Raw genomic sequence first — 115,343 nt, forward strand, 5'->3', positions numbered from 1 at the left:
CAAATTCGTTGCTGTTCTGGTCGCTGCTGTCCACATTATTCGCAATTCCAATAAACCGGATACCATGCTGACGGAAGAACACCTCCGTATAAAAGCCGGTTTGCAGATAATCACGGCCAATGCGGGACATATCCTTCGCAAGTACGGTGCTGACCCGGCCTTCCTCAATATCGTTCATCAGCCGTTTCCATGCAGGCCGGTCAAAATTGCCGCCGGAATAGCCATCGTCCGTATAGTGAACGCAATTCTGGAAACCTTGCTACTGAGCATAGCTTTCCAAATATTTTTTCTGATTCACGATCGAGTTGCTGTCCCCAACCTGTTCATCGTCACGGGACAAACGCTCATAAAGAGCTGTAATTTTTCCTTCAGTCTGTTTTACGCTCATGATGCGCTCCTTTCAGACTGACGGCTCATTTGTGGTGATTCCATTATACCACAAGAACCACAAGGATTTGCAGCCTCGTTTTGAATCAGTCTTAAAATTTTATCTTCCATCGTTTCTGTTGCTGTTTCACTGCCGTATACTCTCACCCGATAGATAGTGGAACCGATACGGCGGTTTATCATATAAAAGCCCTGCTTTTCCTTTTCATTTCCCATAGGCAATATCCTCCGGCAAGGTTTCAGCTCTGTATTCCTGCTGTGTAACGCTTTTCTTCGCTGTTTTCATGGTTTTGATAGAACTCCCTTCCAAACGCAAAATGCCCTCCGAAAACCCTTGTGCTATCAGGGTTTCGGAGGGGCAAATGGTTACTTTCTCTTGTTTCTGAATTTCCGTACTCTCGCTGCATTCTGCTGACGATGGGCAGACTCCGCACACTGCGGGGAGCAGTACACCCGCTTCCCGTCAGCCGGAAATTTCTGGCCGCAATACTGACAGGTGCGGACAGGCTGGCTTTCCAGTGATGCTTGCAGCTCCGGGTCATTGAGCAGAACCGATCCCCGAAAGTAGTAGCACATAGCACTGTTTGTGTAGCAGATGCCGAACATGGGACAATCACAGTCCAGCGGCAAGCACCCGTACTCGCTGTCATAGTTGGCGCAAAGCCTTGTGACCAGCTTTTTGATGGAGCATTTCTTTTTTGAAGTCAGCTCCCTGTTTTGGTTTGACATCATTGTTTTTTCCTTTCTTTCATAAAGTGTAATCGGAATAATTATTTTCAGATTACTTCCTGACTGATAGGAGAAAACAGCGGTGTAAATCGGAACTGTTTTTCAAAAATTAAAAAATAAATTATAGACAGCACAAGTTTTTGAAATAAAATAGGAGGCAGAAGGGAGGCGAAGTCATGGGCGAAGAACAGAATGATCTGTGGTTGGAAGAAGAAAGCGAAGAAAATTCAGAAGAAGTCTCCTGGGCAGAATCTATCCTTGACTTTGTCGACTGGAATCAGGACGAGGACGCTCCTATCTGCGATGAAGAACTGGAAGAAGCTCTGGCAGAAGAACGGAACGCTGCTTTGGAAAGTGAGCTGGGGCAGGACGAGCATCCTTTAGAAGCAGAGGATGATATTCCAGAAGATGCCGATTCAGCCGAATCTCCCATCAGCCTGAATACACTCCGACAGCAGATGGATGAAACATCTGTGGAGCGCATCAGCTTAGCCGCAAGAACAGAGACAAATTTTTCTGTGGCTATTGGGGAAATGAACCGATTGGATCGCAACTGTGAACGCAGAGTGCGGTATCACGAAAATCTTCGTGGAGATGTGCCGCTGGAGTATAAGAAGGCAAACTATGGATTGGTTTTCCCTGAGTGCCTGAATACGCCGGAACAGCAGCTTTTGGGCAAAGGCAGTTTTCTGGACTTGATCTTTGACTGTCCTTATGAGATGCACCAGCTGACTGCTGACCCATTTCTCTCCAAAATTGTGGAACGGCTGAAGGACGAACATAAGGAAGTGCTGTACTTTCTCTCCCTGCGGTTGTACAGCACTGCTAAAGTGGCAGCCATGCGGGGGCAATCTGATCGAAATATCCGCAAGCTACGGGATACTTACACACGAAAATTACAGCATCAGCTATATGAACATCTTTTGCGGAAGAACAGCTTGACCTTGCGGGAGAAAGAATTTGTTGCTCTGTATGCTACAAGTTTAGAGCAGAGCGGAAAGAGTGCGGCGAAGGTCAAAACGCCGCCCCGTAAAAAGAGCGGCTTGACAGAATCCGAAAATTGATTTTATACTTGTAATATGATTATAATATATCAGATTACACATAGAGGTGAAGCCATGCAGAATCTATTTGCACACGCCAGCTCCTATTGGGTGCGGTACAATCAGTATGAGATAAAGACCGAAAAGAATGGCAGACGATATATCATGGCCGCTCCTGCGGCAGAACCGAAAGTTTACGATCCTCTAAAGGATTCCGAAAAACTGGTTGTGGATGCTCTCAATGTCGGGATGCTCTGTATGGGCTGGAAAAGTGAAGCGGTCATTGAGCAGGCTGTACTGGAATTTGTTCATCAGTATGGGCTGCTGGGACTGATGACCGCACTGCCTACCACACCGTCCTTTATGGACTATGAGGCAGTTTATCTCCCGAAAAACAGATTTTAAAAGCAGAATCCATGCAGACAGAAGCATTTTTGTCTTTATTCTATCCTTTTGAAAAATTAGATGTGGTAAAAGAAGGCATTCAGTCAAGCTGGAACATCAATCGGGACAGAGCGATGATGGCGCTTGCTATGACCTTTGCCGAGCAGCCTATGGCGATGAATATGCAGTTTCAGCGTCAGTATGCGGAACCGTATGAATGGATCGTACAGCAATTCAAGGATTGGGCATTTACGCTGACCAGCAGCTTTTTGTTTTACCATGACTACGACCATCTGGATGAGGCATCCAGAAACACCTATCGTATGGGCATGGCTGCTTTTGGAGGAATTGCACCGACTTATCATATTGCCCTGTTTGACAAGCCCGCAGCCACCCCCACGATTGTCTGGGACTTTCACTCGCTTCTAACGGCAATTCAGCTCATGTTCAGCTTTATGCTGACTGACCAGGAAAAACCGCTGCGGCTCTGCGAACACTGCCAGAAAGCTTTTGTTGCCAGCCGAGCCAATAATGTATTTTGCAGCCCACAGTGCAAAAACCAGCATAATGTGTATAAGAATCGGGCAAAGAACCGGGATAGAGACGAGAAATAATAAAAAAGGGGGGCGCTTGCCGCAGCTGATTGCTGTCAAAAGCGTCCCCTCTGTCTATTTTATGTTATACTTCATATACCAGCTCATACAGCACGATTTCTTCTGCCCTGTTATGGATGCTGTTCATGCGGCGCATCCATTCCATCTGGTCTGCCGCTTTCAGGGCTTCTGTGACACCTTCCTGTTTTTTCATAGCAGCTATCATCACTTCCATGCGGGCATTGCAGAGCTTGTCGATCTCGGCCAGGTGATCCCAGAGCCGTCCTTCTACTATGAGATCCGAGTAATGGGCAGGATGATGCTTTTTCAAAAAGTTTCGCCGCATCTGGCCATATTTGCCAAGTTGATACTCCTCCTGCTCTGGAAGTTTTATGTTTGGGATAAGATAATCCCCCTCCTGACGGTATGTGCCGCCCATTGCTTCAAAGATAGATTTCATGACGACCTCCTTTGTGTGTTTTGGTTTCGGCAGTTATTGGGATATTTTAACTCCTTTCCTATAACTGCTTTTCAATTCACCACAAATGAGCCGCAGTCATATGTATTAGATGGCAGAAACCACCCTTTACATAGTAACTCTTGGTTATGGAGCGTTTTCAGATACACCGGAGAATAGGGCTTGCCCTTTTCGTCCCGGTAGTTGAGCATTTCATTCTGCCACGCTATGACTTCCTTGGAGTGAATGTCGCACATCTTCCGCTTGCCGAAGTACGGCACCGACTTCTTATAGAGGATATGTTCTTTCGTCCCCCAGGTGTTTTCCTTGATGCGGCCTTTCATATCCGCCACATAGACCGCCACGAAGTTTTCAAAGGTCATTTCCAAATCGGCGGTCTGCTGTTGCAGGAATGTCCGCTCCCAATCCAGCGCCTCTCGCTTGGTGGGGAACCCCCGTTTCATCTTCTTGACCTTTTTACCTGTCCAGTCCTCGTAGTAAAGGGACGCATACCATGTTCCTTTTGCCTTATCTTTGTATGCTGGGCATTGTCGTTTCCTCCTCACTGATTATCCCGCAGTCCATAAAACTTTTCTTCAAAATAGCGTCTGCTTACTCGTCCGGGGATAGTGATGAAACCTTTCTGTTTCAGTTCCTCGTTCATTTCCCGTACCAGCTTGTAGGCGTAGGGCTTGGAGATACCCAACTCTTTGGACACCCTCCTCTGCTTTCACAAACAATTCCTTGCTCATGTTCTGCACCTCCTTACTTTGTATTCGCAAATATGTTAATGTCCATGTGCTCATTATACATTAATACAAGCGTTAATGCCAAGAATTTATTTCGCATTTTTGTTAAACTTTATCTTGCATATTTCGCTTTTTTGCGCTATACTATTTTCAAAGGCGGTGTGATATATGACAGTAGGAGACAAGATAAAGAAAATCCGCACCTTTCGAGGTATGACGCAAAAGGAATTAGGACTGGCTATCGGCTTTGATGAAAAAGGAGCGGACAACCGTATCGCTCAATACGAAACAAACTACCGTGTCCCCAAGCGGGAGTTGCTGGACAAGATAGCGGAGGCGCTGCGGGTAGACCGCCAGAACTTCTATACCATTCAACCCGGCTGTGCCGAGGACTTCATGCGGACATTCTTCTGGCTGGACGAGGACAGCCCCGGTTCTATCTGCCTGTTTCCGCTTGTCCGTGTCCCCGGCAAAACCAAAGAGGAAACCGTTGTCCAGTATAATGACAGTTACGACTGGCCCGCACAACCTCCTGTTGGTATTTACTTCAACTATGGGCTTGTAGACGAGTTCATGCACGAATGGCTCTTGCGTCAGCAGGAGTTACACGCCGGGGAGATCACCAGGGATGAGTATTTTGAATGGAAACTGAACTGGCCCGCTACCTGTGATGATGGCAGGGAAAGCCAATACTATATCCCGTGGCGGAAAAATAAATAAGACAAGCAAAAAACCGTCCTGCTGAATTTGTCGTTCAGCAAGGCGGTTTTGCTTGTCCTTTTGGGATTATTCTCTTGAGAGTACCGGGTAGACACGAATAGTATCAATCCAGTATCAAGAGCCTTATGGACGGGCAAAAAAGCCTGTATTCATGCGGGTTTGCGCCGTTTCGAGCGTCATTCCCACTCGATGGTGGCGGGGGGCTTGGACGTGATGTCGTAACAGATGCGATTGATACCCTTGACCTCATTGACAATTCGGGTGGAGATCTTGTCCAGCACGTCGTAAGGGATTCTGGCCCAGTCGGCGGTCATAAAGTCACTGGTGGTCACGGCGCGGAGTGCCAGGGTGTAGTCGTAGGTCCGGCCGTCTCCCATGACTCCCACAGAGCGGGTATTGGTAAGGACGGCGAAATACTGGTTCAAGTTCTTGTCCTCACCGGCTTTGGCAATCTCCTCCCGGAAGATGAAGTCCGCCTCCCGGAGCATATCGGCTTTCTCTTTGGTAATATCCCCGATGATGCGGATGGCCAGGCCGGGGCCGGGGAAGGGCTGCCGGGACACCAGATATTCCGGCAGACCCAGCTCACGCCCAAGCTGGCGGACCTCGTCCTTAAACAGCAGGCGCAGCGGCTCAATGATCTCCCGAAAGTCCACATAGTCAGGCAGCCCACCCACATTGTGGTGGCTTTTGATAACGGCGGCGTCCCCCGCTCCCGACTCGATGACATCGGGGTAGATAGTACCCTGGGCCAGGAAGTCCACGGCCCCCACCTTTTTGGCCTCCTCCTCAAAAACCCGGATAAACTCCTCGCCGATGATCTTCCGCTTGCGCTCCGGCTCGTCCACTCCGGCCAGCTTCAGCAGGAAACGGCTTTCGGCGTCCACCCGGACGAAGTTGATATCCCACTTGGAGAAAGCGGCCTCCACCTCGTCGCCTTCATTCAGGCGCATCAGTCCGTGGTCCACAAAGACACAGGTGAGCTGCTTTCCCACCGCCTCAGCCAGCAGGGCGGCCACCACCGAGGAGTCTACCCCTCCGGACAGGGCCAGCAAAACCTTTCCCTGCCCCACCTTTTCCCGGACGGCGGAGATAGCCGTGTTCTTATAATCCTCCATAGTCCAGTCGCCCTTGGCTCCGCACACCTCGTAGAGGAAATTGCGGATCATCGCCACACCATTTTCGCTGTGATTCACCTCCGGATGGAACTGAACGCCGTAGAATCCCCGCGTTTCATCGGCGATAGCCACGTTGGGGCAGGCGTCGCTGTGGGCTACCAAGGCGAAGCCCTCTGGCACTTTGGCCATATAATCCCCATGGCTCATCCAGGAAATGCCCTGGGCCGGCAGTCCGTGGAACAGCTTGCAGGCCGTATCGTAGTAGGTCTGGGTCTTGCCGTATTCCCGGGCGGAGTCGTCCTGGGCCTCGGTGACCTGTCCACCCAGAGCGTGGGCCATCAGCTGACAGCCATAGCAGATGCCCAGGATGGGCACGCCCCAGGTAAAAATGTCCGGATCCACATGGGGGGAATCATCCAGGTACACAGAGTTGGGACCGCCGGTGAAAATGATGCCGATGGGGTCCATGGCCTTCAGCTCGGCCAAGGGGGTCGTGTACGGCTTTACCTCGCAATACACATTGCATTCACGAACCCGGCGGGCGATGAGTTGGTTATACTGTCCGCCGAAGTCCAGAACGATGACAGTCTGATGGGACATGGAAACATCCTTCCTTGCTTCATAAAATGGAATAATTTACAAAGATTTAACCGTCCCCGCCTTGCTTTTTACCTCCAGCGGCGCTATGATAAACGCAGAACACAAGGAAAGGAGGTCATGCCATGAATGATTTTTACTGGAACAGCCGCTCTGATTTGGAGGATCTGATCTATGAGGACCAGCAGACCGTCGCCAGTGAGCGGTAACACGAACAGATTTGTGCAAGAAGCCACACCGAAGGGTGTGGGTTTTTTGTTTTATGGGATGTATCTCCCGCCCTCTACGCAGAACTGGGCATATGACTCATAATAGTCCTGTTCTTGAAGGGGGCCGTCGGAACTCCTGTGCCAATAGCCGAAGGTGATCCGGTACTGTCCGTCGGGCAGTTTTCCATAGGGCGACAGAAATACCTGTCCCTGAACAGTATCCCCCGGCTCCACTTCCAGTCCCACCCCGGCAGTGTCGTATTCCTTACGGGGGACCCAGTACCACTGTTCGTCCAGCAGGACAGCCAGCCCGGCATCGAACAAGAGCTTCCCCTCCCGGTCCACCGAGGCCCCCGACTCCAGCCGCGCATCGCTGAAATTGGAAAAGGTCAGATACAGCTGATATCCGGTGGTTTCCAGGGTCAGTTCCGCGCCAGAATAGGCTTCCATCGTCTCTGCCGGGGTCAGCTCCTCCGCCCGCAGGGACACGGGCCGGGAGGTAAACCAGGCAAAGACCGCCAGCCCTCCCAGAAGGATAGCCAGCACCCCACAGAAGGGTCCCCATTTTTTGACCGCGTTTTTCATCCTTTACGCCTCCCAAATCCTTTCTATTGTATAAGACGGAAATCATAGGGCGGAGTTGCGGACAGATGAAAAAGATTTTGAAAAAGATGAGCGGGGGAGGGAATTTCCCTCCCCCGCGGGGAGCTTAGATCTTGGTGATGTCTATGGGTGTCAGGTCCTCACTGCGGCTCTGCTGCCGGACGGTGAGAAGGGCCCGAGCGGTGTCGATGGCGGTAACACAGCCCACCCCATGCTCCACGGCGGAGCGGCGGATCCGGAATCCGTCAGAGTCGTGCTTCCGGCCCCGCGTCGGGGTATTGATGACAAGGTCCACAGTCCCGGAGGCAATCATATCCAGGATATTGGGGTGGGCCTGGGATACCCGGTTCACCCGCTTGCACTCAATACCAGCCTCGTTCAGCGCGTCACAGGTCCCAGAGGTGGCATAGAGCTCCACTCCCATGTCCTCAAAGCCCCGGGCAATGGAGATCACCTCGCTCTTGTCCTCATCCTTGACCGTAAGGATGACCCGGCCGCCCTTCTTGGGAGCCCGCATTCCGGAGCCCTTGAACGCCTTGAGCAGCGCCTGGGGGAAGGTCTCGGCTAGTCCCAGCACCTCACCGGTAGACTTCATTTCAGGGCCAAGGCCGGTGTCCACGTCGGTGAGCTTTTCAAAGGAAAAGACGGGGGCCTTCACGGCGAAGTAGCTGGCCTCCTTATAGACGCCCGTGCCATAGCCCAGGTCCTTCAGCTTCTGGCCCAGCATGACCTTTGTGGCCAGGTCGATGATAGGCACGCCGGTGACCTTAGAGATATAGGGGATGGTGCGGGAGGAGCGGGGGTTGACCTCAATGACGTAGATGTCGTCGTTATAGAGGATATACTGGGCGTTGATCAGGCCAATGACACCCAGGTGCTGGGCCATGTTCCGGGTGTGCTGGAGGATGAGATCCCGGTGCTTCTGCTCCAGATGAAGGGGGGGATACACGGCGATGGAGTCGCCCGAGTGGACGCCGGCCCGCTCCACGTGTTCCATAATACCGGGAATAAGGATATCCTCCCCGTCGAATACGCCGTCCACCTCCAGCTCCCGGCCCATCAGGTACTTGTCGATGAGGATGGGGTGCTCCTGGACGGTCATATTAATGATGCGCATGAATTCCTCGATGTTGCGGTCAGAGTAGGCGATCTCCATCCCCTGTCCACCCAGCACATAGGAGGGCCGGACCAGGACAGGATAGCCCAGTTCATGGGCGGCGGCCAAAGCCTCCTCGGTGGTATAGACGGTGCGGCCCTTGGCTCTGGGAATGTTGCACTTCTGCAAGATCTCGTCGAACCGCTCCCGGTCCTCGGCCGCGTCCACGCCGTCGGCGGGGGTGCCCAGGATGCGCACTCCCATGTCAGTCAGGGCCTTAGCCAGCTTGATAGCGGTCTGCCCGCCGAACTGAACCACGGCTCCCCAGGGCTTCTCCTGCTCCACAATGTTCTGCACGTCCTCAGCGGTCAGGGGCTCAAAGTAGAGCTTGTCCGCCACGTCGAAGTCGGTGGATACGGTCTCCGGGTTGTTGTTGATAATGATGGTTTCATAGCCCAGGCGCTTGAAGGCCCAAACAGAGTGGACAGAGCAGTAGTCGAACTCGATGCCCTGGCCGATGCGGATGGGGCCGGAGCCCAGCACCAGCACCTTCCTGCGGTCCCCCCCGTTGTCCACGGCCTCGTTCTCCCCGTCATAGGAGGAGTAGTAGTAGGGGGTGGCGGCGTCGAACTCGGCGGCGCAGGTGTCCACCTTCTTAAAGGCCGGAATAATGCCGTACTTCTCCCGCAGGGCCTTGACCTCCGCCTGCTTCATGCCGCAGAGGGTGCCGATATAGCTGTCGGCAAAACACATCTCCTTGGCCCGCTTCAGCAGGTCGGCGTCAGGAACGCCCTTGCAGGCCTTCAGCTCCTCCTCCATGTCGATGATGCGCTTGAAGCCGTCCAGGAACCAGACATCCATCTTGGTGATGTGATTGATCTTCTGGGGAGAGAAGCCCCGGCGCAGGGCCTCGGCCACCACGAATAGGCGTTCGTCCGTGACCTGGACCAGCATATCCTCGATCTCGTCGGTATACAGTCCTTCCAGCTTGTCCAGCTTCAGGGCACGAACATTCAGCTCCAGGGAGCGGATGGCCTTCATCAGAGCGCCCTCGAAGGAGTTGGCGATAGACATGACCTCGCCCGTGGCCTTCATCTGGGTACCCAGAGTGCGGCTGGCGGTGGTAAACTTGTCAAAGGGCAGGCGGGGAATCTTCAGCACACAGTAGTCAATGGTGGGCTCAAAGCAGGCCATGGTGGTGCCGGTCACCGCGTTGGGGATCTCATCCAGGGTATAGCCCAGAGCCACCTTGGCGGCCACCTTGGCGATGGGGTAGCCTGTGGCCTTAGAGGCCAGGGCGGAGGAACGGGACACACGGGGGTTGACCTCGATGACCGCGTACTCATAGCTGTCCGGATTCAGGGCAAACTGAACATTACATCCCCCCTCGATCTCCAGGGCGGTGATGATGTCCAAGGCGGCGGAGCGGAGCATTTGGAACTCCCGGTTGGCCAGGGTCTGGGTAGGGGCCACCACGATGGAGTCGCCGGTGTGAACTCCCACGGGGTCGATGTTCTCCATGGAGCAGATGGTGATGACGTTGCCGGCGGAGTCCCGCATGACCTCGAACTCGATTTCCTTCCAGCCGGAGATGCACCGCTCGATGAGCACCTCGTTCACCCGGGACAGGGCGATGCCGCGCTCAGAGATCTCCCGCAGGGATGCCTCGTCATAGGCGATGCCGCCGCCGGTTCCGCCCAGGGTATAGGCGGGACGGACGATGACGGGATAGCCGATCTCATTGGTGAAGTCCACCGCGTCCTGAACGGTGTTGACCACTTTGGACACCACGCAGGGCTGCCCGATGGACTCCATGCAGTCCTTAAAACCCTGGCGGTCCTCCGCCTTGTGGATAGAGGCAGGGCTGGTGCCCAGCAGGCGTACCCCATATTTCGCCAGAGTCCCGTTCTCATGGAGAGCCATAGCCATGTTCAGGCCGGTCTGGCCGCCCATGTTAGGCAGCAGGGCATCAGGGCGCTCCTTCTCGATGACCTGGGTGATAGAGGGGATATTCATTGGCTCGATATACACATGGTCGGCGATATCCTTGTCCGTCATGATGGTGGCGGGATTAGAGTTGACCAGCACCACCTCCAGCCCCTCTTCCTTCAGGGCCCGGCAGGCCTGGGTCCCGGCGTAGTCGAACTCGGCGGCCTGACCGATGACGATGGGGCCGGAGCCCAGCACCAGTACCTTCTTTATGTCCGTATATTTCGGCATTACTTGGCACCTCCCATGGATCCAACAAAGCGGTCAAACAGATACTCCACAGCCTTGGGGCCGGTATTGCCCTCGGGGTGGAACTGGGTGGAGAAGCAGTTGGGGCGGGCATATCTCAATCCCTCGCAGCTTCCGTCGTTCACATTCTCCAGGGACACCTGGGCCACCGCCGGGTCCACAGAGTCCCGGACCACGGCATAGCCGTGGTTCTGGCTGGTGATGAATACCCTTCCCAGCTCCAGATCCCGGACAGGCACGTTGCCTCCCCGGTGTCCGTAGGGCAGCTTCTCGGTCCTGGCCCCGGTGGCCAGGGCCAGCAGCTGGTGGCCCAGCCCCAGCCCAAAGAGGGGCAGGGAGCTGTCATACAGCTTCTTCACCTGGGCAATGAGGGCGGTGTTTTCGGCCGGGTCGCCCGGACCGTTGGACAGCAGCACTCCGTCATACCCGCCGGCCAGCACCTCCTCGGCCGGGGTGGAGGCGGGCAGAGCGGTCACCGCGCAGCCCCGGCGGGTCAGGCTGTCCACCACGCCCTGAGTGACGCCGTAGTCCATCACCGCCAGGCGGCATTTCTCCTCTCCCTGGGCGGGGAACACCTGTGGCTGAGTCCGGGTGACTTTGGACACGGCATGTTCCACTTTATAGGCTTTCAGCTTTTCCAGGGCCTCAGCGACATTAAAATGCTCCGCACAGGTGAGCATACCATTCATGCTCCCCTGGTTGCGGAGTATCTTTGTCAGCGCCCGAGTGTCCACACCCTGGATGCCGGAAATATTATGCTGCTTCAAAAAATCATCCAAGGTGTCCTCACAGCGGAAGTTGCTCCCGCGGGGGGACAGATGCCGGACCACCAGAGCCTCCACCCAGGGGCGGCTGGACTCGTTGTCCTCGCTGTTGACACCATAGTTGCCAATGAGGGGATAGGACATGACCACGCCCTGCCCCGCGTAGGATGGGTCGGTCAGGATCTCCTGGTACCCGGCCATGGAGGTGTTAAACACCATCTCACAGATCCGGTCGGAGGTGCTGCCGATGCTGGCGCCGGAAAATACGCTTCCGTTGGCCAGGATCAAAGTCGCTTTCATTGAATTCTCACACGCCTTCCGTTCCAGTTCTATTGTTTGGTTAAATCAAGTTATTTTATCGAAAAATCGTCTGGTTGGCAAGATGTATCTTTCCTTTTTTCAGCAGAATTTTCGGGGGAGCTTTTGGGCAATTTGCAGGATATTTTCCATCCGGCGGGGAAAGACTGAAAGAAAGAGCCGTCCATATCCCGCGGCCCTCCCCAAAGGGCGCGGACATCGATACCGTGAGGTGATCTTTTGTTCACAGGACTGATCCGCACTATCATCCTATACATCTTCATTATTATAGGAATCCGCCTGATGGGCAAGCGCCAGGTTGGGGAGCTGGAGCCCTCCGAGCTGGTCCTGTCCCTCATCATCGCCGACCTGGCTTCCGTCCCTATGCAGGATTACGGCATCCCTCTGCTCACCGGCATCCTCCCCATTTTGGCCCTATTGGCCATGACCATGATCCTGTCCGTCCTCACTATGAAAAGCGTCCGGTTCCGGGCCCTCATGTGCGGCCGACCCAGCATCGTCATCCGGGATGGGCTGGTAGACCAGCGTGAGATGGCCCGAAACCGGCTGACCATAGATGAGCTTTTGGAAGAGCTACGGGCCAAGGGTTACACCGATCCGGCCACAGTGAAATACGCAATCCTGGAAACCAATGGACAGTTGTCCGTCCTGCCCTATGCCAACCAGAAGCCCCCCACCGCCCAGCAGCTGCAGGTGTCGGCGGAGGAATCGGGCCTGCCCCTGGTGGTAATCAGCGACGGCCGACTGCTGGAGCATAACCTGCGGGCTCTGGGCCGGGACCGGAAGTGGCTGGACCAGCGTCTGGAGGAGCGGGGCTGCTCCGGCCTTGAGGCCGTCTTTCTGCTGCTGGTGGATCAAACGGGCAGCATCTACCTGGCCCGGAAGGATATGAGCGTATAAGGAGGGATCGCCATGAAGCGGCTCTGGATAGCCGTCGCCCTGCTGGCGGCCATGTGCGGGGCAACCCTGGTCAACGCCTACTACTGCCAACAGCTGGCAGACAGCCTGTCCGGCCGGCTGAACCAGGCCCAGACTCTGGTGGAGCGGGAGCAGTGGGACCAGGCGGAGGAGCTGACCCGGCAGGTCTACCAGGACTGGCAGGACAGCCACTTTTATCTCCATGTGGTCATGCGCCACTCGGACACCGATCAGATTTTACGGACCTTTCAATCTGTCCTCCAATATCTGGAGCTCCAGGAGCTGGACCAGTATGCCGCGGCCAACGCCGACCTGGCGGCACAGATCCAGCTGTTGGCCGAGATGGAGCAGGCCAGCCTGGTCAATGTGCTGTGATTTGCTTTCAAAAATTCACAAATATATATAAAATTCACTTTTATATCAACGATTTTATGTTCGATATTTACAATTTTATGTTAATATGGTAAAATTAAATTACTAAAAATAGTTATCAGCCCTATTATAGAAGAAAAGGGGCAGTGCTGTATGGAGACCCACAAAGCTGGGAGAAAACTTCTTCGCCCGGAGTATTTTCTTATGCTCGTCCAGCTCCTCGTCCTGGCGTCGCAGCTCTTCTATTGGCTGTGCGGCGTCCGGCTCCGGCTGTTTAAGCCCGGCTGGGAGGGAGCCGCTGTTGTCATCTTCGTTTCGTACAGCATCCTGTGTGAAATCCTGAGTTACTCCACCATTTTTGTCGGGCGGGAGCATCTGATCACCGTTTCTCCCCCCTGGCGGAGAAACTGGAGGCGCTGGTTTTTCCTGCTGTTCACGCCCCATGTCCTGTACAGCCTCTGGTATGGGCTGTGGATGACCTTCTTCAGCCGCTTTCCTCCGGCTCTTATTCTGTCGGCTTTGATCCTTGTCTTTCTCTATCTCGCCTACCAGCGGCTTTCGGAGCACGCATAAAAACGAGGGACAGCAGCGCTGTCCCTCGTTTCTGCTTGTTCCGGTATCAAAGCCCCTGGGCAATCATGGCCTCCGATATCTTCTTGAACGCGGCGATGTCGTTGCCGGCGATCAGGTCATAGCCCAGCCCATACTCCTGGGCTGCGGCGGCAGAGGCGTCATAGATGCCGCTCATGATCTCTCGCAGCTTATTGTCCACCTCTTCCCGGTCCCAGTTGTACCGTATGGAGTTTTGGGCCATCTCCAGGGCGGACACGGCCACGCCCCCAGAGCCCGAGGCCTTGGCCCCGGCTGTCAAAATCTTGGGACTGAGCCGGAGGAGCTTCAGCGCCTCGGCGGTGGCGGGCATATTGGCCCCCTCTACATAAAAGCCCACGTCGTTGGCCAGGATGCGTACCGCATCCTCCACATCCAGCTCGTTCTGAGTCGCGCAGGGGATGACTATGTCTGTCTTTATCTCCCAGGGCTTTCTGCCTGGGAAAAACTCTACTCCGAACCGCTGGGCATAGGGCGCCACTTTGTCCCGGCCGCTGGCCCGGAGCTCCAGCAGGAAATCCAGCTTCTCCTGGGTACACACACCCTCCGGGTCGTAGATATAGCCGTCCGGGCCGGACAGGGTAACCACCTTAGCACCCAGTTGGGCCGCCTTACGGCAGACGCCCCAGGTCATGTTGCCAAAGCCGGAGGCCGCAATGGTCTTGCCCTCCAGGGTATCCCGCTGATGCTCCAGCATTCTGGCCAGAAAATAGATAGTGCCGGAACCGGCGGCCTCTTGGCGGACCTTACTGCCCCCGTAAGTCAGTCCCTTGCCGGTCAGGGCGCTGCTCTCCGCTTTTCCCATCAGGCGCTTATACTGGCCATAGAGGTAGCCGATCTCCCGGCTGCCCACTCCAATATCCCCGGCGGGCACGTCGGTGTCCGCGCCGATATAGCGGTACAGCGCATTCATGAAGGACTGGCAGAAACGCATGATCTCTCGGTCGCTCTTTCCCCTTGGGTCAAAGTCAGCGCCACCCGCGGCGCCGCCAATGGGCAATCCAGTAAGGGCGTTTTTATAGGTCTGCTCAAAGCCCAGGAATTTCACCACCGAGGAGGTCACCCCCGGATGGAAGCGCAGCCCGCCCTTATAAGGACCGATGGCGCTGCTGAACTGGGCGCGGTAGCCGTGGCTGGTGTGGGCCACACCCCTATCATCCACCCAGGGGACAAGAAAGGTAAACATCCGCTCCGGCTCCACCATCCTGGTAAGCAGGTCCAGCTTCTCATACCTGGGGTCGTCAAGGGCTGGATCGATCATCTCCAGCCAGGTCAAAACACACTGGAGGTACTCGGGCTCGTGGGCGTAGCGCCGCCGCAGCTGGGCGGCCACCCGGACAGCGTACTCATTCATCGTATTCCTCCTTTACACGATGCCGTAGGCCAGCATGGAGTCGGCCACCTTCAGGAAGCCCGCGATATTGGCCCCCGCCACCAGGTCGCCTGCCATGCCGTACTGGGCGGCGGCATTGGAGGCGTTGCGGTACAGGTCATCCATAATGGTCTTGAGCCGCTGGTCCACCTCCTCAAAGGTCCAAGAGAAGCGCATGGAATTTTGGCTCATCTCTAGGGCGGACACGGCCACGCCGCCGGCGTTGGCCGCCTTAGCGGGGGCGAACAGCAGGCCGGAGCCCTGGATAACCTCCACCGCCTCAGGCGTACAGGGCATATTGGCCCCCTCCGCCACGGCGAAGCAGCCGTTGGCCACCAGTGCCTTGGCCGCCTCCCCGTTGAGCTCATTTTGGGTGGCGCAGGGCAGGGCAATGTGACAGGGGATCTGCCAAATGTTGGAGCAGCCCTCCTGATAGCGCGCGGAAGGCCGGCGCTGAACATACTCTCGGATCCGGGTGTGCTCCACCTCCTTGAGCTGCTTGACCAAGTCCAGGTCGATGCCCTCCGGATCGTAAATATAGCCGTTGGAGTCGGACATGGCCACCACCTTGGCTCCCATCTGGCGGGCCTTTTTGCAGGCGTAGATAGCCACGTTGCCTGAACCGGAGATGACCACGGTGGACCCGTCAAAGGACCGCCCCGCCTCCCGCAGCATATTGTCGGCAAAATAGCACAGTCCATAGCCGGTGGCCTCCTTGCGGGCCAAGGAGCCGCCATAGGTCAACCCCTTGCCAGTAAGAACTCCGGTAAACTCATTGCGCAGCTTCTTATACTGTCCGAAGAGATAGCCGATCTCCCTGGCCCCTACACCGATATCTCCAGCCGGAACATCGGTGTCCGGCCCGATGTATTTGAACAGCTCATTCATGAAGGACTGGCAAAACCGCATGATCTCCAGGTCCGACTTGCCTTTTGGGTCAAAGTTGGCGCCGCCCTTGCCGCCACCGATGGGCAGTCCGGTCAGACTGTTTTTGAAGGTCTGTTCAAAGCCCAGGAACTTGATGATGCTCTCATTGACTGAGGGGTGGAACCGCAGCCCGCCCTTATAGGGGCCGATGGCACTGTTGAACTGGATGCGGTAACCCCGGTTTACATGGATTTTCCCCTGTTCATCCTCCCAGGGCACCCGGAAGGAGATGGTACGCTCCGGCTCCACCAGGCAGTCCATCACACCCTGGGAAATCAGCTCCGGCCGGGCGTTTACCACAGGTGCCAGGGAGGAGAGCACCTCCCGCACCGCCTGGTGAAACTCTGGCTGGGCCGGGTTATTGCTTACCACCCGCTCCATCAGACCATTCAAATACTCATTTCGGATGCCCATATCGTTACCTCCTAAAAATTTTTTGCAGAGCTCCGCTCCTCATGTCCCCCTTCTCTGCTCTTTGGCGCTTTAGTGTGATACCGTTATAGCACTTCTCTGTTTTGCAAGTCAATGATTGTTTTCTTGCATTTTTAATCTTTGTAGGATCATTCACATTTCATATCCATCTCTCAATATTTTTCGTTTATTTTTTAACTAACTTGAAAATTATCCTGCAAGATGGTTCCTTTTTAACAGAATCCCTTCATTTTTTATGTCCCAAAATTTTCATTTTTTCCTTTTTACATTCAAAAGAGCTCCCCTGTGTAAAAACACAGGGGAGCTCTTTTAACCTAATATCAGCCCGCTGTTGTCCAAACAGCAGCCTATTCCACTGTAACGCTCTTAGCTAAATTCCGGGGCTTATCGATGTCACAGCCCCTCATCAATGCCACATAGTACGCGAAAAGCTGGAGGGGCACCACGCCCAGAGAGGGCAGGAGCAACTCATGGGTATCCGGGATGGTCATGACGCCGTCGGCGGTCTTTGCCATCTCCCCGCTGTGGCTCTCGGTGGTGAGGGCCAACACGTCGGCCCCACGGGCCTTTACCTCCACCACGTTGCTCATAGCCTTTTCAAAAAGCCTGTTGTATGTCCCCAGTGCCACCACCAGGGTCCCCTCCTCCACCAGGCTGATGGTACCGTGTTTCAGCTCACCGGAGGCGTAGGCCTCCGAGTGGATGTAGGAGATCTCCTTCAGCTTCAGCGACCCCTCCAGCCCTAGAGCATAGTCCAGGTTGCGGCCCATGAAGAAAATAGAGTTGTGGTTAAACCAGTGGGAGGCAAAGTACTGGATGCTGTCCCGTTCAGCCAGTACCCGCTCCATCTTGTCTGGCAGGCGGGTCATCTCATCCAAGATCGTGTGGTACTCCTCTGGGGTGACAGTGCCCAGCACTCTGGCAAACCACAGGGCCAGCAGGTCCAGCACCGCCAGTTGGGTGGAGTAACCCTTGGTGGTGGCCACGGCAATCTCCGGACCCGCCCAGGTGTACAGCACCTCGTCAGACTCTCGGGCGATGGAGCTGCCCACCACATTGACGATGGACAGAACCTTGGCCCCAAGCCGTTTGGCCTCCCGCAGGGCGGCCATAGTGTCCAGAGTCTCTCCCGACTGGCTGATGACTACCACCAGCGTACTCCCGTCTACGATGGGATCCATATACCGGAATTCAGAGGCCAGCGCCACCTCCACCGGCCTGCGGGTCAGCCGCTCCAGTACATATTTGCCCACCATGCCCACATGGTAGCTGGAGCCACAGGCCACAATGTACACCTTGCTCATCGCCCGGACATAGTCCTGACTGAGTCCAAAGTCCTCAAAGCAGACCTCTCCCTCCCGGATACGGGGCAGGATAGCCCGGCGCAGAGCCTGGGGCTGCTCCATGATCTCCTTGAACATGAAGTGCTCATAACCGCCCTTCTCCGCCGCGTCGATCTCCCAGTCCACATAGGATATCTCTTTGTCCACAGGCTCCAACAGCCGGTCATAGCACTGGATGCCCTCCCGGGTCAGGACGGCCAGCTCTCCATCCTCCATATAGCCCACCCGCCGGGTATGCTTGATGATGGCCGTGACGTCGCTGGCCAGAAAATTGCATCCGTCTCCATACCCCAAAATCAGCGGGCTATCTTTTCGGACAGCAATGATCTGGTCCGGATAGTCGGCACACAGGATGCCAAGGGCATAGGCCCCTTGGATCCGGTGAAGCACCTGCCCCACCGCCTTCAGCAGATCCCCCTGATAGAAATACTCAATGAGCTGGGCCACCACCTCCGTATCCGTATCGGACAGGAAGGAAACGCCCTTACCCATCAAAAAGGACTTCAATTCCCCATAGTTTTCAATGATCCCGTTGTGGACCACGGCGATCTTGCCGCTTTGGCTCACCTGGGGATGGGAATTGACATCGCTGGGCGCCCCGTGGGTGGCCCAGCGGGTGTGACCGATGCCCACGGTGCCCTTGACCGCCGCCCCGTTCTGGAGCTGGTCGGCCAGCACCTTCAGCCGGCCCTTAGCCTTGTGGACAGAAAGGGTGCCTCGATCCTGGTCATAGACCGCCATCCCTGCCGAGTCATAGCCCCGGTACTCCAGTCGGGACAGTCCTTCCAGAAGAATGGGAGCTGCTTGCTCCTTGCCAATATAGCCTACAATTCCGCACATATTCTGTTTTCCTCCTGATTTCACACGTTTGATTTCTTCAAGAGGACAAACTCGCAGCCATTTGCCTCGTCCCCCGGTCACAGCCCCTCTGTTTTGCGGTCGCCCGCATATTTCTGACTGTGTCACGCACCCGGAGCCCGCACGGAGGGGCATCCGCCGAATCTTTCGATCATGGCCGGATATTGAAGGAAACAGTCCTTCCCAGCCATTTTCCCCTCTCCTCGTCGTCCCCCAGTTCAGCCGGGGGCACTGGCGCTTCTGATGGGCCCAAGCCCATAGTCCTCCTTTCTTTCTGCGACATTTGGTATATAAAAGCCTATTCAGCTCTCATATCAAGCCTTTGATTCCCTTGGAAATTGAATCGTCCCGTCCTCCTGGGTGATAGGCCGAACCGGACGGCAGGGATTGCCTGCCGCCAGCACATGGGGCGGGATGTTCCGGGTGACCACGCTTCCCGCGCCGATGACCGCCCCGTCCCCGATGGTCACTCCAGGCAGCACCGTCACTCCGCCGCCGAACCATACATCGCTGCCCACAGTGATGGGGGCGGCATACTCCCAGCCGGCCCGGCGCCGCTCCGCGTCCATCGGGTGGCTGGCCGTGTAAAAGCCGCAGTTGGGGCCGATCATCACGTTGTCCCCAAAGGTGACAGGCATACAGTCCAAAATGAGGCAATTATGGTTGACATAAAAATTATCTCCCACTCGGATGTTATACCCGTAGTCGCACCAGAAGACCGAATTTACCACAATATTTCCTCCGGTGTGTCCAAAGAGTTGGGAAAGTACCCGCTCTCTGGCCGGACCGTCCCCGCTGGGCAGGACGTTGAGCTTCTCACACAAAGCCTTGGCCCTGTCCCTTTCCCAGACCAGCTCCGGGTCTCCGGCGTTATACAGGGCGCCAGAGAGCATCTTCTCCTTTTCCGTCATGGTTCACCCTCCTTTCCAAGCCGTCCTCTGCATTATAGTACGCGGTCACCTGTCCCGTAAAGAAAAAATTGCCGTGGACAGGGAAACGCGCGCGGAAGATGACTCCCCCGCGTGCGTTCTCCCTCTGTGCGTTTACTTGTCCAGCATGGCTCGGATGCGGTCCACCGCTTCCTGGGTGGCGTCCGCGTCTCCGAAGGCGGTCAAACGGATATAGCCCTCGCCGCTGGGACCAAACCCGGCGCCTGGGGTAGTGGCCACATTGGCCCGGTCTAACACCAGGTCAAAGAAGTCCCAGGAGCCCATGCCATCCGGCGTCTTGAGCCAGATATAGGGGGCGTTGACTCCGCCAAAGCACTCCAGCCCGGCGGCGGACAGCCCCTCCCGGATGACCTTGGCGTTGTTCTGGTAATAGGCGATGGCGGCGCGGGTCTGCTCTCTGCCCTCTGGGGTATAGATGGCCGCGGCTCCCCGCTGGATCACATAGGGGACACCGTTGAACTTGGTGCACTGACGGCGGTTCCACAGGCTGTTCAGCTTGACGCCCTGGCGCTCTAGTTCCATGGGCACCACGGTGTAGGCGCAGCGGTTGCCGGTAAAGCCGGCAGTCTTGGAGTAGGACCTGAACTCAATGGCACAGGTCCGGGCGCCTTCGATCTCAAAGATGGTGTGGGGAATCTCCTCCTCGGTGATAAATGCCTCGTAAGCCGAGTCATAGAGGATGACAGATCCGTTTTTGTTGGCGTAGTCCACCCAGGCCTTCAACTGCTCCCGGCTGGCCACAGCGCCAGTGGGATTATTGGGGAAGCAGAGATAAATGATATCCGCTTTCTCCTTGGGGGGCTCCGGGGAAAAACCGTTGGACTCCACACAGGGCATGTAGACCAGCCGATCCCACTTGCCTAACTCCTCCTGATAGCTGCCGGCCCGGCCAGCCATGGCATTGGTGTCCACATAGACGGGGTAGACCGGGTCACAGACGGCCACAATGTTGTCTACTCCAAAGATGTCCCCGATGTTGCCGCAGTCACTCTTGGCACCGTCGGACACAAAGATCTCCTCCGGCTTGATATCCACCCCGCGGGCGGCATAATCATGCTGGGCGATGGCCTGCCGCAGGAAGTCATAGCCCTGCTCCGGACCATAGCCGTGGAACCCCGCAAAAGTCCCCATCTCCTCCACGGCCTTCTGCATGGCCTGGATGACCGCTGGGGCCAGCGGCCGGGTCACATCCCCGATAGACAGCTTGATGATCCTGGCCTCCGGGTGGGCGGCGGAATAGACAGAGATGCGCCGGGCTACCTCAGAAAACAGGTAGCTGCCGGGCAGCTTCTGATAGTTCTCATTGATCTTTACCATGGTACCAACTCCTTCGTATGGCAGTTTCTAAGGTCTTAATGGTTGATATTATCCCTGATGGACAGGGGGTTGTCAATGGAAAACTGAAATTTTCATCCCATCTCTATCTCTCCCTCGAACACCGTCCGGGCTGGGCCGGTCATAAAGATCCGTCCCTCCCTCCACTCCAATCCCAGCGTCCCTCCGGGCAGACGAGCCTCCGCCCGACTTCCGCACAATCCCTGCTGTCTGGCCGCCTCAAAAGCAGCGCAGGCCCCGGTGCCGCAGGCTAGGGTGATCCCGCTCCCTCGTTCCCACACCCGGACGTGGAGATCATGCCCATCCTGACAGGACACAAATTCCACATTGGACCGCTCCCGCAGATTGGGATGACATTCCAGCACCGGGCCCAGTTCTTCCAGCCTGACCCTCTCTGGGTCTGGGCAGAAAATGACGGCGTGAGGGTTCCCCACTCCAACCTGGTGGACCGTGTACTGCTCCCCCATCGCCTCCAGCTCCACCTCTGGATAGAGAATCGCCTGCCCCATGTCTACGGTGACCTGTTCCGCCTTCCCTCCCCGCACCGCCAGCTCTAGCCCACGGGGGCCGGCATCGGTGTCAATAGTCAGGCAGGTCTTCCGGGTCAGCTTCCTGTCATAGACGTACTTGCCCACACAGCGGATGCCGTTCCCACACATGGCCCCCCGAGAACCGTCGGCATTGTACATCTCCATGGTAAAATCTCCGGTCCGCCCTGGTTTGATACAGATCAGTCCGTCCGCGCCCACTCCGAAGTGCCGGTCAGACAACCGGACTGCCAGAGTCGGTAAATCCTCCGGCTCCCCTTCCATGCAGTTTACATAAATATAGTCGTTGCCCAGCCCCTCCATCTTTGTAAAACGCATATTCTCGCCCCTTTCTGGGGTGAAGGCGCGCAAGCGCCGCCACCCCGGTCCAGCCTATGCGTCCCCCTCTCCTCTCATGCCGCCCTCCGGGTGGCCCCTTTGTGGATTTTCTCTACAACTTCTTTTGGCTCCGACGGGATATTTGCAAGATTTTTTCTTGCCATAGGGGGGAGAGATAGGCTATTATGGTAGTAATTTGAAAGGGGCTGATCAGCTTGAGCGACTGTATCACTGAAATTTTTGCTTCCAACGTATTCAGCAGAACCGTCATGCAGGAACGCCTGCCCAAAAAGGTATACGCCGAATTGGTAGATGTGATGGATAACGGCGGCAACATCTCCATGGCCACCGCTGACATCGTGGCCACTGCCATGAAGGACTGGGCCGTGGAAAAGGGCGCTACCCACTACGCCCACTGGTTCCAGCCCCTTACCGGCATCACCGCCGAGAAGCACGACTCCTTCCTCACGCCGCCGCAGGACAGCAGAACCCTGCTTCAGTTCACCGGCAAGCAGCTGATCATGGGAGAGCCAGACGCCTCCTCCTTCCCCTCCGGCGGCCTCCGGGCCACCCACTACGCCCGGGGCTACACGGCCTGGGACATGACCTCCCCCGCCTTTGTCAAGGAGATGTCCTGCGGCACCGTCCTGTGCATCCCCACCATCTTCGTGTCCTACACCGGCGATGCCTTGGATAAGAAGACCCCCCTCCTCCGGTCCATGGAGGCCATCAACACCCAGGCTCTGCGCATCCTGCGGCTGTTCGGCAACACCCAGGCAAAAAAAGTTACCCCCTCCGTAGGGGCCGAGCAGGAGTATTTCTTGGTAGACCGGGACAAGTACCTCAAGCGCCGTGACTTGATCTATACCGGCAGAACGCTCTTCGGGGCTCCGGCCCCCAAGGGGCAGGAGATGGACGACCAGTATTTCGGCGTGATCCGCCCACGGGTGGGCGAATTTATGGCTGACCTGAACCGGGAGCTGTGGAAATTGGGGATTCCCGCCACCACCCAGCACAACGAGGCTGCCCCCGCCCAGCATGAACTGGCCCCCATCTATACCACCTGTAACCTGGCCGTTGATCAGAACCAACTGACCATGGAGACCATGAAGCGGGTGGCCACCCGCCACGGCCTGGTCTGCCTGCTCCACGAAAAGCCCTTCGTGGGGGTCAACGGCTCTGGCAAGCACAACAACTGGTCCATCTCCACCGATCAGGGGGAGAACCTGCTGGCTCCAGGCGACACGCCCAACGAAAACCTCCAGTTCCTGCTGGTGCTGGCCTGTATCATGAAGGCGGTGGACGACCACGCCGACCTGCTGCGCTGCTCCGCCTCCTGCGTGGGTAACGAGAGCCGTCTGGGCGCTCAGGAAGCCCCGCCCGCCATCATCTCTATCTTCCTGGGGGACCAGTTGGACGACGTGGTGGCACAGATCGTGTCCAACTCTGAATCCATCAAGCTGCTGGCCAGCGGCAAGCTGGACTCCGGCGTATCCACTATCCCTGTCCTGGACAAGGACGGCACTGACCGGAACCGCACCTCCCCCTTCGCCTTCACTGGCAACAAGTTTGAGTTCCGCATGGTGGGCTCCTCCGACTCCATCGCTGAGGCCAATGTGGCCCTGAACGCCATCGTGGCCGAGGCTTTCTGCCAGGCTGCCGATATCCTGGAGGGGGCCGAGGACTTTCACGGGGCCTGCTCCAGGCTGATCCACGACTGGATGAGCCAGCACCAGCGCATCATCTTCAACGACGACGGCTATTCTGACGAGTGGGTGGCCGAGGCTGTCCGCCGGGGCCTGCCCAACCTCCCCTCTATGGTGGACGCCATCCCCGCCCTCACCACCCCCAAGGCCGAGGAGCTGTACTCCAAGTTCGGCATCTACACCAAGACCGAGCTGGAGGCCCGGGCGGAGATCATGTACGAAACCTATGTGAAGATGATCAAGATCGAAGCCAACACCATGATCCATATGGCCTCCAAGCACTACATCCCCACCGCTATCGCCTATACCACCCGGCTGGGCCAGTCCATAACCGCTGTGGCCTCCGGCTGTCCCCAGGCCGACCTCACCGTTCAGCGCAAGCTGCTCATCCAAGTCAGCTCCTATCTGGCCGACGCCTCCGCCGCCCTGGACCAGCTCAAACCTCTGATGGACCGTGTGGACGCCATCCAGGACATCAAGGAGATGGCCCACGCCTATCACGACGCTGTGGTGCCCGCTATGGCCGCCCTCCGCCACCCGGTGGATGAGCTGGAGCTTCTGGTGGATAAGGACCTGTGGCCTGTCCCCACCTACGGTGACCTCCTTTTCGAAGTATGATCTTGTCCGCAACATGAAGAGACCTCCCCGCCGCCGGCGGGGAGGTCTCTTATTTCCCTATTTGTCCTCCAGCAGCTTGTTCAGCTCATGCATGAAGGTGTTGATGTCCTTGAATTGACGGTACACCGAGGCGAAGCGGACATAGGCCACCTCGTCGATTTTCTTCAGCCGCTCCATGACCAGCTCGCCCACTTCGGAGGAGCTGATCTCCCGCTCCATCTTGTTCTGGAGGACCTGCTCGATCTCATTGACCATCTCCTCCAGCATATGGTAGGGCACTGGGCGCTTCTCACAGGCCCGGATCAGGCCGCTGAGTACCTTGTTCCGGTCAAAGCTCTGGCGGCTGCCGTCCTTTTTCACCACCATCAGGGGCAGACTCTCCATAGTCTCATAGGTGGTGAACCGCTTGTGGCAAGATAGACACTCCCGGCGGCGGCGGATGCTGGCCCCCTCGTCCGCGGGGCGGGAATCCACGACCTTGCTCTCCAAATAGGCACAGTAGGGACACTTCATACCACATACCTCCCAGGTATTGTCTTTCTCTCCGCCATCTCTCGCGGTCCCGACGAAGGAGCAGGGCAAAATCAAGTTTTTATAACCATTATATGGTTATTATAACACAGCAGGCCAGAACTAGACAAGGGTAAAAAACAGGACTGTCCCCTTCTTTTCCGGCATATCTGTGGTAGAGCGAGGTGATACGATATGGAATTTCTAGCCCGTCTGACAGACTTCATCTGGTCGCCCTGGCTGTTGGGGCTGTTTCTTCTTACCGGCCTGGTCTACTCTCTGGGTTCCGGTTTCTTTCAAATCTTCGGTTTCCGCCTGTGGCTGCGCTCCACGCTCGGTTCCCTGTTCCATGGTAGGAAAAAAGCGGGGGGCGGCCTGTCCTCCCTCCAAGCTCTGGCCACCGCCCTGGCCTCCACCATGGGAACGGGCTCCATCGCCGGGGTGGCCACCGCCCTGACCCTGGGCGGGCCTGGGGCCGTTTTCTGGATGTGGATCTCAGCCCTGCTGGCTATGATGACAGGCTGTGGTGAGAAGCTGCTGGCCGTAAAGTATCAGCGGCCGGCTCCCGGCGGGGGACTCCAGGGCGGGCCCATGTTTTACCTGCGGGACGGCGTGGGCTCTCCTCTGCTGGCAGGTTGGTTTGCTCTGGCCTGTTTGCCTGCTACTCTGGCCGGGGGCAACTTAGTTCAGTCCTCCTCCATCGCCCTCTCCCTGGAGGCCGCCTTCGGCCTGGAGCGGGTCTGGGCAGGCGTGGTCACCACCCTGCTGGCAGGACTGGTGATGGTGGGCGGCATCGGCCGCATCGCCAAGGTATCCTCCGCCCTGGTCCCAGCCATGGCTCTGCTCTATCTGGGCAGCGGTGCTCTAGTGCTGGCCGGCAACTGGCGGGCTATCCCTGAAGCTGTGGAGCTCATCTTTACCTGCGCCCTGTCCCCCTCCGCCGCTCTGGGCGGCGGAGCTGGCTGGACGGTGGCCTCCGCCCTGCGGTATGGGGTGGCACGCGGAGTGTTTACCAACGAGGCGGGGCTGGGCACCTCTGCCATGGCTCACGGGGCCGCCCAGGTGGACCACCCTGCCCGACAAGGGATGTGGGGTGTCTTTGAGGTATTTCTATCTACGCTGGTGGTATGTACCGTCACCGCTCTTACCATCCTGGTCAGCGGCGTGTGGGACCCGGCGAATCCATCCATGCTGACGGGTGCCCCGCTTACCGCCGCCGCCTTCGGCTCTGTACTAGGCCGGGCCGGGGAGGGGGTGGTGGCCCTGTCCCTCCTCCTCTTTGCCTTCTCCTCTATCCTGGGCTGGAGCTACTACGGACAGCAGTGCCTGCGCTATCTCTCAGGAGGTGATCGTTTACTCCCGGCCTATCGGACGGTTTTTCTGGCCTGTACTCTGGCCGGCGCTCTGTGGGAGCCGGGCGCTATCTGGCTGCTGGTGGACCTGTCCAACGCCCTGATGGCCCTTCCTAATCTGGCCGCCCTCCTTATGCTGGCCCCTGAGGCTCTCTCCACCCTGCGGCAGTGGACAGAGCTGCGGCACGCAAATTTAACCTCCATTTTACCATTTCATCAAAGAAAACCCCACCATGATATGCTATAATAAAATTTATCCGCCTGCCCCGGTTTGGCAGAGAGGATCGCTTTATTTTTGTCAGATCTGGGAACACTGTACCCATCGATCTTTCATATGGGAAAGGGGTATCTTCCATGATACACGGCGTAGTAGACCTTGGCTCCAATACGGTTCGACTGTCCATCTATCAGTGCGAGGAGGGCAGCGCCAGGCTGCTGATGAACCGCAAGGTGACCGCCGGTCTGGCCGACTATGTAGAGGGGGGCACCATGACGCCCCAGGGCATTCAGACTGCCAGCCAAATCCTGATGGAATATCAGGATCTGATGAAAAACCTGGGCTTTGACCAGCCTCATGTCTTTGCCACCGCCTCCCTGCGCAACATCTCCAATACCGAGGACGCTGTGGCCCAGCTCCAGCGGGACACTGGCCTGTCCGTAGATGTGTTGTCTGGAGCGGAGGAGGCCCGTCTCTCCTACCTGGGGGCTGTCGGCCCCACCGGGCCTAACAGCGGCCTGCTCATCGACCTGGGCGGCGGCTCCACCGAACTAGTCCACTATCGGGAGGGACAGATTTTGTCCTCCTGCTCCCTCCCTCTGGGCTCTCTATCCCTGTTTAGCCAGTATGTCGCTCACCTACACCCCACCAGGAAGGAGCGGAAGGCCATCCGGGCCCATATCAGGGAGCAGCTGGACCACTTTGTCCCCGCTCCCCCTTCTATCCCCCAGGCCTGCGGGGTGGGCGGTACGGCCCGTGCGGCCTGTAAGGTGGCAAACCGCCTGTTTGGCCGCCCTCAGGACTGCCATACCCTGTCCGCCCAGGAGCTTCGCCGCCTGCTGAAAACTCTGAAAAAGCCGGACCACGACCACCTGCATCTGCTGCTCAAGGCCGCCCCTGACCGCATCCACACGCTGATCCCCGGCCTTCTAGTGCTGGACACAGTGGCACAGGCCTACCAGCTTCAAGAGATTTTGGTCAGTTCCTGTGGCGTCCGGGAGGGCTACCTCCACCACAGGGTACTAAAGGGGGAAGCGGGATGAGCCTTCCAACGGACTACCGGTATACCCAGGACCGTGAGCTGTCCTGGCTGAAATTTAATGAGCGTGTACTGGCTGAGGCCAGGGACGAGTCCGTTCCCCTGATGGAGCGGCTGAAATTCGCCGCCATTTTCACCAGCAACCTGGACGAGTTCTTCATGGTTCGGGTGGGTTCTATTACTGATATGGCCCTGGTGAAAGAGGAGCACATAGACAATAAGAGCGGCCGCACTCCCCAGCAGCAGTTGGAGGCCATCTTCAAGGCGGTCCCTCCCCTGTACAAGCAGCGGGACAAGGTCTTTGACCAGTTAGACCTGCGGCTGCGCTCCTGTAACATCTGCCGGCTGTCTATGGAACAGCTGGACAGCAAGGCCAGGAAGCAGGCGGACAGTTGGTTTCAAAGCCAGGTGCGCCCCATCCTCTCCCCACTGGCGGTAGACCTGCACCACCCCTTCCCCCACCTGCCCAACAAGGGGCTGGCGGTGGCCCTATGCCTAAAGCGGGACGGCCGGGACTCCTTTGGCTTTCTCCCCGTCCCCACCAGCCTGCCCCCCTTTCTGCGGTTGGAGGAGCGGGGCTTGCACTACATTCTTCTGGAGGATCTTCTTCTCTCCTACGCTGACCAGATCTTCGACCAGTTCACAGTCACGGAAAAGGCCGTGGTGGCCGTCACCCGGAACGCGGATATCAGCCCGGAGGACGAGAGCTATGATGTAGATGAGGATTTCCGCCAGCACATGCGAAAACTGGTCAAAAAGCGGGCCCGCCTCTCTCCGGTCCGGCTGGAGTTCCAGGGGGGAAAGGGGGATAAGCTCATCCCATTTCTCTGCCAGCGCCTGGGCTTAAACCGGGATCAGGTCTTTAAGACCCGCTGTCCCATCCGCCTGGAGTATGCCTATGCCCTGGCTGCCCTCCTGCCGGCTGAAAGCGCGGCCGCCCTGTGTGACCCGCCCTTCTCCCCTCGCTTTCCCGCCTGCCTGGACCCCCAGAGACCCATCTTGCCCCAGGTATTGGAACGGGACGTCCTTCTTTTCTATCCCTTTGAGCAGATGGACCCCTTTCTCCACCTGATTCGGGAAGCTGCCTTTGACCCCCAGGTAGCCTCCATCAAAATCACCATCTACCGTCTGGCCTCCCGAGCCAAGCTGGCTGAATATCTGTCCGCCGCCGCGGAGAACGGCAAGGATGTCACCGTACTCATGGAACTGCGGGCTCGGTTCGACGAGCAGAACAACATTCGCTGGGCCGAGCGGATGGAGGAGGCAGGCTGCACCCTCCTCTACGGCTCCGAGGCGCTCAAGGTCCACTCCAAGATCTGTCTCATCACCCGCCGGACCAAAGCCGGAGTCCAATATATCACCCAAGTTGGTACGGGCAACTACAACGAAAAGACCGCCAAACTCTATACCGACCTATCCCTCATAACCGCTGACCCGGTCATTGGGGCGGACGCCGCCGCCTTCTTTCAGAACATGGCTATCGGCAATTTCCATGGAGAATACCAGCGCCTGCTGGCCTCTCCCCTTGGCCTTCGGGACAGAGTCATGGCCCTCATCGACCGCGAGATCGCCAAGGGCAGCCAGGGCTACCTCTTTTTCAAGCTCAACTCTATCACCGACCGAACGCTCATTGACAAGCTGGCCCAGGCTTCCCAGGCCGGGGTGGAGGTCGTCATGAACGTCCGGGGCATCTGCTGCCTGATGCCGGGGGTACCGGGACTGACTGACCGGATCACCGTCTTTTCCATCGTTGGTCGGTATCTAGAACACAGCCGCATCTATCAATTCGGCCGGGGTGAGGAGGCAGACCTGTACATCTCCTCTGCCGACTTCATGACCCGGAATACAGAGCGCCGAGTGGAGCTGGCCTGTCCGGTTCTGGACCCCTGGGTTCGAGGGCGGCTGTTCCACATCATTGACCTGCTCCAGCGGGACAACGCCAAGGCCCGGGAACTGAAGCCGGGCGGCGGCTACCATCCCCGTGAGGCAAACGGACAGGAGCCGGTCAACTGCCAGGAGGTATTTCAGCAGGAAACCGTTTCTCCCCCTGTCCTCCCTCCCCTCCACAGCAGCAGCTCAAGGGCAAATCGGAACAGGCTCCCCGCCTGGCTTCGACGGCTCCTGCCCAGAGAAAGGAAACGCAGAGGGCCCAGATCTGAGTGACCTGGGCCCTCTGCTTATGCTTCCGGCCGCTCCTCCCGTTCTGCCAGTGGGAAACGGAACACTGGGGTTCCCTCGGCCGCCGGAGCGATGGCGCACTGGGGAAAGGCAAATGCCAACTCCCCATCCTGCAGCCAGAAGTCACGGCTGGGCAGCAGCTTCCCTATGTATTTCTCCCAGCCCTGGTCCAGAAAGCAGTCTCCGCCCGTCTGGCGGGCCTCTCCCTGCTCTCGAATGGCAGTGGTCAGCCTGCCTTTCCACCGCCTTTCCCCAGGAAAAAAGCGTTTCAGGGGCTCTGGCCGCCCCTCTCTCACCTTCCACACATCTCCCCAGGTCACCCGGCAGGGCTTTCCGTCCCCACGGATCTCCTCTCCCTCCAGCCGGATGGACAGCAGCCCGCCCTCCAAGGCGGTCACCTCTCCTCCCAGCCGCCCCGTCCAGCACTGGAAGGGACGGGACCGCTCCCGCTTCTGGGCGAAAGAGAGGCAGGCGGCTAGGTACACCTCTCTCTGCCACCGCTGTTTCCAGGATCGGGCCAGCCGGTCGTAGTAACGACTGATCCACCGGCCGCTCAGGCCGGCGTTTTGGACCTCCGGCCAGGACAGGGTATATTCCAGCACCGGCTCCCCCTCCAGGGTCAGGCTCCCCTTCTCCTCATGCCACAGGACCTGGGGCTCTGTCCGCCCCGCTCCCCTTTCCTTCATCGCGGTCCCTCCTCTATCCTTCTTGGTACATCCTATGTACCACCAGAGCGAAGGGTGAGAGGGGGGGCGCTGCAGCGCCCCCCCTCTTGGTCAGTTCAGGCAGAACATGGGGCGTGCTTCGTCAAACAGGTCCACCATGCCGCAGTAATTCAATATCTCGTACTTTCGGAGCCACTCCCGCTGCTCCTCGTTCAATTCCTTTTCCTCCAAAAATTCTCCACCCGCCGTGCAAAAGCCTACCGGAGTGACTGCCGGCAGCACCTCGTAGCAGTCGGCCAAAAACTCCATATAACCCGTCAGCGGCAGTCCAGCGGTCTGGGCAGTCAGCACTCCCAGATAGTTGGGGCTGATGACCACGTCTCTCCGCTCCTCGATATCGTAGTTGGCCCAGATGAAGAAGGGAACAGCATACTGCCGCATGACCTCCTCGGTGGTCCGCTCTGACAGCTTCTTGCCGTACAGTTGCTCATAAAAGGCATTTTTCAAAGGGGGCTGGTGGTCACCGAAGAAAACGATTAATGTGGGCTCCTCACACTGACTATAATAAGCGATCAGCTCCTCCAGGGCCTTGTCACTCTCCCGGGCCAGAGCCATATACTGTTCCGCTGTGCTGTCCGCCTGTTTCAGTTCGTCCGGCAGGAGGATAGTCCGCTCCAGATTGTTCCATCCCTGGGCGTATCCGCTGTGGTTCTGCATGGTCACGTTGAAGAAAAAGCTCCTATCCTCCTCCTCCGTGGTCTGGAAAATGGTCCGGTAGTCGGACAGGTCGGAAACATAGTGCCGGATATAGCAGGGTTGGACCACGTCCTCCTCATAGAGCTGGCTGTCAAAGTCCAGATAGTCATAGGCCAGCACTCGGTTCCACCCGGAGGACTTATAGGGATGGAAAGCCGTAGTGTCATAGCCCTGGCTCCCAGCCAGGGCAGCCAAGGAGGGCATGTCCTCCTCCACATACAGCTGGTAGGCCACGGTGTGCGGAGGCTGGAACAGGCTGGTGAAGCCAGTCAAGAACTCAAACTCCACAGTGGCGGTCCCTCCGCCTGTCACCGGGGAGTACATCCAGCCTTGGATGGTGTTTTCTTCCATGGAATGGAGGAAGGGCAGAGGGTCCTCCGAGGGCGCAAAGCTGTCGAAGATGGAGAAGTCACCAAAGGATTCATTCATGATGCCGATGATGTTTACTGGCCGCTCCCCCTGTGATGTCCCGTCTGTCCCTGGATACTCCTTCATCAGTTGGAGCACAGTTTCCTCCGAGTATCCCTCCGGCTCGTCCACCGAGGAATAGCGCAGAGCGATGGTGAAGTTAAGTAAAAAGCCGTTGCGCTGAGTGACCCACTGCTGGGTATAGATTCCCAAGGCCGGGAGCATACCAGTGAAGAAAAAGGCATAACTGTACCCCAGCACGGCCGTCCACAGGACCAGGGCGAAGGGCAGGCGTATCTTGGCCCGTCTTGTCTGGGGGACGCAGAAAAACACCAGTGCCAGATAGGCCACCAGCAGGATAGCCGCCTGGGTAATATAGAGATCTGGAGAGTAGTCAAAGCCATCCGCCACATTGGCGGCGGTGCGCCACCCGGTGATATCCGCAGGAAACAGGATACGGCCCCGGAACCGTAGGACATAGTGGTTGACCAGCCCGAAAGTGAAGGCCAGGCAGGCCCCCAGAGCGGCGGCCCGGCGGTTTCTGCCCAGAATAAGCCGCAGAACGAAAAATAGGCCGTAGTACCACACCAGGTTCATCAGGACCTGCCAGCCATCCAGATCGGAAAATATGTCGTTTTCATTCAGGATCTCCACCATCCACAGACAGGCCCAGGGACCCAGCAGAAATACCAGCCGGGACAGCCATTTGCCGGGCCGCTCCCTCATGTCAGCCAGCAGACGGGGAAAAGTATCTTTGTACAGCAGTGCTTTCATTATGTTCCTCCAACGGCCCTCAAAACCGCTATTTTATAGCATAACTCCCCCGTGGGAAAATGCAAGGGTTCTGTTCCTAATTTCATAAAAAATTTAGATTTTTTCTTCAGGCGCCCAAGTATATAGACGCAGGCCAGAACGAAATGTTGCGCAGAGGCCGCAGATTTTTTATTCATTTGATTTTGAATATTCATTTTGTCTCATCACTCGGTCTGCTTCTTTTGAAATTTTGATGTATCGTGTCTTAATAATCAATTTTTTACCCAAAAATCAAAAAGTTTCATTCACAATTTTGCATATTTATCTATTGACGAAAAATAGCCTCTGGGGTATACTCATCACAACGTCCCGAATCAGTCCGGGGCCCCATTGAAAAGGAGATTTTTAAACATGAAAAAACTGCTTGCTTTGACCATGGCTTTGGCCATGTCCCTGTCTCTGGCCGCCTGTGGCAACAGCGGTGACCAGAACGCCCCTGGCTCTGCCAGCTCCAACGGCAGCGCCTCCACCTCCCAGTCTGACGCCAGCACCTCCACCGGCGATGCCAGCAGCGCCGGTGACGCCTCCTTCACCACTGTGGAGGAGGGCAAGCTGATCATGGCCACCAACGCCACCTTCCCTCCCTATGAGTACATCGAGGGCGGTCAGGTAGCCGGCATCGACGCCGAGATCATCACCGCTGTGGCCGAGAAGCTGGGCCTGGAGCCTGTCATCGAGGACATGGAGTTCGACGCTGTTATTGAGGCTGTCAAGGGCGGCAAGGCCGACATCGGCCTGGCCGGTATGACCGTCACCCCCGACCGTGCCGCTGAGGTGGACTTCACCGTCAGCTACGCTACCGGTGTTCAGGTCGTCATCGTGACGGAAGATTCCGCCATCACCAGCGTGGACGACCTGTTCGCTGAGGGCGCCAACTATGTGGTCGGCGTACAGCGCAACACCACCGGCGACATTTACGCCACTCAGGATATCGAGGACGCCGGCCTGGGCACCATCGACCGGTACAGCAAGGCTTCTGACACCGTGCAGGCCCTGGTGTCCGGCAAAGTGGACTGCGTGATTATCGACAACGAGCCCGCTAAGGCCTTCGTGTCCGAGATCGACGGTCTGAAGATCCTGGACACTGAGTACATCACCGAGGACTACGCCGCCGCCATGAATAAGGAGAATACCGCCCTGTACGATGCTGTGAATACCGCGATGCAGGAGCTGCTGGACGACGGCACCATCCAGAGCATCATCGACAAGTACATCACCGCCGACTGATTTTCGTGATAAATACATAGACCGGCAAGGGGCCCAGGACACTGGACCCCTTGCTTTTCAAGTGAGGAGAGGAGCAGAATGGGACCATCGGCATCTAAGTTGTGGCCTACTGTAGCCCCGGACTGGATCATGAACGGCCCGGAATGGCTCAATGATCTGGGCTATGACATCTATAAAAGCCTGATTTTTGACGACCGCTACATGATGTTTGTGGACGGTCTGATCAACACACTGAAGCTCACTGCCATGGCCCTGATCCTGGGCGTGATCCTGGGCGTGGTCGTGGCCTTGATCCGGGTCACCTGGGATAAGACCTGCCTGGAGATACGTGGGCCCCGGCGGATCGTCCTGGCCATTGCCAATTTCGCCGCCAAAGTCTATTTGACCGTCATCCGCGGCACCCCCGTGATCGTCCAGCTGCTCATTTTGTACTATGTGGTCTTTGCCTCCAGCCGGAACAAGCTGCTGGTGGGCGCCCTGTCCTTCGGCATCAACTCCGGCGCCTATGTGGCAGAGATCATCCGCAGCGGCATCATGTCCATCGACCCCGGCCAGATGGAGGCGGGCCGCTCCCTTGGCTTTGGGTATGTGGCCACCATGCGGCACATCATCCTGCCCCAGGCCTTTAAGAATGTACTGCCGACTCTGGCCAACGAATTTATTGTCCTGTTGAAGGAAACAGCCGTGGCTGGCTATGTGGGGCTGAATGATCTGACCTATGTGGGCAATATCATTGGCGGCAACGCCTATGACTACCTCTTCCCCCTGCTCATCTCCGCGCTGGTCTATCTAACTCTGGTCATGTTCTTCACCTTCCTGGTAGGAAAGCTGGAGAGGAGGTTGAGAAACAGTGAACGATAATGTGATCATCCAAGCCGAAAAGGTGCAAAAGTACTTCAACGGCGGTGCGATCAAGGCCCTAGACGGCGTTTCCGCCCAAATACAAAAGGGCGAGGTAGTCGTGGTCATCGGCCCCTCCGGGTCAGGGAAGTCCACCTTCTTGCGCTGCTTAAACCTCCTGGAGCTCCCCACTGGAGGTAAAATATTCTTCAAAGGTGCCGATATCACGAACCCCAAGGCGGACATCAACCTGTACCGTCAAAAAATGGGCATGGTATTCCAGCATTTCAACCTGTTTCCTCACATGACCATCCTGAAAAATATGACTCTGGCCCCTACACAGCTTCTGAAAAAGAGCAGGGAGGCGGCCGAGGCCCAGGCCATGACCCTGCTGGAACGGGTAGGGCTGGCGGACCGAGCCAGCGCCTACCCCAGCCAGCTCTCCGGTGGCCAGAAGCAGCGGATCGCCATTGTCCGGGCACTGTGTATGGACCCGGAGGTCATGCTTTTTGACGAGCCCACCTCCGCTCTGGACCCGGAGATGGTAGGCGAGGTTCTGGACGTTATGAAGGAGCTGGCGCAGGATGGTATGACCATGGTGGTGGTCACCCATGAGATGGGCTTTGCCCGTGAGGTGGGCAGCCGGGTGCTGTTCATGGACGGCGGACAGATCCTGGAGGAAAATGAGCCCAAGGCCTTTTTTGACCATCCCCAGCATCCCCGCACCCAGCTCTTTTTGTCCAAGGTACTATAAGAATAAACGAAGTCCGGGCTGTTTACAGCCCGGACTTCGTTTCCTTTTCGAGAATGTGGTTTCTTACTAGCTGAAAAAGGCTTCCAGTTGTCCCAGCAGCTCCATACCCTTGAATTTTAGCACATAGCCCTCGCTCTCGCCGGTGACTAGTTTGACCTGGTCCTGACTGAAATAGCCAGCCTGTGCGGCGGTATCTACGGTTTCGCTGGCCGCCCCCAGGCACAGGGGCGGGAAGGCCACACACCACCAATTCTGCCCCTCGCCTTCCCCAATAACCACCCGGAGAGCCGTATAGTTCCCGGCGGGCAGGGCGAAGCCGTCGTACTCCTTGGTAGGGAACCAGCACTGGGTCAACTGGGCGGACACCGGGTAGTCATAGCCCTGCTCCTCCACCACCTGTCGCCCGGCATCCGCCAGTTGGGTCAGACTGCTCTCCAACGCGGACCGGGCACTTTCCAGGGTCGCGTTGGAGGGGTAGACCGCTTGTGCCTCCTCCAGCACCCGGTCCCGGACTGCCAGCTTCAACGCCTGGTCCTGGGCGCTGTCTGAGTTTGCGATCACATGAAAGCGGATAACGCTGTCCGCCAGCTCCTGCTGCTCCTGACCCAGCCAGCTCCCTCCCACCAGAGCACACAGCAGGCCCAGCATCAGGGCCATCTCCCACCGCTTCAGTTTTCTGTCCATAGGTCCTCCTTGGGGCCTTAAAAGGCCGTCCACACTGTAAGTAAGTGCTTACAGTATGGACGGCCCCTGATGTTCTTAAACCGTTTCCGCCAAAAAAGTTTCCCGGTACTGCTCCCGCAGCAGCTCGCAGGCACTCTTTGCCTTCTCAAGCTGAGTAAAAAGGCCAAAGGCAGAGGGTCCGGTCCCGCTCATGGTCGCTCCCAGCGCCCCGCAGTGGATCAGAGTGTTTTTGATGTCCGCTACCCGGCTTCGCTGCCGGTCAGGTAAGACATCCTCAAATACATTGTACATTCTTCGAGCAACCCCCTCCAGATCCTCCGCCGCCAGAGCGTCCATCACCCCCTGAGTGTCCGGGCGCCGTGTCACCCTGACCCGGTCCAACTGGGCGAACAGCTCCGGAGTGGAGATGGGAAAGGGCGGTTTACACACCACAACCCAACAGTGGGGCAGAGGGGGCAGAGGGGTTAGGACCTCTCCCCTGCCCTCTGCCAGAGCGGTCCCCCCTAGCACACAGTAGGGCACATCGGACCCCACCCGCTCCCCGATCCTAGCCAGTTCCAGAATAGAAAAGGGCTCTCCCTCCATCTGATCCAGGGCCCGGAGGACAGCAGCGGCATCACTGCTCCCTCCGGCCATACCGGCACAAACAGGAATGCGCTTTTCGATGGTGATATCCAGCCCCTTTACCCCGATCCCCCTGGCCTCCCAGAAGCGGAGAGCCGCCTGGGCTGCCAGATTTTTTTCGTTGTTGGGCAGGAAGTGGAGGTTGGTCCCTACCCGCAGCCCCCGGCCACCATTCTCCTTTACCGTCAAGGTATCAGAGAGAGTGATGGACTGCATGACCATCCTCATGTCGTGGTAGCCGTCGGGCCGTTTTCCCAGCACGTCCAGGGTAAGATTCAGTTTTGCGTTGGCCTGGACCTCCATAGTTTCCTCCCCGGCGGCTCCCGCCGCCCTCATTTTTTTCAGCGGATCTTTCTGGCCTCCAGATAGAAGCGTTTTTCCTGTGCCTCGCCCATGGAGAAAGTCTTTCTGGGCAGCACACCGTCGTGGATGACTGTGGGGAACAGGGACTCCTTGGCCATGGGAGGCAGCAGGAAGGCGATGGCATCCCGCCGGTTCCGGGCCAGTTCCCTGGCCACCTGCTCCCCATGGATATAGTCGATCTTGACCCCAGGTCTGGCGGCTATGTACTGGTCCAGGAAGGTCTGAAGCGTAGCCACCGGCAGCTGGGCACTTGGGTGGGGGACCACCACCTGTCCCTGCCCATCGGCACAGATATAGGGCAGGATATGTGTACAGCCATCCGCCTCCCCGCCTCTGAACGCACCGGGATAAAATCCCTCCAGGGCGGACAGCAGCTCCTCCGGTCCCGCGCCGAACACCACTCGGTGGATAGGTTCAAACTCCAGGGACTCGTCGTGGAGATTGACCAGCTCGCACAGGGCATACCGTGAGGGCAGGCTGTCCCACTGATCCTGGGGGACCAGCTTCTTCTGCCGCTCGTAGCACTCCTTGGCTGTGGCCAGGGAGTGATTGCCGTCCCCGGCAGCAAAGAGCATAACTGGAAGCGCATCCTTCAGGGCGTATCTCTCCCGGAACGCAACTGGGTCAGCCAGGGCAACCAGAGCCTGTTCCACCTGCTCCAGCTGCTCCTGAGTCAGCTTCCAGCCCCTGATATGGCCGCCGCCCTCCATCAATTCAAAGTCGTAGAGGAGCTCCATTCCACCTGTCTGGCCAGCTAAGGGCTCTATGACGGTCTTTTCCGGGTCATCCGACAACAGCATAATGTGAGGCAGTTCGATGGGGGCGTTCTTCCGCACCGCTACCCGGGGCGGGATACGGGAGAGGACGGTCCCCTCCGTAGCCCGGACCATGGCCCCAGAGCCGGGCTCATAGTCATACTGCTCCAGGTCCACCATACCTACCAGTCCCCGGCGGATCCTGCCGCTGGTCATGGCACGCTCCACATAGATCATGCTGTGAGGGTATTCTACAAACTGGTTTTCCCGAAGATAGCGGGTCATGGTATTGTTGATCTCCATGATATCGGTTTCCACATTGGGCCCCTCCAAGCAGCTCTCCGGCAGGATGAGCCGTAAGGTCGAGGGGGCTTTTCCCACCCGCTCCTCTACCCGCTGCCAATACTCGGGCTGGGAGGTGTACTGATCACAGGCCACTACCGACCACAGAGTCATGTCGCAGTCTCTGGGCAGCAGGATGTTGGCAGGGCGGAAGGGCAGATCAATCTTTTTCATCTTTTCTCATCTCTTTCAGCAGAAGGTCCAGCTTTTCCTCCAGCCGATCACATCTGTTTTTCAGATACCAGATGGCCAGCATCGCCGCTGCGGCCGCCAGGAAAATGAGCAGAATCTCCCTAAATTTAAAACCCAACCAGCTGAGCACAGCCAGCAGTAGGAGTACGCCGAGGGCACACTTGGCAAACACAGGTCCACGCTCCCTTCCCCATGCAGGGGCCGCCACAGGCGGCCACCATTCCGGCGGGGAGACGAGGGCGTCTCCCCCTACGCTCCTTTCCTCGGATCAGAGGACATCCTCGATGGCAGACAGCAGCTCGTCAAACTCCTCAAATGCGGGCAGCTCCGGGTGGGCCGCCTTGATGGCATCCGTGGACTTGAAAAGGAACCCGGCCTTACTGGCCTGTATCATCCCAAGGTCGTTGAAGCTGTCGCCGGCAGCGATGGTGTCAAAGCCACAGGACTGCAGCGCCTTTACTGTGGTAAGCTTGGATTTCTCACAGCGCATCTGATAGCCGGTGATGGCCCCATCCGGCCCCACCTTCAGGGTATTACAGAACAGAGTGGGCCAGCCCAGCTTGGCCATCAGGGGCTTGGCAAACTGCTCAAAGGTATCGCTCAAAATGATCACCTGGGTCTGGGCCCTCAGCTTGTCCAGGAATTCCTTGGCCCCAGGCAGGGGATCTATGGTGGAGATGACCTCCTGGATCTCCTTTAGGCCCAGACCATGCTCCTTCAAGACTCCCAACCGCCAGGTCATCAACTTGTCATAGTCGGGCTCATCCCGTGTGGTGCGCTTCAGCTCCGGGATTCCGCTGGCTTGGGCAAAGGCGATCCAGATCTCTGGAACCAGGACGCCCTCCATATCTAAACATACTACATTCATGGCAGATACCTCATTCTCTTTTATTTTTTCAGAAGGCCGCTGGAGTCATGGGCTCTCATCTGTCCACCTACCCAGGGCCCCGTCAGCGGGCTTTACTGCCCCACATGTCCCTGCCGGCGGCGCAGGTTGACCAGGAAGTTATCCAGCCGGGAGATAGACTCGGCAATGTCCTTCATAGATGCCGCGTAGCAGGCCCGGACAAAGCCCTCGCCGCCAGGGCCAAAGGCGTTTCCAGGAATGACAGCCACCTTCTCTTCCATGAGGAATCGCTCACAGAACTCCTCACTGGATAGACCGGTGGAGCGGATATCGGGGAACACATAGAAGGCGCCCTTGGGCTCGAAGCAGCTCAGACCGATCCGGTTCAGGTTTTCCACCAGGTATCTGCGGCGGCGGTCGTACTCCTCCCGCATATGCTCGATGTCTCCGTCGCCGTTGCGCATGGCCTCCACCGCGGCATACTGGCTAGTGGTGGGGGCGGACATGATGCCGAATTGATGGAGCTTTGTCATGGCTGCAATGATTGGTTTGGGGGCACAGACGTAGCCCATACGCCAGCCGGTCATGGCGTGGCTCTTGGAGAAGCCGTTGACCACTACGGTCCGCTCATACATATCGGTCAGGTTTGCGGGGGACACATGGCGCTGGCCATAGGTCAACTCCGCGTAGATCTCGTCAGAGATGACCATGATATCGGTGCCGCGGAGGACCTCAGCGATGGCCTCCAGATCCTTGCGCTCCATGATTCCGCCTGTGGGGTTACAGGGAAACGGCAGTACCAGAACCTTGGTCTTATCTGTGATGGCCGCTTTCAGCTCCTCCGGGGTCAGGCGGAAATTGTTTTCTACCTTTAGTTCCACATACTTGGGCACGCCCCCGGCCATTTCAGTCAACGGCCCATAACAGACAAAGGAGGGCACAGGCACGATGACCTCGTCGCCAGGGTTGACCAGTACCCGGAGGGCCAGGTCAATGGCCTCGCTGCCGCCCACAGTGACCAGAATCTGGTCGGTGTAGTCATATTGCAGATCAAAGCGGCGGTTAAGATAGGCGGCGATCTCTCGCCGGAGCTGGAGCATACCGGCGTTCGAGGTATACTTGGTGTGTCCCCGCTCCAGGGAGTAGATACCAGCGTCCCGGATGTGCCAAGGGGTAACAAAGTCAGGCTCTCCGATGCCCAGAGAGATTGCGTCTGTCATCTCCTCCAGGATATCAAAAAACTTGCGGATACCAGAAGGCTTGACCCCTTGGATCTTCTCATTCAGAATATGATCGTAATTCATGTAAAGATATACTCCCTTTCCTCCGGATCCTGGGGCCGGAACACCAAGTGCTTCTCTTTGTATTTCTTCAAAATAAAGTGAGTCGCAGTGCCGGTGACTCCCTCAATAGGGGCCAGCCGCTCGCCTACAAACTGGGCTACCTCCCGCAGGGTGCGGCCCGAAATGATAACCGTCAAGTCGAAGGAGCCGCTCATGAGGTACATGCTCTCCACTTCGTCATATTGGTAGATACGCTCCGCGATACGGTCAAAACCGCTGATGGTCTGTGGGGTGACCTTGACCTCGATTAGAGCCGTAACATTCTCCCTGCGTACCCGGTCCCAGTCGATGATGGCCTGATACCCCAAAATCGTGCGGTCTTCCTCGTATGTTTGAATGGCTGCCTTTGCCTCTGCCTCAGGCACTCCAGCAGCCGCAGCCAGCGCGGCCACCGGCATGGTGCAGTCCTGTTCCAACAGTTCCAACAGCTTTTCCATGAACGCTCTCCTCCTGTTTCTCTGCCCGCAACCGGGTAGGATCTGCGTGAGATTAAAATACCCGTTTATTATACATGTAACTGGAGAGAAAAACAATCCTGCGAATAAAAATAGCGGATAAAAAGGCGCCGCCCATACTTTCGTATGGGCGGCGTTCTTTTGACTGGCGATAACAAACAGGCAAAGGCCTTTTCCAAATGGACTATCCTAGCCGAGACGTGTTTTCTTGCGTTTTGGGATCACTTGATAGCTTAGGCTACGGCCTTCTTATCTTTGTGCAGGAGCTGGAATACAATGACCACAACTACTAAGCCCACACCGATCAGGTCGGTAACGGTGCCGGGAATCAGCATAGCCAGACCGCCTGCGGCTACCATGATCCGCTCCAGTACGTTCATGTTCTTAATCAGATAGCCCTCAAGGCCAGCGGCCACACCCGCCATGCCGATAAAGCTGGTGATAATGATCTGAACAACCTGGAAGGGAGTGGAGTTAATGAACAGCATTGCGGGATTCAAAGCAAAGATATAGGGAATCAGGAAAGCGGCGATAGCCAGACGGGTCGCCTGGAAGGCCGTCTTCATGGGGTTCGCCTTGGCGATGGCAGAACCAGCGTAAGCTGCCAGAGCCACAGGAGGCGTAATGTCCGCCACAATGCCGAAGTAGAACACGAACATATTGGCAGCGATGGGGTCCATGTTCATACCAGTAACTAGGATAGGGGCACAAGTGGTAGCCATGATGATGTAGTTGGCTGTGGTAGGCACGCCCATACCCAGGACGATACAGGTGATCATGGTGAAGAACAGGGCGATCATCAGCTGGCCATTGGCCACACCCACGATGGCACTGATGAAGATCTGGCCCAGGCCGGTCAGGGTGACCACACCGGCAATGATGCCGGCCACACCGCAGGCAATGCCAATGGACAGACAGTTACGGGCGCCGTTCTCTAAAGCCCGAAGGAAGGTGAAGATGCTGGTATCGTTCTTCTGATGATAGAAGAAGGTGTCTACCGCTTTATCCACCAGGCTGATAACGATACAAAGGATGGTCGCGATAATAGCGGAGCGGGCCATGGTATAACCGCTCATAATGATGACCACCAGTACCACCAGAGGAATCAGCAGGTAGATCTTCGGGAGCAGCTGACCCCACTTGGGCAGCTCGTTTCTGGGAATACCCTTCAGATCCAGACGTTTAGCGCGCAGATGCACCTGGAGGAAGATGCCAGTAAAGTACAAAATAGCAGGCAGGATGGCCCGTCTGATAATATCGCTGTACGGTACACCCACCATCTCCGCCATCAGGAAGGCGGCAGCGCCCATAATGGGTGGCATGATCTGACCGCCTGTGGAGGCCGACGCCTCAACAGCGCCCGCGAATTCGGGGGGATAGCCGGTCTTTTTCATCATGGGGATGGTAACAGAACCAGTAGTCACGGTGTTGCCCACAGAGGAGCCCGACACCATGCCGCACAGTGCGGAGGAAATAACGGCCACCTTAGCGGGACCACCGGTGGCCCAGCCAGCCAGAGCATTGGCGCAGGAAATAAAGAAATTACTAATTCCGGTAGCCTCCAGGAAAGCACCGAAGATGATGAACAGCGCGATGTAAGTAGAGCACACGCCGATGGGGGTGCCGTGGATGCCGTTGGTAGTATAAAACAGGTCATAGACGATGCGCTTCAGCGACTTTCCATCATAGAAAGCGTAGGCGATGAAACAGGTGGCCACTACCAGGATGGGCAGGCCTACCACACGCCGGCAGCATTCAAAGAGGATCAAGGCTCCCACAATGCCCAGCACAACCTCCAGCTGGTTGATGCGGGTAGCGCGAATCATCAGATCCTGCTCATTGAAGAAGAAATAAAGGTAGGGGCTGGCCCCAACGATGGCCAGAATAATATCGTACCAAGGGATACGGTTGACTCGCTGAACAGCGCCCTTGCGCATAGGGAACACAATGAATACCAGCAGAATCACCAGACCCAGGAACAGGGGACGGCGCTTGGTTTCGCTCCAGGTGGATACCAGATTCATCCACATCAGGAACAGGCTGAATGCGATCAGCAGGCCACTGACCACATACTTCGGCACACCTTCCCAAATACGAACGTTTGACTCACGGTCGTATTTTTTCATAATCTCATCAACATCGGCCTGCACATTTGTGCCATTTTCTGCCGGTGCGGTGTTTACAGTTTTCTTATCCTGATCTTCCACAGAGATGCCTCCTTTGCTAAAAATCGTATCTTTTGATAAAAGAAACTCTGCTTCAGGTCCGCTCTTTGGCCGCACTCGGCTGCGTCTTCCATTCCCTCTCCGAGATCACAACCAAATTTTTACAAAGCGTAAAGCTGGGGGCTTCTTTGATCTTCCAAAACGCTATGGAAAGATACGCGAATTTTCGTAGCTGATGTGGACCTTGGTATTCCGTCCGCACACATCCCGCAGACTGATCTCCTCTCCGCCAATCGATAGCGTGTGATCGGATACTGTGCCCACAAAAAGATAAAAGCTGGGAAGCTCCATATCAATCTTAGAGACCACCATGGCGCCTGTTCCCTCTTCATAGGTCAGCTCCATTTTAGGGTCCAAGTCAGAGGGCACCCCGGCACCAAACCCATAGTAGATGGTCTTCCGCAGCATGATTATGCCCCTCTCATCCACGTCATACACATCCGTCACAGGCGTCTTGTTGACGGAATGGATAAAGGTGATGGAAAATTCCTCTCCCCGCTCCAACGGATAAGAGATATAGGTTTCCCCAGTCTCCGCATCACGAATGACCAGATGGCCTTCCGGGCGGAGCATAAACACTGCGGCCGCGATAACCAGACAGACTATCGCGGCCGCGGCTACCAAAACTTTGTTCTTATTCACAAAGCGTTATCAGTCGCGTCTAAGAACAGACACTCAGCTCAGAGTGGCACCCTGCTCGGTCAGATACTTCTCAGCGCCGGGATGATAGGGGATGCTGACGCCAGCGACAGCGCCTTCCAGGGAGAGCTCCTTAAACTTGGCGTGACCGTCAGCCAAGCTGGCCTGGTTGTCAAACATAGCGGTCATCAGTTCATACACCACATCCTCAGGCACGTCATTCCGGCACACCAGCATGGCGCGGATGCTGACGGTGGTGGTATCGCGGTCCAGGCCGTCATAGGTGCCGGCGGGGATCACGGTCTTAGCATAGAAGGGGTAAGCAGCCATCAGGTTTTCAATGTGCTCGTCTTCCAGAGTGATGACATTCAGAGGCTTGTTGGCAGTCGCAGCCAAGTCCACCAGAGCGGTGGTGGGGGCGCCAGACACACAGAAAGCGGCGTCGATCTTGCCATCCTTCATGCCCTCGGCGGAGTCAGAGTAGGACTGGTAAACGGGGTTTACGTCGTTAAAGGTCATGCCAAACTCAGCAAAAATCTGACCAGCGGCGAAGTTGTCGCCGGAACCGGAAGCGCCGACGGAAACGGTCTTACCCTTCAGGTCAGTGAAGGTCTTGATGTCGGGATTCAGGGTGAACACCTGGACCACCTCGTCATACAGGGCACACAGGGCGCCCCAGTCCTCATAGGGGTCTTCGCCGTCGAACAGGTCAGTACCAGTAGCGGCATAGTAAGCTACGTCGTTCTGGATAATGGCGAAGTTGACCTCATTATCCTGGAGCAGCTGAACGTTAGCGGCGGAGGCGCCGGTAGAGGTAACACCGATGTTCCCCTTGGTCAGAACGGGATTGAGGACGGTGGCCATTACGTTACCGATAGCATAGTAGTTTGCGCTGGTGGAGCCGGTGGCGATGGTGATATCCACCTTCTCACCAGAGGGAGTTTCGTTGTTGGGAGTAGAGGTGCTGGCAGAGGTATTGCTGCCACCGCTAGTGGAGCTGGTGTTGCTACCCTTGTCATTGTTCCCACAGCCGGTCAGTGCCAGACTGAGGATCATGACCATGGACAGAGCAAGTGCTAGTTTCTTTTTCATGTTCTCTTTCCTCCAATTCCATTTTTTCGTTTGCTCTTTCCACTTGGAAAGAGCAAACGCCCTATAGGGCGTTTCATGGTTGGTCCATAGACCCGCTTCCTATACTGCGGTCCCATTATATTACATTCATGTCAAAAATGCAATATCATTTTTTCCTCCCCCCTCTCCTCCACTAATTGTCTTGACATTTTGTATAAAAAATTATTTATTACATCTACTTGTTACTCCTTAATTTCCCTATATTTTTTCCTGTTTCTTTATTATTTCCATAGCTAAACGCCTATGATTTCTATGGATATTTTTTTATGGCATCCAGCCATCCATCCCCTCCTGCAGCTTTTCTAAAGCCCTCTTTTCAATGCGGGATACATAGCGACACGCCTACTGTAAGCGATTGGCTCCGGAAAATTACGCCGTCTCAAACGGCGCAATCCCTTGCGAATTCTGGCTTGCCTCATCCAGTTGGGCGAAACGGAATTTGATGATGACTTCCTTATCCTCGGTCAGCTCCACCCGCTCAATAAGGCTGACCAACAGTTCCCGGCTCTCTCCTGCCGTCTCGATAAATCGCTGTACCAGTTCCCTGGCCCTGTCCTCACTGCGGACGGGGCTTTTTTTCTGAAACTCCAGGGCCTGCCGCTTTTCCTCCAGCTGCTCCCGCTCCAGTTTGACCCTGCCGAAGATGCGCTGGAAGTCCTCCTCGGGCAGCAATCCGTTGAGCCGGTCGGTGTACATCCGGTCCAGGTTGGCCGTAAGACTGTTGATCCTGGCCTGGATGGCCTGGAGCTCCGTTTCCAGACTACTCTGCTTTTGGGCATGCTCCACAGCTTCCTGGGCCATGGGCAACAGTTCGTCTGGATCCAGATATGCCCGACAGACTTCCCTCACCTTGCGAATGACCGCATCAGTGACCGTCTTCTCCTTGATGGAATGACAGGTACAGACACCCGCTTTGGTAAAGCGCTGGTAGGTCCGGCAGACGAAGTACAGCACATCCTCTCCCCTGGCGTTTTTTCGGTTGAGTACCGCCAAAGGGTAGCCGCACTCGTGGCAGAAAATCAATCCCTTCAGAAGAAAATCGTAGGTCCGGCTCCGTGTGTGCTTGCGGCTGTTCACCAGCAGTTGCACCTTCTGAAAGGTCTCCGCATCCACCAAAGGTTCATGGGTCCCCTCTACGATCACCCAGTTGGCCGGGTCCTGTTTCAGGCACTTCTTGGACTTGTAGCTGATCTTCACACTGCGTCCCTGGACCATATTGCCAATGTAAGTCTCGTTTTTCAGCATTTCAGAAATCCGCTCGCTGCTCCATAAGCCGGTGTAAGGTCCGGGGGTTCCAACCTTCCAGCCGCAGTAGGTGGCCGGTGTGGGGATACCTTCTTTATTGAGTGTAGTCGCAATCTTACGGCAACTCATACCTGAAAGGGCCAATGCAAAGATCCGCCGCACCACCGGAGCTACTTCCTCATCAATGACAATCTTGTTTTTCTCCGTGGGGTGCATCTTGTAGCCATACACTGGCTTTCCGCCGATGAACTGCCCCTTCCGCTGCTTATCCCGCTTGACACTCTTGATCTTCTTGGAAATATCCTTGGCGTACATGTCGTTCATGATGGCACGGAACGGGGTGATGTCATTGGCGGTAGAGTCCACACCGGTGTCGATGCCGTCCAGCAGGGAGATGTACCGCACCCGGTGTTCCGGGAAGTACCGCTCCATGTAGTGGCCGGTCAGGATGTAGTCCCGGCCCAGGCGGGAGAGGTCCTTGGTAATGACCATATTGACCTTCTTGGCCTCGATGTCGGCGATCATCCGCTGGAAGCTGGGCCGGTCAAAACTGGTGCCGCTCCAACCGTCGTCCACATAGGTGTCGTAGACGCTCAGCCGGTGCTGCTGCACAAACTCCCGCAGCAGAGACTCCTGGTTCTGGACGCTCTGAGATGGTCCCTCGCTCTCATCCTCCTTCGATAATCTGATGTATAAAGCCGCATGGTATTCCATGGGATTGCTTATCTCTAAGTACATTTGCTACCTCCTGAGATAAGCTGCCATTCATCATTGCAATTGTACCGCGTTTTGAACTCCTTCCGCAAGGCTCCGGGTAAGGAAAAGTCGAAAGGATCGCAGAAAAATCTCTCTCGCATTCTCTTCTCTGGAAAACTCGTATCGCACCTGTACCGCTTGTCTTTTCAATCAGATCACTCCTCTCACATACTTTCTCTATTCCTATGTTTGCAAGAAAGAGGATTTGCTTGTCCCAAAATTTAGGCATAAAAAAACCAAGCCCATCGGCTTGGTACACACCTATAAATTTTACAGGTATTCGCTGAGAATCTCCCCCAAATCAGTCAGTACTTCGCCCGCAAAATCTTTCGTCAGAGAACGTTCTCTTTGAACTTTCTCAAACAGCTGCGGGTACTGTATGTCAGACCACAAAATCAAGATATCGAGAACGATTGCCACTTCGTTCTTTGCCCCCAGTTCATATAGCCCCTCTAAAACCTGATAAAGTTCGTAGATAGCTGCAATGGGTACCCGCTGAGACATCGCTTCAAAAAACTGGAGTGTAATACTCCCTGATAGATCATTGAGCTTAATATTTTCCATTTTTATCCTCCTTTGTTGTTTAGGATAGAGTGGTCGCCTCCTAACATCTGGCAATCTCTCGTCCACCGGAACTGCACAATTGAATATTTTTGCATATGCCCCTGTAGATCAGTTGTATAGAGCGACCGCCTCCTAACAATCGAACCGTTCGAATCCAGGAGCCTTGTATAATTGAATAAATTCTGTATCTGCCCCCGTACCTCACCAGGATAGAGGGTCCGCCTCCTAAGCGGAATGTAGTGAGTTCGAGTCTCGCCGGGGGTGCCAAAAATGACCGCTGTAAGCCGTTTTTTGATGGTTTACAGCGGTTTTTTATTATCATTCCTTTTGAGCAGCCTTGCTGCGTTACCAGAACGATTTTATACATTTTCCGCTGTATCCCTGCTAATTGGCTTCGAACATTTTTTCCGGGTTTGCTAATGAAAATCACGGATTTGCTAACACGATTTTTCCGAACTATTTTCCGGATGGGGCCGACGCCAGTAATGCGGCCAGTGTGTTGGCAAGTTCCGGCGACTTGCGGAGCTGTTCCACCAGGGCCTCCAGGTCCAGCGACACACTTTCCGGCTCCTTCGGCCCCCTGGTTTTTGCCGGAGGGCGCACCGTCCGCAGGTCGGGATTGGCGCTGGCGTAGAAGGCGTCCTCGAACTTCTGGGCGTTCACCTTGCGGTCCTCGTCCAGAATGTGGGCATACACGCTGGTGATCATGTCGATCTGGGCGTGGCCCGTGTCGCCCTGGGTAGCCTTCAGGTCGCCGTGGTTGAGTTTCAGCTTGTAAGTGGTGCTGGAATGGCGGAGAGAGTGAAAGACCACTTTCGGGAGTCCAGCCTTCTCCCGCAGCTTTTCAAACTCCTTCAGGAGCACCCGGTCCTCACAGGGGCGCCCGTTGGGCAGTGCCACCACCAGGTCGTAGTCCTGATACTCGTCCCGGAGCATCTCTTTCAGTTCGTCCTGAGACTTCTTCCATTCCAGCAGAATGTAGGCCAGAGTCTTGGGCAGCCACACCTTGCGGATGCTGGAATCGGTCTTGGGCTTCTTCAGGATGATCCGGGTGCTGGTGTTGGCAAACAAGGGCGGGAATACATAGTAGACATCCCTATGCCCCAGCATTTCAATGGCCCGCTTGGAGGCCCGCGCCAACTCTTTGTCGATGTAGACATAGGCGTTGTCAGCGGCGATGTCCTCGTCGGAGATGTGGACATTGCTCCAAGTCAGCCCCATGATCTCGCCCATGCGCATGGAACAGGCAAAGGCCAGATTCATCGCCACATAGAGTTTCCCGTCCGTACACTGGTCCAGGGCGGTGCGGATCATATCGGCGGTCCAGATGTCCCGCTTTTTATGTTCCACTTTCGGCAGGATCACATTGTCGAAGGGGTTCTTGGGGACCAGCTCCCACCGAACCGCCTGCTTGAAGGCGCAGCGGAGGAGCTTGATGATCTTGTCAATGGTGGCGTTGGTCACGAACTCCGTTTTGGCATGGTGGTTCTTGGTGTTTACTGCAGGGGTTTTCTGCAAGGTCTGGATGTACTTGTCCACCACACGGGGCGTGATGTCCTGCACCTTCATGTCCCCAATGATGGGGTTGATGTAGTTGGCGATCAGCGAGTTTTGACTGTCATACATGGAAACGCCCCACCGCTTTTCGCCGTAGAGGGAGACGAAGTCCAGCAGGAACTCCGAGATACTTTGATTGCTGGGCGGGAGAAAAGACCGGGTGGTTTTCTGATTCTCCACCTCCGCCTTGCGCTTCAATGCGTCCTGATAGCTGGAGCGCGTCTCCCACTTCTGCTTGGTCTCGCCGTTCTCGTCCACATAGGTGTAGACGATGGAATAGTTTTTCTTTCTTTTGATGATGGATGCCATAACGAACCTTCCTTTCTTGTGTCACAGGTCAAGTGACTCCAGCCAGTGGTCGAACGACCGCTTGGAAATCCGTATGGCGTTGCCAATTCGTACGCTTTTGAAAAGGTCCTCCCGCACAAGGCTATATGCCCGTGCTTGGCTGACACCTAAAATCACGGCAATGTCATTGACCGTATAGGTGCGGCACTCCAAAGGCCTTTTCTCCGTACCGTTCTGAATCTCTGACACAGCAGCCTCCTTTCCGGTCAGAAACGGCACGCAAAAGGGTGTTCATTCATAACTTCCACCCTCATTGTACCGCGCCGTTTCGGGTTTGTCTGCTGCTAATGGAAAGTTTACGAACTATCCGTAAACAGAAAAGCAGAAGATTTATCTGAAAATAAAAGAGGCAAAAAACGGACGGCTGCTGGCCGCAGCTCCACGGGAATCTCACCCCGGCCCATGCTGATGGGTGCGCCGCGCAATGCTTTGAGGGCGTTCAACGCGGGAGTCTCATTATCCTGTCTGTGCATCCTCGCCCACAGGCTGCCACACCTGTTTCGCGGCCTGGTGATAATCGCTCTCTCGTCACGGGGCCCCCGAAAAGTCGGAGACTTTTTGGGGAGAGGAGGAGCAGCGAAATGAGTGAGCTTTCGCGCTTGCGCGGAAGCGAGGGATATGCAGCTTGCTCCGACGAGGTCATGGCGCACCGGCCGACCGGCTCCACACAGACAGATCGTATCCGTCTGCCTTATGCTGCCCGAAGGCTTTCTTTGTCAAGGTGGGGCCAGTCCCCGGCATCGGCAAAGGAGGAAAGGGTAAGCCGCTTGCCTTCTGCCAGGGCTGAAAGGATCAGGCACGCATCACGGCCCGGATCAGTCGGATTTCCAGACAGCGCTTCATGTGGGTATCCACGCACACATGAGGGGTTCCGTCCTTGTCATAGAGGGTACGGGTACACAGGCGGCTCATATAGTCGTCGTAGTACCGCAGCACTTGCTCCATGGCCTCGCTGTCACCGCCGGAGGCCGCATGGATCACCCAAACGGGCGGCAGGTCCTTTCCCTTGTGGATGGGCTCTGTCATCTTCCTCAGCCTCCTTTCGGCATCAGCGCCGACAATGCTTCGCGCAGCTCCTGCAGCGCCTTCGTCCGGTGCCGCTGAACGGCGCTCCGGGACATCCCAACGAGATTGCCGATCTCTCCGTCTGCCAGGTCCAGGGTGCAGTGCAAAATCAAAATGCTCTGCTCCATCTGTGGCAAAGCGGAGAAAGCCTCGGCCACAAGCTCGTTGTCGATATGTAGATCGTAACCGTGCGACGAGAACACAATACTGTCGCTGGGGTAACGATCCATGACACAGAGCTTGTCCAGTTCCGCCTGGGACAAGTCGCTAAAGAAGGCTTCACGCTCTCTCTGGCGTTTCATGTTCCGCAGGTAGGCTCTAGCCTCGTTTCGCAATACCTTCTTGCAAAAAGCATCGAACCGGCATTGCTCGCCATAGTCGCGGGGGTTAGATTCCATCAGTTTCACCCCCTTTCCATGGGGGGATCAGGTGGTTCTCTCCCTTTCCGCTACTACCAATCCTGCGGGAGCGTGTTCTGCCCGCCAAACGCCTCCTTTTTGAAGAAAATTTGAGAAAAGCAACGGCCAGCCATACCGACCGCAGGAAACGACAAAAAGCGCCCGGCAGGTCACAGACCCACCGGGCGCAATGGCAAGTGATATGAAGTTTATTTACATGGTATAGTTCATACTCATGGCCGAACCTCTCCGCCGAATGGAACGCGCTTTTTTTGAGCGGCTAGCCCTTGTCAGATCAGGCGGGGATAGTATCCGGCGCAGCATGGCGGCATCCTCCTTCTATGCCGCCGTGGAAGCTGTCAGGGCAAAGAAAAACAGCGGCTCGAATCGAACCGCCGTGAAGAAAGTGCTTTTGCGCGCAGAAAACCGTCTGCCCCGCGGCGGTTTTTTTCTTTTCTGCCGCCGGGCAGATTCAGTTTAACTATTCATATTACAGCAGGTGGTTACTTGCTGTTTTCCAACCTGCCGAATATCTTCTTTGAATAAAGAGAAATCAAAAATGCAGCTATTGCGGCGCCAAGTAAAACCACCCATGTATTCGCAGCAAAAATGTCAAACAGAACACCGTAAATCGCCTGTCCAATCGGTTGTCCACACATAGCAATAGAAATCAGTGCCGCCATGATCTTGCCGACTAATTGTGGTGGGGTCTGCGTCTGTACCAGTGTGTAAATCTGAACCATAAAGAGCGTAGAAGCACCCATAGCGGTGAAGCTCATCAAAGTGATTGCCCAATACGATACGATGGCGGGCACATTCAGGAAAAGGGAAATCCCCATAACCGCCACGGCAATCGAGCAAACCAGAAGCAACACATACGAATTTTGAATTCTCAGCTTTTCCGATACGATTGCGGTTAAAATTCCGCCGCACAGACCGCCTAGCGCCAGCGCCCCCTGTGTGAAGCCGTACATGGTATCAGACATACCCAGCACCTGTGTAATCAGGATGGGAGTTCCCACAATCATCACCGCGCTCAAAACCAAATTGAAGATGGACACCAGAAAGACCACCGAAAAGAAAATGGGCCTTTCTGTCTTTACAAACTGATAGCTTTCTTTCAAGTCCATTCCGACGACCTGAAATACGCCGACTTCACGCGGGCGTTTTTCGTGCGGGATGTGGATAAAGATTTCCATGATAGCGGAGAAAGTAAAGCACGCCGCACTCAAAAGCAAAATCGGATCAATTCCCCAAAGGGTGAACATCACGCCGCCGATCACCGGCCCCAACAGACCGGAAAGCGTATTGACCTGATTGATTACTGCATTTCCGGCCATCAGTTTCTCTTTCGCAATCAGAAGAGGAACGCTTGCCTGTACTGCCGGCTGATATGTGCCGGAAATACCATAAAGCAGCATCAAGACAACGATAAAAAGCGGAACCGTTGGGATCTTCCCCAGCGAAAAGTAAAACAGCATGATGATGGCCGCTGTAGAGAAGTCTAGCCCTACCATAATGTTGCGCTTGTTTACACGGTCAGCCAATACGCCTCCAACCATTGAAAGAATGACCATCGGAGCAAAGGAGCAGGCGGTCACAACGCCAAATAATGTTGAAGAACCTGTTTCCCGCAGCAGATACAGCGGCAAGGCAAATCGCAAAATGGCATTGCCGAAAAGGGAAATAATCTGGCCGATCACGACGAGAGTGAAATCCCGCCTGAAAAGTTTTGTCTGCATAAAGTACCTCCATGATCTATTTATTAAACCGACCGTCGGTTTGATATGTGACTAAAATAAACTGCCCATTTAGAGCAGCTCATTTTAGGGAGTCAGGCCGTGTGCTGGGACTTGCAGTAGCTGATATAGCCCTCTATCATTTCGTCGTCCAAAAGTTGGTTGATACCAACGCCTTGTAACAGGTCATTGAATGTTTTGCAACGATTACGCATTCCCGCTTCATCCGTCATACTAACCAGCGGATTGAGCCATACATTCGACAATACCATGATGGCCTCTGCCAGCTCACCGGGATTTGTCGCCTGAATGGAACCATCGTCAATCCCCTGTTGTAAGATCGGCTGGATGAACTTTGGAGCAACAATCTGATAGAGCTGGGCAATTTGCATCGCCAAAAAGCGCGGATTATCCAATAAGCAGGGCGTAACGGTCAGCATTAGGCTCTGATTAGAGTTAAACAAAGCGGCCTTAAAGATCGCCCTCAGCTTTTCCAGCCCGTTCAGGGATTTATCATCGCGTACTTTTGCCAAAGCGTTTGTATTTTCTTCCCCTATACGGTGAAAGATCGCTTCAAATATTTCTTCTTTGGACGAAAAGTGATGATAGATTGCGCCTTTTGAAAGTTTCGTTTCGTTGATGATGTCCTGCAAAGATGTTGCGTCATATCCTTTTTCAAAAAACAAATGGGTGGCAACATCCAAAATCAGCTTCACGGTTTCCTCCGGGTATTTGTTTCTTGCCATCCCGCACCTCCATACAAACCATCGGTCTGTATATACTATAACAATTCTTTCTTTGCTTGTCAATCCTTCTATCGCGTCGAATAAGAATTATAAAATGTAGTTTAAACACATATAGCAACATTCCACGGGCAAAGTATGAAATATACAATGTATGTGGGTGATGCTATATGGCGAACATCAAAGATTGCCCCGGTTTTGAAACTTTCGGTGCAGATGTAAAAGCTGCGAGGATCGCAAAGCATCTGTCGCGCAAGACATTGGCGGAGATCGTCAATATCGACTCCCGGTATCTCGCAAATATCGAGAACGGGGGGACGATCCCCAGCTTGCCGGTTATCATACAGCTTATCAAAGAGTGCGGACTTCCCGTGGAGCGGTACTTCAATCCAGAGGTCATGCGGGAGGAAAGCGCACAGCGGCAGCGTATCAGCCACAAACTGAAACTCTGTCCGGAGCAGTATTTGACCGTCATCGAGGGTGCGCTTGACGGGGCGCTGAAAACTGAAAAATCAGCAGATGAAACGGAGGGTGTGTGAGCATCCTCTGTTTTCGTTTCTCCAGGGCGGCTCTGCCGCCCTTTTCTTTTTGAAAAATCCGGGATTTTGCGGGCAGATAAAGGTGTTTCCGGCATTGTATTTACGGGGGAAGGAGCGTAGAGACCAGTTAAGCAAAGTCAAGAAAAAAGATTGTAAAGAAGGTGTGTAAAAATGAGCATGACAAAACAGGCGCATCCATTTCAAAATGCGCCTGATACGCCAGCGGCTGTTTAAGCCGCTTTTCTGCAGATCATGTTTGCATGGATTTCAGGTGCTCTCAGTTCAAACGGTGTCTGGTCGCGCAAGACGGCATAGATAATGTTGGAGAGTTTGTGCATAACAGCGCAGATTGCCACATTAGGCGGTTTGCATTGACATTTCTTCTGATAGAACTCTGCTAAAACAGGATTGCCAACAGAACCGAACCGATTGGCATGGACCGTATTATGGGCAATCATGTAAAGTACAGAACGAACATAGGGAGAACCACGCTTGGAAATCTGGTTTCGAACACTTTGTATCGTTCCCGATTGCCGTTCGGACGGATCAAGACCGAAATATGCGGCCAACTGTTTTGGCTTGCGAAAGAGGGAAAAGTCGCCAATCTCGGATAGCAGGACTGCAGCGGAAAACAGACCCACACCAGGGATTGTCTGCAGTAAGGTCACATTTTTTTGGATATAGGCCTCTTGTGCAGCCAAGGACTTTATTCTCTGGTCGATTAAACGAACGCTTTCAATTAACTGTCTCAGGACCGTTATGATAGCTCGCATCAAAATGGAGTCCCCTGGGGCGTGGATGCCGATCCGCATAGCCTGTTCAGCACAATTAAACAATAGAGCCACCTTCTGGCTGCCATATTCACTGCTTTTGCGGCTTGCTTTTTGTACGATCTGAGCCAATTCTGAAGGCGCTGCCGTTAAAATATCGCTGGGGGTAGGATACCATTCTAATACAGACAAGGCGCCTGCTGCAGCTGGATCACTGAAGATCTTGCTGAATCCAGGAAACGTTTGGTCGAGCAATGCTGTCAGACGGTTTTTGTACCGCGTGATGTCGCCCTTCAGTTCGTAGTGCTGCCTGCAGAGCATCCGAAGGCTGCGCAGCATATCGGTCGGGATCTGGGACCGACGGAGAACATTCATGCGATAAAGCAGAGCAAGCCGGTAGGCATCCACCTTGTCCGTCTTGATTTTGCGGACGCTGATGTTTTTGAGCGCATTGCTTTGCAGTGGGTTGACAACGATGACCTCATACCCTGCATCCGAAAAGAATTGAAACAGGAGCAAATGATAGTGGGAAGTAGATTCCATGACGATGACAGGCTTTGCGGCAAATTGCTGTTCTGCGCACTGCAAAAAGCCTAAGGCCCGATCCATACTTGTTGGATCATGATAGATTTTTACACGATGAAGGACTTCGTTGGTGGGCGTAAGAATACACATATCGCTGAAATGTTTGCTGACATCAACACCGGCTACAGGAAATGCGTTCATAGAAACAACTCCTTTTTGCGCGGGAGATCATCCCTTGCAAGAACCAACAGGCGCACTCTTGACACAGGTAAGCAGCGGAGCTGCACCCTACCAGCCAAAACATCGATGTTCTCACAGGATGAACGGACGGTCTATACAACGAGTAATTCCACATGGGAAACCCAGCAAGCACATTTGCCACTTTCATTCCCGCTTTTTTATCATGCTACAACTGGTTTCCTATGAGTACAACCCCGCTGCTTTGAAGGAGAAAAAGTAATTTCTCCTTTGTAGTTAGTGTATCAGCGAGCGAGCGAGCGAGCGAGCGAGCGAGCAAGCACAGCAAGTGAGTACCCACTTGCGATTTTTGGCTTTAGGGAACCCTGCCCCTAAACCTGAAAAATGCTTGTTGGGAACATCCCAAACCCTGATACGAAAAGAGGCGAGATACCACCATGGCAAACCGAAAACGAAATATCCAAATGAAGTTCTACGTGTCCGCCGAGGAAAAGGAATTGATGGAACAGAAGATGGCTCAGCTCCAGACAAAGCGGATCGGCGCCTACCTGCGGAAGATGGCGATTGACGGATATATCATCCAGGTGGACACCAGGGACATTAAGGAGATGAACAAACTTCTGTCCGCCATTGGCCGGAACATCAATCAGATCGCCAAGCGGGTCAACGCCGGAGGTCCCACCTATCAGGCCGATATGGAGGAAATCCGGGAAAGGCTGGATCAGATATGGCAGTTACAAAGACGCATCCTATTAAGTCAACGCTGAAAGCGGCGATTGACTATATCTGCAACCCCGACAAGACGGACGGGAAGCTGCTGGTGTCCTCCTTCGGTTGCGCCGCCGAGACCGCCGACATTGAATTTGAATGGACACGCCGCTATTCCATCGACAAGGGCACACACCTGGGTCGCCACCTGATCCAAGCCTTTGAGCCTGGGGAGGTGTCGCCAGAGGAAGCCCATGAGATTGGGCTGCAGTTGGCAAAAGAAATATTGGGTGGCAAGTACGAGTTTGTACTTACCACCCATATTGATAAGGGACATATTCATAATCATCTGATCTTCAATGCGGTCAGTTTCACCGACCACAAGCACTACCATTCCAACAAGCGCAGCTACCATGAGATACGCCGGACCAGTGATCGACTGTGCAGAGAACATGGCTTGTCCGTCATTGTCCCAGGCCGGGACAAGGGCAAAAGCTACATTGAGCATCAGGCCGTACAGAACGGCACCAGCTACAAGGCAAAGCTAAAAGCCGCCATCAACCGGCTGATCCCCGTATCCTCCAGCCTGGAAGATTTGCTTGCCCGGTTGCAACGGGAAGGATACGAAATCAAGCGGGGAAAGTATATCTCCGCCAGGGCACTAGACCAAGAGCGGTTCACCCGGCTAAAGGCCCTGGGCGCCGATTACACGGAAGAAGCTGTTGCAACCCGGATCGCTGGAGGTCCCAGGCCCTCCAGACAGCCCCGGCAGCGCAGAGGGAAGGTCAGCCTGCTCATTGACATTCAGAACAATATCAAGGCCCAGCAGAGCGCCGGATACCAGCGGTGGGCGACCATTGAAAATCTGAAACGGGCAGCCGCCACCATGAACTTTCTCACCGAACACGGCATCGGCAGCTATGAGAAATTAGTGGAACGGTGCGACGCCATTGCCGCCGCATCCATCCATACCAGGGAGAGTCTGCGGGATACCGAACAGCAGATCGCCGACCTTGCCATCCTGAGAAAGCAGATCGACACCTACCGCAAGTTGAAACCCGTCTATGACCGCTACAAGGCATCAAAGGACAAGGAAAAATTCCTGCGTGGCTTTGAGAGCGAGATCATCTTGTTCGAGGCGGCAGCCAGGGACATTAAGAAGGCTGGGCTCACCAAACTTCCTTCCTCCGAAAAGCTGAAAGCAGGGCTGGACGGACTGTCTGCTCGCAAGACCGCCCTGCAAGCAGAACTTCGGAAGATACAGCGGGAGGAAAAGGAGTATGACACCCTCCACCAGAATGTAGACATCTTAATCACTGGACTAACCGAGCCAAAACGAGCAAAGCAATACACACAAAATATAGAATAGTTTGGTATTGGCCTCTACTCTTCCATTGGATTGCCTGTCAGCTCAGTTGAAACCAGAGGGGTTTTATGCTAAAATATTATATCTATATCAGAAAATAATGCTATTGAGAAAAGTCGGCAATTTTGCGCTGTTGAAACCCAATACGATGCAAGCGCCTCAACCTCTTTCTCAGACAAGGTGAACTATGGGAAATAATAAAAAATACAAATTGATTGATTTGTTCTGCGGAGCCGGAGGCTTGTCGTTAGGATTTTCGAGTGCATTTGGACATCATTTTGAACCCGTCTGGGCAAATGACTTTAATCAATACGCTGCCGATACTTATAATGAAAATTATGGGAATCACTGCGTTGTCGGTGACATTATAGAAATATTGGAAAATCCATCCGTTCAAATTCCAAAAGCAGATGTTGTTATTGGAGGTCCTCCATGCCAAGGCTTCAGCTTGTTGAACAGGAATAGAACAGGTGATGTACGAAGAACGCTGTGGCGTCCTTATATGGAAGTAGTGGCTCGTTCTGAAGCAGACATTTTTGTAATGGAAAACGTTCCTCAATTACTAAACTCTGAGGAATTTCATGAAATTGAGAAGTGTGCTGCGGAGTTAGGGTTTACACATTTAGCTAAAGCGAAACTTTGCGCTGCCGACTATGGTGTTCCGCAAGTGCGCTACCGTGCGTTTATCATCGGCTGTAAATTTGCCGACCCAACCACGGTATTTCCACCGTTGAAAACTCATTACAATCCAGAAACCGTGTCGCCAAAAGAGTTTTCAGCCAAGGGATATGCCCTAGATGCAAAACCGTGGAAAACGGTACGGGATGCCATTGGGGATTTACCTGCACCGCAAGGAGTAGAGATTAGAAAAGATGTTACTGCACCATTGGATTTACACTTTGGGCGTACTCCCACAGAAATTAGCTTAAAAAGATACAAAGCGATTCCCGAAGAAGGCATGAATCGATTTGATTTGCAAAGAAATGCACCGGAATTAACTCCTAAGTGTTGGATCAATAAAAAGTCCGGCGGTACTGATTTGTTTGGCCGGTTGTGGTGGGATAAGCCTTCGGTCACAATACGAACAGAATTTTTTAAGCCGGAAAAAGGCAGATATTTACACCCCTCTCAGCATCGCCCGATAACGCACCGTGAAGCGGCTCGTATTCAGTCTTTTCCGGATTCGTTTAAGTTTAAGGGGAGTAAAATTGAAATTGCCAAACAAATAGGCAATGCCGTTCCGCCGCTTCTTGCTGCACAAGTAGCTGAATGCGTGGAGCAACTTTTGGAGATGAAATAAATAATGTCCGATGTTTTCAGTCCTCCCAAACGCCAGGAAATCATGCGACATGTTAAGTCGAAAGATACTGCTCCTGAAGTCAAATTGCGTAGTCTCCTTCACAAGAACGGCTTTAGATTTAGACTCAATCGAAAAGACTTGCCGGGGAAACCGGATATTGTACTACCCAAATTTAAAGCTGTGATTTTTGTCCATGGGTGTTTTTGGCATGGACATTCTTGTAATCGAGGACATCGGCCGCAAACAAACATTGACTTCTGGAACAAAAAAATTGAGAGTAACATCGCTCGTGATAAGAAAGATATTGCGTTACTGGAAGCACAAGGATGGCGAGTTTTGGTCGTGTGGCAGTGTGAGATTAAAAAGAAAAACGAGGATTCACTATTGGCCAAAATAAAGGAATTCCTTTATTCCGGTGATACATTCAAGGAATAATATTTAATACCTGTCCCATAACTGCTCAATATTATTTATAGATTTCTTTGTAAGTAGGTGATGTAATGCCCCGACGCTCACAGCCAAGAAATATACCTGAGGAACTCCGTCAATCATTGGTGGAACTTTTAACAAATTTTGCCGAAGAACTAAAAAAGAACGATCTTAGACAAAAAGTAGTGACCTTGGTTCCTGCATTTCATACTTTAAGAGATTTGGGAAGTTCCCTCATTCCAAAGAGCGAAGCTTCTTCTGCTCGTGATCGCATCATTGCCTATCTAAAACAGTATCCCGGCATCATCATTGATGGTGATGAACTAATGGTTGTATCTGGAATCAGTGAATGGGCTCGCCGGGTAAGGGAATTGCGAGTCCAATTTGGATGGTGGATCTATTCTGGGGTGACATTCAAACAAATGGCACAGAATCCCGACGATGCGGAAACCTTTAAAGCCATGGGAATTGATCCCTCCCTCATTAAGCCTGATCAGTATGTTTTAATGAGCACGACCCAGGATTTAGAGGCAGCCTATCGTTGGAATGTACTAAACGAGATTCGCAAGAAAAAGATTGGGGTTAAGGAAAAGATTATCGAGTATCTGCGAAAGAATGTAGGCAAACAAGTAACGGGAGAAGAACTTAGCTATTTGGCTGGGGACACCAAAGAATGGGCCCGAAGAGTTCGAGAATTGAGAACAGAAGAAGGTTGGCCGATCGTCACCAAAAATACCGGCCGAGATGATTTGCCGGTTGGTGTATATGTTCTTGAAGAAGATAGACAAGCCTATGTACATGATAGAAAAATTCCCGACCCCGTTCGAGTTGCCGTTTTGACGCGAGACCATTTCCGTTGTACTAAGTGCGGATGGTCCAGAGACGATGCTAGTCCGGACGACCCTCGGAAAATGCTTGAATTACACCACATCCATCAACATAAAGATGGTGGCGATAACACAGAAGATAATTTGACCACACTATGCAATGTATGCCACGATGATGAACATCGCTAATAAATTATCGTAAAAACGCCCTCAAAAATAGTATTTTGCAACAAAAAAGAAGCGCCGCCATCGGACCAATATCCGATGACGGCGCTCTTTTGGTTTGTCAAAAGGTGAAAATCCAGCTTTTTCCCTATGCGGAAACACCCTACTGCCCCACATGGGAAATCATACTGCCCCTACACAGAAAAGCCGCCACAGGCGGTTTCTCCGCCTGTTTTGAACCCTAATGCCCGCACTTTTTGGAACGGAGGGAAAGATAGTGCGGACAGGTCACCACCACCGCCCGGAAGCTCTGCTTGCAGGGATGGACACAGCCCTTGCAGAGCTTGTTATACTGGCGTCTGCCGTTCTCGCCCAGGAAGAACGCCCATTCCAGACGCCATTTCTTGCTCCGGCTCATAAGTCGCCCAGCTCCGGGGGCTTCTTCTGCGAGGCAGGCTTGTCCGGGCTTTTCCGTTCCGCGCACTCCCGTTTCGCGTCCTCCAACCGCTCCCGAATGGAGGGCTTTTTCTCCGGCGTGGTTCTGCGCGCCTCGGCTTGGGTTTTCTCCAGTTCCTCCCCGCGGCGGCCGTTGTTGATGATCCCGTCGATCATCCCATAGTCGTCCTCCAGGGTCATTTCTGCCGTGCGCAGCGGGTTTTCCGGCTCCACGGGAACGGATACGATCTGCCCATTGATGCTGGCGAACAACTCCGGCCGCTTGAATTGCTCGGTGTACTTCTGGATCATGTCCGGGGGCAGGGACGCAAAACTTTCCGGCCCCAGGCCTACCACCAGGAAGGTGCCTGCCACGATGTCGTAAATCTCCCCATGCTTGTCCCGGAGGGAACGGTTCAGGTCCAGGCCAATGAGCTTGCCTTCGTCGTTCAGCACCAGCCCTACCGGATCGTCAAAGGGATAGGAAGCGGCAATATCGCCGCCCACCTCCGCTTGCAGCGCATGGAGGCCTGGGTCAATCTCCTTCACATAGGGTTCCTTCATGGGCTCCACCACCAGAACAGTCAACTTCTCCGGTGCGGTATGTTCGGGGCCGTCTCCGTTGGGGATGGCAAAGGCGCGGCTGCCGTTGGCCATGATGAGATACTTTCCGTCCTCGGACTCGTGGTGGAAACCGTATCCGGCCGCCTCCATCTGTTCCCGGCTCATATCCGTCACATGGAAGGTGCCCCTGGGGGTCCGCACCGTCTCGCCGGTCTCACGGTCATCCGGGGTGGGCACCGCTTTCTGGTCGTATAACTCCGTTTCATACTCCTGGTTTGCCTGCTCCGCAAAGGACAGCATCTCGTCCACATGGGACTGATCCGGGTTTTCAATGGCCTCCCGGATCGCCTGGGGGTCCACATCCAGAAATTCCTCATAGCCGGTGGCGTCCTTGAACTTCTCAATCTCCGAAGGCAGATAGTCCTCCTGGGTCTGCCCCAGGGCGGCCAGTTTCTCGTCCAGGGCGGAGATGCGCCCGGCCATCAGGTTTTCGTAGATTTCTTCCTTTGCCGCGTGTTCCTCCGGGTGCTCGGTGGCATACTGCGGATCGTTCTGCTGGAAAAACTCGTCCATATCGTAGGCAAGGTCCATGGCCCATTCCGAAATTTCTTCTTCGGGGATGTCATCCTGGAAGGTCATCACCCGGTATTCCTCCGGGATGCTGCCGCGCTCACCATCGTAATACTCATGGAAACTGTCCCCGGTATCCCGCACATAGCCCAGGTCGGTGAACTGGCCGCTTTCCTCCAGGGCGATGTCCCGCCCGTAGGCCTCATAATCGATGTAGTTGCGCAGATGCTCCGGCACCTGCATGGCGTCCAGTTCCTCGATGTAATACCGGCCCAGATCATCGTGGTCGTGGATGTCGGGGTAAACATCGTAGCAATCCAGGTTTTCCGTCAGGTTGATAAGCTCCTGGATGCTGCCCGTATGGTCGCCGATCTCCATGGCCGCCTGGAACCGCTCATATTCATCCTGGCTCATGTCGTCCAGCTTGGAGGCCAGGTAGTTCAGTTCGTCCAGGTTGGCATACTCACCCAGCAGGTCATAGAGGCCGTCCACATAGCAGTCGTAGTCCGTGATGAACCATTCCTCATAGGTCTGCCCGAAGTCGTCTTTCGCACCGATCCCGATGCGCTCAAAGACCTTTTTCAGTTCCTCCGCCGTGGTGGGGAACTTCACCCATTCGCCCACAAGGGCGCCCTCGTTGTATTTGCCCAGGTTGGTGATGAAAGCGGCAAAGGGATAATCTTTGTCATAGTCATAATGGGGCATAGCGACACCTCCTTATCGCTCCGGCGCAGGCTTTTCCCGATGGGGCTGCGCCTTGCTCTGACCTGCACACTCATTCCGGCTCTGTTCCAGCCGCTCCTTGATGGAGGGCTTTTTCTCTGTCTGTCTCTCCCTGGGGCGCTCATGTTCCCACTCGTCGCCGGAGAGGGTGAGATACCCTTTACTGGTGAAGCACCCCTGTTCCTCCCGCATGGCATGGTTGCCGAAAGGAACGGGGTCAATGGCGTCCAGCAGCTCCGGGGGCAGAAGGACATCCAAATGCTGCGCCAGATAGCGCCAGCCCACATCCTCCACCTTGCTGATGTTGGGCTCCAGAATGAAATACTCGGTATTCGCGGGAAACTCCCGGAACTGCTCCAGGGTGGTCAGTCGGAAGGGAGACTCCTGGACAGCGGCCAGGAGGTCACGGTCCTCCGGGGAAAGTCCGGCAAGCGCCTGGGCCGCTGACTCCAGTTCGCTTGCGTCACCGCCTGCGGGGAGCAGCGGCTTCAAATGCTCCATGAAGTTGACCTCGGTTTTACTTTTTGCCATGCACACCATCCTTTCGTTTGGGAAACTCCAACTTGAAATTGACATACTTGCCGCCGGTATCGTCCAGGATCACCACGGCGTCATAGGTGGAATCTTTCTTCTCCGACCACATCCCCTTGACGGAGGTACGGCCCTTTTTCAGAAAGTCGGCCGCCATCTTCCGGGTCATTTCCTTGCGGCGGCTGGTCCAGAAACGGTCATTCTTCCACATGACAAACTGGCAGGCTCGGTCCGAACAGGCGAAATTCTTCTTGCCTTCATAGACCGGCTTGCCGCAGCGGGGGCAGAGGCCCACCGTCTCTTTCTCCGGCTGGAACAGCTTTTGCCCATCCTCGGAAATGTGGGAGTATTTCCGCACCAGCTCCGCCGCCATTGCCTCGATCCCGTCCATGAAGTCCTCCGGCGACGCCTGGCCCTTTGCCACCTCGTTCAACCGCTGCTCCCAATCCGCTGTGAGCTTGGGAGAGGTCAGCAGCTTCGGCAACACCGTGACCAGGTTGACGCCTGCCTTTGTAGGGATCAGGTTCTTGCCCTTGCGCTCCACGAACCCGCCGGACACCAGCTTTTCGATGATGGCCGCCCTGGTCGCCGGGGTGCCCAGGCCGCGCCGCTCCGCATCATCCGGCATATCTTCTTTGCCTGCATTCTCCATGGCCGATAGAAGGGTGTCCTCGGTGTAGGGCTTGGGGGGCGAAGTGAAGTGCTCGGTGACGGAGGCGGAGACCGGCTCAAAGACCTGCCCCTCGGTCAAGGCGGGAAGAACACCCTCGGCATCTTCATCCTCCGGCTTCTCCTTCAGGGAGGAACGGAACACCTCCTGGATGGCCCCCCAGCCCTGGGAAAGCACCTGCTTTCCCTTTGCCGTGAAGGTATGTCCGCCGCAGTCAAAGGTGGCCGTGACCGCCTCATACACGAAAGGCTCCGCCGCCGCACACAGCAGCTTGCAGCAGACCAGCAGAAGGATATTGCGCTCGCCCACAGGCAGCGCAGGCACATCCGCCTTTTCCAGCTCCAGAGTGGGAATCAGGGCATGGTGATCGGATACCTCTTTGTCGTTCACCAGCGCCAGAACATCGGGGAAAAACTCCGGGCAGGCATCGAAGGGCGGCACCCGCGCCGCCAGATGCAGGACCACGGAGGCGGTCTCCGCCATGTCAACCGTCAGATACCGGCTATCCGTCCGGGGATAGGTCAGCAGCTTCTTTTCGTAGAGCGACTGGGCGTAGTCCAGGGTTTGCTTGGCCGTGTAACCGAATACGCGGTTTGCCTCCCGCTGCAAGGTGGTCAGGTCGTACAGCTTGGGCGGCTTTTCCGTCTTTTTCTGCCGCACCACGGATACACAGGTTGCTTTTTTACCATCGCAGGCGTTCCGGATGGCCTGGGCATCCTCCATAGCCGGGATTTTTTCAGAAACCGCCTCGGCTCCCTCCAGCGCCAGCCGCACATGATGATATTTCTCCTTGCGGAACAGGACGATCTTGCTGTCCCGGTCTGCCAGCATCGCCAGGGTGGGCGTCTGTACCCGCCCCACATTCAGGGTGCGGTGGTAGAGGACGGAGAACAGGCGGCTCGCGTTGATGCCGATGAGCCAGTCCGCCTTTTGACGGCAAAGCGCCGACTGATACAGTGAATCATAGTCCGCGCCAGGGCGCAGATTGGCAAAGCCTTCCCGGATCGCTGCGTCCTCCATCGAAGAAATCCAGAGGCGGGAGAAGGGCTTGGAGCATCCGGCGGCCTCATAGACCAGCCGGAAGATCAGCTCACCCTCGCGCCCCGCGTCGCAGGCATTGACCAGCTCCGTCACATCGGGGCGCTCCATCAGGGAACGGAGAATGTGGAACTGGGCGGCCTTTTCCTCGGACACCACATAGCGGAAGGGGTCTGGCAGGATGGGAAGGTCCTCATACCGCCATTTCTTGTAGCGGTCATCGTAGGCGGCCGCGTCCGCCAGCCCCACCAGATGCCCGATGCACCAGGAAATGAGCCAGCCGCCGCCCTCAAAATAGCCATCGGCCCTGGATGTGACACCCAGGGCCGACGCGATGCTCTTTGCTACACTCGGTTTTTCGCAGATTATAAGTTTCACCTAATACCACCGTCCATATATTGTGTTGATTTATTCTTGCTTTCGTAGTATAATACCAGATATAGATTTTTGCTTGAAAGAAGGGGCATGATGGGAAAAATAAAAATCACTCGTAAAGTAACTGTTAAACAGCAGGTGCGCGTTCAACGCCGTGTGCAAGTTACTTCTCAACCCATAACATATACCCAACCCGCACCTCAAATTTCCACCGCCCCGGTTCAGAAGGCGTTGAATGACTTGTCTAACGAAGTTAAGAATGCGCAGAGGAAACTTGAATCTTCGTCTCGAAGAAGGACTCTCCCTTCTGGTGTTTATAGCAAGCCTGTTGAGGATGTTTTCTATGCTTTGGACGAGCGCCGGAAACCGGAAAATTTGGAGTCCCAAGCAATGTACGATGTGTTTATCTCACATGCCAGTGAGGATAAGAAGGAGTTTGTGGCCCCCCTTGTGGAAAAACTTCAGGATGCCGGAATCACGGTTTGGTATGATGCTTTGGAGTTGCAATGGGGCAAAAGTTTACGAGAGCAAATTGACAATGGGATTAAACGCTCAAAATTTGCTATCCTTGTGTTGTCTAAACACTTTTTTGAGAAGCAATGGCCCAGACGTGAGTTGGATGGCATTTTGGCAAAGGAAACCGTATCCGGTAATGCCCCACTTCCAATCTGGTACAATGTGACTCAAGAAGATGTTTACGAGTTTAGTCCCACACTATCAGGCTTATATGCTATCTCCACTGATAACCACAGCATCGATGATATTTGCAAGGCCCTCCAACTTGTACTCGAGAAAGAAACTGCATAAACATGAGGCCAACATTCTAACTCAACGGAATGTTGGCCTCATGCTTTTTGACTATCCCACTATTTCGTTATCAGTATCCTCGTCCTCATATTCCTCGTCCTCGAACTCGTAATCATCCAGGTCGGCGCTGACCTTTGCGCCCTGCTTGGGCTTGATGAATTTGATGTAGGCGAAGGCTCCACCGCCGCCCAGGGCCGCCAGCAGCAGGAGCAGAGCCAGGGCGCCGCCGCTGCCGGACTCCTTCTCCGGCTCCGGTTCAGGCTCCGGCTCCGACTCCGACTCTGCCTCCGGCACTTTCCCGGCGCACTCGCTCATATTTGCTGCACAGACCGGACAGGCGGTATTCACCGCACCGGCCTGGCATTTCTCGGCGCAGGTACAAGCCGCAGGAGTTTCCTCCGTCTGCCCGTCCTCCAGCAGCGCCATCAGGTCGGCTTCATCCACCTGATTTAAGAAGTGAACGGCGGTTTCCTTGTCCTCATTGGCCCGGTCAATCAGGATGTAAAAATAGTTGCCCGCTTTCGTGGTCACGGTAATAAGCTGCTTGTCGCCGTAATAGTCGTCCACCAGCGTGGCGTTGCCCTCCGGGGTCAGGGGCTGGCCCTCCGGCTCCATGCCCCCGGTGGCGGGCTCCTCGGTGTAGTAGTTGCCATCCCCACCGCCCGCAAAGGCGGTGACGGAGAAGGCGGTCATGCACAGTACAACCGCCAGCATCGCCGTAAACAGCCGGATCACTTTCTTATTCTTCATGGTCACTGTCCTCCATATCCTCGTCGTCGGGGTCCGGCGCTGCCTCCGCCTCCATCATCCCGTTGGGCAGGGTGATAAGGCCGCTGGCATAGGCCTTCAGGAAGGCAGTCAGTTCCTTGCTGTCCATCCGCACCGCCTTGACCATGCGGACGATTTCCAGGTTTTCTTCCTCGGTGAGCTGCGCCTCCAGCTCCCGAAGGCGCTTCTGCTGGGCGGAGATTTTCTCCTTCGTCTTTTCGATGTCTTTGCGAATCTTCTCAACCGTTGCCATGTGCGCAAAACTCCTTTCCAAATCGTTCTCTCCAGGAATAGTTCCGCCCCAGGCCCTTGACCGTTTTCAGGTTTTTCCGAGCATTGTCCTCCAGCGCCAGGGCGCGGCGGAACAAATCGGGATGCTGCTCCCGCAGGGCGGTGATCTCGTCGGGTTTCATGCTGGGGCAGAAAAAACAGGACGATTTTCCCGGCTGGGGCAGCCCTGCCGCCTCGATCTGCCGGATGCAATCGTCCCGTGTCCATCCCCATTCCATCAGGGGATACCACTTGCTGTATTTTCGGTCGGCCAGGTCTCCCAGCAGCACCTTGTCGCTGCGGTAGCCCTCGCCTGCGTCGTAGCCGATGAACTTGACCACCCGTTTGCCCGCTGCCCACGCCTTTTGACAGGTTGGGTAATGGTTGCAGAACTTTTCCTGCGGCCCGATCTTGTGTTTCAGGGAACACCGCTTGAAGCCGTAGGCAATGGACGGAAGGCTGCAACTTTGCAGACATTCATCCTCCAGCGTCAGCCGTTTTCCGTCACGGGTGGTCTTATACACTCTGGTAATGGGCGGCATCCCGTGCTCCTTCAGCCAGTCATCCATCACCTCCAGATAGGCGTAGGTGTGGGGATGCTCCGCCCCCGTATCCGCAAAGAGGATCAGATCCACCGGGATACGGTGCTGGTGCAGCCCAATCAGAAGGGCAGTGCTGTTGGCACCGCCCCCATAGGAAACCATATTGATGCTTCATCACCTCCATCAGTTGTACGGCGGCCTGCCGTATGCGTAGAAATGAGACTGCCAGTAGCTCGTGTTCAGGTTGGAATATTGAATGGGGTAGAGTAGGAAAGCGCCGCCTTGCCGCATTTCTACGGTAGGTCTGCGCAGACCCCTCCCAGAACCGTGCTTGCACCTCTCAATGCACACGGCTCGCTATCTTTGCTCCATTACAAAAACAACTTTTAGAAACCATGATGTATTTTCTGGTGGCAGTCATGGCAGACCGCCAGTGTTTTGCGCCGTTTCGCTATCATCACTTGCTCCCAGGGTTCTTTCCCCTTCAGGTTTTTTACCTTGTTCACATGATGGACTTCCAGTTTTACGCCTGTCCTGCCGCATAATTCGCATACCTTGGCCTTGAGACGGTCATCTATCGTGGTGCGTCCTTTGGCTACAACCGTAATGGCTTTCGGTTCAATATCCTCACACTTTTTCCCGTCAATCTCGTTAAACTTCGTGAGTCGGCGGATTTTTCTTCCGGCTTTTGTTTCGTAGGGGATACCCCAACGCTTTTCACCTATGCGATACTTGTCATAAATTTTAGACAGTTTACAGCGGTGCTTGCCGGACAGCGTTTTTAGGCAGCTGTATTCCATGAGATAGCTGAAATAGTTCAGGTTTCGGTAGTTGCTGGCGAGGTGATAGTAGTTGCAGATTCCCCGCAGTTCCGCGTCAAATACCGTCACAATCTCTAAATCTGTGTGGCGCAATAAAGATAGTCTGCTGGTTGATTCCAGCTTTCCGTTATCAGCTCTCTGCTTTACAATACCTTTTGAGAGCAGAAACTTTTCAATCTTGTCTTGTAGTGGGATAAGCAATTCCACGGTGTGATTCATTGTGCGCTGTTTGCATTTCTTCCATGGCTTTACCTGCTGGTCACGGCGTACCCGCACATCATAACCGAGAAATCTCGCAGGTGTGCTACTATGGGTAATCAGCGTTTTTTCCTGGCTTAACTCCATTTTCAGAGTATTTTGGATGAACTCCGTGAGTTTCGCTTTTATCCATTCACAATCCTGCTTGCTCCCGTTGACGGCGATCAGAAAATCATCTGCATAGCGAACATATTTAAGCTTCTTATCATCACACAATTTTGCTGGCGTTTTATGCAATTCGCTGGTCAGCTTTTTGTATTCCACAATCAACAAGTCACGTTCCGGGCCAGCTTCACGTCGGTCTATTTTTCTCCTTAAATTTGCCCGCTTTCGCTCAATCGCATGGTATGCCGGAGTGGTTCTGTACGGCGTTCTAACGTCAAACTCCTTTTTCAATTTCTCAATGTAGCTGTCCAGCTCATTCAGATAGATGTTTGCAAGGATTGGCGAAATAATGCCGCCCTGCGGACAGCCGCTGTAAGTACCGTAGTATTTCCAGTCCTCCATGTAGCCCGATTTTAAGAACAGCTGTATGAGTTTCAGAAATCTGGCGCCTCTGATTTTCCTGCCGATAACCGCAATCAGCACGGTATGGTCGATGTTATCGAAACAGCCTTTTATATCGCCCTCAACGAACCAGCTCGCACCGATAAACTCATGCTTGAGCTGGGCCAGTGCGGTGTGACAGCTTCTTCCGGGGCGAAATCCGTGAGAGTAATTCGAGAAAACAGGTTCATAGACCGCCTCCAAAATCATTCGCATGACTTCTTGAACCAGCTTGTCTGTGAAAGTCGGCAGACCTAACGGACGCATTTTTCCATTTGATTTTTGGATATAACTGCGCCGGACAGGTTTCGGGCGGTATGTCTCCGTTCTCAATGCTTCAATAATACGCTCCACATACTCCTCGCTGAATCCGTCCGCCGTATCTTCATCCACGCCTTTTGTTCCAGCACCTTCATTGGAGTAGAGGTGCTGGTAAGCAATAGAATAAATATCTGGCCGGAGCAGATAGCGATAAAGCCTTGTGAATACTTCATCATGGTGTTTCTTTGAGTTTTCTTGTAACTTAGTTAAAATCTCCATTGTTGGTTTCAATGAGGTTTTCCTCCCTAATCAATTTTCGATTTTAATACGCTCAGACTGCTTCCCTTCGCCATGTAAGCGGCTTTCCCGCATCCGATTTACGGCCTTCCCTGTCAATTCAGGGTTCTCAGACTACTATGGAAGCTCCGTTGCCATGCCAGATTTTCAGTGTCTGCCACATAGCCCTTAGGGGCGCTCTGGTTTAGGCAATCTCCAGTTAACGGAAGTAGTAGGTAAGTGTGAATTGTCGGATATGCTTTCGTTCCGTTGACACCGGTTCTCCGGCGCGCCGTGCATTTCTTTGATAACCTACCGGAAGGCGACCCTTTCCGGTATTCTGATAACAGGTCAGAAGGCTCCCCTTTCTGGCTCTGTTTGCACCATAGGTTTCAGGCAAATTTCCTATGCCCACACTGAACAGGGGCTGGGAACTCACAAGATTCAAACCCAGATTTATCCTCATATTCACTTATCCTCGCAGTTCAGTCGCACCCGATTGCCTTTAGGTGACTTACCGCTTTCCTGACGTGCTATGTTCCCGTATCAGCTTTCGCCTTTCGGTTAGTCAGGTGGATTCCCGCGTTATCTTACGGGGTAGTACCTTCAAACTGTCCTCCTTTCATCTACTTCTACTTCCGTCCTATCTGGACGCACGTCGCCGCAGTGCAGCATCATCCCGTCGCCCACATAGATGCCCACATGGGACACGCCGCTGGTGTCGTAGGTGCCTACGAAGAACACCAGATCGCCGGGCTGGGGATCGGATACCGGGGTGGAAACGTTGTAGAGCCCCTGGGCGCCCAGCCGCCCGGTATTGCACAGGCCGCTGTTGGTCAGCACATAGCTGACAAAGCCGCTGCAATCAAAGGAAGTGCTGGGGCTGCTGCCGCCCCACACATAGGGATAGCCCAGATACTTCTCCGCTTCGGTGATAAGGGTGTTGAACCGTTCGTCTGTCAGGTATTCAGCGGGAATCTCCCAAGCGGTTGGCGGGTTGTCGATGTACTTGTTCACATACCCGGAGGACGGGAACAGATCGGGGCGGTTGCCCAGGGTGGACATATAGGTGGCGTAGAGCGAAAGCTGTTCCTCACCCATCATGTAGACGGGAACATGGGACAGGTCGAAGTTTTCCAGCGTGACGGTGCAGATGGTCCAGGTATAGGGCACCCGAACCGTATAAGGGTTGCCCTCGCTGTCCGTCCTTGTTTCCGTCCGATAGCGGGTCTCCGTGGTCACGGTTTCGGTGAGAATGTATTGCTTGTCAAAGAGGGTTTGAAGGTCGCCCTGTACCTGGTCGATGGTGAACACCCCATCATGGAGCGCCGACAGAATGGAGATCAGCACATAGGGGTCATGCTCGATCTCGTCCAGGTCGAAGTGATACTCGTCATAGTCGTGGGTGGCCTCGTAGGTATCCAGGTACTCCCGCAATTCATCCTCTTTGGCGCAGTAGGCTTCTTCCGCCGCCAGCATATCGGAATCCTCGGACAGATAGGAAGATGCCATGATATTGGACACCCCGCCGCCGAACATGGAGGAACAGGATTGCAGGGAGCCCAGCAGCATCACAAGCAGAAGGCCGATGCCGCCCACGATCAGCGCGCCCTTCCAATGCCGTTTCAGGAAAAGGGCGGTGCGCTTGGACTCCTGGGCGGTTTTTTTGGCCGCCTTTGCCGTGGTTTCCGCTGTTTTTCCAGCCTGAGCGGTCTTGCCCGCCGCCCGGTATGCCGCCGCATATTGCTTTTGCAGCTTCCGTTTCTGCCACAGGCGGGAGATGGGATTGGACGCAAGCTGGGGGTTCTCCGCCACGGATTTCCGATAGTAGAAATCCGCATTGGCCTTGACCGCCGCCTGCTCCGCCTTTGCCGCATCCCGCCAGGGTTTCAGCTTGCGTTCCGCCCGCCAGTTCTGGACACGGCGGTTTCCGTAGCCCACAGCCTTCTCAATGCCGCGTTCTCCCAGGTGGCCCGACTGGACGCCGGAATTTTCCTGCTCCACCTCCCGAACCTTGCCGTGGATCGCTGCGCCTGCCTCCTGGATGGGGCGGGACAGTGGATTGGTGTGGGGCTTTCCCGGACTCTTATTGGGGATTGCATCCCTGACGGCATCCAGCCGGTCTGCCGCCTTATCCGACTTGCGGATGGCCCCTTGCAGCTCCGGCTTGGCCTGGTCCGCCTCGGAAAACTGCAATCGGGAGGATGGGCGGCCCGTTGCCGCCTCGCCCTCCCGATAGGCCCTGCGCTGTTTCCGACGCTTCTTCTTAGCTGCTGCCTGTTCCCGGTGCAGTTCCGCACAATCCACCGCTTTTCCAGCGGCGCCCGCCGTGTCGCCGGATGCAGAATGGTCCTGCTCCGGCGTCCGGTCAGAGGGATAGGTCGTCTCGCCCGTGACCAGATTGACGGATACCGCCCCGTCACGGGTCATCTTCTGCGCCTCCTTTTCAGGGGCTTTCCATTCTTTCAAGGTGCGTCACCTCCTGTTCCATAGGGGCAGATGTTGACACAGGCCCCGGTTTCGATCATGGCGATGTACTGGAAAATGGGATAGGCCTGGGGCGGGCAGACCGCATTCCCCAGGGTTTTCAGCCGCAGTGCCCGGTTGTCGATGTCCTCGGTCATGCGGGGGACTCCTTCGGGTTCGGCATGCCATAGGATACGTCCGTCCATTTCGGAGGGAATCCCATGAGCCATTCCACCCAGTCCGGGTTCAGCGCCGCTTTCTCGGAACAGGGCTGCTCCTGCCGGATCACCTGGGCCGACAGGTTGGAGGACGGGGATTTGTCCCGGAAGGCCGCCGGTTTCAGGGTAGAACGGTAGCCCTCCGATGCCGCCGGGGTCAGGTAGAATACCGCCGCCGACAGGGACAGGCTCCAGATCGACCCATCCTTGTTCCGTTTGCGGAATATCCCATTGTCCGACAGGAACACATCCAGGTTGGCAGCGTCCCGCCCCGTGGATTTGTCGGAGGCAAGGGGTGTGGGAAACATCAGCCGCGACGATAAAAGTTCGCTGGCGCTCATGCCATGCGCCGACGCCGCAAGCCGGAAATACGAATGGGAGAACAGCGTATCCCGCTTTTGCCAGGTCAAAAATCGTTTTGTCGAGCCCCATATTGATGAAGCCAGCAACATTTTCCCCAAGCACCCAATGGGGCCGCAGTTCGGCAATAACGCGGCACATTTCCGGCCACAGGTAGCGTTCATCCGCAAAGCCCCGCCGCTTTCCTGCGGTGGAGAAGGGCTGGCACGGGAATCCGCCGGAGAGGATAGTGATGGTTTCAAGTCCTGTTTTCTCAAAAAACGCCTCCTTCGTGAATGTGGTGATATCCCGGAATTTCGGCACATCCGGCCAATGCTTTTGCAGGATGGAATAGGGATAGTACGCCCACTCGCATTGACAGACCGTTTCAAAGCCCGCCGCCTCCGCCGCCAGGTCCAGCCCACCGATGCCGGAAAAGAGGCTCACATGGGTGAGGCGGTCAGGCATGGGTCTGGTCCTCGTCGTCCTCACCCTCCACATAGAAGGCATCCAGTTCGCACAGCTCCAGGGCTTTCAGCCGGGCAAGGTCGGCCTTGTCGCCGAACACCAGGTAGCGGCCGGGGATGCTCCAGCGGTCAAACATCTGGTCGGCAATCTCGCCGTACCGCCGGGCGGTGTCGATCAGGTTCTCCATGTCCCGGCGGTCCTTGATTTTCCCGGCAAGGAAGGCCAGTTGGTGGAGTAGCCCATAGAGATGCACCTCCTCGTCGATGTGGGCCTCGTAGGTCTTTTCCTCAATGACATACAGCTTTTCCTGTTCCATTTCATGCTCCTTTCTGAATTTTGGGCATAAGAAAACCCGCCTCGGTTGAGGCGGGTTTTTCAATTCAACTTATTTTGTAAAAGCAATCTGTTCGTATTTCTGGGATAAAATCTGTTCTATCGCATTTGCTCCCTGCGTCGGAAACAAGGATAGTGCAACAGTTAAATCCTCGTCTGTGATAGGAAGAATTAGCCCTCTATCATCTTCGTATGTGTCAGCGCATCGTTTCATAAAAGAATCATTTTCATCAAGTGTTCTGCAGGCAAGGATACCAACTTTTCCTCTGCGATTACTAAATCTTCCGCTTAATTGATCTAATTCAGGATTAGCTACTTCACCCGTGTAATTTTTGCACTCAACAAAAACAAATGGACATGGCAGCAAAACATTTTTGTTAGGGAGCGTAAAGAAAAAACCACTTTCGGCAGAATTATTAAATGTTATATCAATACGCTTTCTACCGTCATGGATTTCATGTTCTTTTTTGGGCGAGGAAAGATTTGGATAAAACAACAACTCAAAAATACCAATTATCAAGTTGTGATAGTTGGACGCATTTGCCGTGCCAGAAGGTATTTCTGCCAATTTGCGTGCTAAATATTCGCAGACTGCCTGAAGATTTAGATTATCAAGAACTGCACCATCTATATGCGACAGTTTTTTTGCTGTTTGCCGTTTAAAGTCTGCAAACACTTCCGGATGCTGCTCAGTAAACCTAGCAAGGTATTCTTTATCCATTACGCCTTCTTTTTCACGGATACTTTTTTTAGTTACATATTCTTCGCCACTTTTGTATTTCCTTACTAGCGAAGTATGAAGTTGAAGATTTTCATGTTGAAGGAAGTTGAGAACAAAATGTTGCTTGTATTGAGAAGGGGTGTACTTATCAGTAAATGAAACAATTCTTTTAGGAACAAGCAAAATAGGTTTTCCTTCAACAACAAGACGCTCGGTATATTGATTGTCCCACATGCGGTTTTGAGCATCCCAGTACATACCGGAAGGAACACTTGGTGTCAATGGGATTCCATGTAATTCGCACTGTTCTTTGGTATATTCAATAAGATGCCTTCTTATTATGTTAGCTGTCATATCAGACACTTTGTCCTTATCCACATTAGGGACAAAAATCCGAAAATCTTCTATATCCTCCATGATGCCAGTTCTAACTGCACGACTTGTCAAAAGCTCCTTGAAAATGGCCGCAGTATCTTCTGGACCCATGCCATGTCCGTTAGGTTTTCCTCTCGACATACCAAGGCAAACATCATTATTTTCTCCAAGATATGAAAATAACTCTTCGGCTTGACGAACCTTTTTGCCTCGTAGGAGTGCCAGCAAAAATTCAAAATATGAACGTAGGGTCGCATGTGCATCGATTGCAAATGGGAAGTCGCATTTTGAAATATAGTATGGGTCAAGAAATAACGGAGTATCTACGCTGGGGTCTATGTCAACAAAATCCAGTTCATACTGCGTTTTATTGAGGCTAAATATTTTGCTGATTTTCATCAGAGCACCCCCTTTTTTGTAATTATATCACCTCCTTCCATATTATTGAAGATCAAAGTTGGTTTTCCACCTCGCTGGGCTTGGTGGTGAGCAGTTTGTAGAGTTCGGTATCTTTTGGGAAGTCATCCGCAAAGGGCAGAATGACATTATTGAAGAACAGCAGCCCGTGACCCGGCTCGGAGTTGGTCACATAGGCAAGTTGCTCCAATGAAATGTTCAGCCGCTCCGCCAGTATCTTCCGGTCGCCCGCCGCCTGGTTGAGCATATAGATGAAATCGCTGTTCTCCAGGATGTTTTCAATTTCCGGGGAGGAAAGCAGGTCTTTGGGGTTCTGGGTCGCCCCGGTGGGGATACCGCCCCACTTGCGGAAGCGTTTCCAAATCTCGGCGCTGTACGCCGCGGTCTGTTCCTCCTTCAGCAGAAGGTGGAACTCGTCCACGAAGTACCAGGTGGAGCGGCCAATGGCTCGGTTGATGGTGACGGTGTTCCACACCGCATCCTGGACAATGAGCATCCCCGGCTTTTTCAGGTTCTTGCCCAGGCCTTTGATGTCAAAGCAGACAAGCCGGTTGGAGATGTCCACGGTGGTACGATGGTTGAAGAAGTTCAGCGAACCGTTCACATACAGGTCCAACGCCTGGGCCACCCGGTCGGCCTCCGGGATATGCTGGGACAGCAGGGCGTTCATCAGGTCGCCCAAAATCGGCATATTCTCCGGCCGTGGGTCGGCAAAGTAGGGCTGATAGATCATCTGCACCGCCCGGTCGATGACGGTTTTCTCGATGGCCTCCAGGCCGGTCTTGCTGCCCATGATGAGCTCGCAGAAGGACAGCACAAAGTCGGATTTCAGCGCCAGCGGGTTTTCTTCCTCGGAGTAGTTGAGGTTGATGTCCAGGGGGTTCACATAGTCGGTGCTGGATGGAGACAGCCGGATCACCTGACCGCCCAGCCGCTTCACCAGGGGCGAATACTCGTCCTCCGGGTCACAGATGACGACGTTGTCCTGGGTCATCAGCATGATGAAGGTGATCTCCCGCTTGCAGCTCATGGATTTGCCGCTGCCGGGGGTGCCGAACACAAGGCCGTTGGGACAGCGGGATTGCTTGCGGTCCAGCAGGATCATGTTGTTGGAGAGGGCGTTGAGGCCGTAGTACATGGCGTCGCCGCCCATGAACACCTCCTGGGTGACGAAGGGGACGAACACCGCCAGGGCCGAAGTGGTCAAACTCCGTTCGATCTTGATGCGGTTGAGCCCCAGGGGAAGGCTGCTCATAAGCCCGTCCTCCTGCTGGAAGTCCAGCCGGGTCAGCAGACAGTTGTAGGTCTGGGCGACGCTGGCCGCCTGGGATACGGCGATCTCCAGCTTTTGACGGGTCTCCGCCGTGTGCAGCACCAGGAAGGTCATGTTGAACATTCTCTCGTTGCGGGATTGCAGGTCGGTGAGAAGGTCCTTTGCCGCACCTCCATAAGTAGACAAGTCGCTGGGGAGTATGTCCATATCGTAGCCGCTGCGCACCGCCCGCTTCTGCTCCTGTATCTTCATGGCATCCAGGTCGGTGATCTTCCGCTTGATCATTTTGATGGCCTCGTTCTGGTTGATCCCCCGGATGTGCATGGTCACCATGATATTCCCCTCCGCCTCCATGAAGTCGGTGAGGATACGGTCGTGCATCTCCGGCGCCAGGATTTGCAGGAAAGAAACCGCCCCGTACCGTCTGCCGATGCGGAAGGTGCGGGTCTCCCCGAAGTGGAAGGAGGAAGGAGAGATGAAGTCCTTCACCGAAAGGCCACTGGCCGGGAGCCAGTCCCATTCAAAGGCAAACTGCCCTCCCTCTGGGTGGAGGATGTTGTAAAGCAGCTCCAGCCGTTCCTTTCCGTCCAGCACATGAGCCGCCGCCCCCATGACCTTGAAGCGGTTGAGGGTGTCGGTCTCAATGCGGGCAAACCGGGCCCTCGCCGCGGGAAGGTTTTCCGCCTCGATAGTCAGGGTCACATACTTAGTTTTCACATAGCCGTTGTTGCCCCGCTTATACTGCATCCGCAGGATGTCCACCGCCTCGTCCCGGATGGGGTCCAGGTCGTTGCCCTGCCGGGTGATGCCGAACATCTCATCGGCGGCGCTGCCTCCGCTGCGGCTGTCCAAAGAGACTTGGACGCCGATGGAGGGGTCATAGCCGTTGTAGAAATCGCAAAGACTTTCAAAGATGCTCCGCTGATCCTCCGGCCCCGCCAGGCGGTAATTCACATCCTCAAAGGCGATGGTCTTGGAGAAAGTCCCGCCCTCCAGCCTGCACAGGCCGTCGGGGAACATATTCTGAAACGGGATGCTGTCCTGCACCGTATGGGCTTTTCCGTCGCCCTTGGCCTGCCGGATCACTGCCTCGATCTGCTTGCGCTCGGCACGGGTGAGCTTACGCTTTGCCGGTCTTTCTGCCTTTTCCCGCAATCCGCTTCACCTCCTGTTCCAGTTGGGATTGCCGCACCAGGGCGGAATAAAGATTGTTGGTCTGGTAGATGCGTACCTTCGGCCGGATGAATTTGTTCTGGATCAGATGGCCCAGGAACACTTCCAGCGGCTGCCCGTTCTTCTCGTACATGGCGAACAGGAAAAAGGGCAGCATCACCAGGATCATGCACAGCGCCGCCGTGGTGGTCCCCAGGCTCGTCTTTGCCAAAAAGAAAAGCGGCACGCCTGCCAGCGCCGCCGCTCCGAAACAGATCACTTGTCGTTTGGTCAGCCCGAACAGGACCTTGCTCTGTATCCGGCTCAGGTCCTTCGGGATCGTTACATAAGCTATCGTAAACACCTCCCGGAATAAGAAAAACGCCTTTCCGGTGGGAAAGACGTTCTTCCTGTTTATGGATTTTCTTCTTTCAAGAGCCTTTTGAACAGGGTGGGATAGTTACTGGCTCCATGTGCAATATGATAGACGAACACATTTTCCGCAATCACCCGGTACACACAGATGTACTTCCCGGCAATCACATAGCGATAGCCGTTTCCACGCAATTCCTTGTCCTGCGGGATATGACCGGATAGCGGAAACATTTCCAGCCGGGAAAGCGTATCCAGAATAAGATCTGTGATTTTGCGTGCGGAATTAGGACCAACGAGATTAAGATGGAGTTGGGCAATTTCCTCCAGTTCCCGTTGTGCAGGTTCCAAAATGATAAGTTTAGCCACGCTGATAAATCGCCTCCAGACGTTTTCTGGATTCCTCCAGCGTGTAAGTGGGTGCGCCGGAAAGCCGTGCCTGCTCCGCCGCTTCCAGCTTGGCCCGCAGTTTCAAAGTTTCCTCTCGCTGCTCAAACGCCTCGATACTCATAACAACCAGGTCGCCTTCGCCGTTTTTGGTGATATAGATAGGCTCTGCTTCTTCATGCGCCAGATCAGAGATCATACCGTAATCATTGCGGAGCGCAGTTGACGATTTGATAATCACAGGTCACACCTCCTAAATTATTCTACAATAATTCTAGCAGAATTATTCGCACCTTTCAAGAGGTCAATGCGCGCCGAACAAAGATTTTGCCAGGCTGCCGGTCTTGAACAGCGTGTAGCACAGCAGGACCGTATAGCCCATGCAGCCCCAAATGGCTGCGGATATGTTGTCGCCGGATGTGGAGATGCCCTCCACCAGCACCGCATAAATGCCCACGCAGATCATAATGAGGAAGGCCTGGAAGCCCAGGGCCAGCAGGGAGCGAAGGTAGTTCTGCCCCGTGGAGCCCCACTCCCGGTTGACCATCGTGGCAAAGGGGATGGGTCCTATTGAGGTGACCAAATACACCTCAATCATTCTTCCATAAATAACCAGAAAGATGCAAATGGAAAGTATCTGCGTACACAGCCCCATGAACACGCTCTGGAACCACAGCCCCAGCAGGGCGCCCACGCTCCAGTCGGCAAGCTGGGTCTCCAGATCGCCCACCACGCCGGAGATGTCGATGCCCGCGTCCGAAATGATGACCCCCGCCGACTCATTGACCACATTCTGCGCCACATCGAACACCGCCATAACGATGTTCCAGGTGTTGGTGACGATCAGCACCGCGCAAAAAGTTTTGAAGATCCACTTGAAGAAGATCCAGGTGTCGAAGTCGTGGAGGTTGTTCTTCTCGATGATGAGCTGGATCAGCTCGTAGCACATGACGAAAGTGAGGATGATGCCCGCGATGGGGACGATCACCGTCTCTGAGATGCTGCGGATCATGTTGAAGATACCGCTGTTCCAGGCGGCGGGCGTCATGCCGACCTCCCCGGCGATCTCGCCCACCTTTGTATTCAGGGTATCGAACATCCCGGTCAGGTTGGAAATGATACCATCAATGAGCAGTTCCCTGAACCACTCCTGGATCATATCCAATATCAAGGGAGATCACCTCCTTTGCGGGGGCTCCCGCTGTGAAGCGAAAGCCCCCACCGGGTTTGGGATAACATCAGGTGGACAGCAGACCGGACAGCAGGGGGATCAGGGTGAGGCCGATGAGGGCGACGCCCCCGCCCGCCATGAGCTGCTTGATCCCTTGGGATTTACTGGCAGGATTATCCTGCCCATATCCTTCCAGAAGGTTGATGCCGCCCCATACGCACAGGCCGCCGCCCAGGGCGATAACAAGGGTCTGCAAAACGTCAATAGCGTTGGTAAAGAAATCCATAGATCACAGTTCCTTTCGTTGTAGAATTGTTATTGTAGGTCCGTTTCTTTCAATTCGTACAGATCGAAAGGCTCGTCCGGCTTCACGATGGCCGGTCTGCGTTTCATGTACCGTTCAATGTCAAAGGCGTTTTTCTTGTCGGCGTCGGCAAGGTACTTGTAGCGAGGATGCTTCGTTATATCAAACTTGTCGCTGAAAAACGGCCGCACCCCTCGAAGCTGCAAGATACACTTGCCTCCGTCCATCACTGCGATCTCGTCCTGAGTCATCAGCTCCTTTCCTAATTTCTGATAGTTGAGGCCATGGGAAACCTGGCTGCCCCGGTTCTCGGATTGATTGAAGCTGTCGATGGTCTCCTTGCCCAGCAGCTCCGAGATCTCTTTCAGGGTGGATTTCTCCTTGCCGCCCAAAAACAAGGTGGTGTCGCAGTTGCCCACAATGGTGTCCGCGGCGTCCTTGTAGATGGTCTTTAATTGACTTTGGGACTGCAAAATAATAGAAGCCGAGATTTCCCGGCTCCGGATGGTGGCGATCAGCTTGTCGAAGTTGGGTATCTGTCCGATGTTGGCGAACTCGTCCAGGAGGCACCGCACATGGACGGGCAGTCTGCCGCCGTACACGTCGTCCGCCTTGTCACAAAGGAGGTTGAATAGCTGGCTTTGCAGCATGGCGATGACGAAGTTGAAGGTGGTGTCCGTGTCGCTCATAATGAGGAACAGCGCCGTTTTCCGGTCGCCCAGGGTGTTCAGCTCCAGTTCATCGTCCGACATGATTTCCCGCAACTCCGCAATATCGAAGGGGGCAAGGCGGGCACCGCAGCTAATCAAAATACTTTTTAAGGTCTTGCCGGCGGCTAATTTGAATTTGCGGTACTGCTTCACAGCAAAGTGGTCCGGGTGCTCCTTCTCCAGCTTGGCAAAGAGCAGGTCAACGGGGCTTTGAAATTCCTCGTCATCCTCTCTGGCCTCGGATGCGTTGATGAGCTCCAGCAGCGTGAGGAAGTTCTTTTCCTCCGGCTCCGCCTCGTACCAGATGTACCCGATCAGGGCGCAGTACAAAAGGCGCTCGGCCTATAGTGATAGGTAATCCTTTGAAGTAATCGCCGGATTTTCCCCCACTCCACACCGGACATGCGACTTTCACCGCATCCGGCGTTCCATCGATTGTGTTATCAGGCATTTAATCAATCACCAATAGAAAGTCGTTCAGATTTCCGCCAATTTCGCGGCGGTACGCAGGTTGTTGATTTTGGTCAGTTGTTTTCTTGTTACAGCCAGTTGTTTGCAGATGCTTTTGAGAGCGGCAGCGTCCTGGCCGGTCAGCAAGGGCAGATACCGCCTGTGGAGCAGCACCAGATTGCCGTATCGCTCCTGGCCGCCTTGCTCCTTTGGAACCTTCATGTGACACACGATGCTGTCCGGATGCAAGAACCATTCGCCGCTGACAGCGCACTTGCCCTTCTGGGCGGACAGCAGGGAGAGCCTGCAATCGGCGTATTCCAGGCTGTGGCCTTCCGGCGGATGCTCCCGCAGATACGCAAACAGGGTTGTATCCATCTCCAGATTATCGTGTATCTTTTTCCGTCCCGTCGGGGAGAAGCAGCAGACGGCGGCGCTGATTCCGATTGCGGTTTTATACTTGATGAACGCAATAGGGTAGATTGGCCGGTTGATACCGGACACATACCGCACCATTTGAGAAGCGCCGAAACGCTCCTTTTCGCTGTCCGTCATGGCGCCGCCCTCCCGGATGAGCTGACAGCCGGTTTCCGTGTTCAGACGGTTGGTCAGCACTGTCATGACTCTGCGGTGGATTTTCCGGCAGTCCAGACTGATGCAGGTAGCAATCCTGTAGTAGTTCTGGATGCCCAACACCATTTCGTCAAACAGGCCGATTTCCTCTGACTGCGTTCGCCCTTGGGCTGGTTTTGCGATGCGCTTTGCCTGCTCCACGAGCTTGCTTTCTTCCAACTGTAGCTTTTTGTCACAGATATGGGACTTCACGACATACTTTCCGCCCTTGTGGTACACCATGATTTTGAAGCCGAGGAACTCGGAGTATCGCTTTCGCACATTGACAATGCGTGTTTTCTCTGGGGAGACCTCCAGCTTCAACCGTTCGGTAATCCACCTTGTGACAGCTTCCATGGTCTTCTCCGCGTCCTCTCGGTTCCGGCAGAAGATACGGAAGTCATCCGCATAGCGCACAATGAATATTTCTTTGAGATTGCTTTTCCGCATTTTCTGGTAGCCCTTGCTCTTGTCAAAGACCTCAGAGGTACGGATGGTGCGCCATGTTCCGTAGCGGTTTGCCACGGGATGTTCCGTCCATTGGCTGTCGATCCAGTGATCCAACTCATTGAGCACCACATTGGCCAGCAGCGGGGAAATGATCCCACCCTGGGGCGTTCCCTTTGTCGGGTAGACGGTGCTGCCGTCCGGCATACGGATGGGAGCCTTCAGGATGCGCCTGATGACAAACAGAAGCTGTTTGTCCTGGATGCCCAGCGTCCAGAGCTGCTTAATCAGTTTGCTGTGGTTCACATTGTCAAAGAATCCTTTGATATCAAATTCCAAAACATAGTGTAAATGCGCCCGTTGCAGCAGGGAGTAAGTGCGGGAAATTGCGTGCTCCACTGACCGATTCGGGCGGAACCCATAGCTGTTGTTGCTGAACTTTGCCTCGCAGATGGGTTCCAGGATTTGTTTGATGCATTGCTGTACCAATCTGTCCCAGATGCAGGGAATACCCAGCGGCCTGGTTTTGCCGTTTGGCTTTGGGATGTCCTTCCGACGCACTGGTTTGGAACGGTAGCCGTGTTCGCTGCCTGTGACGATTTTTCTAATCTTACCGATGACCTCAGCCGGTGGAAGCCGTCCAATGTCACCGATATTCTGTTTGTCTGTTCCTGCTGTGTAGCTGCCTGTGTTGGTCTTGATATTTCTGTAGGCCAGCATGATGTTGTCCGGATTTAATACCAGTTCTATCAGGCCGGTGAAAGTTTCTCCGGCTTTGCTTTTGGCGTACAGTTCGTCAAATGTCCGCTGCATACCGTAATACTCGGCGTGCCGCGGGGCGTCCATACACAGAACTTTTTTCCTTTCTTTTGGCATAAGGTATCACCTCCAAATTGGAAAAGTGACCCTTTTGGTCTTACTCGAATCCTTATGATTGGATTGAATAATGCCTGTTTCCACAATTCGACTTGTGACCATTCCTCCATCCCCATTACAGGAACTTCTTCGGTTCGATCACTACTTTTCAGCAGCGGTTCACCCGCTTATTGTTCTTCGCCGGGTTCTTCCTTGCGAAAGCCGCTGCCTTTCCTCGTTCCGGTAATTCTATCTGTGTATCTATACCTTTAGGTTTCTGCTATGAGCCTGCCGGCTGGGATGTGCCCGTAACACAACATGGTCGTTCGTAGGGCAAATTTCTACTAAACCACACCGGCTGCGCTTGAACGCACCCATACATTTCTATATGGTCTTCTTATAGACCCGTACATTCGCAGATTCGTCAGTCCGCCCGCTACGGCGAACATTCTAACCATGGGTATTTTGTAGACCCTTGGCCTATAGGCAACACAGTCTGCCTCCAGACCGCTTTCGGCCGCCGTTGGCGGCGGCTACGGTTGCTCTCAGCCGTTGTCGTGGGGCTTCGTACACCGGCTTTGCAGCCGATGCACGCCCACCGAGGGCAGGCGTTTCAGAGCGTTACCCCGTCATTCCACCTGTCGAATTACCAGTTATCCAAACAACTGTATTTTGTCGTTTGTCCGCTGACTTTTTACCGTCAGCGAACGAGTCGCACTGACCCAAAAATCTTCCGAGGATTTTTCACCATCGCCTTTGGTGTTGGCAATGATGACATTGACCAATTTGAGGATGTCTTTCTCCGACCGGATATAGGCGAAGGGGTTGTATTTCATACTCTTTTTGAAGTTGATGGTGTTGAGGGCCTTGATTCGGTACGGCTCATAGATGAACTTTCCGTGGACATCTCGCATGGGCTTTCCGCTCTCGTCCAGCTTGGGGGCGCCCCGGCGCAGCATGGTCCCCACCTCGGACAAAAGCTGCCCTTTGGGATCGGTGACCACATAGGAGCTGTGCATCTGCATGAGGGAGGGCTTCACAAAGAACCGGGTCTTGCCGCTGCCGCTGCCGCCGATGACCAGGATGTTCTTGTTCCGGGCGTACTTGGGATTTTTCGGGCGGCTGGACATGGTGAGCTTTTCCGTCTGGGTCAGAGGGATGTTCCAGTCGGGAACCGGATCGACATAGGGGGCAATATCCGCCGCTGTGCCCCACCGGGCGCTGCCGTACTCAATGCCCTTGCGATATTTCTTTGTATTCTTGCTCTTGGCATACACCGCCAGCCGGACGATGACCGCCCCGGCGATGCCCACCAGCAGGTTCAGCAGATGCAGGCTGGGCAGCCCAGAAGAAAACGCCTCCGTAAAGCCCTGGCTCAAATGCAGGAACTTTTCAGAGGCGTCAAGGCCGGGTGCAAGGCGCACCGCCTGGCAGAGCTTATCAAAGAGATACACGAACAGCAGATACGGGAGGTTGGGGAGCAGTTTTTTCTTCCAGTCAACCGTCATAATTCCACACCCCGGTCTTTGGTCTTGACCTTCTCCCGCTGGCGGTGCTGGGCTTTGGCCTGCTGCTTCGCCTGGGCCAGCTCCTTGCGGATGGAGGGCTTTTTCTCTTTCTCCAGGTTCTTTGCGGAGAACTCCCGGAAGGCCGCCGTGATGACGTCGGCATCCCGCCCCTTGAAAAACACCAGGTAGCGGGGGATCTCGCCGCTGGTGTCCTTTTTGAGCGCGAAGTCAATGCCGTACTTCCTGGCGGTGGAGGAAAAGGCCCGGATATTCTGGTCGGTGATCTCAATGTTGGAAACGCCGGTGTTGTGCTTCATCAGCTGCCGGAGGGTCTGCTTGCCGTGGTGCAGCTTGGTTTTGTGGCCGGTCACTCCTTTCTGCATCTCGTCCAACACTTTTTTCATGGCCTGTTGCAGCATCCCAGCGGAGAGCTTGGTGGCCTCCACACAGAGGGCAACGGTGCGCTGGGTGACTTCTTCCTGCATGAGCGATCATCTCCTTTTCGTCGTCGTTGGCTTCGTATCACTCGTTTCCGCCTGAAGGCGAAAAGCTCATTCACTCCGCAACTCCTCCTCTCCCCACAAAACTCCGTTTTGCGGGGGCCCCTATTTGCCGTACAGGTCGTGGTTCACCAGGGACGCATAGTAGCTGTCGATGGTGGCCGGGGCGTTATACAGGGCAGCCAGCAGGTATTTCTTGATGTTGCGGACATAGGTGGTGTTCTCCCGCATCCGGTCCAGCACATACTCGATGTGGGAACTGTTCAGCTTCAGGAACCGGGATTTGACCACCTCCGCCGGATAGTCGTCCCCGGCAATGCGGATCGTTTCCCTGCGGGAACAGACGGTATCCACCATGAGTTCCACCAGCTCGTCCAGACGGTCACGGTCCATACGCTCGTTCTGTGCGAGGATGTCATACTCGATGTTTTCCAGAATCAATTCCCGATAGCTCTCTCGCTCCCGCATCCAGTCCCGTCCAGTCCGTTTGGCCCCTGCGGGGGGTTGGGGGCTTGATGGGATAGGATTTGATCCTTCCGTACTTGGCGAATCCGTATTTTGTTCTTCAGAATTTCTTTTCTCTTTATTTAATTGCGGCCGGTTTTCCAGACATGGGTTATCCATATCCGGGTTTTCCGTATCTGGACAAGCCGTATCCGGCTCGTCCTCACACGGCTGGCCCGTGTCCGGGGGATGGGGCGTCTCGTAGATGACATACTCCACATCCACGATCTTGCCCTTGCTGTCACGCAGCCGATTGCGGACTATGTACCCGGCACGCTCCAGCTCCTTCAGGGCGGAGCCAATGCTGTCCGTACCCTCCTTGCAGATTTTGGCCAGGCCTCTGGTGGTGTAGTTCCAGTCCTCCGGCAAGGACAGCATCATGGAGAGCAGCCCTTTGGATTTCAGGGACAGCTCCGCGTTGCGCAGGTGGTGGTTGGACATCACTGTGTAGTCACGGGTTTTCTCAATGCGAAATACCGCCATGGTATCACCTCCTTTCGGCGGTCTGAAAAAGTGTTTGTTTTCGGGAAAAAGGCGACCTCTATGCCGCTTGGATGCCCCGGAGGTGGAAAAACTATGGGCGGGGGTCTTTCGGCTGATTGTGGCGAGGAAAACATGGGATTTTAACTCCTTTCGGTTCATTTTGGGGATACAAACTTTTCTCAGGGCAATGATGTGCAAAAAGGCCGCAATAAAGGGAAGAAGTTTGACGGCGATAAAAGAAGAAAAAAGCCGCAGTATTATTTCTGCGACTTTTGTCAGTATCAGTTATAAGAACAATCAAAATTCAATTTGGCTACATTGTCATGATTGGGGAGGCATGCTATAATGGAACCAATAATCAGGTCATTATGATGATCGAGTATATAATTTTTGAAAGGACCCGGTCATGAGTCAAATATTTAAACAAAAAATCCAAGCAATACGAGCTGGTTCAGTACCTCGAGTCTTAGATTTATTTGCAGGATGTGGCGGTATTTCTCTTGGTTTTCAAGCTGCAGGCTTTAAAATTTCCGCAGCAGTTGAGATTGATCAGTTTGCCGCAGCTTCCCATGCACTCAATTTTTTTGAGAAAGCTGAGTTTGAGCATCACAAAGTGCCAATTGATATAACAAGAACAGAACCTCAAGAATTGGCGGAAATGCTTTCTTTGGGGCCAGTAGAACGCGCAATAGATGTAATTATAGGTGGCCCGCCCTGTCAGGCTTTTGCGCGGGTAGGTCGTGCCAAACTCAGAGAGATTGATGCTCATCCCGAAGCGTATATTCACGACCCAAGAGGGAATCTATACCTGCGATATCTGGCTTATGTAAAAGCATTCAAACCGATTGCCCTTCTTATGGAAAATGTCCCTGATATGCTGAATTACGGAGGACATAACATTGCCGAAGAAGTATGTGAGACATTATCTGACCTTGGATATGTATCTCATTATACGCTTTTGAATGCCGTGCATTATGGTGTCCCGGAAATGCGTGAAAGGATGTTCCTTGTCGCTTTTGCAAGAGAAATTAATCCCACATCCTTTTTCCCTGAGCCAACCAATTACCACGAGTTGCCGAGGGGGTATGAGGGAACTCGACAAGTAGCATTGCAGACAGTTATTGAAAGTTCCAGAACTTCTATTCAAGAGACCCTCTTTAGAGAAAATACTTCTTTCATAATGCCACCGGAAGTGTCAGATGATCTCCCACCTGCGATTACAGCGAAAGAAGCCTTGGAAGATCTGCCGCCAATTTTTGATCACCTTTCCGGAAATATGAAACGTGGTGCCAGACGATTTGATACATTTCTTCCATATCCAACAACAGATTTTTCTAAAATATCAGAATATGCCATTAAAATGAGAAAATGGCCTGGGCATGAAAATCTTTTGGGAATATCAGATCATGTAATTCGATACCTGCCACGCGACTATGATATCTTCGAAAAAATGAATCCAGGGGATCAATATCCCGAAGCATACAGTATTGCGCTGGATATGTTTCATCGAGAATTAGCGGAATTGGGGAAAAAGGGAATTGATATTTCGGAAGGAAGTGATGCTTACACAAACCTTCTGAAAAAAATCGTTCCTCCTTATGATCCCGGAAAATTCCCTAATAAATGGAGAAAAATGGAGCCGGATCAGCCTGCACGAACGCTTATGGCACATTTGGGAAAAGACAGTTACTCCCATATTCATTATGACAGCAAGCAAAAACGAACAATATCTGTTAGAGAGGCTGCTCGGTTGCAGTCTTTTCCAGACGGTTTTAAGTTTTCTGGAACTATGAATCCGGCTTTCAAACAGATCGGTAATGCTGTGCCTCCGTTAATGTCAAAGGCTTTGGCCTCCAATATGTTAAACGAAATTCTAAGGGGGGATTATAATGGAAAAACTGGCGGTCAAAAAACTGACGCACTCTGATTTGACCTTTTTTCAATGCTATTATTACGCTCAAAAAGAGAAAAAGAGCAAACAAAAGGCACTCAACCTAAATAGTGATGTTTTGGTAGACGAATTATATCCTGAACTAAAAACTGTAACTGCAAATACCAGAATCCCCGTCTCTTTATATATTTATGGTCCCGGAATCGAGGAAGTCCATATACTCCAGAGAAAAATTTTAAAATCGCAGGGATCAAAAAACTGGAGGTTGAATGGCGAGCTGATATATTCTCCAGAGGATAATCCTGACCGGTATAAGACTTTAAAGCCAGGCGATATAGTTGTGTTGGGGTTTGATGGAAAACTAAAGCCATCTTCAATATTTGTGGATTTTCTTGCTGCCAGTATCGATGCAGATCATTCATTGTGGGAAAAGTTGAATGATTATTTGTCCGGAAAAACGATGAGAAGCATTGAATCAAGCCGATTGCATGAATTGTCTGAATCGGCTGATCTTCCCCCCGAACACTCTATCTATCGCTTTTTCCTTGATGATGATATGGTGTCTGTAGCCGAAGGCGATACAGAAGCTATTCTTCATGTGTATAAACGCAGTGGAACAGTGATGACTGCGGATGAACTGGTAACAGCAAAAGAAAAAGCTGCCCATATTGGTAGTTGTGGTGAAGAATTAGTATCACAATATTTTGAGCGGATGCTTGATAACGGGGAGATTGCAGATTTTACTTGGACTTCCCGAGAAAATGCTGTTGCACCATATGATTTTGAAGTCAAGGAACTGGACGGATCAACATACCGTTTGGATGTAAAATCAACAACTGGAAAATTTGAAACCAAAATACATATTTCTGGTGCCGAGCTTTTAACCATGGCAGACGATACAATTGGCTATAAATTATTCAGAGTCTATGAAATATCAGAAGAATGTGCCAAATTGAAAATTGCGCCGCAAATGTCGGATTATGCGAAAAATATCTTGAAGGTGCTTTCAACATTGCCAAAGGGGATTTCTGTAGACAGTGTTTCTTGTGATCCAAGATTACTGGACTTTATGGAAGCAGAGGATCTCATGGCAAAGGGAGACGAATAAAATGTCTGATGTACTTACATCGGAACAACGGCATAAATGTATGTCTCACATCAGAGGTAGAGATACAAAGCCTGAACTGATTATTCGTTCTTGGTTGCACAGACATGGATACCGTTTCAGAATACAATGTGGCCATTTGCCCGGAAAGCCAGATATCGTGCTGAAGAAGCATAAACTGATTATTTTTGTCAATGGTTGTTACTGGCACCGGCATCCTGGATGTAAATATACAACTACACCTGCTACTAATGCTGCTTTTTGGGAAGAAAAATTCACTCAAAATGTAGAACGAGATAAAAGGAACATTGAAAAACTTGAAGGTAGCGGTTGGAATGTATTGGTCATATGGGAATGCCAAGTAAAAGATGGCTCTTTTGAAGAAATTTTGGAGAATTACTTTGCAGAGCATTCTCGGAGCTAGCGGAGCTAAAAAGCACCATGGGATGTCCATGGTGCTTTTATAATTATATGATTTCGTCGTCCAGCCCCTCCGCTTTCAGCCAGTCCTCAAAGGACTTCCTGGAGATGCGGATCATGTTACCGATGCGGATCGTCTTGAACAATCCGGAGTTGGCGAGTTTATAGGCCGAAGCGCGGCCGATACCGAGAATGGCTGCGATGTCATTCACGGTGTATGTTCTGCTTTGGGGCGTCTCTTTTTCGTTGGTGCTCATAAAATGATCCTCCCTTGCTAATAGCATTTTGAAATGGCCCCTGGAAGCCCTCTGTCACAAGGGGTTCCTGCTAATACCTTGCTAATACGACATTTGAAAAGCCGTTGTAAGGCAGCATATTTCAGGGGAATTTGTGCAAATTGACCTGCCTCCGGGCAGCACAATTTGCGAAGAAACAACACGGGAAGATATGATATGAACCATTTACGAAATGGTACGCCGTACTCCTAAACGCCAGCGGTATTTCACCACTTTTCTGTATAATCCATAGCGTGTTGCATTGTCTAGTGCTATGCCGCCCTTTCCAGTGAAATTACAGGCGTTATGCACAAAAGGCAAATATAGTCAACTACATGCCCGTACGCAGTGAAAAAGCGATCATCTCTTTTTGCGGTTTGGAAAAGTAAAATTTTGCAGAAAAAGTCCCTGACCAAATAGCATAGTTCTAGATAGGAGATTCCTATGGGCGGCAACCTCGCCACCGATTGCGGAAGAAAAAACATAAGATTGACTCCTTTCAGTACAGCTTTGGGGAGGAGAGATAGAAATGGACATGAAAAAAGCCACAGGCGCAAACCTATGGCGGTAATACGCTTGGTTTGCCCTTACAGACGTATATAATCCCTTGAATTCGGCATAATATTAAGGGAAACTTCTTTCGAAGAGTTGAATTTTCCCTTGTTTCATGCTAAGATTTAAGGGAACAAGGGAGGGCATAAGGGAATGCGTACATTCAATTACTCCACAATTCGGGAGCAGAAGTGGGACTCGGAGATTCTGGGCCTGGTCGCGGCAATTTATAAAGAAGCCGGAAAGCAGGAACTATATCTGAAACAACGGCCAAAAGAATTGGAGAAACTGGTGGAGATTGCAAAGGTGCAGAGCACTGAGGCATCCAATGCCATTGAGGGCATCGTGACCACAAACACCCGTATCCGGCAGCTTGTAGAGGAGAAAACGACGCCGAGAAACCGGGACGAACAGGAAATCGCTGGTTACCGAGATGTGCTGAACCTTATCCATGAGAACTTCGACGCCATCCCCATCACCCAGAACTACATCCTGCAGCTCCACAAGATCCTCTACAGCCACATGAACAACCCCATGGCCGGCAGGACCAAAAGCGTGCAGAACTACATCAGCGCCACCTATCCCGACGGCCATGTGGAGACCTTGTTCACGCCCTTGGCCCCATACGAAACGCCGGAGGCCCTGGACCGGATCTGCGAGGAGTACAACCGGGTCATCGGAAACATGGAAGTGGAGCCGCTGATCATCATTCCTGTGTTTATTCACGACTTCCTCTGTATTCACCCCTTCAACGACGGAAACGGCAGAATGAGCCGCCTGCTGACCACACTGCTGCTCTACCGCAACGGATTTTATGTGGGAAAATATATCTCGCTGGAGGCAAAAATCGCAAAAAACAAGGATCTCTATTATGATGTCCTGGGTCAGGCGCAGATCGGGTGGCACGAAGGTACCGAAGATGTAGTTCCGTTCATCAAGTATCTACTGGGAACCATTCTTTCCGCTTACAAAGACTTTGAAGACCGCTTTGCCTTGGTGGAAACCAAGCTCCCGGCTTTGGAAACCGTGCGCCGGGCCACCATGGAGAAGATTGGCCGGTTTACGAAGCAGGACATCCGTGAGCTTTGCCCCTCGCTCAGCATCAGCTCCATTGAAGGGGCACTGCGGAAACTGGTTGCATCCGGCGAATTGAAACGGGAGGGGGCTGGGAAGAATATTTGCTATTACAGATTAAAATGATTCTTAATAACTATGAGGTGGTTCCTTATGATGCATAATATCTGTACCTGTTTTCATTGAATCTATTGCAAGTATGAGAAAGTTGAGATATACTTAAAATTAAGGAGGTATTACTATGAATAATTCGCAAATTGCAACAGCAATTGCTTTGCGTGATCTTCACTGTTATTCTCTTGATACAATTAATGATCGGATTTTGCTCCAAAAGAAAATTTTTCTTGCACAAGATATTGGACTTCCTTTGGGATATGGATACAGTTGGTATATTCACGGTCCGTACTCAACTGATTTAACTGCTGTGGCATACCAAGTCATACCAGAAGGAAGTGAATCAATAGAAACAAAATGTTTTAAAGAGCCTTATGCCAACATGATTAAAAAGGTTAATGATTTAGAATCTGAAATTGAGAAACATAAATTGAAAATTAGTGTAGTTCAATGGTATGAATTGGTCGCTTCTATTGCTTATTGGTATAAACGCAGCAATAAAACTGAAGACACAATTGTAGAAAAGATTAAACAAACTAAGCCGCAATTTACAGAAGAGCAAACAAAAGCAGCTTTTGCTTCTTATACCGCGTTTAAAGGTGTTGCATGAGTGGCAGGTAAGTCATGGGAACTTCAGACTTATATTCCTCTGAATTTAATTATAAAATAATTAATGATCCCATTTATGGATGTATCAGTCTCTCAAAAACCGAAGTGCGCCTTTTAGATACTCGTGCTATGCAAAGATTGAGACGCATAAAGCAAATGGGATTTGCCTCATATGTATTTCCTAGTGGAGAACATTCTCGGTTCGTCCACTCACTTGGCGTACTTTGTATTATGGGCAAGATGTGTGAGCATCTATATCGGTTGTATGGTGTTCCGCAGGAGAATGGAATTTCCTTTGGGATTGATGATGCTAAGAAAGTTCGTATCGCTGCTCTTTTACATGACGTGGGACATTTCCCTTTTTCGCATTTGAGCGAATGCGTGTATAGTTACATTGATAATGTTAAGGCAACAGACGATATGGTTGAAGGACTAGAGCCTGTTGCTGATAACAGTCAGTTACTATGTGATATTGCTAATTTTAAAAAGCGTAAAGAAAAAGACCATGAACACATGGGGGCAGAAGTTATAAATAAAGATCCCGAAATATCTGCCATTCTCCGTGAAGTGGAAATTGATCCTGACGAAATCGGACAGATAATTATAGGAGATACGCAGGCAAATCCTGTTTATGCACAATTGCTACATTCGAGTCTTGATGCGGATAGGTTAGATTATTTACTGCGTGATTCCCGACAAGCCGGAGTATCTTTCGGCAATGTCGAATTAGAGTATATTCTCCGACAAATGCGTATTGAGAAGTGTCCAATCCGCAGAGACAATGGAACTTGCGAAGAAATTGATCTTGTTGTATTTGACGTTCGAGGACAACATGCAATAGAACACTTTTTAATGGCAAGATATTTCCACTATACACAAGTCGTTCAACACAAAACTTCTAGTGCCTTTGAAGCAGTGACAAAGGCATTAGAATATAAAGTGTTAACAAGTGTTGACACCCCATATGGGGACTACGATAAAATAGTTCAATGCATCGGGAAAGAAGATTTTTATCTTTTTTCTGATGACTATATGTGGCAAACCATCTGCGCTTTCTGCAAGAAAACAAAAGACAAATTTACATCTGCTCTCTGGGAGTGTTTACGGCAGCGGAAAAAGCCAATCCATGTCTTAACCATGACGGACATTATACCTAAATCGGCAGCGAATTCAAAAGCCATCCCTGTAAATGATTCGACATATCATTTGGCAAAATGGTTAATTCAGAATATGCAAATTGAATTGGCCAAGGAAGCGGAAATATCTCCTGAATATATAGGGTATGTTGAATCGAAAGTAAATTTGGAATCTATACCATCACATTTACGAGCTGAGGATTGCACACTTGATAACTTTCCTGATGATGTCAGAGGAGCAATTCGAACGATTGATAAAGAAGGCATTATTTCTTTCTTGGCTTCCGATAACAAATCCTTAATAAACAAAATGGTGGATTACACCTCTAACACCCTTGATGTATTTGTAATTGGGGATATTGATAATGAAAGAGTCGATAAACTTAGGAAAGCAATAATGCAACGGGCACGAAAATCATAAAATCACGGATTATTTTAGTCGGCACTGGTTTTAACCTGCGGTGCTTGCTATTTTTCTTCAATTTCTTTTTCCGAAACCTCTATCTTCAACCAATCCACGAAGGTTTTTTTGAGATATGGATTATATTGCTAACGTGGATCGTGATATGGTAAGTTAAAGAATTTGTTGATGCTATCACATTTTAATATGAACACCGCCTCACACAAAGCGCCATAAGTGATTTTTGCAAGTGAACCAATGTCAAAGGGCCGCCGTAGGCTCAAAACTACGGCGGCCCTTTGAACATGTGCTGATTAATCTTACAGTTCCAGCTCCTCCAGCCATTCATCGAACGACTTCTTGGAAATGTGGAGCGCCGTGCCGATCCGCACGGTCTTAAAGTGACCTTCCTTTACCAGAGTATAGGCCGATGTGCGCCCAATGTTGAGCATGGCCGCAATATCTTCCACGGTATAGGTGCGCGCCTCCGGCAACGGACGCTTTTCATGATTTTCCATTGTCTGACCTCCATGAATCTGTTCAGTGACAAGGTGATAGAGTGTGATGAAAAGACGTTGTGGGCAAGGCGATTCCTGCTAAGAGTTTGCTAATTGGCCGCCTTAAAAAGCGCGGCAGCACACGGCATTTTGTGCAAATTGCACCACAAAAACCTTGTACCTCAAAATATATTACGAACGAGGAATCACCGTAAATTATGTCCGTTCCGTACGACATTGGTCACACCATACTCCTAAGCGAGAGGTGTACTTTATGAATCTTTTATTCTTTCCTCCTTATCGGTAATCTAACTGAGGGCGAAAAGGATACATGTACTCCATCTGCTCCGCCCTTTTGTTTTATCTAGCTTTCTTATAAAACCCTTGGCTCGCATTCACACATGTTGCTTCCCTATCCACATACACCCTCACATGTATACTTCCCTTCATTTGGAAAACACTAATTCCATGACTGTATTATGGGAGGACGCGGACATGAAATCAGTATGGGAGCAAACTTGGGAGTATACAGACTTTCCCTCATTCGAACGGGATGTAACCACCAATGTACTTATTGGCGGGGCGTGGCGGGAGTCCTGTGTGCCTACTTAATACACCAGGCCGGAATACCCTGTTGGTAGAAGAAAAAATGATTTGCAGCGGCATTACAAAAATACCACCGCCAAGCTGACCATTCACAGACTCATCTACCATAAGCCTATCCAACCTTTGGATTTGACTGGGCACAGCAATACCTTTCTGCCAATGAGGCGGCCCTCCAGAACTACCGGATGCTGTGCCAGGGCATGGACTGTGACTTCGAAGAAAAACCCGCTTATGTCTAACCGGGAAGCGTTAGAGACAGAACTGAGCGTCCTGGAGCAGTTGGGGGCCGGCGCAGAATTTGCTGACCATCTGCCTCTCCTCTTCCCCACGACAGGTGCGGTCATGCTTACAAATCAGGCCCAGTTCCATCCATTGCAATTTTTCTCTGCACTCTCCAAGAGTCTGCACATCTATAAGCACACCCTGGTGCGGGAGCTGATTGGTACCACAGCGGTCACTGACCGGGGCAGAATGCACGCAGAGAAAATCATCGTATCCATCATCGTATCCACCCACTTTCCCTGTTTCTTAACAAGCACGGCAGCTATTTTCTGAGGCTATATCAGCACCACTCCTATGTCATGGCTTTGGAACATGCCACAAATGTAGATGGCATGTATATTGATGAGTCAGAGAATGGCCTCTCCTTCCACAAACACGGAGACCTTCTGCTGGTGAGCGGCGGATGGCATGTGCTACAGGACTTTGCCGCAAAGCGTTACCCAAAGGCCACGGAGAAATACTATAGGGCTACGCAGGATTGTATAAGTCTGGATAGCATTCCTTATATCGGGCCTTACTCTGCTTCCACATCAGGTCTGTATGTGGCAACAGGCTTCAACAAGTGGGGCATGACCACAGTCATAGTCTCTGCTATGATTTTGAGCGACCTAGTCCAGTGCAAAACAAATCCTTATGCGGATGTGTTCTCCCCTTCCCGCTCCATACCCCGCCCCCAGCTGGCCGTCAACGGCTGGGAGGCCATGGTCAGCCTGCTCACCCCCACCACAAGACGCTGCCCCCATCTGGGCTGCGCACTGAAGTGGAACCCCCAGGAACACACTTGGGACTGCCCCTGCCACGGCTCCCGGTTTGCAGAGGAAGGCAAACGCATCGACGGTACCGCTGCAGGGGATCTGAAGCTATAAGATAACAGAAATATGATTTTAATAGAAATCCCCCGTTTATGTGCGAATTTGGCACATAAACGGGGGATTCCAGTTTTATTCCAGCTCAGTATATTTGTCTTTGCGGCCGATGCTCTTCTCGACAGGGTATTTCCGGCTGTTTTTTTCGAGCTTTTTCCTCACAATTTCGTCCAGGTCAAATCCCAGATCATCTGCCAGCATAGCGGCATAGATGAGAACATCCGCCAGTTCCTCCTGCAGCTGTTCGGTCTTGACGCCCACGACCTCCTCATTGCCCTTCCATTGAAATAGTTCCAGCAGTTCCGACGCCTCCAGGGAAATGGAGATTGCCAGGTCTTTGGGGTTGTGAAACTGCCGCCAGTGACGTGCGTCCCGAAAGCGATTGATTTCCTGTATCGTCTCCTGTTTCATGTCCGGCCCACAACCTCCATAAAATGCTCTTTCAATGCGGGATCCTCAAAATAGACCCTGATCCCGCTGATGCCCCTTGTCAGGAGCACATAATAGATCTGCCTCACATATGCGCTGAGTTCTGACAGAGAAAAGCTCTCTTTCGGTGGCGTCCCATTGGTGTCAAAATAGTTCTCCTTGACTGCCGTCACCTTCCCTCCCTGACAGGTCAGGTCCTTCGCGATCACGACACCCACATAGTCCAGGTCCACGCCCTGTATCGCATGGATCGATCCGACCTCATCCTCGCTCCCTGGCAACGCGATCCAGTTTTCATGCGTGTGATTCCATTTCCAACGATGTTCCTCATCCTCCGCCCAGTCAAATTCCGCATAATGCTTATGCCCCGGTTGATAATGGCTTCCCCAGGGACGTGCATATCCGGCCAGTACCCTGCATTGGGCTTTCGGATGATACTGCCGCCGCTCATCCACATAGTCAAACAATTCATGGATGGAATCCACGACGCCAAAATAGGCATTCTCGGATGGATTCTGAAATACACACGGATCAAATGTACGCTCTTTGATCTGCAGGAAGGAACAGATCCCATTGATGTAGTCATCCGCCGTGTAGGTTGCACCCTTGTCCTGAACCCGCACACGGAACTGCTTGGTGAGCATACGCCTTTCCATATGCTTTTCCTGAACGTAATCCTGGAAATCCCGGTATGGAATATCCGACGGACGAATCGCCTGAATGGCGTCATAGAGCAGCACCAGCCGGTCCGTCAGTTCTCCCAGCAGGAACAGCTCATTCTTCCGGGGATCGTTGGGATCAAAGATCCCTGTGGTCACATGATTTTGTTTCGGGCTGTTCCATCGCAGCCGGTGAGCCTCATCCACCACAAGAATATGGAATCGCTTCTTCTGACGGATCAACTGATAAGCAGTCCCGACCGTAATGTTTTTCCCAAGCCCATAGGCCCGAAAAATGCTGCGGGCGGTCTTGACCCAGTTTGACTTTACTACCACCCCTACATTCCAATCATGATGTTCACAGAGTCGGGCCGCCAGGTTGGTCAGCACTACGGTCTTCCCCGTCCCCGCCGTCCCTTCGATGAGAAAGCTCCGGGTCCCCTCTTCTATCTCACGGATCAGCTCAGACTGTTCCTCGGACAGTTCCGTAAAGGGAGAATACTTGAACAGAATGCTGTTGCGCAGACCATCCAGTGACCTTTGACGCACCAGTCCGGCTTGGTACAGTTCCTGTTCCCAGAACGGTGTCAGTACCCGTGCCAGCACTTCCTCCCGATTTGGATAATCCACAAATTGATTGCCCTTCGTTCTATTCCGGCGGACTCGTTTTTCCTTTCGCGGCAAACTTTCCTGATCCGCTGTGAGATAAGTAATCAGCAGCGCCTCCAGGTCATTTTGGGAATTCCCATTCACATACTGGCCAAAGAGGATCACCACTTTTTCAAACTGCCGGTAGTCTGTCTTGGCTTCCGCCATGTGCTTACTGTGCCGCATTAAAAACTGGTCTGTTTGTCCCACATAAAACGACCGCCGCCCATAATAGATGTAGATCACACACCCGAATGTCAAAATCTCCCTCTGTTCTTCACTGCAGTGATCGGTGTCCAGCTCCCCCGCCCGCATAGAAAGGTGGATAACCCCATATTTCTTGCCTGCCATTTAAAAACCCATTACCTTTCTCACATGTTCTTTCGTGTTCTGGTCCCGGAACCAAATATGGACGCTGCTCTTAGCTCGGGTAAGCAGCACCCGGTATGTATTCAGCACCAGTTCCACGATCTCCTGCTCACTGGCCTGACTGCTTCGGATCGCAGTCACAAATGCTGTATCACAGTTTCTGCTCAGATCGATGCACCAATCGTGGATATCTTCATCCCAGCGGAGGTCATCCCACCAGATCACACCAGTATCGTCAAATTCCAGGCCCTGTGCCGTGTAGATACAGCCTACCTGGTCCAGATATTCCTCTTTTTCTCCTACATACCATCGGTACTGTTCTTCTTTTGGCTGTGGATTCCATGGTTTCTTGAAATTTCCTGCAGCTTGTCTGATATGAATATCCTTTATTCTTGTATCAAAGCTCCACTTCCAGCAGAAGGGCGCATACCATTTCACATGGCGGCCCGCTGACCACAGGTCATGGAGGTATCTGTCCAGATCGTTCAGATCCTCCCAGCAACGCAGCTCCAGCGCAGACTGCCGCTTCAACGGCTGCTTCTGGCGGTCATAAAAGAGCTTATCCAGGTCGGAGACATAGCTGCCCAGGTACCCCGCCCGCTTTTGAGATGCCAAAGAGTAGGTGGCGCAGGAAATGCCGTGCGCCTGAGCAAACCGCCGAAAAGCATCCGCCGTCCCCTCTTCCGTTATACGGATCCGCTGCCGGTCGTCCTGCAGTACCACCACCATATTGGCCTTTTGAAACAGGCTGGTCATCGTGGATTCCAGCTGTTCAATCCGATGAGCCTCATCTACAACAACCAGATCCCGTCCCGGCGGGACCGCATCCAGATAGGCGGGCGGCACACCTGAGGCGCCCGCAATGACCAGAGAGAGTGTACGGCTTCTGGGCAGCGCAAAGATGCAGCCGCCCCGGTTCTGCCAGGAAGGGCCGAATTTCTGACAGTAGGCATAAATGGCGTGCAATCCCACCACGGTTTTCCCAGTACCAGGCGGGCCCGAGATGATCATCAGATGCTTGCCGAACTGCGGACTATGGAGCTGATCGATCATACCGCAGATCTTGCGGTTGACCTCGATCTGGTCATCCAGCATGGCTGCGTTTTCTTTTTTCTCCAATACTTTCCTTAAATCCTGAAAGCCGATCTGCCCCAGCACATAGGTGCCGGTAAGAAACTGTTCCACCACCTCTGGCTTCGGCTCGGAAGAGAACAAGCTTCTCAAGTCCGCAGCCAGCAACGCCTCTTCCCCTTTGGTGTAGGTTTCATGCCGCAGTGGCTCATATGCCTGATAACTGCCCTGGAAGAGCTGCTCCTTATCCTTAAAATTATGGAGGAATTGACGGCATCGCACATCCATCTTCCCATCTGCCACATTACTGTGGTTCATCCGCAGATGCTTGGCGTAGGTCAGCGTCTGCTGGACAGGATGGAGCCTTTCCTCAAAACGGTTTTCCGCTCGGGACAGGCAGATAGAGACACTGCTCTCCCGCCCTGCCGCATTTTCTTCTATAGCGCTCCACTGCTTGAGTTCGATGATCAGCACCAGCGGCTTTCCCGTTGTTTTCCCTTCCCCCAGGAGCACGGCGTCGATGCGGCTGCCAATTGGAGTCTGATATTCCAAAACCAATGTCAACGCATCCAGTCCTGCCTGATGCAGAACCTTGACCAAAATCGGAATTGAGTTCTCCCAGGATCTGTATTCTGATTTGGAAGGGTTCCCCTGGGATTCTCGTAGATGGCCGGCAATTTCCTTCCCGCTCATCGAATAGAGCACCCCTACGGTGCTGATATAACTTCCATCTGTTCTGTCCATAACACCCCTCCTTCTGACTGGATCGCTGTTTTTTTGATTATATCACGAATGTTTAGTAGATGCACCCCGCATTCTTTCGCAAAACGCTTTTTTCTTTTTTATGGTCAGTTATATACATCTGCGCCTTCGTGGGATATGCAGACCACACTTAGAGCATTTGTTTCGTTTTACAAAGGAAAGCATCGCTCAAACACGGGTCGATTTTGATTGATGAAATGAGTGATGCGTGATATAATGAAAACAACGATTGACCCAGTGAGGTGCTGCATGAGAAACCAAAAACCTCCCTTTGAAATCACGAACCAAATCATTGACTATGTGGCGGAGATCGCCGAGTTGGTGGGCCGTTTGACCGCTTCCCCTCTTCTTTCCACAAACCCTACTCTGCGACGCGCCAACCGCATCAGAACTATTCATGGTTCCTTGGCCATTGAGCAGAACACCCTTTCCTTGGAGCAGGTGACTGCTGTGCTGAATGGCAAGCATGTCCTGGCAGCGCCCAAGGATATTGCCGAAGTCAAAAACGCCTATGAGATTTATGAGCGGCTGGATGAACTTGATCCCTATTCAGTGGATGACCTGCTGACTGCCCATGGCATAATGACCCGGAGATTGGTGGAAGAATCCGGCGTGTTTCGCAGCCGCCCTGTGGGCGTGGTGGACAACGAAGGGCATGTCCTGCATTTTGGCACGCTTCCGCAGTATGTTCCGGATCTGGTGATGGAGCTGCTAGACTGGACAAAGACCAGCGAGGTGCACATGCTCATCCGCAGTTGTGTGTTCCACTATGAGCTTGAACTGATCCACCCCTTTGCCGATGGAAATGGGCGTGTGGGGCGGCTGTGGCATACACTGCTGCTTTCGAAATGGAATCCAGCCTTTGCCTGGCTCCCAGTGGAGTCTATCATTCACGACCGCCAGCAGGAATATTATGCGGCCATCAATGCCTCCAATGACGCAGGAGAGTCTACGGTATTTATCGAGTTTATGCTCTCAGCCATCAAAGCATCGCTTGTAGAGGTGATTAACACAAGCAGAGGAATGAGCGATGGTAAGATGGATAAGGTCACACTCCGTTGGAACAAAATTCAGGAGTATCTCAAAACTCACGACTATATCATGAACGCCGATGTTCGAGAATTGTGCGGGGTGTCGGCGGCTACAGCAAATCGAATTTTGGCTGGATTAGTTGTAAATAGTAAACTTATAAAATACCGTAAAAATGGTCATTGGGTATATAAATCATTAATCTAATAGTAACTTACAAAAAGGAGCATAAAATGAAAGATTCACAACGCTTTTTAGAAAGACATCCAAAATTAAATTTATTATTTAGTTTAGTTTTATTCTTAGTGATGGTTGCGGGTAGTTGCATCTTGATTCGTAGTATTTTATCTTGGTTATTCAATACAGCGGAAAAAGCATTCTCTCTTCTTAAAAGTATATCAACCTCTTTTGATGCAGTTGTTATTGTTGCATTAATCACTGGGACGGTATCCCTTGTTAGCGTTATTATAAGTTCTATCGTGTCAAAATTTATTGAGTATAAGAAAAATCGGCAAGACTACTTAGCAAAAAAGCGTGAACAACCGTATGGCGAATTTGTAGAAATGCTTTATAAAGTTCAGCAAAACGGGAAAAAAGAGGGAAGTTATACTCAAGAACAAATGATTGAGGATCTATCTAAATTCTCCAAGCAAATAACTCTTTGGGGATCTTCAAAGGTTGTAAAAAAATGGGTGAAATTTAGAGAAAACGGAACTAAGCCAGATGCTGGTAAAGCTAACCTTTTTTTAATGGAAGACATTATGAATGAAATGAGGAAAGATTTAGGCTTGAAGAAAGTTAAAAAGGGTGATTTATTGGCATTCTTTATTAACGATATAAAAACTGCTATGAAAAGGAAATAAACTATTCGTATATGCGCTTACATCTATATAGGGAACTAAAATGAAAAACAAAAAAACTCCTTCAAATTACTCCTTGGTAATATTTGTTATTTCGTCGATTATATAAGTACAGCTGTATCATTATTTGCATTAGAAAACGTCCAGACAGTTACTCGAATACCAACTTGAACAAGAGCGGCTCCCCCGCATTGTAGCTTTAAATTACAAATTGCCCGTGGAGATTGTGAATGTTAATGGAAATTATATAGACTTTTCTTGTATTTCAAATGACGTATACCCCATAAAAATTCCTGTTTATAACGTTGGTGTTGGATTTGCTCAGAATTGCAGTATTGTTTGGGACAAAAAAAGTATAAATGATGAATGTGCTAATATAGTAAATCTTTTGTCGTCTACTATTGCTGTTCATGAGTATGATCAGTCTGAAGTCGATAATGAATCTGGTATGTACTGGGCATCTCAAGATTTTATTTTTTCAATGCTAAACCAGGAATATACCACCGTTAGGTGTCGTAAATACTTTTCTTCAAATGACTGGCTTGGATATGATTATGAATTTGCAGAAATTAACTTAATGTGCGATGATATTCACATTCCATATATATTCCCCGTTTTAAATCAATCCACTCCATCGTATGTAGAAATTTCAGATGGGTTATCAATCCTCCTGTTAGGAATTGCAAATCAAGGAATTTCCGCTCTTAATATCATTTTGTTTTGAAATAAATTATCAAGATTTAATTGGTCTAGAATATTCTCACTCAATTAAAGTCGAATTGCTCTTAAATACTCAAGAAAACACAAATGAAAAATTCTTCGAAGTATCGTTCGAAGTCAATGGAGCAGAATACTGATGAACAGCCGCTTATCTTCCTAAAATTTTTGCCGTTTATAATAAGCGCGAAGCTACCCCAGTTACATACGAAGCCCGGAAAGCCTGTCTACATCAGGCTTTCCGGGCTTCGTTTACATTAGCGGCGTCGCTATACATAGGAGCGGCTGATGCCGCACAGAGACGCGATTTCCCGTTGGGTGCGAGGCGGGCGGTCATCCAGTCCATATCTCAAGGTAATGACAGTGCGCTCTCTGGGTGTCAGGCAGGTATCAACACAGCGGCGGACCCTTACGCAGGCATCCCTGGTATCCAACTCCTCCAGCATATTATCGTCTACGGCGATTACATCCATTAGGGACAGGGAACCGCCCTCTCCCGCAGACTCCAGAGTATCCGCCAGAGAGACCTCGCCCTGGAGCTTGCGTTGGGAGCGGAAGTGCATCAGTATCTCGTTTTCTATACATCGGCTGGCATAGGTCGCCAACTTTACGTTTTTGTCCGCCTTAAATGTAGATATCCCTTTGATAAGCCCGATAGTCCCAATGGAGATCAGATCGTCCTGGTCCCCGGTTTGGGCATAGTATTTTTTCACGATGTGAGCTACCAGGCGAAGGTTGTGTTCCACCAGCAGATTTCGGGCCTCCAGGTCACCCTGGGCGCACCGTTCCAGATATTCCCTCTCCTCCGCCGCTTTTAGTGGACGGGGAAACGAACCTCCACCTCCGGACAGCCGAAGGGTAAAAAAAAGTCCGTTCATCATCAGATAGATCACAGGCGACAGCATAATCGATAACACCTCCGCCCCACTCTATTCCCGCTCTGCCCGTCCCCATTCCCCAAATATCTCTCCTGTTCTGTCGGACAGGCCAAATCTCTCCGAGGATCCCGCCTCCATCTCAGTTCTCCTCCCTTCATACCCTACAAATTCCTGGAGATTTCCTCTCCTTTTTCTCCGTTTTCTTCAAAATTTTTGAAAAATTTCAAGAACTCCTTTACCTGCCCCACTTCTTCTTATATAATTTATAATGTTAAGTTTGTGTAAAATTTTGGAGATGAGGACAGGGTGTCCTCATGGGAGGAAAGAAAATTGGGGATTCGTGATGTCATTGCCCTGCTGGGCGCCCTGGCCATCTTCCTGTTCGGTATGTCAACCATGACTTCCGGCCTGGAAAAACTGACTAGTGGAAAACTTGCTTCCCTTTTGGAGAAGCTGACTGATAATATTTTTAAAGGTGTCCTGCTAGGCGCAGTGGTGGCTGGTATGGTCCACTCCTCCGCGGCTACTACCGTTATGTGCATCGGGTTTGTCAACGCTGGCATTCTTAAGCTGCGGCAGGCTGTCGGCGTCATCATGGGGGCCAACATCGGCACCACCATTACAGCCCAGATCCTGCGGCTGGGCGGCCTATCCGATGAAAATTTGTTTTTGGCTCTCCTGAAGCCTGAGATGCTAGGACCACTGACCGCCTTTGTGGGGATTCTGTTTTTCTCCTTCTTCAACAGCGGCCGCAAAAAAACAGTAGGTCAGATCCTGATCGGCCTTGGGCTGCTGTTCATCGGTATCAAATCCATGGAGAGCGCCCTAGCCCCCTTGACTGAGCTGGAGGCCTTCCAGCAGCTGTTCATCCGCTTCTCCAACCCGGTACTGGGCATCGCTGTGGGTGCGGCTATCACGGCTTTGATCCAGAGCTCCACCGCCTCTGTGGCTATTCTACAGGCCCTTTCCGCCTCCGGCGTGGTCACATTTTCCACCGCCCTGCCAATCATCATGGGCCAGAACATCGGCACCTGCGTCACTGCCATCTTGTCCAGCATCGGCGCCAGCCGGAACGCTAAACGGACCGCTGCCGTCCACCTATACTTCAATGTGATCGGCACCGTGTTCTTCCTGGTGGTGTTGTACGGTCTCAACGCCCTGATAGGACTGCCTTTCTGGCAGGATGTCATGGACTATGGCTCCATCGCGAACCTGCATTCCTTCTTCAATATCGCTTGTACTGCCCTTCTACTGCCTTTTAACCGGCAGTTGGTCAGCCTGGTGGAATGGACGATCCCAGACTCCGGTGCCGCTGATCCGGTAGCCACGGTGTTAGACCCCCGCTTCTTGTCCACTCCGTCAGTAGCTCTGGAACGGGCACGCACCGTGGTCCTCCAAATGGGTGAACTGGCCAAGAACAACTACCATCTGGCGGTGGAGCTTCTGTCCCATTACGATCAAAAGCAGTTGGATCTGCTTAACGAGCAGGAGGAGGCGCTGGACCATATGGAGAGCTCTTTGGACCAATATCTGGTCCAGCTCTCCCGCCACTCCTTAGATGACAAAGGCAGCGACCTAGTATCCGATCTGCTTCACGCCCTGTCTGATTTCGAGCGCATCGGTGATTATGTAGTCAACCTGTCCGAGTCGGCTACCGCGCTGAACGACGCCGCTCTCTCCTTCTCCCCCAAGGCACAGGCCGAGCTTGACTCCCTGTGCGCCGCCGTAGGAGAGGCCCTGAACCAGGTGCTGGAGGCCTACCGTGCCCACGACGCCTACGCCGCCTTCCAGGTAGAGCCTTTGGAGGAAGTGGTGGACCTAATCACCGCCGCTCTGCGGGAGCGCCATGTGGAGCGGCTGAAAACCGGAGAGTGTACGGTAGAGGTGGGCACCCAGTTCCTGGAGCTGCTAACTAACCTGGAGCGCATCTCTGACCATTGCTCCAATGCCGCCGTCCGCGTCATCCACCAAGCGGCCGAGAAAGGCTCCCTAGTCCGTTCGGACATCCACGCCTATCTCCACCAGCTCCACCAGGGCGGATCACCCCAATTTGACCAGCTGTTCGCCCAGGCCACTGAAAAGTACTACCAGCCCATCTCCTGACCTGTTTTCTACATGGCAAGAGCCGCCCGTGAGGGCGGCTCTTGCTTCTATTTCGCGAGGTCCTGGGCAATCAGCAGCCGAACAGCATCCACCCCAACTTGGATGGCGGAGGAGGTGTCGTGGGACTCCTCCTGATCCAAGCCCGCCTGCTCCCGCTCCTGGTTCCAGATCACATGGAACACAGATCCACACCGCACCCGGCGGCTGGCCGCCACAGCAAAGAGAGCCGCGGACTCCATTTCAGAGGCCAGCACCCCCAGGCGCTTCCATGCCTCCCATTTCTGCTTCAACTCATAGGACACCGGCATCCTGCCTGGAGAATGCTGACCATAGAAGGAGTCCTTACACTGGACCACCCCGGCATGCCAAGGGTAGCCCAAGGTCCGGCACGCCTGAACCAAGGCACAGGTGACCGCAAAGTTAGGGACTGCGGGCCACTCGATGGGGGCGTACTCCCGGCTTGTCCCCTCCATCCGGACAGCACCGGTGGCCACCACCACATCGTTGCTTCGGACAGCCAAGTCGATTCCCCCACAGGTCCCCACTCGGACAAAGGTATGTGCACCGATGTTCGCCAGCTCCTCCATCGCAATGGCCGCGGAGGGTCCACCAATGCCGGTAGAACACACCGACACTTTTTCTCCCAACAGGGTACCGGTATAGACCACATATTCCCGGTTGGTCCTTATATGGACAGGCTGGTCAAAACAGCGGGCGATGGACTCACACCGCCCCGGGTCACCCGGAAGAATACAGTATCCCCCCACGTCTCCCGGCCTGCACTGGATATGGAACTGTATGTCCCGCTCCTGCTCATTCATGGGAATGACCTCCTTTTTCCTGATATCTGGTTTATTTTAGCATGACTTTCCACTCGAAACAATATATTTGTGGCGGGCACCTAAAAGCCTATCTGTCAATCTTGACCTTTCTGTGGAACTATACTATAATTGGCCTTACTATAATTGTGCTATTTTACCCCTTCCTTGATTCATTCAGGGAGGGATGGGCCTGTCATTCTATTTACACCGCCATGAAGGAGGTCCTATTTTGAAGCGTTCTATATTCCCTGCGGCCGCAATCTGTCTACTGATTGGTTTTTTATTAGGTGGCATCTTTCCCTTTCCTTGGTCCCTTCGGGAAACTGTTATCCTTCCTCCTACCCCCAGCGCCCTGTCCAACGCTCCCGCCCCTGGCTCTTCTTCTGTCACAGACAGCTCCACCCAGACAGAATCATCTACCCCCCTGCCCCCGGACAACTTTCCCCTGCTCAACACCGCCTGTGCTGTTCTCCATGCCCTGAAAGAGGAGGATTACGGTCAGGTGGCCTCATTTGTCCACCCCGAAAAGGGCGTGACCTTTACCCCGTACTCTACCGTAAATCTTGAGCAAGACCTGACCCTTTCCGCGGCCCAAATCCAGGGGCTGGAAGAGGACCCCCGGGTCTACACCTGGGGCTTTGAAGATGGCCGAGGCAACCCTATCCAGATGACGATATCCCAATATGTGGACCGGTATGTATTCAACCAGGACTACACCCAGGCCAGTGAGATCGGCATCGACCAGATTATGATTAGCGGCAACGCCCTGGAGAATATTACTACGGCTTACCCCGGTTGCCGATTCGTAGACTTTTGTATCCCCAGTATTGACCCAGTGAACGAGGGGTTAGACTGGTGCTCCTTAAAGCTGGTATTCGAGCTGGGAGAGTCTGGCTGGCTGCTGGTAGGTGTAGTACACGGTGAGTGGACGATCTAAAGTCCGCTTCTCTGTCTCTATATGTTCTGAAAAACATTCCCTCCTGCTCTGGTGAAAGCAGAGTATGATATCATACGCGAAAGGATATTTTACATGAAAATCATCATTGTAGGCAGCGGAAAAGTCGGCTTCACGCTGGCAGAACAGCTGGTCCGGGAGCAGCACGACGTCACCATCGTGGATCTGCGGGAGGAGTCTCTGCGCCGGGCCTCCGATATGCTGGACGTCATGGTTATCCACGGGAACGGTGTCTCCACCTCCACTCTGCGGGAGGCCGGGGCGGATACCGCCGACCTGCTGGTCGCGGCCACCAATTCAGATGAGGTCAATATGGTCTGCTGCCTGACCGCAAAAAACATGGGCACCGGCTACACCATCGCCCGTATCCGTGACCTGGAGTACTCCAATAGCCTGGTAGAGTTGCGCCGGAATCTGAAGATCGACATGGTCATCAATCCAGAGAACGCCACCGCCATTGAGATTTCCCGCCTGCTCCGTTTCCCTCCCGCCGCCAACATTGAAACGTTCTTTCGGGGCCGTGTGGAGCTGATGGGCTTTCGCCTACAGGATGGAGATTTTCTCGTTGGCACCCCCTTCTACTCTTTGCCTCCCCAGGTCAAGGAACTGTCCCTGCTGTTCTGTGCTGTAGAACGGGGAAAATCGGTGGTCATTCCCAATGGCTCCTTTGTTCCTCAAATTGGGGACAAGCTGTATCTGGTAGGACGTCCGGAAAGTCTGGATCAGTTTTTCCGCCTGCTGGGCCGATACGCTCAGAAGGTCCACCATGTCTTTATTCTGGGCGGCGGCAAGATCTCTGTCTACTTAGCACGCATTCTGGAGAAGATGGGGATGAAGCTGAAAATCGTGGAATTGGACGAGGCCCAGTGTCGTCTCATCAGTGAAAAATTCCCCAAGTCCATGGTAATCCATGGCGATGGTTCCGATCAGGAGCTGCTGGAGTCGGAGCGTTTTTCCGCTTCTGACGCCTTTGTAGCCCTCACGGACCGGGACGAGGACAATCTGATCATCTCCCTATATGCCATGCAGCAGGGCATACCCAAGGTAGTCGCCAAGGCCAACCGCCAGAATTATGCCGGCATTGCCCGGGCCATCGGTCTGGAAAGTGTTATCTCTCCCAAGGCCATCACTGCCGCCCAGATCCTTCACCGGGTCCGCGGGATGCAGAACTCTCAAGGCAGCGTGATGAATTCACTCCACCGCATCGCTGACGGCGCGGCTGAGGCCATGGAGTTTACCGTGCGTTCTACTACCCGTTATCTGAATGTTCCCCTGAAGGATCTCCGTTTGAAAAGCGGCATTCTGATCGCCGTCATCATGCGTGGGCGGGACATCATCATCCCGGAGGGCTCCTCCTCTATTCAGGAGGGAGATTCCGTCATTCTGATTTCCCGCGGCAGACTCATCCTGGATTTAAACGACATCTACGAGGACGATGGCCCCTTCCCCCACCCTGGAGAGCCTTAAACTTATTTTGAAACTGTTAGGGCAGGCGGAGCTAAAAGGGTTGGAGTCGGTCCTTCCCCCTGCCCTGGCGTCTTTCGGTTGCTTTCCCCTCCTTCTACTGGGGACCTCCCTGATCATCTCTCTGGATGGGTACCCCTTCACTGTCTCCTTCACCTCTGCTTTGGCCAGTTTGAGCAACGTCGGGCCGGGTCTGGATCTGGTGGGACCTACCGGTAATTTTTCCTTGCTGTCCTCTCTGTCCAAGCTGGTCATGTCGCTGTGCATGGTCATCGGCCGTCTGGAAATCTTCCCCATCCTGGTCCTTTTCAGCCGTGAGGCTTGGCGGCACACCTGATCTTTTTTCCCGATATTATTTTCCCGGAGGCCCTATATGAATGTCAAGCTCATCCTGAAACTCCTTGGCCGCGTAGAGCTGCTAATTGCCGGCTCCATGCTGCTTCCTCTGGGGGTGTCTCTGCTCTATGGCGAAAGTCCTCTCCCCTTTTTGACCAGCATCGCCGTTCTCCTGTGCACCTGCCTTCCCCTCTCTCTAATGCGGACTGGGTCTGGCTTTTTTCTGCGGGACGGCTTCGCTGCTGTCGGCCTGATCTGGCTGCTGGTCAGCGTGGCCGGGGCGCTCCCCTTTTACTTCTCTGGGGAGTTTTCCTCCTTTACAGACTGTCTGTTTGAATCCGCCTCCGGCTTCACCACTACTGGTGCCACAATCCTAGCTGATATTGAGGCCTGCTCCAAAGGCATCCTCTTCTGGCGCTCCCTCACCCATTGGCTGGGCGGTATGGGCGTATTAGTGTTAGCCACTGCTATCGTACCCTCTCTCGGTATCCGCTCTCACTACCTGACCCAGGCGGAGAGCCCCGGTCCGGTCTTCTCCAAGCTGGTACCCAAGCAGGCCCAGACCTCTAAAATCCTGTACAGTATCTATTGCGTCCTCACCCTGACAGAGGTTGTGTGTCTGAAACTGGCCGGTATGCCGCTGTATGATTCCTTTATTCACGCTTTTTCCTCCGCCGGTACCGGGGGCTTTTCCAACCGGAATGCCAGCGTGGGCGCTTATGGCAGTGTGGCCATCGACTTGATTATTACCGTCTTTATTCTTCTGTTTTCACTGAATTTCGCGGTCTATTTCCTGCTGCTCACCCGGAAATGGCGGGAAGCCCTCTCCAGCGACGAGCTCCGGTTTTTCCTGCTAGTGGTGACAGGCGCCACCATCCTGATTGCCATAGACATCGCTCCCCTCTATACCAGTATTTGGGAGAGCCTCCGATATTCCGTGTTCCAGGTAGCCTCTATCATCTCTACCACTGGCTTCGCTACCGCGGATTTTGTACTCTGGCCCCATTTCTCCCAGACAATTCTAGTGCTCCTTATGTTCTGCGGCGCCTGTGCCGGCTCTACCGGAGGAGGCATCAAGTGCTCTCGGGTATTGATTCTGCTCCGTTCCATTCGGCGGGAGATCCACCGGGTTATTCATCCCCGGTCTGTCGAGGTAGTTAAGCTGGACGGCAAGGTGGTGGAAGAGGACACACTACGTTCTATTAGCGTTTTTGTCGGCAGCTATCTTTTCATCATACTAGCTGCCACCCTGATCATTTCTTTAGACGATTTTCCCTTCTCCGTATCTTTCAGTTCCGCCCTTACCTGTATCAGCAACGTGGGTCCTGGTTTGGAGCTGGTGGGTCCCACCGGTAATTTTTCCGCCTTCTCCCATCTGTCCAAGATAGTCATGTCACTGTGTATGATTATCGGGCGTCTGGAAATCTTCCCCATTCTGGTCCTTTTCAGCCGTCAAGCCTGGCGACACACCTGATTTTTACAAGCGGCCCGGCCATTTCCTTGGAAATGGCCGGGCTTTTTCGGCTCCTTCCGCCCTTTCTGTCACTGCTATCTTTTTTGAATCTCCCGTTATTTTGACTTGCAATTTTTTTGTTATGTGGTAAAATACTTTTATAACCTTACGATTAAGCAATTTGATTCTATATTTAGAATTTGCTTATCGTATCAAAGGAGCGTGTAAGATTTGGATAGATTGTTCTGGATCGGATTAGTGGGAGCTGCGGTGGCACTGTTGTTCGCCTGGCTCCAAAGCAACAGGGTCCGGGCCTTCTCCGAGGGCAACGACACCATGAAAAAGATCGCCGCCGCTATCCGGCAGGGTGCAAACGCCTATTTGAAGCACCAGTATGCCACGGTGTCCAAGGTCTTTTTCGTGGTGTTTTTGATACTGCTGGCTCTGGCAAGGTTCCATATGCTGGATAACTGGTTTATTCCCTTTGCCTTCCTCACCGGCGGCATCTACTCCGCTCTAGCCGGCTTTGTGGGGATGAAGATCGCCACCTCTGCCAACGCCCGCACCGCCCAGGCGGCCAGCGAGAGCCTGAACAAAGGGTTGAATGTAGCCTTTTCCTCCGGCGCAGTCATGGGCTTCACTGTGGTAGGATTAGGTCTGCTGGATATCTCGGTGTGGTTCCATATTTTGAAGTATGTGGCTCACTATGACGCCGCCAAAATTGCCCAGACCATGGTTATGTTTGGCATGGGCGCCTCCTTCATGGCTCTGTTCGCCCGTGTGGGAGGCGGTATCTTCACCAAAGCCGCCGACGTGGGCGCCGACCTGGTAGGTAAGGTAGAGGCTGGCATTCCGGAGGACGATCCCCGCAACCCCGCAACCATCGCTGACAACGTAGGTGACAATGTGGGTGACGTGGCCGGCATGGGTGCCGACCTGTATGAGAGCTATGTGGGTTCTATCCTGGCCACCTTCGCTCTAGGTGTGGCCGCTTATCCCGGCAGCAGCTGGGAGGCTATGCTGCTCCCCATTGCTCTGGCTGTGGTGGGCATTCTGTGCTCCATTTTTGGCTCCTTCCTGATCCGAACCAAAGAGGGAGCCAGCCAGCGTGAGCTGCTGGGCACCCTGCGCAAAGGCACCTATACCGCCGCTGTCCTGGCCGCTGTCATCGCCGCCCCCTTAACCTATTTCATCCTGGGCAGTTGGGGCGTTTACATCGCCATCCTCTGCGGACTGATTGGAGGCTGTGCCATCGGCTACTTCACCGAATACTACACCTCCGACACCTATAAGCCCACCCAGGGGCTGGCCGACTCCACAGAAACCGGCGCCGCCACCACCATCATCGGCGGCCTGTCCCTGGGAATGCTGTCCACCATCGCCCCCATCCTCATCGTGGGCGCGGCAGTCATCATCTCCTTCCTGGCTGCCGGGGGCTCTCTCACTACCTCTGCTGAAAACTATACCGAGCTGTTCTCCAAGGGCCTCTACGGCATTGGCATTGCCGCCGTCGGGATGCTGTCCACCCTGGGCATCACCCTGGCGACCGACGCCTACGGCCCTGTGGCTGACAACGCCGGCGGTATTGCCGAGATGTCCGGCCTGGGTGATGAGGTCCGTGAGCGCACCGATGCCCTGGACTCCCTGGGCAACACCACCGCCGCCACCGGAAAGGGCTTTGCCATCGGCTCCGCCGCCCTCACCGCCCTGGCCCTGCTGGTCAGCTATGTAGATATCGTGAAGGCCAAGATGGATTATGCCCCTGACCTCTCCCTCACCAACCCAGCTGTGCTGGTGGGACTGTTCATCGGCGCTATGCTCACCTTTGTCTTTGCCGCTCTCACCATGAGCGCTGTCCAGCGGGCCGCCCAGTCCATCGTGGTAGAGGTCCGCCGCCAGTTCCGGGAGATCGCCGGCATCATGGAGGGCACCACAGATCCTGACTACGCCTCCTGCGTGGGCCTTTGTACCAAGGGGGCCCTGCGTGAGATGGTGAAGCCCTCCCTGCTGGCCATCATCGTTCCCATCTTCACCGGTCTGATCCTGTCTGTGGAAGGTGTGGTGGGCCTGTTGGGTGGTGTGTCGGTCTCCGGCTTTGCCGTGGCAGTATTCATGTCCAACGCCGGCGGCGCCTGGGACAACGCCAAGAAGTACATCGAGTCTGGCCACCACGGCGGCAAGGGCTCGGAGCAGCACAAGGCCGCTGTCATCGGCGACACCGTGGGCGATCCCTTCAAGGACACCTCCGGTCCCTCCCTGAACATCCTGATCAAGTTGGTATCTACCGTGTCCATCGTGTTCTCCGGCCTGATCGTCAACTTCCACCTGCTATAAAAACATAAAAACCGCCCCCGCACAAGGTGAGATAACGTAAGGAAGTTACCTCTCTTAGCTATTATCAGATAGCCGAGAGTGATTAGATAGCAGAGATATTTAACAGATATGGGCAGAATTATCATGGGAAGGTCCGTATTTGAGCAGACGGAAGGAACCTACCGCCAAAAGTTGGATTATCTTCTCTCTAACCTCATCATTTCTGAATTCGCTTCTATCGGCATATGGGACCGGCGACACCTGTGGTGCATCAAAGAAAATCTATACCTATCTGCTGCTAGGCGGCAAGCTGAACAGCTGTTTGGCCGAAATAGGCCAGAAAATAAAGGAAATGTTTTCTCGACCAATAATATCAGATAGCTATGCAAGAGAGCATTACGAAAAAACTCAAAGCAGAAGATCAGATGGAATGGATGAGAAAGATGAACTCCATCTACATCTGTACAAAAGAAATATTCTATGACGAACTGATTTATCGTTAAAGGCAGAAAATAGGAGTGCTGGTGTAATGCCAGCACTCCTCAGTCTGTCAAAAGGCACGCCGGAGGCGTGCCTTTTGTTTTTTTGGATAGAAAGACAAATGACCGCTTGAAACGCCAAAAATACGTTTGTTGCTCAAATGGATCAAGTACATTTTTTCAGATATGTCCGTCTAAAAATAGTCCGCTGTAATCTTCGGCTGGTTTACAGGGTCAAAACACACTCACAACAGCGATAATCACTGTTGTGAGTGTGGGCAATGAAACGGGCTGGGGTGCACATCGCCTGGGACGATTCGCCGGATATGTCCAAATCCTTGGGGATCACAAACTTAATGCACTTGACCAACACATCCTTTTAGGAGGGATATAGACAATAGTCTGTAAAAGTCTACTGCACCCACCCCAATAAGGGATGTGGTCATCATGACCTGGTACTTCAAAAGGTAGAAAAAACCTCTAAAATCCAAAAAAATAACAGATTCCACCTGCAGATATTGAAATATCTACATGACAAGGTTTTTTTGTTGGTCAATACACAGAAAAACATACATAATTCGATTGTTTTGTTGACAAATATTCAACATATAAATAAAATGTAGTTATAGCAACAACATACCCAGTATATAAGAAGAAAGGATGTAGCAAAATGTCCATTGGAAATCGAGTGTTCCTAAAACGTCCTATGCCTAGCCGGGAGCTACTGGACGGTTTCGCCGGGCTGCCAGCCGCCAACATCGCAGATACCATGGGCCGCTCCTGTGCCATGAATCCCCGGATCAAGCTGATGAGCGGCTTTCGGGGCATCATGGTTGGGCCAGCTCTTACAGTAAAGGCACGGGCAGGAGACAACCTGTTCCTGCATCAGGCATTGGACATGTCTCAGCCGGGAGATATCATCGTGGTGTCCAACGATGAAGACCAGACCCGTTCCCTCATGGGTGAGATCATGTTCACCTATGCAAAGTACCAGCGGAAGCTGGGCGGACTGGTGCTGGACGGACCCGTCCGGGATCTGGATGCCCTGCGAGAGATGGACCTGCCGGTGTATGCTACCGGCTCCACTCCGGGTGGTCCACACAAGGAGGGTCCTGGTGAGATCAACGTCCCTATCGCCTGTGGCGGCGTCAGCATAAACCCCGGCGATATTATTGTAGCCGACGCTGACGGGATTATCGTGGTACCCCTAAAGGATGCCCCAGTGGTCTTAGAGGCGGCAAAGAAGTTCCATGAGCAGGACGCAGCTAAAGTGGAAGCCGCCAAAAACGGGACCTCCAACCGGGCGTGGGTCATGAAAAGCCTGGAGACAAAAAAGACCGAGTTTATCAACGGAACTTATGGGGAATAGAAGCAATCGAAGCAGGAGGAAGCAAGTAATATGACAATAGATGAAAAAGTTGAACAATTGGCACAGTACCTGCCCAGTCTTCGGGATGTAGCGGATCCGGCTACAGTTCAGGGTATTGTGCAGGTGTGGTACACAGCGCTGGATATGAGCCCTTGGGAAACCTTTGACCAGGCCAAATTCAAAGAGGGAATGGATGACATAACCTTGATCTCTCATGTCAACTCCTCGGTAGAATGCGCCTTGTCACTGGCCCGCATCATCCACAAGTATCACGGCTGCAACTTTGATGAGCAGCGAATCATTATCCTGGGCTTGCTCCACGACGTAGATAAGGTGGTGGAATATGTCTACGACAAAGACGGTAAACTGGTGGTTTCAGAAATTGGCCGAAAAATCCAGCATGGTGTGTTAACAGCGATGCTGGCGCGGGAAGCAGGGTTCGATGTGGATATGCAGCATCTGATCCTAACCCATACCCATGACCAGAATATGAAGCCCATGTGGAAAGAAGGTGTTTTGTTCAACTACGCGGACTTGTGCGACTGGGAAATGACCTGTCGATTTTTGGACGATTAAATTTGAAATGAGAGAGGAGAAAACATGATGAAAGCGTGGAAAAATATTCCCCTTTATATGAAAATATTTATTCTCTTGATTGCCGGATGTGTGATCGGTTTTGTGTTTGGCGAGAATGTTGCTGTGCTTGCTCCAGTGGGCGATGCCTATATCAAGCTACTGAAGATGCTGATTGTGCCGCTGGTATTTTTCTCGATTATCTCTGGCGTAACCAAACTGGCCAGTCCGAAGGAATTTGGCCAAGTAGGCATACGTGTGATTGTATTTTACATTGTGACTACCATCGTGGCTGCAGCTATAGGCGTGGTAATCTCCCTGGGCGTGAACCCTGGCATCGGAGCGGAGGGAATGCTGGGTACCGTGGAGGAGACCACCTCCCAGGCGTATAGTTTTGCTGACTCCATCCTGACGTGGATTCCTGAGAACATTGTTTCATCCATGGCCAAGATGGATATGATCCCCATCATTATCTTTGCGGTACTTTTTGGCGTGTGCATCATCATGGTTGGTGAAAAGGCGAAGCCCATTGTTGCTTTTATTGAGGCAGGCAACGAGGTAATGCTCCAGATGACCAACTTGATCACTGACTTAGCCCCCTACGGCATCTTCTTCCTAGCCATGCAGTTGACTGGTACCCTGGGAACTGAGATGTTAGCTGTGGCTGTTAAGTTCGTGGTGGCAATCTATGTGGCGTTACTGGTCATTATGTTGGTATTTTATCCGCTCGTTTGTAAGTTTATGGGGCGGTTTTCTCCTATCCAGTTTTATAAAAACGTCGGTCCTGCTCTGATGA

At 53.3% G+C, this 115,343-nt stretch carries 105 protein-coding genes, 1 tRNA gene and 6 pseudogenes (2 of these 112 cut by a window edge); 44 read left to right on the forward strand and 68 right to left on the reverse strand.

Features of this window, described 5'->3' with window-relative positions:
* The 3 genes and pseudogenes from MCG44_RS10325 to MCG44_RS10335 all read right to left on the reverse strand — a co-directional run.
* Window positions 1-388, reverse strand: a pseudogene (locus tag MCG44_RS10325) (recombinase family protein) (it extends 1,685 nt beyond the left edge of the window).
* Window positions 385-603 carry a transposon-encoded TnpW family protein gene (locus MCG44_RS10330; RefSeq protein ID WP_087415339.1) on the reverse strand — a complete coding sequence of 73 codons (219 nt, stop codon included), beginning with the start codon at window positions 601-603 and terminating at the stop codon, window positions 385-387. Before MCG44_RS10330 ends, MCG44_RS10325 begins: the two are co-directional and overlap by 4 nt.
* A gap of 150 nt (window positions 604-753) precedes the next feature.
* A complete protein-coding gene (locus MCG44_RS10335) occupies window positions 754-1,116 on the reverse strand; it encodes a cysteine-rich VLP protein (RefSeq protein WP_240288083.1) in 363 nt (120 codons plus the stop codon).
* A gap of 176 nt (window positions 1,117-1,292) precedes the next feature.
* On the opposite strand from MCG44_RS10335, the gene MCG44_RS10340 reads away from it, so the two are divergent.
* Both MCG44_RS10340 and MCG44_RS10345 read left to right on the forward strand, forming a co-directional pair.
* Complete coding sequence (locus MCG44_RS10340; protein WP_240288085.1) at window positions 1,293-2,180, forward strand: sigma-70 family RNA polymerase sigma factor; 888 nt, start codon at window positions 1,293-1,295, stop codon at window positions 2,178-2,180.
* Window positions 2,181-2,234: 54 nt separating this feature from the next.
* Window positions 2,235-3,157 (forward strand): annotated as a pseudogene (locus MCG44_RS10345) (hypothetical protein).
* 64 nt (window positions 3,158-3,221) lie between these two features.
* On the opposite strand, the gene MCG44_RS10350 reads toward MCG44_RS10345, so the two are convergent.
* The 3 genes and pseudogenes from MCG44_RS10350 to MCG44_RS10360 form a co-directional block, all read right to left on the reverse strand.
* Window positions 3,222-3,596: a TnpV protein gene (locus MCG44_RS10350; protein WP_240288087.1), complete on the reverse strand. Its 375-nt coding sequence runs from the start codon at window positions 3,594-3,596 to the stop codon at window positions 3,222-3,224.
* 140 nt (window positions 3,597-3,736) lie between these two features.
* Window positions 3,737-4,159: pseudogene (locus MCG44_RS10355) on the reverse strand (Arm DNA-binding domain-containing protein); the annotation flags it as partial.
* A pseudogene (locus MCG44_RS10360) lies at window positions 4,156-4,345 on the reverse strand (DNA-binding protein). The pseudogenes MCG44_RS10360 and MCG44_RS10355, both read right to left, overlap by 4 nt.
* 165 nt (window positions 4,346-4,510) lie before the next feature.
* Here MCG44_RS10360 and MCG44_RS10365 point away from each other — a divergent pair.
* A complete protein-coding gene (locus tag MCG44_RS10365) occupies window positions 4,511-5,062 on the forward strand; it encodes a helix-turn-helix domain-containing protein (protein ID WP_240288089.1) in 552 nt (183 codons plus the stop codon).
* Window positions 5,063-5,238: 176 nt separating this feature from the next.
* Here MCG44_RS10365 and guaA read toward each other — a convergent pair whose 3' ends face one another.
* From guaA to MCG44_RS10385, 4 genes are all read right to left on the reverse strand, one after another.
* Window positions 5,239-6,780 carry a glutamine-hydrolyzing GMP synthase gene (guaA, locus tag MCG44_RS10370; RefSeq protein ID WP_240288091.1) on the reverse strand — a complete coding sequence of 514 codons (1,542 nt, stop codon included), beginning with the start codon at window positions 6,778-6,780 and terminating at the stop codon, window positions 5,239-5,241.
* Window positions 6,781-7,037: 257 nt separating this feature from the next.
* Window positions 7,038-7,571, reverse strand: coding sequence for a hypothetical protein (locus MCG44_RS10375; RefSeq protein ID WP_240288093.1), 534 nt, complete (start codon window positions 7,569-7,571; stop codon window positions 7,038-7,040).
* A gap of 124 nt (window positions 7,572-7,695) precedes the next feature.
* Window positions 7,696-10,905, reverse strand: coding sequence for a carbamoyl-phosphate synthase large subunit (gene carB, locus MCG44_RS10380; protein WP_147571424.1), 3,210 nt, complete (start codon window positions 10,903-10,905; stop codon window positions 7,696-7,698).
* A complete protein-coding gene (locus tag MCG44_RS10385) occupies window positions 10,905-11,987 on the reverse strand; it encodes a carbamoyl phosphate synthase small subunit (protein WP_186851965.1) in 1,083 nt (360 codons plus the stop codon). The genes carB and MCG44_RS10385 overlap by 1 nt, the downstream gene beginning before the upstream one ends.
* Window positions 11,988-12,224: 237 nt before the next feature.
* Here MCG44_RS10385 and MCG44_RS10390 point away from each other — a divergent pair, with 237 nt between their 5' ends.
* The 3 genes from MCG44_RS10390 to MCG44_RS10400 all read left to right on the forward strand — a co-directional run bounded on the left by MCG44_RS10390 (window position 12,225) and on the right by MCG44_RS10400 (window position 13,868).
* Window positions 12,225-12,905 (forward strand): DUF421 domain-containing protein, encoded by a 681-nt coding sequence (locus MCG44_RS10390; protein WP_240288094.1) that lies wholly within the window; start codon window positions 12,225-12,227, stop codon window positions 12,903-12,905.
* Window positions 12,906-12,917: 12 nt separating this feature from the next.
* Window positions 12,918-13,298, forward strand: a complete 381-nt coding sequence (locus tag MCG44_RS10395) for a DUF4363 family protein (RefSeq protein ID WP_147571427.1) — start codon at window positions 12,918-12,920, stop codon at window positions 13,296-13,298.
* A 150-nt stretch (window positions 13,299-13,448) separates the two neighbouring features.
* Entirely contained in the window at window positions 13,449-13,868 is a 420-nt protein-coding gene (locus MCG44_RS10400) for a hypothetical protein (protein WP_240288095.1), read from the forward strand.
* Between the two features lie 46 nt (window positions 13,869-13,914).
* On the opposite strand, the gene gdhA (MCG44_RS10405) is transcribed toward MCG44_RS10400, so the two are convergent.
* The 6 genes from gdhA (MCG44_RS10405) to dapF all read right to left on the reverse strand — a co-directional run bounded on the left by gdhA (MCG44_RS10405) (window position 13,915) and on the right by dapF (window position 21,987).
* Entirely contained in the window at window positions 13,915-15,258 is a 1,344-nt protein-coding gene (gdhA, locus tag MCG44_RS10405) for an NADP-specific glutamate dehydrogenase (RefSeq protein ID WP_186851963.1), read from the reverse strand.
* Window positions 15,259-15,270: 12 nt separating this feature from the next.
* Window positions 15,271-16,617, reverse strand: a complete 1,347-nt coding sequence (gene gdhA, locus MCG44_RS10410) for an NADP-specific glutamate dehydrogenase (RefSeq protein ID WP_147571428.1) — start codon at window positions 16,615-16,617, stop codon at window positions 15,271-15,273.
* A gap of 365 nt (window positions 16,618-16,982) precedes the next feature.
* Window positions 16,983-18,818 (reverse strand): glutamine--fructose-6-phosphate transaminase (isomerizing), encoded by a 1,836-nt coding sequence (gene glmS / locus MCG44_RS10415; protein WP_240288096.1) that lies wholly within the window; start codon window positions 18,816-18,818, stop codon window positions 16,983-16,985.
* A gap of 332 nt (window positions 18,819-19,150) precedes the next feature.
* Window positions 19,151-19,747 carry a sugar O-acetyltransferase gene (locus tag MCG44_RS10420; protein WP_240288097.1) on the reverse strand — a complete coding sequence of 199 codons (597 nt, stop codon included), beginning with the start codon at window positions 19,745-19,747 and terminating at the stop codon, window positions 19,151-19,153.
* Between the two features lie 132 nt (window positions 19,748-19,879).
* A complete protein-coding gene (locus MCG44_RS10425; protein WP_147571431.1) occupies window positions 19,880-21,103 on the reverse strand; it encodes an LL-diaminopimelate aminotransferase in 1,224 nt (407 codons plus the stop codon).
* A 92-nt stretch (window positions 21,104-21,195) separates the two neighbouring features.
* Window positions 21,196-21,987, reverse strand: a complete 792-nt coding sequence (gene dapF / locus MCG44_RS10430) for a diaminopimelate epimerase (protein WP_240288099.1) — start codon at window positions 21,985-21,987, stop codon at window positions 21,196-21,198.
* Window positions 21,988-22,196: 209 nt separating this feature from the next.
* On the opposite strand from dapF, the gene MCG44_RS10435 reads away from it, so the two are divergent.
* Entirely contained in the window at window positions 22,197-24,311 is a 2,115-nt protein-coding gene (locus MCG44_RS10435) for a glutamine synthetase III (RefSeq protein WP_412531158.1), read from the forward strand.
* Between the two features lie 57 nt (window positions 24,312-24,368).
* Here MCG44_RS10435 and nrdR read toward each other — a convergent pair whose 3' ends face one another.
* Window positions 24,369-24,824, reverse strand: a complete 456-nt coding sequence (gene nrdR / locus MCG44_RS10440; RefSeq protein WP_147571434.1) for a transcriptional regulator NrdR — start codon at window positions 24,822-24,824, stop codon at window positions 24,369-24,371.
* A gap of 192 nt (window positions 24,825-25,016) precedes the next feature.
* Here nrdR and MCG44_RS10445 point away from each other — a divergent pair, with 192 nt between their 5' ends.
* From MCG44_RS10445 to ppk1, 3 genes are all read left to right on the forward strand, one after another.
* Entirely contained in the window at window positions 25,017-26,420 is a 1,404-nt protein-coding gene (locus MCG44_RS10445) for an alanine/glycine:cation symporter family protein (RefSeq protein ID WP_240288102.1), read from the forward strand.
* 107 nt (window positions 26,421-26,527) lie between these two features.
* The gene (locus tag MCG44_RS10450) at window positions 26,528-27,433 is read left to right on the forward strand and encodes a phosphatase (protein WP_240288105.1); all 906 of its coding nucleotides are present in this window, start codon (window positions 26,528-26,530) and stop codon (window positions 27,431-27,433) included.
* A complete protein-coding gene (gene ppk1 / locus MCG44_RS10455; protein ID WP_240288107.1) occupies window positions 27,430-29,592 on the forward strand; it encodes a polyphosphate kinase 1 in 2,163 nt (720 codons plus the stop codon). The genes MCG44_RS10450 and ppk1 overlap by 4 nt, the downstream gene beginning before the upstream one ends.
* A gap of 14 nt (window positions 29,593-29,606) precedes the next feature.
* Here ppk1 and MCG44_RS10460 read toward each other — a convergent pair whose 3' ends face one another.
* Window positions 29,607-30,293 carry an RsiV family protein gene (locus MCG44_RS10460; protein ID WP_186851955.1) on the reverse strand — a complete coding sequence of 229 codons (687 nt, stop codon included), beginning with the start codon at window positions 30,291-30,293 and terminating at the stop codon, window positions 29,607-29,609.
* 90 nt (window positions 30,294-30,383) lie between these two features.
* A complete protein-coding gene (locus MCG44_RS10465; RefSeq protein ID WP_240288109.1) occupies window positions 30,384-32,210 on the reverse strand; it encodes an LTA synthase family protein in 1,827 nt (608 codons plus the stop codon).
* 390 nt (window positions 32,211-32,600) lie between these two features.
* Here MCG44_RS10465 and MCG44_RS10470 point away from each other — a divergent pair, with 390 nt between their 5' ends.
* From MCG44_RS10470 to MCG44_RS10480, 3 genes are all read left to right on the forward strand, one after another.
* Window positions 32,601-33,476 (forward strand): ABC transporter substrate-binding protein, encoded by an 876-nt coding sequence (locus MCG44_RS10470; RefSeq protein WP_240288111.1) that lies wholly within the window; start codon window positions 32,601-32,603, stop codon window positions 33,474-33,476.
* Between the two features lie 129 nt (window positions 33,477-33,605).
* A complete protein-coding gene (locus MCG44_RS10475) occupies window positions 33,606-34,337 on the forward strand; it encodes an amino acid ABC transporter permease (RefSeq protein WP_147571703.1) in 732 nt (243 codons plus the stop codon).
* Window positions 34,338-34,341: 4 nt separating this feature from the next.
* Window positions 34,342-35,070, forward strand: a complete 729-nt coding sequence (locus MCG44_RS10480; protein WP_147571702.1) for an ATP-binding cassette domain-containing protein — start codon at window positions 34,342-34,344, stop codon at window positions 35,068-35,070.
* Between the two features lie 66 nt (window positions 35,071-35,136).
* Here MCG44_RS10480 and spoIIR read toward each other — a convergent pair whose 3' ends face one another.
* From spoIIR to MCG44_RS10540, 12 genes are all read right to left on the reverse strand, one after another.
* On the reverse strand, window positions 35,137-35,754 hold the full coding sequence (gene spoIIR, locus MCG44_RS10485) for a stage II sporulation protein R (RefSeq protein WP_240288113.1): 618 nt from the start codon (window positions 35,752-35,754) through the stop codon (window positions 35,137-35,139).
* Between the two features lie 75 nt (window positions 35,755-35,829).
* The gene (ispE, locus tag MCG44_RS10490) at window positions 35,830-36,714 is read right to left on the reverse strand and encodes a 4-(cytidine 5'-diphospho)-2-C-methyl-D-erythritol kinase (protein WP_240288115.1); all 885 of its coding nucleotides are present in this window, start codon (window positions 36,712-36,714) and stop codon (window positions 35,830-35,832) included.
* A gap of 5 nt (window positions 36,715-36,719) precedes the next feature.
* On the reverse strand, window positions 36,720-38,012 hold the full coding sequence (locus MCG44_RS10495; protein ID WP_240288117.1) for a DUF1015 domain-containing protein: 1,293 nt from the start codon (window positions 38,010-38,012) through the stop codon (window positions 36,720-36,722).
* Window positions 37,999-38,202 (reverse strand): hypothetical protein, encoded by a 204-nt coding sequence (locus tag MCG44_RS10500; RefSeq protein ID WP_186851951.1) that lies wholly within the window; start codon window positions 38,200-38,202, stop codon window positions 37,999-38,001. Before MCG44_RS10500 ends, MCG44_RS10495 begins: the two co-directional genes overlap by 14 nt.
* 96 nt (window positions 38,203-38,298) lie before the next feature.
* Window positions 38,299-38,898 carry a bifunctional phosphoserine phosphatase/homoserine phosphotransferase ThrH gene (thrH, locus tag MCG44_RS10505; protein ID WP_186851950.1) on the reverse strand — a complete coding sequence of 200 codons (600 nt, stop codon included), beginning with the start codon at window positions 38,896-38,898 and terminating at the stop codon, window positions 38,299-38,301.
* Window positions 38,899-38,990: 92 nt separating this feature from the next.
* The gene (locus MCG44_RS10510; protein WP_240288119.1) at window positions 38,991-40,181 is read right to left on the reverse strand and encodes an aminotransferase class I/II-fold pyridoxal phosphate-dependent enzyme; all 1,191 of its coding nucleotides are present in this window, start codon (window positions 40,179-40,181) and stop codon (window positions 38,991-38,993) included.
* On the reverse strand, window positions 40,178-40,657 hold the full coding sequence (locus MCG44_RS10515; protein ID WP_147571446.1) for an Lrp/AsnC family transcriptional regulator: 480 nt from the start codon (window positions 40,655-40,657) through the stop codon (window positions 40,178-40,180). The genes MCG44_RS10510 and MCG44_RS10515 overlap by 4 nt, the downstream gene beginning before the upstream one ends.
* A 251-nt stretch (window positions 40,658-40,908) precedes the next feature.
* Window positions 40,909-42,882, reverse strand: a complete 1,974-nt coding sequence (locus MCG44_RS10520; protein ID WP_147571447.1) for a TRAP transporter permease — start codon at window positions 42,880-42,882, stop codon at window positions 40,909-40,911.
* 162 nt (window positions 42,883-43,044) lie between these two features.
* On the reverse strand, window positions 43,045-43,542 hold the full coding sequence (locus tag MCG44_RS10525) for a DUF1850 domain-containing protein (RefSeq protein ID WP_147571448.1): 498 nt from the start codon (window positions 43,540-43,542) through the stop codon (window positions 43,045-43,047).
* A gap of 33 nt (window positions 43,543-43,575) precedes the next feature.
* Complete coding sequence (locus tag MCG44_RS10530; RefSeq protein ID WP_147571449.1) at window positions 43,576-44,631, reverse strand: TAXI family TRAP transporter solute-binding subunit; 1,056 nt, start codon at window positions 44,629-44,631, stop codon at window positions 43,576-43,578.
* Between the two features lie 408 nt (window positions 44,632-45,039).
* Window positions 45,040-46,653 (reverse strand): recombinase family protein, encoded by a 1,614-nt coding sequence (locus MCG44_RS10535; RefSeq protein WP_240288121.1) that lies wholly within the window; start codon window positions 46,651-46,653, stop codon window positions 45,040-45,042.
* Window positions 46,654-46,941: 288 nt separating this feature from the next.
* Window positions 46,942-47,235 carry a hypothetical protein gene (locus MCG44_RS10540; protein ID WP_240288123.1) on the reverse strand — a complete coding sequence of 98 codons (294 nt, stop codon included), beginning with the start codon at window positions 47,233-47,235 and terminating at the stop codon, window positions 46,942-46,944.
* Window positions 47,236-47,425: 190 nt separating this feature from the next.
* On the opposite strand from MCG44_RS10540, the gene MCG44_RS10545 reads away from it, so the two are divergent.
* Window positions 47,426-47,502 (forward strand) — tRNA-Arg (locus MCG44_RS10545).
* A gap of 189 nt (window positions 47,503-47,691) precedes the next feature.
* Here MCG44_RS10545 and xerC read toward each other — a convergent pair.
* The 4 genes from xerC to MCG44_RS10565 form a co-directional block, all read right to left on the reverse strand.
* The gene (gene xerC, locus MCG44_RS10550; protein WP_240288125.1) at window positions 47,692-49,101 is read right to left on the reverse strand and encodes a tyrosine recombinase XerC; all 1,410 of its coding nucleotides are present in this window, start codon (window positions 49,099-49,101) and stop codon (window positions 47,692-47,694) included.
* A gap of 21 nt (window positions 49,102-49,122) precedes the next feature.
* The gene (locus MCG44_RS10555; RefSeq protein WP_065533846.1) at window positions 49,123-49,329 is read right to left on the reverse strand and encodes a helix-turn-helix domain-containing protein; all 207 of its coding nucleotides are present in this window, start codon (window positions 49,327-49,329) and stop codon (window positions 49,123-49,125) included.
* 603 nt (window positions 49,330-49,932) lie between these two features.
* On the reverse strand, window positions 49,933-50,166 hold the full coding sequence (locus tag MCG44_RS10560; RefSeq protein WP_050617427.1) for a helix-turn-helix domain-containing protein: 234 nt from the start codon (window positions 50,164-50,166) through the stop codon (window positions 49,933-49,935).
* A gap of 5 nt (window positions 50,167-50,171) precedes the next feature.
* Window positions 50,172-50,603 carry a sigma-70 family RNA polymerase sigma factor gene (locus tag MCG44_RS10565; protein WP_240288127.1) on the reverse strand — a complete coding sequence of 144 codons (432 nt, stop codon included), beginning with the start codon at window positions 50,601-50,603 and terminating at the stop codon, window positions 50,172-50,174.
* 322 nt (window positions 50,604-50,925) lie between these two features.
* On the opposite strand from MCG44_RS10565, the gene MCG44_RS10570 reads away from it, so the two are divergent.
* A complete protein-coding gene (locus MCG44_RS10570) occupies window positions 50,926-51,084 on the forward strand; it encodes a hypothetical protein (protein WP_240288129.1) in 159 nt (52 codons plus the stop codon).
* A 22-nt stretch (window positions 51,085-51,106) separates the two neighbouring features.
* Here the strand turns inward: MCG44_RS10570 and MCG44_RS10575 are convergent, their stop codons facing one another.
* Together MCG44_RS10575 and MCG44_RS10580 are read right to left on the reverse strand one after the other, a co-directional pair.
* Window positions 51,107-52,345, reverse strand: coding sequence for an MFS transporter (locus MCG44_RS10575; protein WP_240288131.1), 1,239 nt, complete (start codon window positions 52,343-52,345; stop codon window positions 51,107-51,109).
* 92 nt (window positions 52,346-52,437) lie between these two features.
* Window positions 52,438-53,088 carry a TetR/AcrR family transcriptional regulator gene (locus MCG44_RS10580; protein ID WP_240288133.1) on the reverse strand — a complete coding sequence of 217 codons (651 nt, stop codon included), beginning with the start codon at window positions 53,086-53,088 and terminating at the stop codon, window positions 52,438-52,440.
* Window positions 53,089-53,255: 167 nt separating this feature from the next.
* On the opposite strand from MCG44_RS10580, the gene MCG44_RS10585 reads away from it, so the two are divergent.
* Window positions 53,256-53,624, forward strand: a complete 369-nt coding sequence (locus tag MCG44_RS10585) for a helix-turn-helix transcriptional regulator (RefSeq protein ID WP_240288136.1) — start codon at window positions 53,256-53,258, stop codon at window positions 53,622-53,624.
* Between the two features lie 230 nt (window positions 53,625-53,854).
* Here the strand turns inward: MCG44_RS10585 and MCG44_RS10590 are convergent, their stop codons facing one another.
* Window positions 53,855-55,120, reverse strand: coding sequence for an IS110 family transposase (locus MCG44_RS10590; RefSeq protein WP_240288138.1), 1,266 nt, complete (start codon window positions 55,118-55,120; stop codon window positions 53,855-53,857).
* Between the two features lie 434 nt (window positions 55,121-55,554).
* Here MCG44_RS10590 and MCG44_RS10595 point away from each other — a divergent pair, with 434 nt between their 5' ends.
* The 5 genes from MCG44_RS10595 (at window position 55,555) to MCG44_RS15020 (ending at window position 59,936) form a co-directional block, all read left to right on the forward strand.
* Window positions 55,555-55,884, forward strand: coding sequence for a plasmid mobilization protein (locus MCG44_RS10595; RefSeq protein WP_240288140.1), 330 nt, complete (start codon window positions 55,555-55,557; stop codon window positions 55,882-55,884).
* Window positions 55,845-57,194 carry a relaxase/mobilization nuclease domain-containing protein gene (locus MCG44_RS10600; RefSeq protein ID WP_240288141.1) on the forward strand — a complete coding sequence of 450 codons (1,350 nt, stop codon included), beginning with the start codon at window positions 55,845-55,847 and terminating at the stop codon, window positions 57,192-57,194. Before MCG44_RS10595 ends, MCG44_RS10600 begins: the two co-directional genes overlap by 40 nt.
* Window positions 57,195-57,378: 184 nt before the next feature.
* Window positions 57,379-58,491: a DNA cytosine methyltransferase gene (locus MCG44_RS10605; RefSeq protein WP_240288143.1), complete on the forward strand. Its 1,113-nt coding sequence runs from the start codon at window positions 57,379-57,381 to the stop codon at window positions 58,489-58,491.
* Between the two features lie 3 nt (window positions 58,492-58,494).
* Complete coding sequence (locus MCG44_RS10610) at window positions 58,495-58,926, forward strand: very short patch repair endonuclease (RefSeq protein WP_240288145.1); 432 nt, start codon at window positions 58,495-58,497, stop codon at window positions 58,924-58,926.
* Between the two features lie 119 nt (window positions 58,927-59,045).
* Complete coding sequence (locus MCG44_RS15020) at window positions 59,046-59,936, forward strand: HNH endonuclease (RefSeq protein ID WP_240288148.1); 891 nt, start codon at window positions 59,046-59,048, stop codon at window positions 59,934-59,936.
* Between the two features lie 217 nt (window positions 59,937-60,153).
* On the opposite strand, the gene MCG44_RS10620 is transcribed toward MCG44_RS15020, so the two are convergent.
* From MCG44_RS10620 to MCG44_RS10635, 4 genes are read right to left on the reverse strand one after another with little or no spacing between them, the layout of a single operon-like run.
* A complete protein-coding gene (locus MCG44_RS10620) occupies window positions 60,154-60,330 on the reverse strand; it encodes a hypothetical protein (protein ID WP_240288150.1) in 177 nt (58 codons plus the stop codon).
* Complete coding sequence (locus tag MCG44_RS10625) at window positions 60,327-62,186, reverse strand: antirestriction protein ArdA (protein ID WP_240288152.1); 1,860 nt, start codon at window positions 62,184-62,186, stop codon at window positions 60,327-60,329. Before MCG44_RS10625 ends, MCG44_RS10620 begins: the two co-directional genes overlap by 4 nt.
* A gap of 12 nt (window positions 62,187-62,198) precedes the next feature.
* Window positions 62,199-62,735, reverse strand: coding sequence for a hypothetical protein (locus tag MCG44_RS10630; RefSeq protein ID WP_240288153.1), 537 nt, complete (start codon window positions 62,733-62,735; stop codon window positions 62,199-62,201).
* Complete coding sequence (locus MCG44_RS10635) at window positions 62,722-64,821, reverse strand: DNA topoisomerase 3 (protein ID WP_240288155.1); 2,100 nt, start codon at window positions 64,819-64,821, stop codon at window positions 62,722-62,724. Before MCG44_RS10635 ends, MCG44_RS10630 begins: the two co-directional genes overlap by 14 nt.
* Window positions 64,822-64,911: 90 nt before the next feature.
* Between MCG44_RS10635 and MCG44_RS10640 the strand changes: the two genes are divergently transcribed.
* Entirely contained in the window at window positions 64,912-65,625 is a 714-nt protein-coding gene (locus tag MCG44_RS10640) for a toll/interleukin-1 receptor domain-containing protein (RefSeq protein ID WP_240288157.1), read from the forward strand.
* 51 nt (window positions 65,626-65,676) lie between these two features.
* Here the strand turns inward: MCG44_RS10640 and MCG44_RS10645 are convergent, their stop codons facing one another.
* The 19 genes and pseudogenes from MCG44_RS10645 to MCG44_RS10735 all read right to left on the reverse strand — a co-directional run bounded on the left by MCG44_RS10645 (window position 65,677) and on the right by MCG44_RS10735 (window position 85,432).
* Window positions 65,677-66,375: a DUF4366 domain-containing protein gene (locus tag MCG44_RS10645; protein ID WP_240288159.1), complete on the reverse strand. Its 699-nt coding sequence runs from the start codon at window positions 66,373-66,375 to the stop codon at window positions 65,677-65,679.
* Entirely contained in the window at window positions 66,365-66,646 is a 282-nt protein-coding gene (locus MCG44_RS10650; RefSeq protein ID WP_240288161.1) for a DUF4315 family protein, read from the reverse strand. The genes MCG44_RS10645 and MCG44_RS10650 overlap by 11 nt, the downstream gene beginning before the upstream one ends.
* Window positions 66,633-67,373, reverse strand: coding sequence for a phosphoadenosine phosphosulfate reductase (locus tag MCG44_RS10655; RefSeq protein ID WP_240288916.1), 741 nt, complete (start codon window positions 67,371-67,373; stop codon window positions 66,633-66,635). Before MCG44_RS10655 ends, MCG44_RS10650 begins: the two co-directional genes overlap by 14 nt.
* 218 nt (window positions 67,374-67,591) lie before the next feature.
* Window positions 67,592-69,382: a reverse transcriptase domain-containing protein gene (locus MCG44_RS10660; RefSeq protein ID WP_240287291.1), complete on the reverse strand. Its 1,791-nt coding sequence runs from the start codon at window positions 69,380-69,382 to the stop codon at window positions 67,592-67,594.
* Between the two features lie 591 nt (window positions 69,383-69,973).
* Window positions 69,974-71,797 (reverse strand): C40 family peptidase, encoded by a 1,824-nt coding sequence (locus tag MCG44_RS10665; RefSeq protein ID WP_412531159.1) that lies wholly within the window; start codon window positions 71,795-71,797, stop codon window positions 69,974-69,976.
* A gap of 35 nt (window positions 71,798-71,832) precedes the next feature.
* A complete protein-coding gene (locus MCG44_RS10670) occupies window positions 71,833-72,858 on the reverse strand; it encodes a DNA cytosine methyltransferase (RefSeq protein WP_240288165.1) in 1,026 nt (341 codons plus the stop codon).
* Window positions 72,851-73,174: a hypothetical protein gene (locus MCG44_RS10675; protein WP_240288168.1), complete on the reverse strand. Its 324-nt coding sequence runs from the start codon at window positions 73,172-73,174 to the stop codon at window positions 72,851-72,853. Before MCG44_RS10675 ends, MCG44_RS10670 begins: the two co-directional genes overlap by 8 nt.
* Before the next feature lie 69 nt (window positions 73,175-73,243).
* Window positions 73,244-74,686 carry a hypothetical protein gene (locus MCG44_RS10680; RefSeq protein ID WP_240288170.1) on the reverse strand — a complete coding sequence of 481 codons (1,443 nt, stop codon included), beginning with the start codon at window positions 74,684-74,686 and terminating at the stop codon, window positions 73,244-73,246.
* A gap of 52 nt (window positions 74,687-74,738) precedes the next feature.
* Window positions 74,739-77,132 (reverse strand): VirB4-like conjugal transfer ATPase, CD1110 family, encoded by a 2,394-nt coding sequence (locus MCG44_RS10685; protein WP_240288171.1) that lies wholly within the window; start codon window positions 77,130-77,132, stop codon window positions 74,739-74,741.
* Window positions 77,098-77,484, reverse strand: coding sequence for a PrgI family protein (locus MCG44_RS10690; protein ID WP_240288917.1), 387 nt, complete (start codon window positions 77,482-77,484; stop codon window positions 77,098-77,100). The genes MCG44_RS10685 and MCG44_RS10690 overlap by 35 nt, the downstream gene beginning before the upstream one ends.
* A gap of 59 nt (window positions 77,485-77,543) precedes the next feature.
* The gene (locus MCG44_RS10695; RefSeq protein ID WP_240288173.1) at window positions 77,544-77,870 is read right to left on the reverse strand and encodes a type II toxin-antitoxin system RelE/ParE family toxin; all 327 of its coding nucleotides are present in this window, start codon (window positions 77,868-77,870) and stop codon (window positions 77,544-77,546) included.
* Window positions 77,863-78,129, reverse strand: coding sequence for a type II toxin-antitoxin system Phd/YefM family antitoxin (locus MCG44_RS10700; RefSeq protein ID WP_022336466.1), 267 nt, complete (start codon window positions 78,127-78,129; stop codon window positions 77,863-77,865). The genes MCG44_RS10695 and MCG44_RS10700 overlap by 8 nt, the downstream gene beginning before the upstream one ends.
* A gap of 63 nt (window positions 78,130-78,192) precedes the next feature.
* Window positions 78,193-79,059: a VirB6/TrbL-like conjugal transfer protein, CD1112 family gene (locus MCG44_RS10705; RefSeq protein WP_240288174.1), complete on the reverse strand. Its 867-nt coding sequence runs from the start codon at window positions 79,057-79,059 to the stop codon at window positions 78,193-78,195.
* A gap of 67 nt (window positions 79,060-79,126) precedes the next feature.
* Complete coding sequence (locus MCG44_RS10710; RefSeq protein ID WP_005944806.1) at window positions 79,127-79,345, reverse strand: Maff2 family mobile element protein; 219 nt, start codon at window positions 79,343-79,345, stop codon at window positions 79,127-79,129.
* Between the two features lie 29 nt (window positions 79,346-79,374).
* A pseudogene (locus MCG44_RS10715) lies at window positions 79,375-80,415 on the reverse strand (VirD4-like conjugal transfer protein, CD1115 family); the annotation flags it as partial.
* 135 nt (window positions 80,416-80,550) lie between these two features.
* The gene (gene ltrA / locus MCG44_RS10720) at window positions 80,551-82,458 is read right to left on the reverse strand and encodes a group II intron reverse transcriptase/maturase (RefSeq protein WP_240288176.1); all 1,908 of its coding nucleotides are present in this window, start codon (window positions 82,456-82,458) and stop codon (window positions 80,551-80,553) included.
* Between the two features lie 686 nt (window positions 82,459-83,144).
* Window positions 83,145-83,945 (reverse strand): annotated as a pseudogene (locus tag MCG44_RS10725) (type IV secretory system conjugative DNA transfer family protein); the annotation flags it as partial.
* Window positions 83,942-84,430 (reverse strand): PcfB family protein, encoded by a 489-nt coding sequence (locus tag MCG44_RS10730; protein ID WP_240288180.1) that lies wholly within the window; start codon window positions 84,428-84,430, stop codon window positions 83,942-83,944. The gene MCG44_RS10730 and the pseudogene MCG44_RS10725, both read right to left, overlap by 4 nt.
* A 120-nt stretch (window positions 84,431-84,550) precedes the next feature.
* The gene (locus tag MCG44_RS10735; protein ID WP_240288182.1) at window positions 84,551-85,432 is read right to left on the reverse strand and encodes a DUF6017 domain-containing protein; all 882 of its coding nucleotides are present in this window, start codon (window positions 85,430-85,432) and stop codon (window positions 84,551-84,553) included.
* A gap of 82 nt (window positions 85,433-85,514) precedes the next feature.
* Between MCG44_RS10735 and MCG44_RS10740 the strand changes: the two genes are divergently transcribed.
* Genes MCG44_RS10740 through MCG44_RS10755 form a run of 4 tightly spaced genes read left to right on the forward strand, consistent with a single transcriptional unit; the run spans window position 85,515 to window position 88,852 of the window.
* Window positions 85,515-85,778: a hypothetical protein gene (locus MCG44_RS10740; RefSeq protein ID WP_240288184.1), complete on the forward strand. Its 264-nt coding sequence runs from the start codon at window positions 85,515-85,517 to the stop codon at window positions 85,776-85,778.
* Window positions 85,779-85,838: 60 nt separating this feature from the next.
* Window positions 85,839-87,359, forward strand: a complete 1,521-nt coding sequence (locus MCG44_RS10745; RefSeq protein WP_240288186.1) for a DNA cytosine methyltransferase — start codon at window positions 85,839-85,841, stop codon at window positions 87,357-87,359.
* A complete protein-coding gene (locus MCG44_RS10750; RefSeq protein ID WP_240288188.1) occupies window positions 87,322-88,431 on the forward strand; it encodes a protein NO VEIN domain-containing protein in 1,110 nt (369 codons plus the stop codon). The genes MCG44_RS10745 and MCG44_RS10750 overlap by 38 nt, the downstream gene beginning before the upstream one ends.
* 1 nt (window position 88,432) lies before the next feature.
* A complete protein-coding gene (locus MCG44_RS10755; protein WP_240288190.1) occupies window positions 88,433-88,852 on the forward strand; it encodes a very short patch repair endonuclease in 420 nt (139 codons plus the stop codon).
* Between the two features lie 43 nt (window positions 88,853-88,895).
* On the opposite strand, the gene MCG44_RS10760 is transcribed toward MCG44_RS10755, so the two are convergent.
* Window positions 88,896-89,105: a helix-turn-helix domain-containing protein gene (locus tag MCG44_RS10760; protein ID WP_240288192.1), complete on the reverse strand. Its 210-nt coding sequence runs from the start codon at window positions 89,103-89,105 to the stop codon at window positions 88,896-88,898.
* A gap of 723 nt (window positions 89,106-89,828) precedes the next feature.
* Between MCG44_RS10760 and MCG44_RS10765 the strand changes: the two genes are divergently transcribed.
* The 3 genes from MCG44_RS10765 to MCG44_RS10775 all read left to right on the forward strand — a co-directional run bounded on the left by MCG44_RS10765 (window position 89,829) and on the right by MCG44_RS10775 (window position 93,029).
* Entirely contained in the window at window positions 89,829-90,875 is a 1,047-nt protein-coding gene (locus MCG44_RS10765; RefSeq protein ID WP_240288194.1) for a Fic family protein, read from the forward strand.
* 115 nt (window positions 90,876-90,990) lie between these two features.
* Window positions 90,991-91,473, forward strand: a complete 483-nt coding sequence (locus MCG44_RS10770) for a hypothetical protein (RefSeq protein WP_240288196.1) — start codon at window positions 90,991-90,993, stop codon at window positions 91,471-91,473.
* Between the two features lie 14 nt (window positions 91,474-91,487).
* A complete protein-coding gene (locus MCG44_RS10775; RefSeq protein WP_240288198.1) occupies window positions 91,488-93,029 on the forward strand; it encodes an HD domain-containing protein in 1,542 nt (513 codons plus the stop codon).
* A 299-nt stretch (window positions 93,030-93,328) separates the two neighbouring features.
* Here MCG44_RS10775 and MCG44_RS10780 read toward each other — a convergent pair whose 3' ends face one another.
* Entirely contained in the window at window positions 93,329-93,526 is a 198-nt protein-coding gene (locus MCG44_RS10780) for a helix-turn-helix domain-containing protein (protein ID WP_240288200.1), read from the reverse strand.
* An 816-nt stretch (window positions 93,527-94,342) separates the two neighbouring features.
* On the opposite strand from MCG44_RS10780, the gene MCG44_RS10785 reads away from it, so the two are divergent.
* A complete protein-coding gene (locus MCG44_RS10785; RefSeq protein ID WP_240288202.1) occupies window positions 94,343-94,666 on the forward strand; it encodes a hypothetical protein in 324 nt (107 codons plus the stop codon).
* Window positions 94,667-94,962: 296 nt separating this feature from the next.
* The gene (locus MCG44_RS10790) at window positions 94,963-95,259 is read left to right on the forward strand and encodes a Rieske 2Fe-2S domain-containing protein (RefSeq protein ID WP_240288204.1); all 297 of its coding nucleotides are present in this window, start codon (window positions 94,963-94,965) and stop codon (window positions 95,257-95,259) included.
* 75 nt (window positions 95,260-95,334) lie between these two features.
* Here the strand turns inward: MCG44_RS10790 and MCG44_RS10795 are convergent, their stop codons facing one another.
* The 3 genes from MCG44_RS10795 to MCG44_RS10805 are packed head-to-tail and all read right to left on the reverse strand — an operon-like array spanning window position 95,335 to window position 99,179.
* Complete coding sequence (locus MCG44_RS10795; protein WP_240288205.1) at window positions 95,335-95,670, reverse strand: nucleotide pyrophosphohydrolase; 336 nt, start codon at window positions 95,668-95,670, stop codon at window positions 95,335-95,337.
* Entirely contained in the window at window positions 95,667-97,346 is a 1,680-nt protein-coding gene (locus MCG44_RS10800) for a DNA/RNA helicase domain-containing protein (RefSeq protein ID WP_240288207.1), read from the reverse strand. Before MCG44_RS10800 ends, MCG44_RS10795 begins: the two co-directional genes overlap by 4 nt.
* Window positions 97,347-99,179, reverse strand: coding sequence for a DNA/RNA helicase domain-containing protein (locus MCG44_RS10805; protein ID WP_240288209.1), 1,833 nt, complete (start codon window positions 99,177-99,179; stop codon window positions 97,347-97,349).
* 267 nt (window positions 99,180-99,446) lie between these two features.
* Between MCG44_RS10805 and MCG44_RS10810 the strand changes: the two genes are divergently transcribed.
* The 3 genes from MCG44_RS10810 to MCG44_RS10820 all read left to right on the forward strand — a co-directional run bounded on the left by MCG44_RS10810 (window position 99,447) and on the right by MCG44_RS10820 (window position 101,810).
* Window positions 99,447-100,433, forward strand: a complete 987-nt coding sequence (locus tag MCG44_RS10810) for a Fic family protein (protein ID WP_240288211.1) — start codon at window positions 99,447-99,449, stop codon at window positions 100,431-100,433.
* 26 nt (window positions 100,434-100,459) lie between these two features.
* The gene (locus MCG44_RS10815) at window positions 100,460-101,089 is read left to right on the forward strand and encodes a hypothetical protein (protein WP_240288213.1); all 630 of its coding nucleotides are present in this window, start codon (window positions 100,460-100,462) and stop codon (window positions 101,087-101,089) included.
* Between the two features lie 214 nt (window positions 101,090-101,303).
* Entirely contained in the window at window positions 101,304-101,810 is a 507-nt protein-coding gene (locus MCG44_RS10820) for a hypothetical protein (protein ID WP_240288215.1), read from the forward strand.
* A 262-nt stretch (window positions 101,811-102,072) separates the two neighbouring features.
* Here MCG44_RS10820 and MCG44_RS10825 read toward each other — a convergent pair whose 3' ends face one another.
* Complete coding sequence (locus MCG44_RS10825; protein WP_147571456.1) at window positions 102,073-102,708, reverse strand: sigma-70 family RNA polymerase sigma factor; 636 nt, start codon at window positions 102,706-102,708, stop codon at window positions 102,073-102,075.
* Between the two features lie 303 nt (window positions 102,709-103,011).
* On the opposite strand from MCG44_RS10825, the gene MCG44_RS10830 reads away from it, so the two are divergent.
* Window positions 103,012-104,784, forward strand: a complete 1,773-nt coding sequence (locus tag MCG44_RS10830) for a Na/Pi cotransporter family protein (protein ID WP_240288217.1) — start codon at window positions 103,012-103,014, stop codon at window positions 104,782-104,784.
* Window positions 104,785-104,831: 47 nt separating this feature from the next.
* Here the strand turns inward: MCG44_RS10830 and udp are convergent, their stop codons facing one another.
* Complete coding sequence (gene udp, locus MCG44_RS10835) at window positions 104,832-105,605, reverse strand: uridine phosphorylase (protein WP_240288219.1); 774 nt, start codon at window positions 105,603-105,605, stop codon at window positions 104,832-104,834.
* 229 nt (window positions 105,606-105,834) lie between these two features.
* On the opposite strand from udp, the gene MCG44_RS10840 reads away from it, so the two are divergent.
* The 9 genes from MCG44_RS10840 to MCG44_RS10880 form a co-directional block, all read left to right on the forward strand.
* Window positions 105,835-106,542: a hypothetical protein gene (locus MCG44_RS10840; RefSeq protein ID WP_147571459.1), complete on the forward strand. Its 708-nt coding sequence runs from the start codon at window positions 105,835-105,837 to the stop codon at window positions 106,540-106,542.
* A gap of 93 nt (window positions 106,543-106,635) precedes the next feature.
* Complete coding sequence (trkA, locus tag MCG44_RS10845; protein WP_147571460.1) at window positions 106,636-108,027, forward strand: Trk system potassium transporter TrkA; 1,392 nt, start codon at window positions 106,636-106,638, stop codon at window positions 108,025-108,027.
* A 7-nt stretch (window positions 108,028-108,034) separates the two neighbouring features.
* Window positions 108,035-108,361, forward strand: coding sequence for a potassium transporter TrkG (locus tag MCG44_RS10850; RefSeq protein WP_240288221.1), 327 nt, complete (start codon window positions 108,035-108,037; stop codon window positions 108,359-108,361).
* Window positions 108,362-108,397: 36 nt separating this feature from the next.
* The gene (locus tag MCG44_RS10855) at window positions 108,398-109,834 is read left to right on the forward strand and encodes a TrkH family potassium uptake protein (RefSeq protein WP_147571463.1); all 1,437 of its coding nucleotides are present in this window, start codon (window positions 108,398-108,400) and stop codon (window positions 109,832-109,834) included.
* 210 nt (window positions 109,835-110,044) lie between these two features.
* Window positions 110,045-112,147, forward strand: a complete 2,103-nt coding sequence (locus MCG44_RS10860) for a sodium-translocating pyrophosphatase (RefSeq protein WP_186851944.1) — start codon at window positions 110,045-110,047, stop codon at window positions 112,145-112,147.
* A gap of 404 nt (window positions 112,148-112,551) precedes the next feature.
* Window positions 112,552-112,629: a hypothetical protein gene (locus MCG44_RS15170; RefSeq protein WP_412531160.1), complete on the forward strand. Its 78-nt coding sequence runs from the start codon at window positions 112,552-112,554 to the stop codon at window positions 112,627-112,629.
* 646 nt (window positions 112,630-113,275) lie between these two features.
* Window positions 113,276-113,974 carry an RraA family protein gene (locus MCG44_RS10870; protein WP_240288225.1) on the forward strand — a complete coding sequence of 233 codons (699 nt, stop codon included), beginning with the start codon at window positions 113,276-113,278 and terminating at the stop codon, window positions 113,972-113,974.
* A gap of 57 nt (window positions 113,975-114,031) precedes the next feature.
* Entirely contained in the window at window positions 114,032-114,550 is a 519-nt protein-coding gene (locus tag MCG44_RS10875; RefSeq protein WP_240288227.1) for an HD domain-containing protein, read from the forward strand.
* Window positions 114,551-114,607: 57 nt separating this feature from the next.
* Window positions 114,608-115,343: the 5' portion of a dicarboxylate/amino acid:cation symporter gene (locus MCG44_RS10880; RefSeq protein WP_240288229.1), read on the forward strand. Its footprint extends 470 nt past the window's final position; 736 of the gene's 1,206 nt are visible here — the first part of the coding sequence; its start codon is at window positions 114,608-114,610; its stop codon lies beyond the right edge, outside the window.

The sequence above is a fragment of the Lawsonibacter sp. OA9 genome, assembly GCF_022440585.1.

What these genes read in the sequence shown, in the direction of transcription:
- MCG44_RS10730 (WP_240288180.1), bottom strand. Translation starts at nt 84,430, where the DNA reads ATGCAGGAAGAAGTCACCCAGCGCACCGTTGCCCTCTGTGTGGAGGCC.
- MCG44_RS10745 (WP_240288186.1), top strand. Translation starts at nt 85,839, where the DNA reads ATGAGTCAAATATTTAAACAAAAAATCCAAGCAATACGAGCTGGTTCA.
- MCG44_RS10680 (WP_240288170.1), bottom strand. Translation starts at nt 74,686, where the DNA reads ATGAAAATCAGCAAAATATTTAGCCTCAATAAAACGCAGTATGAACTG.
- MCG44_RS15170 (WP_412531160.1), top strand. Translation starts at nt 112,552, where the DNA reads ATGGAATGGATGAGAAAGATGAACTCCATCTACATCTGTACAAAAGAA.
- MCG44_RS10575 (WP_240288131.1), bottom strand. Translation starts at nt 52,345, where the DNA reads ATGCAGACAAAACTTTTCAGGCGGGATTTCACTCTCGTCGTGATCGGC.
- MCG44_RS10460 (WP_186851955.1), bottom strand. Translation starts at nt 30,293, where the DNA reads ATGAAGGAAAGGGGAGCGGGGCGGACAGAGCCCCAGGTCCTGTGGCAT.
- MCG44_RS10605 (WP_240288143.1), top strand. Translation starts at nt 57,379, where the DNA reads ATGGGAAATAATAAAAAATACAAATTGATTGATTTGTTCTGCGGAGCC.
- MCG44_RS10515 (WP_147571446.1), bottom strand. Translation starts at nt 40,657, where the DNA reads ATGGAAAAGCTGTTGGAACTGTTGGAACAGGACTGCACCATGCCGGTG.
- MCG44_RS10870 (WP_240288225.1), top strand. Translation starts at nt 113,276, where the DNA reads ATGTCCATTGGAAATCGAGTGTTCCTAAAACGTCCTATGCCTAGCCGG.
- guaA (WP_240288091.1), bottom strand. Translation starts at nt 6,780, where the DNA reads ATGTCCCATCAGACTGTCATCGTTCTGGACTTCGGCGGACAGTATAAC.
- MCG44_RS10350 (WP_240288087.1), bottom strand. Translation starts at nt 3,596, where the DNA reads ATGAAATCTATCTTTGAAGCAATGGGCGGCACATACCGTCAGGAGGGG.
- carB (WP_147571424.1), bottom strand. Translation starts at nt 10,905, where the DNA reads ATGCCGAAATATACGGACATAAAGAAGGTACTGGTGCTGGGCTCCGGC.
- MCG44_RS10775 (WP_240288198.1), top strand. Translation starts at nt 91,488, where the DNA reads ATGGGAACTTCAGACTTATATTCCTCTGAATTTAATTATAAAATAATT.
- MCG44_RS10385 (WP_186851965.1), bottom strand. Translation starts at nt 11,987, where the DNA reads ATGAAAGCGACTTTGATCCTGGCCAACGGAAGCGTATTTTCCGGCGCC.
- MCG44_RS10585 (WP_240288136.1), top strand. Translation starts at nt 53,256, where the DNA reads ATGGCGAACATCAAAGATTGCCCCGGTTTTGAAACTTTCGGTGCAGAT.
- MCG44_RS10530 (WP_147571449.1), bottom strand. Translation starts at nt 44,631, where the DNA reads ATGAAAAAGAAACTAGCACTTGCTCTGTCCATGGTCATGATCCTCAGT.
- MCG44_RS10630 (WP_240288153.1), bottom strand. Translation starts at nt 62,735, where the DNA reads ATGGCAAAAAGTAAAACCGAGGTCAACTTCATGGAGCATTTGAAGCCG.
- MCG44_RS10780 (WP_240288200.1), bottom strand. Translation starts at nt 93,526, where the DNA reads ATGGAAAATCATGAAAAGCGTCCGTTGCCGGAGGCGCGCACCTATACC.
- glmS (WP_240288096.1), bottom strand. Translation starts at nt 18,818, where the DNA reads ATGTGCGGAATTGTAGGCTATATTGGCAAGGAGCAAGCAGCTCCCATT.
- dapF (WP_240288099.1), bottom strand. Translation starts at nt 21,987, where the DNA reads ATGCGTTTTACAAAGATGGAGGGGCTGGGCAACGACTATATTTATGTA.
- MCG44_RS10425 (WP_147571431.1), bottom strand. Translation starts at nt 21,103, where the DNA reads ATGGTAAAGATCAATGAGAACTATCAGAAGCTGCCCGGCAGCTACCTG.
- MCG44_RS10445 (WP_240288102.1), top strand. Translation starts at nt 25,017, where the DNA reads ATGGAATTTCTAGCCCGTCTGACAGACTTCATCTGGTCGCCCTGGCTG.
- MCG44_RS10450 (WP_240288105.1), top strand. Translation starts at nt 26,528, where the DNA reads ATGATACACGGCGTAGTAGACCTTGGCTCCAATACGGTTCGACTGTCC.
- MCG44_RS10400 (WP_240288095.1), top strand. Translation starts at nt 13,449, where the DNA reads ATGGAGACCCACAAAGCTGGGAGAAAACTTCTTCGCCCGGAGTATTTT.
- MCG44_RS10810 (WP_240288211.1), top strand. Translation starts at nt 99,447, where the DNA reads ATGAGAAACCAAAAACCTCCCTTTGAAATCACGAACCAAATCATTGAC.
- xerC (WP_240288125.1), bottom strand. Translation starts at nt 49,101, where the DNA reads ATGGCATCCATCATCAAAAGAAAGAAAAACTATTCCATCGTCTACACC.
- MCG44_RS10580 (WP_240288133.1), bottom strand. Translation starts at nt 53,088, where the DNA reads ATGGCAAGAAACAAATACCCGGAGGAAACCGTGAAGCTGATTTTGGAT.
- MCG44_RS10750 (WP_240288188.1), top strand. Translation starts at nt 87,322, where the DNA reads ATGGAAAAACTGGCGGTCAAAAAACTGACGCACTCTGATTTGACCTTT.
- MCG44_RS10710 (WP_005944806.1), bottom strand. Translation starts at nt 79,345, where the DNA reads ATGGATTTCTTTACCAACGCTATTGACGTTTTGCAGACCCTTGTTATC.
- MCG44_RS10470 (WP_240288111.1), top strand. Translation starts at nt 32,601, where the DNA reads ATGAAAAAACTGCTTGCTTTGACCATGGCTTTGGCCATGTCCCTGTCT.
- trkA (WP_147571460.1), top strand. Translation starts at nt 106,636, where the DNA reads ATGAAAATCATCATTGTAGGCAGCGGAAAAGTCGGCTTCACGCTGGCA.
- MCG44_RS10645 (WP_240288159.1), bottom strand. Translation starts at nt 66,375, where the DNA reads ATGAAGAATAAGAAAGTGATCCGGCTGTTTACGGCGATGCTGGCGGTT.
- MCG44_RS10755 (WP_240288190.1), top strand. Translation starts at nt 88,433, where the DNA reads ATGTCTGATGTACTTACATCGGAACAACGGCATAAATGTATGTCTCAC.
- MCG44_RS10610 (WP_240288145.1), top strand. Translation starts at nt 58,495, where the DNA reads ATGTCCGATGTTTTCAGTCCTCCCAAACGCCAGGAAATCATGCGACAT.
- MCG44_RS10570 (WP_240288129.1), top strand. Translation starts at nt 50,926, where the DNA reads ATGGCGGCATCCTCCTTCTATGCCGCCGTGGAAGCTGTCAGGGCAAAG.
- MCG44_RS10670 (WP_240288165.1), bottom strand. Translation starts at nt 72,858, where the DNA reads ATGCCTGACCGCCTCACCCATGTGAGCCTCTTTTCCGGCATCGGTGGG.
- MCG44_RS10465 (WP_240288109.1), bottom strand. Translation starts at nt 32,210, where the DNA reads ATGAAAGCACTGCTGTACAAAGATACTTTTCCCCGTCTGCTGGCTGAC.
- MCG44_RS10475 (WP_147571703.1), top strand. Translation starts at nt 33,606, where the DNA reads ATGAACGGCCCGGAATGGCTCAATGATCTGGGCTATGACATCTATAAA.
- MCG44_RS10595 (WP_240288140.1), top strand. Translation starts at nt 55,555, where the DNA reads ATGGCAAACCGAAAACGAAATATCCAAATGAAGTTCTACGTGTCCGCC.
- MCG44_RS10800 (WP_240288207.1), bottom strand. Translation starts at nt 97,346, where the DNA reads ATGGCAGGCAAGAAATATGGGGTTATCCACCTTTCTATGCGGGCGGGG.
- gdhA (WP_186851963.1), bottom strand. Translation starts at nt 15,258, where the DNA reads ATGAATGAGTACGCTGTCCGGGTGGCCGCCCAGCTGCGGCGGCGCTAC.
- MCG44_RS10815 (WP_240288213.1), top strand. Translation starts at nt 100,460, where the DNA reads ATGAAAGATTCACAACGCTTTTTAGAAAGACATCCAAAATTAAATTTA.
- MCG44_RS10620 (WP_240288150.1), bottom strand. Translation starts at nt 60,330, where the DNA reads ATGAGCCGGAGCAAGAAATGGCGTCTGGAATGGGCGTTCTTCCTGGGC.
- spoIIR (WP_240288113.1), bottom strand. Translation starts at nt 35,754, where the DNA reads ATGGACAGAAAACTGAAGCGGTGGGAGATGGCCCTGATGCTGGGCCTG.
- MCG44_RS10340 (WP_240288085.1), top strand. Translation starts at nt 1,293, where the DNA reads ATGGGCGAAGAACAGAATGATCTGTGGTTGGAAGAAGAAAGCGAAGAA.
- MCG44_RS10560 (WP_050617427.1), bottom strand. Translation starts at nt 50,166, where the DNA reads ATGACAGAGCCCATCCACAAGGGAAAGGACCTGCCGCCCGTTTGGGTG.
- MCG44_RS10650 (WP_240288161.1), bottom strand. Translation starts at nt 66,646, where the DNA reads ATGGCAACGGTTGAGAAGATTCGCAAAGACATCGAAAAGACGAAGGAG.
- MCG44_RS10590 (WP_240288138.1), bottom strand. Translation starts at nt 55,120, where the DNA reads ATGAACGCATTTCCTGTAGCCGGTGTTGATGTCAGCAAACATTTCAGC.
- ispE (WP_240288115.1), bottom strand. Translation starts at nt 36,714, where the DNA reads ATGAGGGCGGCGGGAGCCGCCGGGGAGGAAACTATGGAGGTCCAGGCC.
- MCG44_RS10365 (WP_240288089.1), top strand. Translation starts at nt 4,511, where the DNA reads ATGACAGTAGGAGACAAGATAAAGAAAATCCGCACCTTTCGAGGTATG.
- MCG44_RS10535 (WP_240288121.1), bottom strand. Translation starts at nt 46,653, where the DNA reads ATGTACTTAGAGATAAGCAATCCCATGGAATACCATGCGGCTTTATAC.
- MCG44_RS10375 (WP_240288093.1), bottom strand. Translation starts at nt 7,571, where the DNA reads ATGAAAAACGCGGTCAAAAAATGGGGACCCTTCTGTGGGGTGCTGGCT.
- MCG44_RS10805 (WP_240288209.1), bottom strand. Translation starts at nt 99,179, where the DNA reads ATGGACAGAACAGATGGAAGTTATATCAGCACCGTAGGGGTGCTCTAT.
- gdhA (WP_147571428.1), bottom strand. Translation starts at nt 16,617, where the DNA reads ATGGGCATCCGAAATGAGTATTTGAATGGTCTGATGGAGCGGGTGGTA.
- MCG44_RS10495 (WP_240288117.1), bottom strand. Translation starts at nt 38,012, where the DNA reads ATGAAAAAGATTGATCTGCCCTTCCGCCCTGCCAACATCCTGCTGCCC.
- MCG44_RS10665 (WP_412531159.1), bottom strand. Translation starts at nt 71,797, where the DNA reads ATGACCCGTGACGGGGCGGTATCCGTCAATCTGGTCACGGGCGAGACG.
- ltrA (WP_240288176.1), bottom strand. Translation starts at nt 82,458, where the DNA reads ATGCCAAAAGAAAGGAAAAAAGTTCTGTGTATGGACGCCCCGCGGCAC.
- MCG44_RS10785 (WP_240288202.1), top strand. Translation starts at nt 94,343, where the DNA reads ATGTCTAACCGGGAAGCGTTAGAGACAGAACTGAGCGTCCTGGAGCAG.
- MCG44_RS10330 (WP_087415339.1), bottom strand. Translation starts at nt 603, where the DNA reads ATGGGAAATGAAAAGGAAAAGCAGGGCTTTTATATGATAAACCGCCGT.
- MCG44_RS10675 (WP_240288168.1), bottom strand. Translation starts at nt 73,174, where the DNA reads ATGGAACAGGAAAAGCTGTATGTCATTGAGGAAAAGACCTACGAGGCC.
- MCG44_RS10735 (WP_240288182.1), bottom strand. Translation starts at nt 85,432, where the DNA reads ATGGCGGTATTTCGCATTGAGAAAACCCGTGACTACACAGTGATGTCC.
- MCG44_RS10795 (WP_240288205.1), bottom strand. Translation starts at nt 95,670, where the DNA reads ATGAAACAGGAGACGATACAGGAAATCAATCGCTTTCGGGACGCACGT.
- MCG44_RS10790 (WP_240288204.1), top strand. Translation starts at nt 94,963, where the DNA reads ATGACCACAGTCATAGTCTCTGCTATGATTTTGAGCGACCTAGTCCAG.
- MCG44_RS10540 (WP_240288123.1), bottom strand. Translation starts at nt 47,235, where the DNA reads ATGGAAAATATTAAGCTCAATGATCTATCAGGGAGTATTACACTCCAG.
- udp (WP_240288219.1), bottom strand. Translation starts at nt 105,605, where the DNA reads ATGAATGAGCAGGAGCGGGACATACAGTTCCATATCCAGTGCAGGCCG.
- ppk1 (WP_240288107.1), top strand. Translation starts at nt 27,430, where the DNA reads ATGAGCCTTCCAACGGACTACCGGTATACCCAGGACCGTGAGCTGTCC.
- MCG44_RS10565 (WP_240288127.1), bottom strand. Translation starts at nt 50,603, where the DNA reads ATGGAATCTAACCCCCGCGACTATGGCGAGCAATGCCGGTTCGATGCT.
- MCG44_RS10855 (WP_147571463.1), top strand. Translation starts at nt 108,398, where the DNA reads ATGAATGTCAAGCTCATCCTGAAACTCCTTGGCCGCGTAGAGCTGCTA.
- MCG44_RS10600 (WP_240288141.1), top strand. Translation starts at nt 55,845, where the DNA reads ATGGCAGTTACAAAGACGCATCCTATTAAGTCAACGCTGAAAGCGGCG.
- MCG44_RS10770 (WP_240288196.1), top strand. Translation starts at nt 90,991, where the DNA reads ATGAATAATTCGCAAATTGCAACAGCAATTGCTTTGCGTGATCTTCAC.
- MCG44_RS10335 (WP_240288083.1), bottom strand. Translation starts at nt 1,116, where the DNA reads ATGTCAAACCAAAACAGGGAGCTGACTTCAAAAAAGAAATGCTCCATC.
- thrH (WP_186851950.1), bottom strand. Translation starts at nt 38,898, where the DNA reads ATGAATGTAGTATGTTTAGATATGGAGGGCGTCCTGGTTCCAGAGATC.
- MCG44_RS10640 (WP_240288157.1), top strand. Translation starts at nt 64,912, where the DNA reads ATGGGAAAAATAAAAATCACTCGTAAAGTAACTGTTAAACAGCAGGTG.
- MCG44_RS10625 (WP_240288152.1), bottom strand. Translation starts at nt 62,186, where the DNA reads ATGCCCCATTATGACTATGACAAAGATTATCCCTTTGCCGCTTTCATC.
- MCG44_RS10760 (WP_240288192.1), bottom strand. Translation starts at nt 89,105, where the DNA reads ATGAGCACCAACGAAAAAGAGACGCCCCAAAGCAGAACATACACCGTG.
- MCG44_RS10825 (WP_147571456.1), bottom strand. Translation starts at nt 102,708, where the DNA reads ATGCTGTCGCCTGTGATCTATCTGATGATGAACGGACTTTTTTTTACC.
- nrdR (WP_147571434.1), bottom strand. Translation starts at nt 24,824, where the DNA reads ATGAAGTGTCCCTACTGTGCCTATTTGGAGAGCAAGGTCGTGGATTCC.
- MCG44_RS10395 (WP_147571427.1), top strand. Translation starts at nt 12,918, where the DNA reads ATGAAGCGGCTCTGGATAGCCGTCGCCCTGCTGGCGGCCATGTGCGGG.
- MCG44_RS10765 (WP_240288194.1), top strand. Translation starts at nt 89,829, where the DNA reads ATGCGTACATTCAATTACTCCACAATTCGGGAGCAGAAGTGGGACTCG.
- MCG44_RS10510 (WP_240288119.1), bottom strand. Translation starts at nt 40,181, where the DNA reads ATGAATTACGATCATATTCTGAATGAGAAGATCCAAGGGGTCAAGCCT.
- MCG44_RS10420 (WP_240288097.1), bottom strand. Translation starts at nt 19,747, where the DNA reads ATGACGGAAAAGGAGAAGATGCTCTCTGGCGCCCTGTATAACGCCGGA.